Source organism: Kribbella sp. NPDC104218, assembly GCF_055584105.1.
Window position 1 is genome coordinate 2,969,364 of sequence record NZ_JBVJMQ010000001.1, and the last position, 113,947, is coordinate 3,083,310.

The window sequence follows — 113,947 nt, forward strand, 5'->3', positions numbered from 1 at the left end:
GGTCCCGGCCGGGACGTACAAGGTCCGGTCGAACGACACCGACTACGTCTTCCGCCCGCATACCGACTACGCGTGGCTGGCCGGTGACCAGACGTCGGACGCCGTCCTCGTCCTCGAGCCGAACGGCACCAGCGGCCACGACTCCGTCCTGTACTTCCGCCCGCGCTCGGACCGCAGCGAGGGCGAGGAGTTCTGGCGCGACCGGATGTACGGCGAGCTGTGGGCGGGTCGGCGTCCGTCCCTGTCCGAGACCGCGAAGGAGTTCGGGATCGAGACGCGGCACGTCGACCAGCTCGGCGACGCGCTGAAGAACGACGTACCGACGCGCGTCCGCCGTGGTGAGGACGCCTCGATCGCCGCCCTGCTCAGCGGCGTCAGCACGGACGCCGGCCGCGACGGCGAGCTCGCCGCGACGCTGTCGGAGCTGCGGCTGGTCAAGGACGCGTTCGAGATCGAGCAGCTGCGGGAGGCGGTCGCGATCACCCACCGCGGCTTCTCCGACGTGCTGGCCGACATGGCCAACGTCCGCAAGTACGGCGAGCGCTGGATCGAAGGCACCTTCTGGCGCCGCGCCCGCGCCGAGGGCAACGACGTCGGCTACACCTCGATCGCCGCCGCCGGGCCGCACGCCACCACCCTGCACTGGATCGAGAACGACGGCAGCGTCGACGACGGCACGCTGATGCTCCTCGACATGGGCGTCGAGAACCGGCAGCTCTACACCGCCGACATCACCCGCACCCTGCCCGTCAACGGCGAGTTCACCCCCCGCCAGCGCGAGCTCTACCAGCTCGTCCTCGACTCGCAGAACGCCGGCATCGCCGCCCTCAAACCCGGCGTCCCGTTCCGCGCCGGCCACGAGGCCTCGATGGAGGTCATCGTCCGCGGCCTCGACGCGATGGACCTCCTCCCCGTCTCGGTCGAAGAAGCCCTCGACCCCGACAGCCGCCTCTACCAGCGCTACACCCTCCACAACGTCAGCCACATGCTCGGCATCGACGTCCACGACTGCGCCGCCGCCCGCAACGAGAAGTACCGCCAGGGCAACCTCGAAGCCGGCTACGTCCTCACCGTCGAACCCGGCCTCTACTTCCAGTCCGACGACCTCACCGTCCCCGAAGACCTCCGCGGCATCGGCATCCGCATCGAAGACGACATCCTCATCACCCCCACCGGCCCCGAAAACCTCTCCGAAGCCATGCCCCGCACCCCCGAAGCCATCCAATCCTGGATGTCCGGCGCCTGATCTCCAGCCACTCCCGGAAGGCGTCGACGAGCTGTCGGCGCCTTCTGCTGGTTCACGCCAACTGCGGGCCGAGGCCGTTGGTGGCCAGGGCCTCGAACCGCTCGTAGGCCTCGTCCGGCGACCAGGGGAGGTTGTTGTCCAGCCACCAGGTCAGAACGCCGATCAGGGTGTTGACGACAAAGACGACAGCCAGATCACGATCCACCGGGTCCTGGCGCGTGGAGCTCAGCCGCCCGGCCAGCAGCTGTGACACGCGGGTCTGGCCGATGCGCAAGGCGAGCCCGGCGGCCCGGGTACCGATCAGGGCCCGGTAGAGGCGCCGGTGGTCCGCTGCGTGGTGGAAGATCTGGCGCACCGGAGCGAGCGCGGATCCGTCATCGGCGGTTCCCTCGAATGCGGCCTCGATCTCGTCCAGACCGGACAGCAGCAAACTGTCCTTGCCGGTGAAGTTGGCGTAGAAGGTCGAGCGGCCGACATCCGCGCGATCGGCGATGTCCTGCACGGTGATCCGGTCGTACCCGCGCTCGATGATCAGATCGATCAAAGCCTCCCGAAGTTGCCGGCGGCTCCGGCGCACGCGGCGATCCATTGAGGCCTCCTGTTCCTGGACAGTTCGCGGTCGACCGTCCGGTACCGGTCGGTGGGCTCGATCTGCCCGTTGAACGATGCGGTCGTCCCGTCCAGCGTGGCATACATGACGACCAATAGCGGACAAACTGTCCCGAAACTTCGTGGGCTCGCTCTGGTGTTGCTGTGTACGGCGCAGGCGTTGGAGGGAATCGACGCAACCGTGGTGAACGTCGCCCTGCCGACCATCGGCGCCGAGTTGGGATTCGGGCCCGGCGAGTTGGTTTGGGTGGTGAACGCCTACATGATCACGTTCGGCGGATTCCTGTTACTGGCCGGGCGGATCGGTGATCTGGTCGGCCATCGACGGCTGCTGATGGCGGGCCTGACCGCGTTCACCGTCGCGTCGGCCGCCGCCGCTTGGGCGCCCAGCGCGGTGGTCCTTGTCGCGGCACGTGGCGCCCAGGGACTGGCGGCGGCGATGGTGGCGCCGATGACGCTGGCGTTGATCGCGCGGATCTATCCGGTTGGCCGGGAACGCGATCGGGCCCTTGCGGTGTGGGGTGCGGTGCTGGCGGTGAGCGGTGCGGCGGGGCTGCTGCTGGGTGGGGCGCTGGTCGAGCAGGCGGGCTGGCGCTGGATCTTCTTCGTCAACCTGCCGCTCGGTGTCCTCCTGGTCGCGGGCGTCGGCCGACTGCTACCGCCTGACGAGAGCCGGGGCTCGACGCGGATCAGTTTGGCTGGCGCGATCACGGTGTCAGTGGGGACTGGCCTCCTCGTGTACGCAACCCAATCGGCTGCGACCGCCGGCTGGCGCGCCCCACAGACGCTGCTCATCTTCGCCGCGGCCGGGCTGCTGATCGCGCTCTTCGTGGTTCAGGAGACCCGGTCGACCACGGAGCCGTTGATCGCCCCGGCACTGATCCGCGATCGGATGGTGCTTGGCGCGCTGACAGTCAACGCGTTTCGCTCCAGCGCGCTGTACGGGACGTTCTTCCTGGTCACCCTGTACCAGCAAGGGGTGCTGGGCCGGAGCCCGTTCGACACGGGGCTCGCGTACTTGCCGATGATGGTCGTCCTGATGCTGTCGGCAGCACTCAGCACCGTCTTGGTACGCCGGTTCCGGCCGCGATGGCTGGTCGGCGCCGGGTTGCTCGTGGCCGCCCTCGGCGCGCTGATGCTGAGCCGGCTCGACCCCGTCGACGACCTGATAGCGGCCGTCATCGTGCCGTCGTCGGTACTCGGCGCCGGGATCGGTCTGATCATCGTCCCAACGACAACGGCCGCTCTGTCCAGTGTTGCCGCTACTGCCGAAGGCGCCGCCTCCGGCCTCCTCAATGTCAGCCTGCAACTAGGTGGCGCGTTGGGCCTCGCCGTTCTCGGGTCGGCTGCCGCCGCGCGGACGACAGCTCAACTCGCGATCGGCACCGCACCGCTCGATGCCCTGACCGCCGGCTTCAGCACGGCGTTCGCGCTGGCGGCCGGGCTGCTGGTGCTGGCGGCCGTCGCCGGAGTGATCCTGCTCGACTCCGGCGACGGCCGATAACAGCCGGTGATCCCAGCGACCGGGCCGACGTCACACTCCGGTCCGTAAAGTTGCTGTGGGCATCTAATGTGTCGGGACCGCGGCTACCAGATGCGGACTCGGGATTGTGGGGGGAGGTACATGGCGTCGCCTTCGGTGGTTTTGTAGGTGTCGTGGAAGGCGTCGATGTTCTTGACGACGGCGTTGCAGCGGAACTCGGGTGGGGAGTGGGGGTCGATGGTGAGGCGGCGGGCGGCTTCTTCGGGGCGGGTTTTGGTGGCCCAGGCGTAGGCCCAGGCGGCGAAGAAGCGTTCGCCGCCGGTGCTGCCGTCGATGACGGGGGGCTCGGCGTCGCCGAGGGAGAGTTGGTAGGCGACGTAGGCGATGGCGAGGCCGCCGAGGTCGCCGATGTTCTCGCCGAGGGTGAGTTTGCCGTTCACGTACTGGCCGGGGGTCTCCACGGGGGAGAGGGCGTCGTACTGGGCGACCAGCTGGTCGGTGCGGGCCTCGAAGGCGGCGCGGTCCTCGTCGGTCCACCAGTCGTTGAGGTTGCCGTCGCCGTCGTAGCGGGAGCCCTGGTCGTCGAAGCCGTGGCCGATCTCGTGGCCGATGACGGCGCCGATCGCGCCGTAGTTGACCGCGTCGTCGGCGTCCAGGTCGAAGAACGGCGGGTGCAGGATGCCGGCCGGGAAGACGATCTCGTTCTGCCGGGGGTTGTAGTAGGCGTTCACCGTCTGCGGCGGCATGTGCCACTCGTCGCGATCCACCGGGGTGCCGAGTTTCGCGAGCTCGCGCGCGGTCTCGACGGCGACCGAGCGGCGCAGGTTGCCGATCAGGTCGGCCGGGTCGACCTCGAGGGCGCTGTAGTCCTTCCACTTGTCCGGGTAGCCGATCTTCGGCACGAACGTGGCGAGCTTGTCCAGCGCGCGCTGCCGGGTCTCCGGGCCCATCCAGTCCAGGTTCTCGATGCGCTGGCGGTAGGCCTCGACCAGGTTCGCGACGAGCTCGACCATCCGCGACTTCGCGGCCGGCGGGAAGTGCTCGGCGACGTACAGCTGGCCGAGCGCCTCGCCGAGTGAGCTCTCGACGACGTCCAGCCCGCGCTTCCAGCGGTCGCGCAGCTCGGGCGCGCCGGTCAGCGTCCGGCCGTAGAAGGCGAAGTTCTCCTCGACGAAGGCCGAGCTCAGCATCGGCGCCGCCGAGTGCACGATCCGCCAGCCGAGCCACTCCTTCCAGTCGGCGAGCGGGATCTCCTGCAGGGCGGCGGCGGCCGCGGTGAAGAACGACGGCTCGCGGACGACGACCTGCTCGAACGCGCTCTCCGGCACGGTCGACGCGGCCAGCCAGCCCGACCAGTCGATACCCGGGGTGAGCGCCTCGAGCGCGGCCCGGTCGAGTTTGTTGTAGGTCTGGGTGACATCGCGCTCGCGCACCCGGTCCCAGTGGTTGGCGGCGAGCCGCGTCTCCAGCGCGAGGATGCGCTCGGCCGCGCCGGCCGGATCGGGCCGGCCGGCCAGCTCGAGCAGCTTGGCGACATGCGCGACGTACGCCGCGCGGACGTCGGCCCGATCCTCCTCGCGGTAGTACGACTCGTCGGGCAGGCTCAGCCCGCCCTGCATCAGGTAGACGATGTACTCGTCGGACTTCTTCGCGTCGCCGTCGACCCAGACCCGGAAGACGCCGGTGACACCCTCGAGCTCGAGCTGCCCGAGCGCCGCGACCAGGCCCGGGACGTCGGTGACCGCGTCGGCCAGCGCGAGCTGGTCGGCGATCGGCGTCGCGCCCAGCCGCTCGACGGTCTCGGCGTCCAGGAAGCTGGTGTAGAGATCGGCGATCTTGCGGGCGTCGCTACCCGCGGGATGACCGGCCGCGACGGCCTTCTCGACGATCGCGCGGACATCCTGCTCGGCGGTGTCGCGCAGCACGTGGAACGCGCCGTAGATGGCCTTGTCCGCGGGGATGTCGTGCTCGGCGAGCCAGGCCCCGTTCACGAACTGGTACAGATCGTCCTGCGGCCGGACCGAGCCGTTGCTGTCTGCTGTCATCCCTGCCCCAAAGTTCTCGAGTCGACGTTGCTGACAGTGAACATACCCGGTCCCCGACAGCCGTCCTGAACTTTCCACAGGGCAATCCCGTTCTCCTGGAGGAGACCCCTGATCAGGAGGACCCGCCCATGTCACACCTCGTCCGCCGGCGCTCAGTTCTCGTCGGCGTACCCGCGCTCGCCCTCGGCCTGGCCACGGCCCCGGCCGCCACCGCGACTCCGCGCCACGACCGCTTCCCGGACCGGATCGAGCTCCCGGCCGGCTTCCAGCCCGAGGGCATCGCGATCGCCCGCGGGACGGCGTACTTCGGCTCCCGGCTGACCGGCGACATTTACGCCGCCGAGCTGCGCACCGGCGCCGGCAAGGTGCTCAGCCCCGGCCCGGGCACCGGCTCGCTCGGGATGAAGGTCGACGAGCGTGGCCGGCTGTTCGTGGCCGGCGCCGCCGGCGGCAACGGCCGGGTGATCGACACCAGGTCGGGCAAGGTGCTGGCCGGCTACACCTTCACCACGACCACGCCGACGTTCGTGAACGACGTCGTCCTCGGTAAGAACGCGGCGTGGTTCACCGACTCGCGGCAGCCGGTCCTCTACAAGCTTCCGCTCGGTAAACACGGCCAGTTGCCGACGAAGGCCGAGACCATCCCGCTGAGCGGCGACTATCAGCACACCGAGGGCAACAACGGCAACGGCATCGCTCTGACGCCTGACGGCCGTGCGCTCATCATCGTCCAGTCCTCGACCGGACTGCTGCTCCGCATCGACACCCGGACCGGTGCGGCCCGGCAGCTCGATCTCGGCGGCGCGGTGATGACGAACGGCGACGGCCTGCTGCTCAGCGGCCGGACGCTGTACGTCGTCCAGAACCGCCTGAACAAGATCGCGGTGATCGGTCTGGACAAGGCCGGTACGACGGGCAGCGTGCTGCGTGAGATCACCAGCACGGACTTCGACGTACCCACGACGGCCGCTGCCTTCGGCGACCGCCTCTACCTGCCCAACGCGCGCTTCACCACCACGCCGACCCCGACCACGCCGTACTGGGTGACCGCGGTCAAGCGGTAGCTCAGGAGACCGTCCGGAGGTCGCCGCGTGCGGCGGCCTTCAGGCGGCTGCCGCAGGAGAGGCGGACGGAGTAACCGGCCGGGATCGACAGCGGCTCACCGGTCTGCGGGTTGCGGCCGGTGCGCGGCGCGCGCATCACGCGCTCGATGCTCAGCAGGCCGGTCAGTGAGACCTTGTCGCCCTTGTGGACGGCCTCGGTGACGACGTCGCCGAGCGCGTCGAGCACCCTTTCGGCCTGGTTCCGCGGAATGCCCGCCTTCTGCGCCACTCCGGCGACCAACTCGTTGCGGTTCACGGCTCTCCTCACTCACGACTCGACTGACGGTTCGACCGGAACCTTAACCGAAATGATTGTCGTTAGCGAGAAGCTGTTCGGTATGCGGTCAGTCACAGCCTGTCGCGATCGTGCCAATGGCACCGGTCGGCACCGCGCGCGTTCCGGCGGGTTGGTTCGATCGCGGGGGCGATTTCCTCCTTCTGGAGGAGGCGGTAGCGACTTTCCGACCGTTAGGTTCGTCCACGGGAGTGACGTCTCCGGAGCCGCGCACCGATACGGTCGTGGGTATGAGTCAACCGCAGCCCATCGACCCCCGCTTCGTGAGCCGCCCGCAGGGCCGCCGCCCGAAGAAGCGGAAGAACTGGTTCCTGAGGACCATCGGACTGCTTCTGCTGCTGTTCATCCTGATGCTGGTCACGGTGCCGCTGTACGCGTGGAGCCGGATCGACAAGATCGATGCGATGCCCACGACCGGCGAGCGCCCGGCGGCGTCGTCCGGGACGACGTACCTGATGGTCGGCTCGGACGGCCGCGAGAACCTGAGCCGGGCCGAGCGGGCCCGGCTGCACACCGGCAAGGCCGCCGGGTCGCGGACCGACTCGATCATGCTGATGCACGTCCCGGACTCCGGTCCGACCGTTCTGGTCAGCATCCCGCGCGACAGCGTGATGGCGATCCCGGGGCACGGCAAGAACAAGGTGAACGCTGCCTTCGCGTTCGGCAAGGGCAATCCGGCGTTGCTGATCCGCACGCTGGAGAACAAGACCGGTCTGCGCATCGACCACTTCGTCGAGGTCGGCTTCGGCGGTTTCGCGTCCATCATCGACAGTGTCGGCGGTATCGAGATGTGCCTGCCGAAGGCGATGAAGGACAAGGATGCGCATATCGACCTCAAGGCCGGCTGCCAGGAGCTGGACGGCGTGAACGCGCTCGGCTACGTGCGCTCGCGGCACGCCGACGGCAAGAACGACTTCGGCCGGGTCGAGCGGCAGCGGCAGATGGTCGGCGCGGTCGCGAAGAAGGCCAGCTCGCCGTCGACGTTCCTGAACCCGGTGCGCTTCTACAACGTCGCCACCAAGGGTGTGGACGCGCTGACGGTCGACAAGGAGATGAGCCTGCTCGACTTCGTCAAATTCGCTCAGGGGATGCGTGCGGTCTCCGGTAGCGGCGGTGTGACGCTGACTGTGCCGATCGGCGACGACAGCGTCCGAGTGTCGGGTGGCGGGGTCGGCGTCGGTTGGGACGAGCCGAAGGCCCGTGCGCTCTTCAAGGCGCTCAAAGCCGGGAACACCACGGGTCTGAAGAGCTCCTGACAGATGCGTCTCGACGACCTGCGCCAGGCGCGTTTCAACTACGACATCGTCGGTTCGACCCGGTACGACGAGACTCCGGCCGGCTACCACCGGCTGGAGCACCGGGCTCGGCTGGGCGCCGGTGATGAGGTGTTCCAGCGCGCAGGCGAGGCGCTGATGACATGGCGGATGCAGCCGCGGGCCGGGCTGCCCTTCGCTGCGGACGGCCGTGCGGACGTCGGCGTCAACGCGCTGGGTCGGCTGGCCGGGCTGGCGATCCCTTGCCGGGTGGTGTGGACGGTCGACGAGCCGGACCGGATCGGGTTCGCGTACGGCGCGCTGGAGGGTCACCCAGAGGCCGGTGAGGAGTCCTTCGTCGTCACTCGGGAGCTGGCCGGCATCTACTTCACTGTGAAGGCCTACAGCCGTGCGGCGGCCTGGTACGCCCGTTTGGGCGGACCGGCCACACGCACGCTGCAGAAGCTGGCAGCGCGCCGCTATGCGAGCGCGCTGCGCCAGCTAGCCCTCCAGTAGCGAGACCTTCGTCAGCGGCGCACGGAGCGCAGCCGGAGTCGGCACCGGCAGGGCGTGGCCAGGGACCGTGACGTCGCCGGCCGGCAGCTCACCGGTCAGCAGGTACTTCGCGCCGATCTCGTTCGCCGCGTTGTTCACCAGCAGCCGGGAGTTCGAGAAGACGCAGTGCTTACCGGAGTCCTTCTCGGTGACGAGCACCGATCCCTTCAGGACCTTGTGCAGCTTGAGCGCACCGGCGTACGGCGTCGACGGGTCGCCGACCGTGTTGAACAGCAGGATGCCGGGCAGGCCGCGGCCACTGATATGCAGCGGGTTCTGCGGACCGGTCGGCCAGTCACGGCAGGCGCTGCCGTTGGCCCAGATGCCGTCCCATGCGAACTGCGACGACTTCGCGAGCCGGGCGGCGTCCCGCTCGTAGCCCGCCTTCGTGGCCGGCCAGCGGGAGTCGGCGCAGATCACCGCGTTGAAGATCGCGTTGGACTGCTCGCCCTCGACGCTGGTGTCAGGCGACGCGAAGTCGACCAGGTCGGCGTCGCTGCCGTCCACCACGTAGCTGCTGAGCGCCCGGGTGAAGTTGATCCAGTTGCTCTCCGAGAACATCACACCGGCGGCGAGGCTGAGCAGCTCGTGGCCGCCGACGACGCCGTGCGGTGTGGTGCGGAACTCGGTCAGAGTCTTGTTCCAGTTGGCGCGGACCGCGCCGACCGTGCTGCCCAGGTGGAAGACCGAGTCGTACTTCGCGACCCAGCCCAGGTAGCTGTCGAACCGCTTCTGGATGCCGGGCGCCTGAGCCAGCCCGGCCTGGTACCAGACGTCCTTCGGAGTCGGGTCGATGTTGCCGTCCAGAATCATCCGGCCGACGCGGTGCCGGAACAGCTCGCCGTACACCGTGCCCAGGTAGGTGCCGTAGGAGAAGCCGAGGTAGTTGAGCTTCTGGTCGCCCAGTGCGGCGCGGATGCGGTCCATGTCGCGCGCGACGTTCGCGGTACCGAGGTGGGGGATCAGAGCGCCGGACTTGGTGCCGCAGCCGTCGGCGAAGCCGCTCCAGAGCTTCCACAGCGGGCCGCGGCTCGACGGCGCGTCCGGATCGGGCTGCGGGGCAGGGAAGTACGTCGGCTCGACGCAGCTGATCGGCGTACTGTGCCCGACGCCGCGGGGGTCGAAGCCGATCACGTCGTACGCGTCCAGTACGGCGGGCTGCAGGCGTGTGAAGCCGGTGGCGTCCGGTCGGGTGAGCGTGCCGGCCAAAGTCGAGCCGTAGCCGCCAGGACCGCCCGGATTGACCAGAAGCGACCCCAGCCGCTTGGCCGGGTCCTTGGCGGCGTGCTTGGTGACCAGAAGCTCCAGAGTCGGCCCGTGCGGCCGCCTGTAGTCCACAGGTACCTGCATCGTCGCGCAGGTCAACGCGGGGAACGGTGTGGCGATATCAGCCGGACATGCGCCGAATACCAGCGAGCTCGGCGCCGGTGCGGCAGCGGCCGCAGTGGGCGCGACCGGTGCGATCAGGGCGAGCGTCGCGGCAGCGACAACGGGCAAGCGATAACGCATGAAAGCAACCCCCTACGGTGAGCACGTTGTCTCGCAACGTAGCCGCGCCCCCGCAAACATGCCAGCAACTTGCCGCTTCCTGCAGTCCTCAGAGGTTGGCGGCTTGGACGGTCAGGGCGCGGAGCGACTCATAGCGGGGACGGAGGGCGGCTACGCGGTCCACATCGGCTGGGAGCGGGGTGAGGTGTTCGCCGCCGGGCTCTGGGGAGAGGCCGAGGGCGATGGCGGCGGCGCCGCGGGCGCCTACCTCGGCCTCGGCGCAGACGTCGGTGGGGCGGGCGAAGGTGGCGGTGAGGCAGCGGCGCCACCAGGCGGAGGCGTCGATACCGCCACCGCCCAGGACGACGGAGAGCTGGTGACCGAAGAGGTCGTCGAGCATGCGCAGCCCGCGGTCCACTTCGAGCGAGACGCCTTGCAGGGACGCAGCGAGCATGGACTCCGCGGTGTCGTCGAAGGAGAGCCCGAAGTACGCGCCGGAGCCGCCGGGAACGGTGGCCGGCGGTCGTGTGCCGGCCTGGAACGGAACGGCGATCAGACCGGGCGCACCGACCTCGACCGTGGTCGGCTCCTCGTGCTGGAGCCGCAGTACGTCGGTCAGCCACGCATGCATGTTTCCGGCCGCGGAGAAGGCCATGCCGGTCACTGCGTGCTTGTCGTCAACGCGGTACCGCCAGAGCTCCCAGGGCAGCTCAGGAGCGTTGTCGATCGGGTGTACGACCCGAACCGCGGCGGACGTTCCGATGGTGACCGCAGCGGTCGTCACGTCGTACGCACCGGTGCCCACGTTGGATGCGGCGCCGTCGCCAGTCGGCGGGTGCACCGGTACGCCGACCAACCCGGGCCAGCGTCGTTCGTACTCCGCTGTGATCCGCCCTGTCCACCCGGACGGGACGATCGCGGGCAGCTGGTCCGCTTTGACACCTGCGATGGCCAACGCCTCGTCGTCGTACGTACCGGCGGCAAGGTCGAGCGAACCGGTACCGGAGGCAACAGAAACCGAGGTGACGCGCTGACCGGTCAGTCGTTCGAGCACTAGGTCCGGCAGGCCGGCGAAACTGGTAGCGGAGATTTCTGACAGCAGCCACGGGATGCGCCGCGGCCAGTACAGCCGGTGCAGCCAGGCGCCGGTACGGGCGTGGAACGCCTGCTCGTCGAACGACGACCCCGGCGTGGCCGGGATCGAGCGAGTGTCCGCCCAGGTGATCACTGGGGTGAGGGCCTCGCCACGGGGGCCCAGGGCAACGATCGAATGCCACTGCGTGGACAGCACGATCGCCTCGATCCCCTCGAGGTGACCGCCCTGCTGCAGCTCGTCGAAACAGCCCAGCAGGCCCTCCACGTACTCGTGCAGGTCCAGCACGGCGGAACCGTCGGCGCCGTACGTCGGGCTGATCTTGTGCCGGGCCAGCGCTCCTGGCACCGGTGCGGCATCGGCCGCGGTCAGCACCAGCGCACGGGTCGACGAGGTGCCGAGGTCGAGCGCGAGGATGCGCCCGTCAGTCTTCGTCATGCAGCGCCTTCAGGAAGGTCGCGGCCCACAGGTTCACGTCGTGCGCGGCGAGGTGCTTGCGCATCGCCTTCATCCGGCGGCCGAGCTGGCGGTCGTCGGTGTTCATCGCGTCGACGATGGTGTCCTTCATGCCGTTGATGTCGTGCGGGTTCACGAGGAAAGCCTGCCGGAACTCGTCGGCCGCGCCGGCGAACTCGCTGAGCACCAGCGCGCCGGTGTCGTCGTACCGGGTGGCTACGTACTCCTTGGCGACCAGATTCATCCCGTCCCGGAGCGGAGTGACGACGGCGACGTCCGCGGCCCGGAACAGCGCAGCCATCTCGGTCCGCGAGTAGGACGTGTGCAGGTAGTTGATCGCCGGCGTACCGATCCGGCCGTGCTCGCCGTTGATCCGGCCGACCAGCAGCTCGATCTCGTCGCGCAGCACGCGGTACTGCTCGACCCGCTCGCGGGACGGCGTCGCCACCTGGACGAAGACGGCGTCGTCGACAGAGACCCGCTTCTCGTCCAGCAGCTCGCCGAACGCGCGCAGCCGCTGCCGGATGCCCTTGGTGTAGTCGAGCCGGTCGACGCCGAGCAGCACGTGGGCCGGGTTGCCGACCTCCTCGCGGATCTCGCGGGCGCGCTGTTCGGTCTCCGGCTGCCGGGCCAGCTGCTCCAGCTCGCCGACGTCGATCGAGATCGGGAACGCCTTCGCACGGACGATCCGGTCGTCGGGCAGGTGGATCCGGTCGCCCCGGGTCCGCAGGCCCATCCGGTTGCGGGCCAGGCGGGCGAAGTTGGACGCGGCGCCGGGCCGCTGGAAGCCGACCAGGTCCGCACCCATCAGACCGTCCAGAATCTGGCGGCGCCACGGCATCTGCGCGAACAGCTCGGTCGGCGGGAACGGAATGTGCAGGAAGAACCCGATCCGTACGTCGGGGCGCAGCCGGCGCAGCATCGCCGGAACGAGCTGGAGCTGGTAGTCGTGCACCCAGACGTCAGCGCCCTCGTCCGCGGCTTCCGCGGCCGCCTCGGCGAAGCGGCGGTTCACTGCGACGTACGACTCCCACCACTCGCGGTGGAACTCCGGTGCGACGATCACGTCGTGGTACAGCGGCCACAACGTCGCGTTGGAGAAGCCCTCGTAGTAGAGCTCGACATCCTCGGCGGTCAGCATCACCGGGACCAGATGCATCCCGTCGTTGTCGAACGGGTCCACCTTCTCGTCGGCGCTGCCGGTCCAACCGATCCAGGCGCCGTCGTGCGCCTGCATCACCGGGTGCAGCGCGGTGACCAGACCGCCCGGGCTGCGCCGCCACGCCGTACTGCCGTCAGGCATCTCGATTCGGTCGACAGGCAGCCGGTTGGCCACCACTACGAAGGAACTTCGTCCGTCGGGCATGTTTTTGTTCATCCAGTCAGGTCGTCGTCGTCACCGGGGTAACGGACCCCGATCTGGCTCCGTGTCTCGTCGAGCAGTTCGAGGATCTCGAGGGTCGCGGTGTGTGGCAGCGACGGCACCTCGATGTGTCCGTCACGCAGCGCGCGCATCACAGCGGCGGCCTCGTAGTGGTACCCAAGCCCATGCGTCGGGACGTCGACCCGCTCCGCACCGGCCGCAGTGTGACGGACGTAGTACTCCGGGTGGTGGAACCGGTGCGGCAGCTGCAGACTGCCCTGCGGCCCGCTGACCGATGCGACCCAGGGGTTCTGTGATTTCAGACCGCAGGTGAGCGCAGCGACGGCGCCGGAGTCGTAGCGCCAGGCCATGGCGACATTCAGATCGATGCCGTCGTCGTTGAGCGCGCCGACTGCCTTCAGCTCAGCCGGACGGCCCAGAGCCATGTAGGCGAACGTCATCGGGTAGATGCCGCCGTCCATCAGGGAGCCGCCGCCGAGCGCTGGGTCCAGCAGCCGGGCAGGAAGGGCCGGCTTGTGGAAGGCGAAGTCGGCGACGACCTGCTGCGGCTCTCCGATCACACCGGTCGCCAGGTCGGCGAACAGCGCCTGAATGACCGGATTGGTGCGCATCCACATGGCCTCGGCGAACAGCGTCTTGTGCTCGCCGGCAACCGCTACCAGGTCCTGCGCCTGTTTGGCAGTCAGAGTCACCGGCTTCTCGCACAGCACCGCAATGCCGGCCTGCAACGCCGCCCGGGCGATCTCGTAGTGCTGTGGGTGCGGAGTGCCGATGTAGATCACGTCGACCGTGCCGGACTCGATGAGCCGGCGGTAGTCGGCGTACGCGTGCTCGATGCCGAACTCGGCGGCGAACCGGTCGGCGCTGTCCTGCGACCGGGACGCGACCGCGGTGGCGACCGCGTCGTCGAGGAGTCGCAGGTCCTTGGTGAACGAGGTGGAGATGTTGCCCGTAGCAACGATGCCCCATCTGACGCGATCTACACCCACTGTGTGAACTCCGGGGTCGGGAACGGTCCGTTGTCCTTGATTCTCGCGGTTTCGAAGGCGTGAGCCAAGCGAATGAGCGTGGCATCACTCCCGCCGGTCCCGCTGAACGCGAGGCCGACGGGCAGCCCGCCGACCAGTCCGGAGGGCACGGACAGCAAGGGATAGCCGGCCAAGGCGGCGTGTGACGAGCAACTGCCCAGGACCTGGTCGCCGTTGACCAGGTCGATACTCCAGGCCGGTGAGTACGCCGGGTGGACCAGTGCATCCAGGTCGTTGGACCGGAGCAGGTCGTCGATACCGCCCCGCCCGGCCTGTACGGCTGTGAGCCGCGCGGCAACGTATTCAGCGGCGTCCAGACCAGTGGTGGCAGCGGAGCGTTCAAGGAGCTCCTGACCGAACCACTGCAGTTCCTGGTCCGCATGTGCGCGGTTGAACGCAATCAGGTCGTCCAGCGTGCGTGGACCGCCAGGCGCGCGAGTAGCGAGGTACGCCGCCATGTCGACCTTCATCTCATGTGCCAGCACCTGCAGCTGGTCTTCGTCGCCACCTGGCGCCGGCAATGAGAGGTGGTCGACCAGAGTCGCGCCGCAGCGGCTGAGGATCTCCAGCGCCCGCTCGGTCACCTGATCGAGGCCCGCTGAGTAGCCCCAGAGCGGCCCGCGCGGGACGCCGATGCGCACCCCACTGAGGTCATCGCCGCGGCAGTGCTCGGTGTAGTCGGTACCACCGTCGGCAAGCACGCTCAGCAGCGCTGCGGACTGCAGAACGGTTCTCGTCATCGGACCAGCGGTGTCCTGACAGTGTGAGATCGGCACGATGCCCTGCTGCGGGACCAGACCCACCGTCGGCTTCAGACCGACGACACCGTTCAGTGCGGCCGGGCAGACGATCGAACCGTTGGTTTCGGTCCCGATGGCGAAGTCGGCGAGCCCTGCGGCCACTGCGGCGCCGGAACCGCTCGATGAGCCGCCGGCGGAGCGGTTGAGCGCATACGGGTTCCGGGTGAGGCCGCCGTACCCGCTCCAGCCGGAGCTGGACGCCGAACCGCGGAAGTTCGCCCACTCGCTCAGGTTGGTCTTGCCGAGGATGACGCAGCCCGCCGCACGCAGTCGGCGGACGATCGGGGCGTCCTGGGGTGGCGGTGGCTGCTCGGCCAGCGCCAGCGAGCCCGCGGTGGTGAGCAGGTCGGCAGTGTCGATGTTGTCCTTCACCAGGACCGGTACGCCGTGTAGTGGGCCGCGCTCCCGACCTTCGTCACGCTCCGTGTCGAGACGGGCGGCGTCGGTGAGAGCGGCGGGGTTCGGTGTGCAGATGGCGTTGACCAGCGGCTCCACCGCGCGGCTCCTGGCCTGCAGCTCGTCCACCAGCGCCTGGGTGGAAACAGTTGAGCTCACGCCTTGATCCTGCCAGAGTTGCCCCGGTCCGGCCGCCCGCCCACGACACGCTCCGTGTCGCTGGACCGGTGAATGACATGGCTGTTGTTCTGCACGTACAGTGGAGCGCGGACGGACGATCACCGACCGCACAGGAGTCAGCAGCAGATGGACAGCGCCAACGCCAGCTCTCCCGGCCCCGCCGAGGCTGCGCAGCCGCTCATCGCCGGGCTGTCGGAGCGTGACGGGCAGATCCTTGCTTTCGAGCGCCACTGGTGGAAGTACGCCGGTGCCAAGGAGCAGGCGATCCGGGACCAGTTCCAGATGTCCGCGACCCGGTACTACCAGGTGCTGAACGCGCTGATCGACCGGCCGGAGGCCCTGGTGCACGACCCGCTGCTGGTCAAGCGGCTGCGCCGACTGCGCGCTGCCCGCCAGCGCGCCCGCTCGGCACGTCGTCTGGGCATCGAGGTCTGAGTATGCGCCGCCCGAAGGGCGACTCCGGCCAGGTCCTGTCGTCACTGGTCGCGGTGGTCGCCGTTGTCGCGATCGTCGGCGGCCTGCTGGTGCTGTTCGGCACCCGCGGGAGCGACAGCAGCGCCGACGAGCCCAAGAAGAGCACCAGTACGCCGAAGCCCTCGGAGGGTAAGTCGACGGTCGGGGCCAGCGTGCCCCAGAAGCCGACCGAGAAGCCCACGGAGCCGGTGAAGACGACTGCGCCGCCGAAGACCACTCCGGTGCCGACTGCGCCTCCGGCGACGACGGAACCGCCAGAAACGACGGAGCCCCCGCAGCCACCGGCCAGCGGTCCGACGACGATTCCGCCGACGCAGCGCCCGGGGATCGAGGTCTACAACAACACTCCGCGCAAGGGGCTGGCCGACTCGGTCGCAGGCCGCGCGCGGCAGGCCGGCTGGACCGTCTCCGGTGTGGACAACTGGCGCGGCAAGGTCGTCAGTAGCACGGTCTACTACCCGCCTGGAATGGCCGCAGCGGCCGCGCAGCTCGCCAAGGACCTCGGCATCAGCCGGACCAAGGATGCCCTCGACAACATGAAGAAGGATCGCCTGACCGTGATCCTGACCGGGGACTACCCCGGATGAGCACACCGGTCATCCAGACCGACCTCGGTCACGCGGGCTGGCAGGCGATCGTCGCCGATCCGGCCGCAGCGGTGATCGCCACCGATTTCGACGGCACCCTGTCACCCCTCGTCGAGGATCCGGCCCGCGCCCGGCCTGTCGACGGAGGTCTGGACGCTCTGGCCCGGCTGGCCCGCTCGGTCCGCCAGGTCGCGATCGTGACCGGTAGGCCCGCGCTGGTCGCGACCGAGCTCACCGGCGTCACTGCGCACGCCGGTCTGGCGAGCCTCGTCGTACTGGGCCACTATGGGCTGGAGCAGTGGGACGCCGCGACCGGCAAGGTCACCTCTGAGGCGGTCCCGGCCGGCGTCGCTGTGGCGCGGGAGCGCATCCCGGAGCTGCTGCGGGACGCCGGGCTGCCGGATGCGTTCATCGAAGACAAAGAAAGCTCGCTGGCCGTCCACACCCGCCGCCTGCCCGACCCGGCCGGAGCCTTCGACCGACTGCGGACGCCGCTCACCGAGCTGGCTGAAGCGACCGAGCTGCGCCTTGAGCCGGGCAATCTGGTTCTGGAGCTTCGTCCGCCCGGTGTGGACAAAGGCATCGCGCTTCGCCGCCTCCTCGAGTCCACCGGCGCGCAGTCGATCCTCTACGCCGGTGACGACCTCGGTGACCTCGCTGCGTTCCGGGCGATCGAAGAACACCGCAAGACCGGGCTGAATGCCGTACTGCTCGCCACTCGCTCTTCTGGTGCGACCGAGCTGATCGAGGCGGCCGACATCGTCGTGGACGACCCCACTGGTGTCGTTACCGTGCTCACGGCCCTTTCGGACGCGATCGCAGCGCGCTGACGGCCTGTGTGACCGTCCGAGTGATCGGCTGAACCGGCCGTTCGACGTACCCGCCGTCCTTCAGGCTCGCCAGCCGCTCGAACGGGTTCCGCGACGCTGGGTCACCCGTCAGCAGCCAGGACGCCACCACGCAGACGACGTACAGCGGCAGCATCGGCAAGCCCAGCAGGCACAGGTACTGCCACGAATGCCGCTCCTCGTGTTTCAGCAGCAGCTCGTTGTCGAAGTAGCTCCGGTCGTGCTTGCTCAGGACGACGTTACCGATCGTGAACGCACCGGCCACCGGAAAGCCCAGCCGGTACCCGTTCGCGAAGAACAGCCCGCGCGGCCCGCGGGTGACCTTCGCCCGGCCGAGCCCGGCCACCAGGAAGCCGGCCAGGGTGGACAGGTTCACGAAGTTCCCCACCAGCTTCACCCACAGCCACCCGGTCATGAGGCTCAGTATGCGGTTCTGTCGGTGGAGTGGGTAAGACTTGGCGCGTGGGTTCGACGGTGCGGGTCTGGCGGGCGGGGCGGGTGGTGGATCCGCACTCGGTCATCGGTGGGCTGCGCAAAGGGCCAGGCGACCCGGCGTACGTCTTCGATGCTGGACGGCGGACGGTGTGGCGGGCCACCCGGACGCCGGAGGGGTCGGTGCTGCTGCGGCTGACGCCGCGGGGCGCCGAGGTGGAGGCCGAGGCCTGGGGGCCGGGTGCTGCGTGGGCCCTGGAGGGTGTTCCGGAGCTGCTGGGTGATGCCGACAGCTGGGAGGGTTTCGAGCCGCTACCGGCGCACAGAGCGCTGGTGGACGCCGCTCGGCGCTTCCCGCATGTGCGTGTACCGCGGACCCGAGCTGTCTTCGAGGCGATGGCCGCGGCCGGCATCGAGCAGGTGGTCACCGGTAAGGAGGCCTTCCGCGGTTGGCGGGCGCTGCTGCATGAGTACGGCGAACCGGCGCCGGGCCCAGGCGGTCCCGAAGGGCGGCCGATGAAGGTTCCGCCGGCGCCTGAGGAGTGGCGGCTGATCCCGTCCTGGCAGTGGCTGCGGGCAGGCGTCGAAGGACGGCGGTCGCGGGTGGTCGTCACCGCTGCGACGCGGGCGCGAGCGCTGGAGCGGACGCTCGAGCTGACCGACTCGGCCGAGATCGAGCGGCGGCTGCGGTCGCTACCCGGGGTCGGCGTCTGGACGGCGGCCGAGGTGCGCCAGCGCGCCCACGGGGACGCCGATGCGTTCTCGTTCGCCGACTACCACGTCTCGCGCAACGTCTCCTACGCGCTGATCGGTGAAGAGCTGGACGACGACGGCTGTGCCGAGCTGATCGAGCCGTACCGCGGTCACCGCTTCCGCGTGCAGCGCCTGCTGGAGCTGGCGGGGATCGGGCATCCCCGCTACGGCCCACGGAAGTCCTTGCCGACGCACACCCCCGGGGCAACGCATCGCCTGCGCTGACGGTGGGCACTAGACGGCTGTGATCGACGGCGACGGGCTCTACCTCGTGGCAGGGCTCGCGCTCCTGCTCGGTGCCGTCCTGCCGCGGCTGTTGTCCCGGTACGCCGTCTCGGCACCAATCGCCTTCCTGGGCGGCGGCATCCTGCTCGGGCTGGTCGTCGACCGCACGCACCTCAGTCCGCTGGCCGAGCCGGAGCTGACGAAGCATCTGGCCGAGCTGACGGTCATCGTCGCGTTGATGGGTGTCGGGCTGGCAATCGACCGTCCGGTCAGTCTCCTGCAGTGGCGGGTGACCTGGCGGCTCCTCTTCGTTGCGATGCCAACTGGTGTCGCAGCGCTGACTGGTGTCGGTTGGCTGCTCGGAGTCGCCCCAGCGACCGCACTGCTGATCGCAGCGGTGCTGGCGCCGACGGATCCGGTGCTGGCGTCCGACGTCCAGGTGGGCGGGCCGACTACCGGTGAGGACGCCGAGCTGGACGAGGAGGACGAAGTGCGGTTCGCACTGACCTCCGAGGCCGGGCTGAACGACGGACTGGCCGCACCGCTCGTCTATCTGGCCGTTTTCCTGGTCACCAAGAGCTTCTCGCCGGTTGAGTGGGTCGCCTGGGACCTGCTGGGCAAGACCGTGATCGGTGTCGCAGTCGGCTTCGGTGCGGGCCGGCTGCTTGGGCGCATGACGTTCTCGGCGCGTGCGAAGAGTCTCCGGTTGGCTGACTCGCGTGAGCCGGTCCTCGCGCTGGCCATGACGCTTGGTGTCTACGGGCTGACCGAAGTGCTGCACGGCTACGGCTTCATCGCTGTGTTCGTTGCCGCACTCGCACTGCGGTCAGCCGAGCGCAGCCACGACTTCCATAACCAGCTGCACGATTTCATCGGTGAGCTCGAGCACATCCTGACCTGGGGCATTCTGCTGCTGCTCGGCGTCGCCGTCACCGCAGGTCTGCTCGCACCGCTGGACTGGGCTGGTGTGCTCATCGGCGTCCTGCTCGTCGTGGTCGTCCGGCCGCTGATCGGCCGGTTGAGCCTGATCGGGACGGAGCTGAGCCGGACCGAGGCGTGGGCGACGGCGGCGTTCGGCGTCCGCGGGGTGTCCTCGATCTACTACCTCGCGGCGGTCGGTGCGAGCTTCGCCGCGGACCTGCCCTGGCTGTGGGCGACCCTCGGGTTCACGGTCGTTCTGAGCGTGGTCCTGCACGGTGTCGCCGCCACGCCGGTGATGCGGTTCCTGGAACGCCGGAGCTGAGATCGCGCGTCTCGGATGGTGGGATCACAAGACACAATATGGACCCGATTGGGTAATCTCGGGGGCAGCTCATCCAGAGGGACTGAGGGAAACGGCCCGTTGAAGTCCCGGCAACCCTCCCCGTCGAGACCCCGCCCGGGGGCCACTCGCGGTGGAACGGTGCCAAATCCGTCCCGCCATCGAGATCCGGTGCCGCGGGGAAGATGAGAGGGGAACCTCACTCATGAGCCAGGCCGCCACCCACACCATCCGTGCAGGTGCCTTCGGCAACGGTACGCACCTGAGCTGTCGGGCGTGTGGAGCCAAGTCGCCGCTCGGCCCGTTCTACGCCTGTATGGAGTGCTTCGGTCCGCTGGAGGTCGGGTACGAGTTCCCGGCCATCACCCGCGAACAGATCGAGGCCGGCCCCAAGAACATCTGGCGCTATCAGCCGCTGCTCCCCGTCCCGGTCGACGTGGCGAGCTTCCCGAACACCGAGCCCGGCTACACCCGGCTCATCGACGCGCAGAACCTCGCCAAGGCCCTCGGCCTGAAGAAGCTCTGGGTGAAGGACGACTCCGGCAACCCGACCCACTCCTTCAAGGACCGGGTCGTGGCCAGTGCCCTGAGCGCCACCCGTGAGCTGGGCATGAAGGTCTTCGCCTGCCCCTCCACCGGCAACCTCGCGAACGCCGTCGCCGCGGCCGCCGCCCGGGCCGGGATCCGCTCGGTCGTCTTCGTCCCGAAGGACCTCGAGCGCCCGAAGATCATCACCACCGCCGTCTACGGCGGGACGCTGGTCGCCGTCGACGGCAACTACGACGACGTGAACAAGCTGGCCTCCGAGATCGCCGGCGAGGAGGAGGGCTGGGCGTTCGTCAACGTCAACGTCCGCCCGTACTACTCCGAGGGCTCCAAGACGCTCGCCTTCGAGATCGCCGAGCAGCTCGGCTGGCGGCTGCCGCAGCAGATCGTCGTCCCGGTCGCCTCCGGCTCGCAGCTGACCAAGATCGACAAGGGTTTCACCGAGCTCGGCAAGCTCGGGCTGGTCGACGCCACCGACTACAAGGTGTACGGCGCGCAGGCCACCGGCTGCTCGCCGGTCGCGCAGGCGTTCCGGGACGGCCACGACGTGGTCAAGCCGGTGAAGCCGGACACCATCGCCAAGTCGCTCGCGATCGGCAACCCGGCCGACGGGCCGTACGTCCTGGACGTCGCCCGCCGCACCAACGGCGTGATCGAGGACGTCTCCGACGACGAGGTCGTCGAGGGGATCCAGCTGCTCGCCCGCACCGAGGGCATCTTCACCGAGACCGCGGGCGGGGTGACCGTCGCGACGCTGAAGAAGCTGGTCGAGACCGGGCAGCTCGACCCGGAGGCCGAGACGGTGATCATCAACTCCGGCGACGGGCTCAAGACGCTCGACGCCGTGGCCGACCGGGTCGGCCCGAAGGTGACCATCCCCGCGTCCTACGACGCCTTCGTGAAGGCAGGCCTGCAGTGAGTGTGAGTGTCCGCGTCCCGACCATCCTGCGCCCCTACACGCAGGGCGTCTCCGAGGTCTCCGCCGAGGGGGCGACGCTGACCGAGGTGCTCGACTCGCTCGACGCGTCGTACCCGGGGATCAAGAGCCGCGTACTCGACGAGTCCGGCGAGCTGCGCCGCTTCGTGAACGTGTACGTCGATGATGACGACGTCCGCTTCGCCGAGGGCCTGCAGACCGCGATCAAGGACGGCGGCCAGGTCTCGATCATCCCCGCGGTCGCCGGCGGCTGCTGACTCTTGCCGGTGGTTCCGGTCGTTGATCGTCCGGAACCACCGCTACCGTCGCCGGTATGGCGACGAAATGGACCATCGGCGCGGATGCCGCCGACCCGCAGCTGCTGTCCCGATTCTGGGCGGCAGCGCTCGGCTACGTGATCGAGCCGGGGTTCGACGAGCCGGACGGCTCCGGAATCATCGACCCGGACGGCGTCGGTCCAGCGATCGGCTGGTTGCGGGTTTCGGAGGGTAAGACGGCCAAGAACCGACTGCACCTGGACATCCGGGTCGCAGGGCCGGGTGAACGCGATGCGGCGTCCGCCGAGCGGATGCGGGCCAAGGCGGCCGAGCTGGTCGCACTCGGCGCCACCAGCGTCCGGGAGGAGTTCTACGGGCCGGAGCTCGGCCACATCGTCATGCTGGACCCGGAGGGTAACGAGTTCTGCGTAGGCTGACCGCCATGCGCGCAGTGGTGGTTTCTGAGTACGGCGTCCTGCCGGTGGTCCAGGAGGTTGCGGAGCCGACGGCTGCGGCCGGGGCGGTCGTGCTGAAGGTCGAGGCGACCGGACTGTGTCGTAGCGACTGGCACGGGTGGATGGGCCACGACTCCGACATTGTGCTGCCGCATGTGCCGGGGCATGAGCTGGCGGGGACGATTGCGGCGGTCGGCGCCGGAGTGGACGGCTGGCAGGTCGGCGACCGGGTGACGACGCCCTTCATCTGCGCTTGTGGGAGCTGCGCGCAGTGCCTGGCCGGGAACCACCAGGTGTGCCCGAACCAGCTGCAGCCCGGGTTCAACTACTGGGGGTCGTTCGCGGAGTACGTCGCGATCCCGTACGCGCAGGTGAACCTGGTCCGGCTCCCTGACGTGATGGACTTCGGTACGGCGGCCGGTCTGGGCTGTCGGTTCGCCACCTCGTTCCGTGCGGTCCGGCAGGTCGGTCAGGTGCAGCCTGGTGAGACTGCGGTGGTCTACGGCTGTGGTGGGGTCGGTCTGTCCGCAGTGATGATTGCTGCCGCGGCCGGCGCTGAGGTGATCGCTGTGGACACCAATCCGGAGGCGCTGACGCTGGCCCATCAGTACGGCGCTACCGAGACTCTGACTGACGCTAGTGAGCTCCGTGGTGTCGACGTCACCTTTGATGCGTTGGGGGCAAACGACCTCGTGCAGCAGGCGCTGCGGGCGCTACGACCGCGTGGGCGGCACGTCCAGATCGGTCTGTTGCCGGACGGCGTCCAGCTCGACGTGGGCCGCCTGATCGGCCAGGAGCTGCAGTGGCTGGGCAGCCACGGGATGCCTGCCCACGCCTACCCGGAAATGCTCGATCTGGTTGCTTCCGGCAACCTGAACCCGGCAGCGCTCATCACTCGGACCATCACCCTGGATGAGACCCCCGCCGCCTTGGCTGCGCTCTCCCACGGCACTCCGGCGGGTGTCACGGTCATCACGCCCTAGAGGTTTCCGAAGGCCTCGATCGCCTTCAATGCCTCGGACTGCGGCATGCCGGGCGGCTGGATCCGCAGGATGATCCCGTCGGCGCCCATGGCGTCGTAGTGGGCGATCCGGTCGGCGCATTCGGCCGGTGAGCCGATGACGCTCCGGTCGGTAATGTCGTCCCAGCCTTGGGTGTAGCGGGCGGCGTCCGTCGACGTCCGCTTCCAGCCGGTGTAGGCGTCGTACAGGTCGCGCAGCGGCTCTTCGAGCGACTTGCGGGCGTCCTGGGTAGTGGGGGCGCAGAAGCCCTCCCGACAGAGGATGACCTCGTTGCCGAGCGTTCCAGCGCCGCGGGGGTACGACTGGTACTCGGCGATCTTTTCGGGCAGGTCGGCGTCCAGCTCATTGAAGGACGTCGTCCAGCCGTCGCAGGTCCTGGCTGTGCGTTCGAGGACGGCGGACACGCGGCCGCCATTCCAGAGCTTCGGTCGGGGGTTCTGCAGCGGACGTGGCGACAGGTAGGCGTCCTGCAGGCTGGTGAAGCGGCCCTCGTACGTGACGGTCTCCTCCGTCCACAGCCGGGTCACGATGTCGAGGCACTCCTCGAACCGGGCGACCCGCTCGCGCTGCCGGACGCCGTACAGCGCGAACTCCTCCGGGCGGTAGCCGAGGACGAAGCCGGCCGTGAGCCGCCCGCCGGACAGGATGTCGAGGTGTGCGAGCGTCTCGGCCAGGACGACCGGCTGGTACAAAGGGGCGACGATGCCCGAGGTTGCGATCCCGATCCGGGAGGTGTGCGCGGCCAGCCAGGTCAGCGAGGTGAGGATCTCGTGGTAGCCGGGGCGGTACAGATGCCGCTCACCGAGGACGATCCACTCGAAACCGGCCTGCTCGGCGAGCTGGGCCTGCTCGACCGCGTCGGCCAGCTGCGGCCGCTCGCCGGGGGCGCCGTACAGATTGAGATAGAGACCCAGCCGCATCAGGGTGCCACCTTCCGTTGACAGAGAGCACTCGGGGTATTTACGGTCTTGACCGTAAGTCCTTTTGTGTCGGAACGCGACCCCTAACCGTCACTTGGTGTCCTTAAGGAGCCGACCATGAGTGTTCTATCGCATCCGGTCGGCCTGCCGGCCGGTACCGGATCCGCGCCGATCAGCGCCGTCCGGACCCGGGTGGTCAGTGCGCCGTACCGGCGTCCGTTCCGGATCAGTAGCGGTGTCAGCAAGGATCTGATCAGCCTGGTCGTGGAGGTGCACACGGCGGACGGCGTGGTCGGCATCGGGGAGACGTCGCCGATGACGGCGTACACGGGGGAGACGCTGGCAGGTGTCACCGCCGCCATCGACGAACACCTCGGACCGGCCCTGATCGGCCGCGATCCGCTCGACCGGGCCGGCGCCCACCTGGTGATGGACGCCGTCCTGCGCGGGCAGTCCGTGGCCAAGAGTGGGCTCGACATCGCGCTGCACGACCTGGCCGGTCGTCTGAGCGGCTGGCCGGTGCATGCGCTGCTCGGCGGCAGCATCCGGGATCGTGTGCAGACCACGTGGGTAGTAGGCCTCGGCACGCTCGACGAGATGGCTGCGGAGGCGGCGGAGTACGCAGCGCGCGGTTTCCGGCACATCAAGGTCAAAGGCGGGCACAACCCGGCTCAGGATCTGGAGCTGATCCGTGCGGTCCGTTCTGCGCTGCCTGCGGACGCTGAGCTTTGTCTGGACGCCAACGAGGGGTACGACGCCACTACAGCGTTGCCCTACCTGGCGAAGATGAGTGCGGCCGGTATGACGCTGCTGGAGCAGCCGCTACCGCGCTGGGATCTGGCGGGCATGGTCCGGCTGCGTGAGCGGCTCGACGTCCGGCTGATGGCTGACGAGAGCATGCACTCGCTGCACGATGCGCTGGAGATCGTACGGCGCGGTGCGGCCGACGTACTGAACATCAAGATTCTCAAGGTCGGTGGGCTGCATCGAGCGTTGCAGATCGCCCATGTGGCCGAGGCGGCCGGTTTGGCGGTCAAGGTGGGGTCGATGCCTGAGCTGGGCGTAGCCACGCTCGCCGCGGTGCATCTGGCGGCCGCAGTACCCGGTGCGACGGTTGCGGCCGACCTGGTCGGGCCGTTGATGGTTGTGGCGGATCCGTTGGCTCCCACGGTGTTTGCCGACTGCAACGGCTGGATCGACGTACCCACCCGACCCGGCCTCGGCCACGACGTCTGAGAGGTCACATGCATCCCCTCGTCTCCCAACTCCGCGGCACGGTGCTCCCGGCCGTTTTCACCCCGATGGACGCCGCCGGCGTGGTCGCGTACGACACGCTCACGACGTACGCCGGGGCGATCGCCTCCCAGGACATCGGTGGGATCGCTGTCTGGGCGCACACCGGCCGAGGCCTCTATCTGTCGGCTGCTGACCGGTCCAAGGTGCTGGAGACGTGGCGTGAGGCGACGGATCGGCCAATTGTTGCGGGCGTCGGCGTACCGAGGTCGGCGTCCGTTGGCAGCTTGGACGAAGCGATCGATCTGACGGTGGCGATGGCGATGCAGGCTGCTGACGGCGGTGCGAATGCGGTGATGGTCTATCCGCTCGCTGCGCTGGGAGAGCTACCTGATGGGCATGCAAAGGCAGTAGAGCTCCACGAACGGGTCGCTGCGGAGAGCGGACTGCCGTTGGTCGGGTTCTACCTGCACGGCGAGGCTGGTGGCTATCCGTACTCCGCTGCGCTGATTCGGGACCTGCTGAGCCTGGATGCGATGCTCGGAGTCAAGACTGCGACGCTGGACCGGGCCATCGGGTGTCAGGACGCCATCTGGGCTGGGCGGGGCAGTGGGAAGCTGCTGATCACCGGCGAGGACCGGATGTACGGTCCGTCGTTCATGTGGGGTGCGGACACGGCTCTGGTCGGGATCGCGTCCGCACAGGTCGAGCTGTCGGTCGCCGTCCTGCGGGCCTGGTCTGCTGGGGATCTGGAGGCGTTCGTCGCCGCATCGGACCGGCTGGATCGCTTCGCCGCGGTGACGTTCTACGCGCCGATCGAGGGCTACGTGCAGCGGATGATCTGGGCCGCGGTCTGGGAGGGGCTGATCCCGGAGGCGGCGGCGTGCGACCCGTACGGGCCGTCGTTGCCGGCGGCGGAGCGCGACGCGGTCATCCGCTGCCTCGAGGAGCTCCACCAGTAGCTCCTCGAGGGCGAAAATGGAGGAAGCGCAGCCCGTGCGGTGGCTCGCTCCCTCCGTCGCTCCACCACACTTCGTCCTCGGCCGACCGCTATTATGGTCTTGACCGAAACTAAGAGAGTCGGCGGCGGTCGTCAAGGGGTTACCCCACTCTGCGTTATGGTGCGCTTTGTGGGCCTGGCCGGAAGTCACCTAGGAGTGGCCGTGCGGATACACGCTGTTCTGGACGCGGTGCGCTGATGGCCGTCGTGGTCGGTGTCGTCGGTCCCGAGGACGTCGTCCAGCGGGTGCTCGCGACCGGCCCGGCGAGCGGGGCGACCCTGCAGCCGCTGGCCTATCGGCACGAGAGCGAGACCGTCGCCGTCGTCTCGCAGTCCCGCGTCGACGCGTTGCTGTTCACCGGCGTCGTCCCGTACACGATCGCGACCGAGGCCGGTGTCGTCGACCGGCCCGCGATGTACGTCTCGTACGACGGCGCGACGTTGCTGCGGGCGCTGGTCGAGCTGCTGCGGCTCGGGCACAACGTCACGCAGTTCTCGATCGACACCCTGCGGCGCAGCGAGGTGCTGGAGACGCTGATCGAGGCGAAGCTGCCGACCGATCAGATCCAGGTGCTGCCGTACCGCCCGGGCCTGAACTCCGACGACATCGTCGCCTTCCACCGCAGCGCCCGCGACAAGCACGACACCAAGATCGCGATCAGCTGCCTGGGCTCGGCGTTCCACCTGCTCGAGACCGAGATGCCGTCCGTCCGGCTCGTCCCGTCCCGCTACTCGATCCGCTCGACCCTGCAGGCGCTGGTGCTCACCACCAGCGGTCAACACGTCGGCGACGCCCAGGTCGCCCTCGGCGTCATCGACCTCCCCGAGCCGGACGACGCCCTCGCCGCCGACCTCACCACCCTCGGCGGCAGCCTCGCCCTCCTCCCCGACGGCCGCCACCTCGTCGTCACCACCCGCGGCCTGCTCGAACAAGCCACCGAACAGTTCACCCGGATGCCCCTGCTCGACCACCTCGCCGCCCGGCACGCCACGGCGTACGTCGGTTTCGGCGTCGGCCGCACCGCCGCCGAAGCCGAAGCCCTCGCCCGCCGCGCCGTCGGCCGCGCCGGCTCCATCGGCGCCGTCGCCGGCGTCGTCTCCATGTCCGACGACATCGAGATCGTCATCGAACCCACCGGCGACCACGCCGCCGTCCCCCGAGGTGCCGAAAGCCTCCCCCTACTCGCCCGCCGCGTCGGCCTCAACCCCCAAACCCTCTCCCGCATGCGCGAACTCACCGCCACCCGCCCCGACGGCCTCACCACCCAAGACGTCGCCGACCACCTAGCCGTCCAGCTCCGCACCGCCCGCCGAGTCCTCAAACGCCTAGAACGCGCCGGCCTAGCCGTCCCCACCGCCACCCAACAACACGGCCGCACCGGCCGCCCACCCACCATCTACGCCCTCAACCTCTGACCCCCGTACGCCGCCGCGCTGCCGCGCGGGTCTGTTGCGGGCTGCCGCCCGCGTGCTCCCCGCGTGCGTGCCGTGCGCTGCGCTCCCGTCCCGCCCGCTCCCCCTCCCGCCCTGAGTTCCAGCTCCGGGCTGTCGCCCGGGGGAGTTCCGGCTGCCGCCGGGGTGGTGCGCTGGGCGCGCACGAGGGGCTGTGGTGTTGTGGGTTGAGGAGGGCTGTCGCGCGGAGCGCTTCGGAGCGAGATCCTCGCGTTGCGGGAGGTTGAGTATCGGAATCTGGCTTGGAAGTACGGCGATGAAGGAGAGGTCCGCGGAGATGGCGATTGAGTTCGAGGCGAAGGTTTTGGACGTCGAGCCTGGGGAGATCGCCGGGCGGATTGTTCGGCTCGGGGGTGTCCAGGTGGGGGACTGGGCGATGCGGCGGTACGTGTACGACATCGAGGAAGGGGATGGGACGCGGTGGATTCGGCTGCGCGATTCGGGACGTGGGATCACGCTGACGGTCAAGGAGATCGCGCATGACGGGATCGATGGGACGAGTGAGACCGAGGTCGAGGTGGGGGACTTCGAGACGACGCATGTCTTGCTGGAGAAGCTGGGGTTTGCGGCGAAGTCTTATCAGGAGAACCGTCGGGTCAGCTTTCAGCTTTCGGGTGCTGAGCTGGAGATCGACTCCTGGCCGTTGATTCCGCCGTACCTCGAGATCGAGGGTCGGTCTCGGGAGCATGTCGTGGAGGTGGGGGCCGCGCTGGGCTTCGGCGTCGAGCAGCTGACCGGAGAGAACACTACGAAGGTGTACGCCCGGTACGGGATCGACCTGAGCGGGATCCGCGAGCTGCGCTTTCCGGGCTGACTGAGGAAACCGAGCTGCACGAACGACAGGAGGTGGGCTTGGGTGGTGGCGCTGCGCGCGGGGTGAGTTGGGTGCGTGCAGGGGGTCAGGGGGACGTATTACCTGTTCTTCGGGTTGTTGGGGCGAGGGTGTGATTGGCCCATGGTTGTGGTGGTGGATTGGACCAGGTGGGCGGGCTATCGCGGGCATATGGTTGAAGTGTGAATGACTTGCTGGTTCCTGATAGTGCGGCGGCCCGGGGGGCGCTCGAGGTGGCGACGGCTTATGAGTCTGCTGCGCTGCTCAGCCACTCGTGGCGGGTGTATTGGTGGGCGGCCGGGCTCGCTGAGCGCGACGGCATCGGGTATGACGCGGAGCTGCTGTTTGTGGCGGCGATGTTTCATGACATCAGCTTGTCGCCTGAGTTCGACAGCCACACGGTCTCCTTCGAGGAGGCCGGTGGTCACATCGCCAAGGTCTTCGCGACCGGCGCCGGGTGGACGCCGGGGCGTCGGCAGCGGCTGTACGACGTCATCGTCCGGCATATGTGGTTTGACGTTGATGCTGCCGAGGATGCCGAGGGGCATCTGATCTCGCGTGCTGCCGCGCTGGATATTGTCGGCCGGGACTACGACGTGTTGACTGCGGAGTTTCGTGCTGAGGTGCTTGGGCGATACCCGCGGCTTGAGCTCACCAAGGAGTTCCTCGGCTGTTTTCAGGCGCAGGCCGACCGCAAGCCGACCAGTTCGGCCGGTCGTGCGATCGGCTCCGACCTGGCCGGCCGGATTGTGCAGAATCCCTTGGATGCTTAGCTTTTCAGGCCTGACATCGCGATGCTGTCGGTGAGGTAGCGCTGTAGCAGGCCGAAGACGAGCAGGCTTGGGACGACGGTGATGGTGGCGCCGGCCATGATCTGGTTGATCGGGACGGACTGCGTTTGCAGTGTGGCGAGGCCGACGGTCAGGGTCTGCATGTTGTTGGACTGGCCGATGACGAGTGGCCAGAGGAAGTCGTTCCAGTGCCAGAGGAAGACGAAGATGCCGAGTGTCGCCAGTGCTGGGCGGATCAGCGGTACGACGATGAGCGTGAAGATCTTCCATTCGGGGGCGCCGTCGATCTCGGCGGCCTCGAAGAGTTCGTCCGGTAGCTGGCTGATGAACTGGCGGAGCAGGAAGACGGCCTGGGAGTTGGCGAGGGTTGGCACGATCAGGCCCCAGTAGCTGTCCACCCAGTCCAGCCGCGAGACCAGGATGTACGACGGGATCAGCGTCGCCTGGAACGGGACCATCAGTGTGGCCAGGAAGGCCCAGAAGATCAGCTCGCGACCGGGGAAGCGCTTCTTGGCGAAGGCGTAGCCGGCCATCGCCGCGAACAGCAGGACGGCGACCACCGAGATCAGCGAGTAGAGCAGTGAGTTGAGCGTCCAGCGCGGGATATTCGAGCTGGACAGCACGTGGGCGAAGTTCTCGAACGTCCAGGTCTTCGGGTTGAAGGCGCCGGGGAAGGTCTGGCCGCTGTCCGGCGCGAAGGCGACCAGCACCATCGCCGCGAACGGCAGGATCGTCACGATCGCGGTCAGCAGCAGCAACGTCGGCAGCGTCAGCCGGGCCACCGGCCGGGCCGCCATCAGTCGTCCCGCCCGACGAGCCGGCGCTGGACCAGTGAGATGACCAGGACGATCAGGAAGAGCGCGATCCCGATCGCGCTGGCGTAACCGAAGTCGAAGTACTTGAAGCCGCTGTCGTAGAGGAAGTAGACGAGCGAGTAGCTGGAGCGGACCGGCCCGCCGCCGGTCATCACGTACATCGCGTCGAAGACCTGGAACGAGCCGATGGTCTCGATCACCAGCACGAAGAAGAGCACCGGACGCAGCTGCGGCAGCGTGATGTAGCGGAACCGCTGCCAGGCCGAGGCGCCGTCGATCTGCGCGGCCTCCAGATAGGACGCCGGGACGGCCTGTAGCCCGGCGAGCAGGATCAACATCGAGTAGCCGAACCCCTTCCAGGCCGACGTCACCGCGATCGACGCGAGCACCGAGCTGTCCGAGCCGAGGAAGTCGACCGGGCCGATGCTGACCAGGCCGAGGACGGCGTTCAGGAGGCCGTCCTCGACGTCGTAGATCCAGCGCCAGATCACCGCGGCCAGCACGATGCTGGTCACGTAGGGCAGGAAGAAGACGCCGCGGAAGAACCCGCGCCGCCAGACCACCTGGTGCAGCAACATGGCGGTGCCCAGGGAGATCAGCACCGTCAGCGGAACGAAGATGAGCGTGTAGGTCAGCGTCACCAGCAGGCTCTGGTGGAACACGGAGTCCGTGAGCAGTCTGCTGTAGTTGTCGAAGGCAATGAACTTCCAGCGCCCGCTGAGCCGGTAGTCGGTCAGCGAGAGCCAGAGCGCCCCGACCACCGGCAGGAACCGGAAGGCCAGGAACAGCAACAGCATCGGTGCCACGAACACCAGCCCCACCCACGCCCGCGAGCGGCGGGCGTGGGGGCGCCGGTCGACGCCGACCGCGGTCATGTCACCGGCCCAGGAGGGCGTCGGCCTGCTTGGCTGCGTCGTCGAGGCCCTGCTGGGGAGCCTTCTTACCGGTCAGGACGGCCTGGATCTCCACCGCGAGCAGAGACATCACCTGGCGGGACGCCGTGTTCGGCTCGCCCGGGAACGCGTACTGCAGGGAGTCTGCGAATTTCTGCGCGGTCGGGTCGGTGACCTCGGCCGCCGCGTCGGTGCGTGGGGTGAAGTACCCGGTCGCCTTGCTCAGCGCCTGCATCTGCGCGGGCTGGATCATGAACGACAGGAACTTCTTCGCGGCGTCGACGTTCTCGGACGCGGCGTTCACCGCGAGACCGCCGGGGATGCCGTAACCGACCTGCTTGGCGCCGGTCAGCGGCGTCCCGACCTCGAGGTTGGCCTCGCCCCAGGTCTTGGCGGCGGTGGCCGCGTTGGCCGGGGTCGCGGTGAAGGCCATCGCGACCGTGCCCTTGCCGAGCGGCTGGTTGTCGATCGCGTTGGCGTTGGTCAGCGCGCTCTTCGGGATCGCGCCCTCGTCGAACAGGGTCTTCAGGAAGGTCAGCGCCTCGACGCCGGGCGCCTGGTTGAAGGCGACCGTCTTACCGTCCTCGGCGAACACCTTGCCGCCGGCCTGCCAGAGCAGCGGGTAGAAGTTCAGGTTCAGCGTGGTCTCCGGCGAGGCGGAGTAGTCCAGCGTCGAGAAGCCGGCCGCCTTGAGCTTCGGCGCGGCGGCCTTGATCTCGTCCCAGGTCGCGGGCGGTTTGGCGATCCCGGCCTTGGTCAGCACGGTCTTGTTGTAGATGGTCGTGGTGACGGTCTGGTAGATCGGGGCGGCGTACGTCTTGCCCTCGACCGTCAAGCCCGGGATCGAGTTCGGCAGGAACTTCGCCTTGTCGGCCTCGAGGACGTCGTCGACCGGCTCCAGCGAGCCGTTCTTCACGTACTGCGGCAGCTGGTCGGGGATCTGCAGGACGACGTCCGGGCCCTTGCGGCCGGCGAACGCGGTCGCGAGCTTCTCGTCGCGTTTGTCCCAGGGCTGCATCTCCAGCTTGAGGTCGACATCGGTGTTCGCGGTCTCGAAGTCCTTCTCGACCTTTTCCCAGTACGCCGTACTCGCGGCCTGGTCGGCGATCACCGGATACATCCAGAGCGTGACGGCCTTCTTCTCGGACGCGGAGCCGCCGCCGTCGCCGCAGGACGCGAGCGCGGCGGTGAGGACAAGTGCTGTGAGTGGCGCCGCGACGCGGCGAACGGTTGATTTCATCACAACCCCCAAATGCCCGGGAGGGGCGAAAAGTTGAGTGACCCAATAACGGTCAGGACCGAAAGTAGTTGGAAGGAATTTCTGCTGTCAACGTCCGATATCGACTCGGAACAGTTCGGGCCCGTTGCTGAAGACCAGCCGCTGACCGCCCTGGACGGCGAGCCGTCGATGCGGGTGTTCCAGGTACAGCTTCGGCGTCTGCCAGCGGCCGGGCGCGATCCGGTAGATCTTGTTCAGGTCGATGCTGACGTACACCCCGTCCCGGGTCGCGACGATGTCACCGGTGGCGGTCGTCGTCCCCAGGGCGAAGGACCTCAGCACTGTCCCATGGCGCGGGTCCAACTCGAACACCGTCTTGTTCGCCACGCCCCACAGCCGGCCGTCCGGCCCGAACGTCACCGACGACACGGTCGGTGCCTTGGGCACCGGTACCGACTCCCACAGTTTCACGCCGCGGGCGACGTCCCAGGCGAAGACCGTGCCGGACTCTCGGGTCGGCTTCGTCGTCCCGAGACCGCCGGTGATCGAGGTGCCGCCGTAGACGATGCCTTGCCGAGCGGTCAGCCCGAACACGCTCTCGTCCTGGACGACGTTGCGGTACGACGCCGTCTCGCCCGTCCGCGGGTCGTGGATGGCCAGCGCCCCGCCCAGCCGGTCGCCGTCCGGCACGGTGCCGACCGCGATCTTGCCGTTCACCTCGACCAGCGCCCGGGCCCGCATCTGCAGCACGGGTTTGAGGTTCACCGCGAGTTTCGGATTGTCCGGCGACCCGGGCGGTCCGGGTGAGTACTCCGGACTGCTCCAGGCCTGAGCGGGGTCGTACGAATAGAGCCGGGCCTCGGGATAGGTCCCGATCCAGACCCGGCCGTCGGCGGCCTCCAGGATGGCTTCGGTCTGCGAGAAGCGGTTGAACTGCCCCTGACCGGTCTTCGGATCGGTCGCCGTGACCCCGCCGTTCAGGTAGCCGCCGGTGTAGATCAACTTGTCGCCACCCGATAGCGCCAAGATCTCGATCGGCTCCCGGCGGACGTCGGTCAGGAAGATCTCCGACTTACCGGTCTGGGGGTTGTACCGGAACTCCTCGCCGCGCCACAGCGTGCCGACCACGCTGGTGCCGGGGTAGTCGGGCAGGCCGAGTTCGGCGTACCCGATCGAGCGCGCGTTCTGGATCCGGCCGGTGAACTTCAGGCCGGTCCCGGTCATGGTCTTGGTGACCGGGTCGTACTTGCGCAGCTCACTCGCCTGGATGAAGTAGAGCTCACCGTTCGCGCCGACCGGTGAGATGTCCAGTCCGTGGGCGAGCGGGATCTCGTCGACCCACGTGCGCGAGGCGATGTCCCAGACGTACATCGGCATCGGGAAGGCGCCGCCGACGCGGATGTAGACGCGGCCGGCCCGGACGCTGAGGTCGTAGACCGATTTGAGCAGCGGGTCGCCGAGATTGGGCGGCGACGGCAGCTCGGTCTTCGCGCCGGTCGCGGCGTCGATCTCCATGATGTGCGCGTCGGGGAGCGAGCCGGTGTAGATCTTGCCGTTCGCGTAGCCGATGGACTTCACGTACGGCTGGCTGGCGAGCACCTTGCCGTAGTCCCGGATCGCGCCGGTGGTGTGGTCGAACCGGAACATCCGGCCGCCGGGGTAGGTGCCGCCGTAGACGTTGCCCTGCTCGTCGGTGGTCAGCGCCCAGATGAACGACTCGCTGGCCAGCGGGCGGCCGAGGTCCTCGACGGCGGTCGCGCCGGGGCGGAGCCGGTAGAGGTGACCGTTGTTGTAGGTGCCGACGTACATCGTGCCGTCGGGGGTGGCGACCACGGTGTAACTGCCTTCGGCGCCCGGCAACGGGACGGAGAGCAGGCTCGCGCCGTCCACCGGGTTGATCGCGTTCAGGTACGCCGGGGCGCCGGCCGAGATGTTCCAGATCGCGGTCTGCCCGTTCGGGCCGCGCGCGACGGTGCCGCCGATCAGTAGGACGTCGGACAGCGGGACGCCGAGCGACACGGCCTCGGCACGGGGTGGCGAGCCGCCGGCGGCGGTCGGCGCGGTCGGCGCGATGACCAGAGCGGTCGCGACTACCAGGGCCAGGAGCGGGCGGAATGATCGCATGCGATTGCCTCCGGGGGTGCCGTATTTACGGTCCTGTCCGAAAGTAAGCGCCGAAGGCGTGACGAAGTCAACGGCTCGGCGCGGATTGCCGGTTGTGGCAGGGAACGGCTCGATTACGGCCGCGCCCGTTAGACCTGCGGCACCTTGGGGATGAGATTCGTCAGCTGTTCCCGGGTGACGGCGAAGAAGCTGTCGGGCCGGTGCAGGGCGCGGTGGAAGGCGGCCAGCTCGACGGTGGACGCCGAGGCGGAGAAGGTGCTGATCTCGGTCAGATCGAGCCGGCGGTTGAACAGGTGGACGGTGTCCCGCCAGCGATGCAGCATGCCGACCAGCTCGGCGTCGCGGTGCAGGCCGATCGCGCCGGAGCCGAGCGCGGAGTCGACGGCCGAGACGACCAAGCGCGGGTACACCTGGCGGTTGGTCGGGGCCTGCGGCGAGAAGCGTTCGTCGTCCAGCAGTCGGGTGTTCTCCTGTAGCTCGCGCGCGACCGCCCGTAGGACTTCGGTACGCCGTTCCGCCTCAGCGGTGAGCCGCTCGACGAAGATGCCGGCCAGGCCGGCGACCAGGGTCAACGAGTTCACCGCCGGCTCCCAGCGGGAGTTCTCCGGCCAGAAGAACCAGATCACGCCGAGGACGAAGGCCAGCGCGAGGAGCCCGTAGCTGACGACGGTGACGATCGTCCGCCGGGACGCCGTCCAGCGCGCTCTCATCGCGCCCAGATGTCGTCGGCCAGCGTGTGGTCGGCCTCCTCGGAACCCTCCGGCGCGAGTAGCAGCAGCTCCAGACCGAACGGGTTCGGCCGGCGCTGGTAGCGGAACTGGGACTGGATCGCCTCGACCGGCGTCAGGTTGCAGGCCGTGGTCAGCCGCTTCAGCCGGGCGGCGGAGTACTTGCGGGTGGTGTAGAGGCGGATCGTGTCGCCGACCGGCAGCGGGACTTCGGTGTGGTCGGGCAGACCCATCCGGATCTCGGTGTCGGTGTCGTTCTGCCAGAGGATCTTCACCAGCAGCGCGTCGTCGTCCTCGATCTCGCCGACGAACTTGACCCGCTCGTTCTCGATCTTGAGATCGGTGTTGTAGCGCAGGGCGCTGGTCACGAACTCCGCGAACGCGCGCGTCTGGTGGTACTCGTCGGCGGCGGCGTCCGCGCTGGCCTGGTCGAGGCGCGTCGTGCTGGCGACCTCCAGGAGCAGGCGGTCCTGCGGGCGGAGCGCTTTGGTGATGAGCCGCAGCAGGTCCTCGTCGTCCTCGAAGTTGGCCAGGGTGTTCCCGGTCAGGGTGTAGAGCAGCGGCTCGTCGCCGACCAGCCGGCCGAGCATCTCGCCGAGCTCTTTCATGTTGTGGGCCAGCGAGAAGTCGAGCTGGACCGGGAGCACCTGCTCGATCGGGAACCGCGCGCTGCGGACCGGCTCCACGGTGCCGAGCCGGAGCATCTCCGAGCTCATGTCGACCGGGACGTAGAACATGTTCGGGTTGCTGCGGCGCAGGTCCTCGAGGATCGTGCGGTCCTTGACGCCGGTGCCGATACCGAGGCTGACGAAGTGGTAGCCGCCCTTGTCGAGGTGCGGCCGGACCTTGCGCCAGTGCCGCAGGAAGGACTCCGCGCCGGCCTTCATCACCAGGTAGAACGGGTCGCTGGTCGCGTTCGCCCAGGCGATCGTCGGGCCGATCCCCCAGTAGGAGAACCCGGAGGTGATCTGCTTGCCGTCGCCGGTGGTCGAGAACGGGCCGCGCAGGTCGCCGGTCAGCGTGGCGAGCTTGTCGGTCTGATCCTCACCGGTCAGTACGAGCGTCCAGTTGAAATCGTCGTCGGCCAGTGCCTTCTCGAGCCTGCGAATCACAGGTACCGGCTCAGTCACGTCTCGAAACCCCTCCCACGGTGAGGTGGTCAGGTTACCGGTTACCGCCCGCCGCCGCAGGCCGGAAACCGCGCCACTCAGACGGCGGTGACGGCCTCGGCTTCGCGGCCCTTCGGGCCGTCGATGATGTCGAACTCGACGGGCTGGCCGTCCTCGAGGGTCTTGTAGCCGTCGGTGACGATCTTGCTCCAGTGGACGAAGACGTCGTCCTGGCCGTCGACGGCGAGGAAGCCGTAGCCCTTGTCGGCGTTGAACCACTTCACGGTGCCGCGCACCATCGGAAACTCCTGTGACCACGGGACCCGCTGCACCCGGACCCCTCGGGTAACTTGCCCACCGGAGACCCGATGAGCGCGCAACAGCCTAACTTACCCGTTGGTTCAGCCGCGGTGGGCGGCGGCCAGGCCGACCGCGCCGGCGGCGAGCAGCAGCAGGGCGCCGGTCAGGCCGAGGTCCTTGGTCTGCAGGACGCCCTGCTCGTTCAGGAACCAGATCGTCGCGCCGCCGGACAGCACGGTCCCGGCGATGATGCCCGAGATGTCGGGTTTCGGCTTCTTCATCCGCGTTCCACCTTGATCGAGCCGAGTTTGAGGTCCAGGTCCAGGGTGACCTGCTGCGGGCCGGCGGCGCGGTCGGCGCCCAGGTCGTCCAGCCGGAGGGCGGCGTTGTGCCCGCTGCGGCTCTGGCCGAGCCCGTTGACGTCGCCGAGGTCGGCGTCCAGCTGGCCGACGACGTCCAGGTTCTTCGGGAGGACGATCAAGATGTCGCCCGCCCGGCCGTGGACGTCGATCTTCGCGCCCGGGCCGAAGGTCGCCTTGGTCAGGTCGAGGTGGACGGTGCCGGCCTCGAAGTTGTACGACGTCCCGGTCGCGCCGACCACCTGCCCGGCCGGAGCGACCAGGTTCACGTCGGCGAGATTCTTCGGGACGTTCGGGAACAGCGTGCTGGCGGCCACCCCCGCGGCGAGCAGCAGACCGAGCGGCAGCAGGCCCGCCGTCCGGCCGACGAAACCGCCGAACAACATGCCCAGGCCGAGGACGGCGATACCGAGTAACAACATGGTCGGAGTCGCGAGCCCGGCGATCGCTCCGATGCCGATCGTGGCGCCGGTCAGTAGCACGATGATCGACTTGAGGCCGCGGACGCCCTTCACCGGTGGCGCGGGCGGTTGGGTCGGAGCCGGGGTGCGCGGTTCGTCGACGTACAGGCCGAGGGGGTCGTCCTCGGTCCACACAGGCTGGACCGGTGCGACGGTGCGGTCCTGTGGACGCTGCGGGGCCGAGGACGACGGGCCCGCCGGGGCTGCCGACGGGCCGGTCGGAGGCGGTGTGTCCTGTACGCCGGTCGCCGGCGCGGGCTGACTCGCCTGCGGGCTCGGCCGGCGGACGGCGCCGCCGGCGCGGCTCTTGCGCTGCCGGGCGACCAGCCAGATCACGGCGAGCACGATCACCGGGCCGGGCAGGAAGCGGCCGAAGTTGAACGACGACATGACGGCGATAGCGGTGAAGACCGCGGCGCCGACCACGATCGGGCCGACCCATGGGTGGTCCGGCCGGATGCGGTCGCCGAGCAGGCCCTGGGCGGCCGAACGGTCGGTCATCTCGTCCGGCATCAGCGCCCAGGCGGCGATGTAGAAGATGACGCCGGGGCCGCTGAGGATCAGTACGGCCATCACGACGCGGATCAGCACCGGGTCGATGCCGAGGGAGCGGCCGATGCCGCCGCAGACGCCGGCGAGCATCCGGTCCGACCGGCTGCGCAGCCACTGCACGTTCTGCAGCCGGGTGCGGTCGAACCCAGCCGGGCCCGTCGAGTTCTGCTCCATGCCATTGATACTGCCGCTTCCCGGGGCCCGGCGACATCGGGGAACCCCCGGATCCGTAGTCGGGGTGGGCGGTGTTCGGGGTTCTCCCCGACCCGACCCTGAGCGTGGTCGGCGGCGGCTTGAGGAGCGGGCCGGGGACAAGCCTGCTGGTGTCGGCCCGTCCCGCATGTGACGATCGTGGTGATGAGTCAGCCAGCCTCCGCCGCGCCCGCGGGCGGGTCCTCCGACACCGGAGTCCCGCCCGAGGCGACGCCTGCGCCCGACGAGTCGCAGCAGGGCGACTCCCCCTGGCGTTACAAGGGGTGGGGGCCTGCGGGGCCAAGCCAATACCAAGGCCCCTACGCCGCGTACGCCGCCCGCAACGGCGGGTTGCCCGGTGGTCCCGGCGGGCTAGGTGGTCGCGGTGGGCCGCACGCCGGCTCCGGTGAACCTGGTGCCGGACGAGGGCCGGCCGGGTTGGGCGGTGGCTCAGGCGCGCCTGGAGGCGCCGGTTACGCCGGTGCACCGGGAACAGCCGGCGCCGGGCCGGGGGCTGCCTACGGCGGTGCAGGCGCCGGGTACGCCCCGGGTGCTGCCGGCGCTACCGGGCCGGGGGCCGCGTACGGCGTGGGTGCTGCGGCGCCGGGCGCTGGGGGAGCGCAGGGTGGGTTGCCGCCGGTTCGGCGGGCTTATCGGCGGACTGAGGGGCGGGTTGTTGCTGGGGTCGCGGGTGGGGTGGCGGATCACCTGGGGGTGTCCGACACCGTCGTGCGGCTGGTGCTGATCGCGACCACCATTTTCGGTGGGTTCGGCGTCCTCATCTATGCGGCGTTGTGGTTCTTGATGCCGTTGGGGACGCCGGGGGTTCCGGGAGCGCCTGGGTTGGCGGCGCACACGCGGAACGGGATGCGGTCGGACGAGCCGCCGCCTCCGGTGGCCGAGGCGCGGGCGCAGAAGCGGGAGAAGAGCCACGGGCAGGTGACTGCGCTGGTGGTTGTCGGCTTCGGCGTACTGCTGTTGCTGAAGGTCGCCAACGTGGGGATCGCCGGGTCGATGTTCTGGCCGCTGGTGTTCGCCGGCACCGGTCTGGCGCTGATCTGGCGGCAGGCGGACGAGGGGCAGCGCAACGAGTGGACGAAGGGCGTCAAGGTCCCGGTCCTCGGCGTACTGCTCGGCAAGGGCGGTTGGAAGTCGCTGGTCCGGATCGTCGTCGGCCTGGTGCTGATCGGCACCGCCGTGACCGTCTTCTTGGTGCAGAACGGCCGCCTGTCGCAGGTGGGCGACGTACTGATCGCACTACTACTCGCGGTCGTCGGCCTCGGTGTGATCGCCGGTCCGTGGGTGCACCGGCTGACGCGTGATCTGAACGCTGAGCGCGCGGAGCGGATCCGTTCGCAGGAGCGGGCCGACATGGCCGCGCACCTGCATGACTCCGTCCTGCAAACGCTCGCGCTGATCCAGAAGCAGGCCAACGACCCCCGAGCGGTCGCTACGCTCGCCCGCTCTCAGGAGCGCGAGCTGCGGTCCTGGCTGTACGACGAGGACGACCTGACCGACCAGACGATCGCCGGCGCCGCCAAACGCGCCGCGGCCGAGGTCGAGGACTCGCACGGCGTGCCGATCGAGGTGGTGACCGTCGGCGACTGCGAGCTGAGCGAGCCGCTGTCGGCGATGGTCCGTGCGGCGCGGGAGTCGATGGTGAACGCGGCCAAGCACTCCGGCGCGGCCAAGATCGACGTGTTCGTCGAGGTGGACGGCGACCGGGTGGAGATGTTCGTGCGGGACCGGGGTCAGGGGTTCGACGTGGACGGCGTCCCCGATGACCGCCTCGGGTTGCGGCACAGTGTGATGGGCAGAATGGAACGGCACGGCGGCCGCGCGACCGTGCGGTCCGATGCGGAGACTGGCACCGAAGTGCGACTGGAGATGGACAGATGAGCAGCAGGCGCGTTGTCGTCATCGACGATCACGACATGTTCCGGGCCGGGGTGCGCAGCGAGATTGGCGCGTCGGTCGACATCGTCGGCGAGGGAGCGGACGTCGACAGCGCGGTGAAGGCGATCGTCGCCGCCGAGCCGGACGTCGTCCTCCTCGACGTCCACCTGCCGGGCGGCGGTGGCACCGAGGTGATGAAGCAGGTGCACCAGCGGCACCCGGAGATCAAGTTCCTGGCGCTGTCGGTGTCGGACGCCGCCGAGGACGTGATCGGCGTGATCCGCGGCGGCGCGCGCGGCTACGTGACCAAGAACATCAGCGGCGCCGAGCTGGTCGACGCGATCAACCGGGTGGCCGAGGGGGACGCCGTGTTCTCGCCGCGGCTGGCCGGCTTCGTGCTGGACGCCTTCTCCGGTGCGATCGACATCTCATCCGTCGACGAGGACCTGGACCGCCTGTCCCAGCGCGAGCGTGAGGTGCTGCGGCTGATCGCCCGCGGGTACGCCTACAAAGAGGTGGCCCGCGAGCTGTTCATCTCGGTGAAGACCGTCGAGACCCACGTCTCCTCCGTCCTCCGCAAACTCCAGCTCTCCAACCGCCACGAACTCACCCGCTGGGCCACCGACCGCCGCCTCGTCTGAAGCTCCCGCGGCAGCACTAGGCTGACCGCATGGACTTCGTGCACCAGCTGCTGACGTTTCTGCACTTGATCGGGTTCGCGTCGCTGTTCGGCGGGTTCTTCACCCAGCTGAAGGCGAAGGCGCCCGTGGTGAACGCGGCGATGCTGCACGGCGCGCTGACGCAGCTGGTGACCGGTGTGCTGCTGGTCGGGCTGGCGTCCGGGATCAAGGACGACGACTTCACCGTGAACAACGCCAAGATCGGCGTGAAGCTGCTCGTCGTCCTGGTGATCACCGGGCTGGTGTTCGCTTACCGCAAGAAGCCGGCGCTGACCCGCGGCACGTTCTTCGCGATCGGCGGCCTGACCGCGGCCAACGCCGCCATCGCGGTCTTCTGGTGAGTCAGCGGTTGGTCGAGGTGTAGGGCAAAAGGGCCATCTCGCGGGCGTTCTTGATTGCCCGGGCGACCTGCTTCTGTTGCTGGACGGTTAGTCCGGTGACTCGCCGGGAGCGGATCTTGCCGCGGTCGGAGATGAACTTGCGGAGCAGCGCGGTGTCCTTGTAGTCGACGACCGTGATGCCGTCGCGCTCGAACGGGTTCTGCTTGGGCTTGCGCTTGGCGCCCGGCTCGGGACGTCGTGGCATCGGTCCGACTCCTTTGGTGTTGAAAGTCATTTTCATTTAGCATAGCTCCATGGCCGTTCCGAAGCGCAAGATGTCCAGGTCCAACACCCGTAAGCGGCGGGCCCAGTGGAAGGCGGCGCCGGTCGACCTGGTGCCGATCGTGGTGGACGGCAAGCAGCTGCGGGTGCCGCGGGCGCTGGTCCGCGCGTACCAGCGCGGTCTCATCGACTGAGACGACGGATCGGAACCGGGTGGCGGGTTGTGGACAGGGCACCGATTCGCCACCCCGGGTCCGGCGGTGCGGGGTTGGCGGCTGAGATACCGTCGATGGTTATGGAGCGGAATCTCACCCCTGAACAGCTCGCGCTCTTCGAGAAGGAGTTCGCGTCGAACCCGCAGTACCGGGTGATGCAGAACGCCGTCACGCAGACGCCGGTCGCCAACCTCGCCCTCGACCGCCAGGTCGTCACCTCCATCGACCATTCGGTCTCGGATCTGCTGGACGACTGGAAGGTCACCAGCCAGAAGAAGAGCGGGCGTTGCTGGTTGTTCGCCGGGCTGAACCTGCTGCGCGCCGGCGCCGCGGAGAAGCTGGGCGTGAAGGACTTCGAGTTCTCCCAGAACTACTTGTTCTTCTGGGACAAGTTCGAGCGCTCGAACTTCTTCCTGGAGGCGATCATCGAGACCGCCGGCCGCGATGTCGACGACCGGACGGTGGCGCACCTGCTGTCCGACCCGATCGGCGACGGCGGCCAGTGGAACATGTTCGTCGCGCTGGTCCGCAAACACGGCCTGGTGCCGAAGACCGCGATGCCGGAGACCGAGAGCTCGTCGTCCAGCGCGCAGATGAACGACACGCTGCGCAAGCTGCTCCGCCAGGGCGCCCGCGACCTGCGCGCGCTCGAGGGCGACGAAGCGCGCCGCGAGCGCAAGCGTGAGCTGCTCACCACCATCCACCGGGTGCTCAGCATCCACCTCGGCACGCCGCCGCAGAAGTTCCTGTGGCAGTGGAAGGACAGCGACAAGGGCTTCCACCGCGACGGCTGGACGACGCCGGCCGAGTTCGCGGCGGCGTACGTCCAGGTGCCGCTCGACGACTACGTCTGCCTCGTGCACGACCCGCGGGAGTCCAGCCCGGTCGGCAAGACCTTCACCGTCGACTACCTCGGTAACGTGATCGACGCCCCGCCGGTCACGTACCTGAACGTCGAGATCGACCTGATGAAGAAGCTCACCCAGGAGGCGATCGTCGGCGGCGAGCCGGTCTGGTTCGGCTGTGACGTCGGCAAGCAGATGAACGCCGACCTCGGCTACTGGGACGCCAAGCTCTACGACTACGGCTCCGTCTACGACACCGCGTTCACGCTGGACAAGGCCGAGCGGCTGCTGCACCACGAGACGCTGATGACGCACGCGATGCTCTTCACCGGCGTCGACGTCGTGGACGGCGAGCCGCGTCGCTGGCGCGTCGAGAACAGCTGGGGCGACGAGAAGGCGGACTCCGGCTTCTGGACCATGAACGACTCCTGGTACGGCGAGCACGTGTTCGAGATCGCCGTCCGCCGCTCGGCCCTCCCGGCGGAGCTGCAGGCGCGCCTCGACGAGGCCCCGATCGTGCTCCCGGCCTGGGACCCGATGGGCGCGCTCGCCGGCTAGAGGATCAGCTGCAAGGCTTCGGACGGCCTCTCCAGGGTGGGCAAATGGCCCGCCCAGGGGAGGTCGATTCGTTGTGCGGCCGGTAGCCGGTCCAGCAGGTACGTCGCGCTGTCGGCGAAGAAGCGGAAGTCGCGGGCGCCGGTGATGACGCGGGTCGGCGCGGTGATGCGCTCCGGCGTGATGGGGTGTTCGTGGTTGTCGACGTCGCCGGCGGCGAGCTGGAGGTCGAAGGCGCGTTGCTGCATGCTGCGCAGCAGCTCCCGGGCGTGGTCGTCGGCTTCGGGGCCCAGCCAGCGGTCGACGGTGAGCTGGGTGGCGGCCTCGGTGTCGCCGGCTTCGAGCAGGCGGTTCTCCTCGGCCCAGAGGGCGTTGAGGGCGTCGTCCGGCTCGACGTTGTCGGTCGGGGCGCAGATCAGGACCAGACGGCTGAAGCGGTCCGGCTGAGTGCTGGCTGCCTGCTGGACGACGTACCCGCCGAAGGAGGCGCCGACGGCGGTGACCTCGTCGACGCCGAGCTCGTCCAGGACGTCGAGCAGATCGTCCGCGTCGGAGTACTTCGGGGCGGTCGGGCTGTCGCCGTAGCCGCGGAGGTCAACCGCGATGACGCGGTGGCTGGTCTGGAGCTCGGCGACCTGCTGCTGCCACATTCGGCGGTCGGCCACGCCGGCGTGGACCAGGAGTAGCGGCGGGCCTTCGCCCCGGACGTCGTAAGTGATGGTCATAGGCCCCATCGGATCACGGTGAACGGTTCCGCGTAACTGGTTTTCGGGAGGCCGGCGAGCGCAGCGCGCTCCTGGGAGAGCTGACGCATCCGAGCGGCCAGCTGGGTGGGATTGCGGTGCTGGCTGGTGTGCGAGAGTAGCGCGTCGATCTTCTGGTCGATGGTGTCGGTGATGTCGACGTAGTGGTTCACCTCGGGGTGTTCGACGAGCCACAGCTCGTTGAGGTCCCAGGGCGCTTCGGTGAGGTCGGTGAAGGCATACGGGTTGCCGGCGGCCGGGTAGCAGGCGCGCAACGTCGCCTCACCGGCAGCCAGGTGGTCCGGGTGTGAGACCTGCAGACGCTCCCAGTTCCGCTCGGGGGAGGAGGTGATCACCCGCTGCGGGCGGACCGTGCGGATCACCCGGACGATGTCGCGGACCAGCTCCCGAGTGGGCTCGACGGCGCCATCGGCGTACCCGAGGAAGTGCAGGTCGGTGACGCCTACGTGCTCCGCGGCCGCAGTCTGCTCGGCACGGCGTACCGCGGGGATGTCGGCCCGGTCGCGGTCCGGCTCGAAGCCGCCCTCCTGACCGTCCGTGACGATGCAGTAGTGCACCTCGATCCCCGCTTTGGTCCACGACGCGACCGTCCCGGCCGCTGCGAAGTCGATGTCGTCCGGGTGGGCGACCACGGCAAGCACACGTTCGATTTCGCGGTCAGGTCGCGGATTCGCTGCAGGCACGCTCATTTCATCGACCTTAGCTTGACCTGGCGTGCACTCTGGAGGTGTGGAGCTTGGCGGCGAGTGCGAACCGCGGGAGGTCGGTCTGGACGCCGCTCGATTGGGTACGGCGATCGAGCAGGTGCAGGCCCGGCACGGCGTGGCGCAGCTGTGCGTGATCAAGGACGGGCGGGTCGTGGTCGACCGGTCCTTCGGTTGCGCGCCGGAGTCGCTGTTCTGGTTGTTCTCGGCAAGTAAGCCGTACGTGGCGATCCTGGTTCACCAGTTGGTGGAGTCCGGCGTCCTGCATCTGGACGACGAGGTGGCGGCGTACTGGCCGGAGTTCGCGGGGGAGGGGAAGGACGGGATCACGGTCCGGGACGTACTGCGGCATCGGTCCGGGCTTACGACGGTCGGGTCGTACCTGTCCGACGTCCGGGCGATGAGCGACTGGGACCGGTCGCTGCGCCGGATCGAGCAGGCGCGGCGGACGTACGCGATCGGAACGGTTGCCTACAGCCCGCTGGCGTCGGGCTTCGTTCTGGGCGAGCTGGTGCAGCGGATCACCCGGCACCCGCTGCCCGACGTACTGCGGGAGGCGGTGCTCGGTCCGCTCGGCGTCCACAACACCTACCTCGGGCAGCCGTCTGAGCTGTGGGGGCGACAGGTGCCGCTGAAGGTCGGCGGAGTGACCGGTCCGGTCGTCCAGTCGATCTTGAACCGGCGGAGTACCCGCGAAGCCGTCATCCCGGCCGGTGGTGTCTCGACGACCGCACGCGACCTCGCCGAGCTCTACCTGATGCTGCTGCGCGGCGGCATCGGTACGGCGGGCCGCGTACTGCGCCCGGGGTCGATCGCGGCCGCCGTCACACCGACCAGCGAGGGTGAGGTCGATCGGTGGGCGCAGGTGCCGATCCGATGGGGTCAGGGCTTCCAGCTGGCCCGGCCGGACTCGGCGTTCGGTCAGTTGAGCAGCCCGCGGACCTTTGGGCACAACGGCAGCAACTGTTGTATCGGCTGGGCAGACCCGGACCGGCAGCTCGCTTATGCCTATCTGACCGACCGCCTCGGCCGTGGGCCCGCAGAACGGGCCCACCATGCCGCTGTCGCTGACCGGGTGCTCGCTGCGGCCGGCTAGCTGAACACAGGCACTGGAACGCGCTTCTGGACGACGTGGTCGACGATGCCGTACTCGCGCGCCGCCTCAGCCGTCAGCACGTGGTCCCGGTCGGTGTCGTGCCGCAGCTTCTCGATGGTCTGCCCAGTGTGCTCAGACAGGATGGACTCGACCTGACTGCGCACGCGGACCACCTCGTCCGCCTGCAGGATCAGGTCCGGAATTGTGCCCTGACCGCGTGCGGCTGGTTGGTGCAGGACAACCCGCGCGTGCGGTAGTACTGCGCGCTGCCCGGGCGCACCGGCCGCCAGCAGCACCGCACCGGCCGCGATGGCCTGTCCGACGCCGAAGGTCTCCACCGGCGCCGAGATGAACCGCATCGTGTCGTAGATCGCCAGTGCGGACGTCATGTCGCCGCCCTCGCAGTTGATGTAGAGCTTGATCGGCGACTCGCCGCTCTCCGCCTCCAGATGCAGGAGCTGCGCGATCAGCGCGTTGGCGACGCCGGCGTCGATCGCCGTCCCGAGGTACATGATCCGCTCGGAGAGCAGGAACGAGTAGACGTCCATCACCCGCTCGCCGCGCGGATGCTGGGTGATGACGTTGGGGATCGTGTAGGAGCTCATGCCGCCGCCCTCTCCAGAGGCATCACCTGGTCGAACGACGAGACGATGTGGTCGATGAAGCCGTAGTCGCGGGCCTCCGCCGCGGTGTACCAGTGGTCGTGGCGCGAGTCCTCGTGGACGACGTCGAACGGCTGGCCGGTGTCGTCGGCGATCAGCGTGAGCACGGTGTCGCGGATGTGTCGCAGGTCGTTGGCCTGGATCTCGATCTCCACCGCGGAACCGCCGATCCCGGCTGAGCCCTGGTGCATCAGGATGCGGGCGTGCCGGAGGGCGTACCGCTTCCCCGGCGTACCGGCCGAGAGCAGGAACTGGCCGGCGCTGCAGGCCAGCCCGATCGCCAGCGTCGACACGTCGCAGGGGATCAGCCGCATCACGTCGCGGATCGCGAGCATCGACGGCACCGACCCGCCGAGCGAGTGGATCCAGAGCGCGATGTCGCGGTCCGGGTCCTCGGCGGCCAGCGTCAGGAGCTGCGTGGCGAGCAGGGTGCCGTTGTCGTCGTCGAGCGTCCCGTCCAGGACGACGACGCGGCGGTCGAGCAGCCGCTGCCGCGCGGTCGAGTTGAACAGCGGTGCTTTGGGGTCATCTGCCATACGTTCCACTCTGGCCGGGTGATCACCGCGGTCCCCAGTTTTTCTGCTGACGGCAAGTCTGCTCTCAGCCGACAAGATGCTGTGGCAGGCTCTCGCGCTGTGAACCTGAGCGATACCGCGATCCTGGTGGCCGACGACCTCTCCGACTCCGAGCGCACCGTGCTGGCCCGCACGGCCACGCCCGCCGCGACCTTGCTCGGCGCGGTCTCGATGATCCTGCGGACGACGCTCTTCAGCGCGGACCCGGCCGCCTGGGTCGACATGTGGCAGGCGCGCGCGGATCTGGCCCGGATCGAGTGGATGGACGGGCCCGAGCTCTCCGAGGTCGTTGCGCATCTCGCGGCCAAGGACTACGAAGGTCAGATCGAAGGCGTCCCCGGTCTCCGGGTGACCTCGTGCAACGACCACACCGCCGACATGCTCTGGCTCGGCGCGGCGACCCCGGTCGAGCTGCAGCTCACCCGGCAGCTTTCGTAGCCCGGCCGAGGATGTGCGGCGCCGCCGGATTGAAGCCGGTGGCGGGGAAGTTGAAGTGGTCGACCTCGGTCACGGTGAAGCCGGCCGCGGTGATCGCGCCGAGGGTGTCGCGGTGCAGGTGGCAGCCGCCCGAAAGCGCCGGGTAGATGGTCGCGTCGAGGACGCGCTGGAGCCGGCCGGGCGCGCCGGCCACATGCTCGTAGAACCGGAGCTCGCCGTCCGGCCGGAGGACCCGTCGCGCCTCGGCGAGCGTGGTCGCCTGGTCGGGGACCGAGCAGAGGACGAGCGACGTGACGACGGCGTCCATCGAGTTCTCCGCGAGTGGGAGGCGGTTCGCGGTGCCGTCGACGACCTGGACCGGGACGGACGCCGGCGCGGACTCGGCGCGGGCTCGCAGGTACGGCTCCGGCTCGACGGCGAGCACGCTCGTCACGGACGGCGGGTAGTGGCGGAAGTTGCCGCCGTCGCCGCAGCCGATCTCGACCACCGCGCCCGCCAGCCCCGCCAGCAGCCGAGCCCGATGCGCGGCCACCCCCTGGGCATCCATTTGCGGGCGCACGCGCGCGTAGATCCTGGCGAAGACGGGATGGCCCATGCGCTACAGCTTTGCAGCCAACCGGTCCGCCAGGTCCGCCGGAAAGGCGTGTCCCAGCCCGGGCACCCGCTCGATCTCGCACCCGAACCCGGTCAGCGCGTCCGCCGCGGCGTCCACCACCTCGAGCAGGTCGTCGTCGGTCCCGATCCAAACAGTTGCCGGTGACAACTTGTTGGCCGCGCTCGCCGGCAGCTCACGCAACGCCGGCGCCAACGCCAGGACGCCGCTCGCCGGGCTCGGGTTCGCCGTGAACGCCCAGTTCAGCGCGACCCGCCCACCCGCGGAGAACCCCGCCGCGACAACCGGCAGCCCAGTCAGCTCGGCGGGCAGACCGGCGAGCGCGCGAGCGATATCCGCCGCCGCCTGCGCGGGATCAGGCCACGTCCGGTACATCGGCGACATCCGCCGCGACGACTCCACACAAACCAGCGCATACCCAAGTTCCAGCACCCCCGCCCAATCCCGCCGAGCATGCTCCGCACCCTGCCCAGCCCCATGCAACGCCACCACCACCCCAACTGATGGGACCTCCGGGAGGGTGATGCGGGCGGGGGTGGGGTCGTCGGTGGCTCGGGACGCGGAGGTGGCGACGAGTTGCTGGAAGTCGGGGTTGGCTTGCAGGGCTTCGAGGTCGTCGTCTTCGAGGATTTCGGGGCGCCACCAGGCGCCGGTGGCGGCGGCGGACTGGAGGGTGGCGAGGGCGGCGGCCGGGTCGCCCGAAGCGCCTAGAAGACAGGCGCGGAGGTGGGCGAGCTCGGCGGCGTGCGCGGGGAGGTCGGCGGCGTCGAGGGCGGTCAGCGCCTCGGCGTAGCGGCCCTCGCCGTACTGGGCCTCGATGTGGTCGACGAGGTCGTCGTAGCGGGTGTCCATGGGAGGGATCCTGGCAGTTCGGCGGGGCCGACTCGAACCGGTTTTCGAAAGTGTCCGGGGGAGCGCCTAAGGTGTTGGGTGATGACTACGCTGTTCTCGCCTGACGAGCTCCCCGTGCCGCTGGAGGAGCCGAAGAAGCACCGGACCGATCCGGATGCGCTGCTGGCCGGGCTCAACCCGCAGCAGCGCGCCGCCGTCGTGCACGCGGGGAAACCGCTGCTCGTGGTGGCCGGCGCCGGCTCGGGCAAGACCCGGGTGCTGACGCGGCGGATCGCCTACCTGCTCGGCGCGCGGGACGCGCATCCCGGGTCGATCCTGGCGATCACGTTCACCAACAAGGCGGCCGCCGAGATGCGCGAGCGGGTCGTCGACCTGGTCGGCCCGCGGGCGAAGCTGATGTGGGTCTCGACGTTCCACAGCTCCTGTGTGCGGATCCTGCGCCGCGACATCAAGAAGTTCGGGATCAACCCGACGTTCTCGATCTACGACGCGACCGACTCGCGCCGGCTGATGACGTTGGTCTGCCGCGAGCTCGATCTCGACGTCAAGCGCTACAACCCGCGCGCCGTGCTGAACTGGATCAGCACCCAGAAGAACGAGCTGATCGATCACGAGACCGCGGCGTCCAAGACCGAGAACCATCTCGAGCAGACGTACGCCGAGTGTTACCGGATCTACCAGGAGCGGCTCGCCCAGGCGAACGCGCTGGATTTCGACGACCTGCTGATGACGACGGTCAACCTGCTGCAGGCCTTCCCCGACGTCCGGGAGTACTACCGGCGCCGCTTCCGGCATGTGATGGTCGACGAGTACCAGGACACCAACCACGCCCAGTACACGCTGATCCGCGAGCTCTGCGGGGAGGACGAGCCCGGCAGCGGCCCGACCGCGCCGCCCGCCGAGCTGATGGTGGTCGGCGACTCGGACCAGTCGATCTACGCGTTCCGCGGTGCGACGATCCGCAACATCCTCGCCTTCGAGGAGGATTTCACCGGCGCCGAGACGATCCTGCTCGAGCAGAACTACCGCTCCACCCAGACCATCCTGACCGCCGCGAACGCCGTCATCTCGCGCAACGAGGGCCGGATGGCGAAGAACCTGTGGTCCGATCAGGGCCAGGGTGAGCAGATCGCGGTCTACGTCGCCGACAACGAGCACGACGAGGCCCAGTTCGTCGCCGACGAGATCGACCGGCTGACCGACGCCGACGGCGTGAAACCGTCCGATGTCGCCGTCTTCTACCGGACGAACGCGCAGTCCCGGGTGTTCGAGGAGGTCTTCATCCGGACGGGCCATCCGTACAAGGTGGTCGGCGGCGTCCGGTTCTACGAGCGCAAGGAGGTCCGCGACGCGCTCGCCTACCTGCGGATCCTGGTGAACCCCGAGGACACCGTCTCGCTGCGCCGGATCATGAACGAGCCGAAACGCGGGATCGGCGACCGGGCCGAGGCCGCGATCGAGGCGCTCGCCCAGCGCGAGCGGATCTCGTTCGCCCAGGCGATGCGCCGCGCGCAGGACGCGCCCGCGATGGCGTCCCGTTCGGTGAACGCGGTGCAGTCCTTCGTCGACATCCTCGACGAGCTGACCGCGATGGTCGACTCCGGCGCCCCGCCGGACGACATCCTCGACACCGCGCTGCACCGCTCGACGTACTACGAGACCCTGCAGAAGTCGCCCGACCCGCAGGACGAGACCCGCCTGGAGAACCTGGACGAGTTCATCTCGGTGGCCCGCGAGTTCGTCGAGGAGCGGACGGCGGCCGGTGAGCCGGCCGATCTGCAGGCGTTCCTGGAGCGGGTCGCGCTGGTCGCCGACGCCGACCAGATCCCGGATGCCGACGACGACGGCGGCGTGGTCACGCTGATGACGCTGCACACCGCGAAGGGCCTGGAGTTCCCGGTCGTCTTCCTGACCGGTATGGAGGACGGCGTCTTCCCGCACTCGCGGTCGCTGACCGACCTCAAGGAGCTGGAGGAGGAGCGCCGGCTCGCCTACGTCGGCATCACCCGGGCCCGGCAGCGGCTGGCGATCTCCCGCGCCGCCGTCCGCTCGGCGTACGGCGCTCCACAGCACAACCCGCCGTCCCGCTTCCTGGAGGAGATCCCGGCCGAGCTGCTCGACTGGCGGCGCGACGACTCCGCGATCACCCGCTGGTCCGGCAGCGGGACGTCGACCGGCAGCGGGATCCCGAGCCGTTACGAACCGTCGCGGCGGACGGCGTCCGACAAACCCGTGATCAGCCTGAACCCGGGCGATCGGGTCGTCCACGACAGCTTCGGCATGGGCACCGTCGTGGTCGTCCGCGGCGAGGGCCAGCAGGCCCAGGCCGATATCGACTTCGGCTCCGAAGGCGTGAAACGCCTGCTCCTGCGCTACGCCCCGGTCGAGAAGATTTAGAAGGCCTACGGCCGCCCCGCGCCTACTGCGCGGCGCTCGGCACAGCACCTCGCCGCACGGGTTCGAAGGGCACGATGCTCCGCATCGAACCCTCCGCCCCCGCACACCGAGTCACCGCACCGAGCGCCTGCTCGCTACGGCGCGGAGCGCCCGCAGGCCTTCTGAGCCAAGAAAGTTTCGTATTGCGTTGCATCTGGGGCGAAGATTGAGACAATCGAGGATCTTCGCCCCTCTTCGGAAGCGCCCACTTCATGCCCAAGCCGGTAGCAGACAGTCACCGCCGGATCATTCTGGCCGGGGCGAATCCTGGGCTGCGGCTGTTCGACGAGGCCGGGCGGGTGACGGCGTACGCCTCGATCTGGATGGTGGACTGGTCGATCCGGGGCGCCGGGACGGCGGTGGTGCTGTGGTTCGACGGGATCGTCCGGGTGGTCTCGGAGGATGTTGACCTGGCGTCCTGGCTGGAGCGGTACTTCGTCCGGTCGTTCCTCGAGGTGCAAGGCCTGCCGTGGCACGAGCCCGCTGTCGAGCGTGATCTGGTCCAGGTCTCGATGAACCTGGCCGACGGGTTGAGCGCCAAGGCGGCCGATATCCAGATCGAGATGGGCGGTGTGCTGGACCGCCGGCTGTTTGCCACCGACAACTTTCCGCTTGCCGGGGGCAACCATGCGCTGAGCCTGGTGATCGCGCCGGTCCGCTCGGCGACGGTCTCGATCGGCGGTGCGTCCGTCCCCGGTTTCGTCCAGGTGGACGGCACCCCGGAGAAGCCCGGATCGTCCGCATTCCTCACCACAGCAGAGGTTTGGCGGCGCTAGGGCGTGTCTCCTAATCCCACGCCTACTGCGCTGCACTCGGCACGGCACCTCGCCGCACTGGCGCAAAGGGCACGATGCGCCGCATCGAACCCTTCACTCCAGCACGCCGAGCTACCGCACCGAGCACATGCTCGCTACGGCGCGGAATCAGGAGACACGCCCTAGATCCCCCGCAGCACGGCCCGGTAGTCGTCGAGTACGCCGGGTGCGAAGATCGCGCGCGGCCAGAGGACGGCCGTCGGGACGCCGAGCAGCTCCGAGTCCTGGACGGCGGGGCGCGCCATCGAGTGTGCGGCCGCGAACCGCCGGACGGTCAGCCGATCACCGAGCAGTCGCTGGTACGTCGCCGCCGTCTCCGCGATGTCGACGTTCCGGTCGTGCTCGCCGAGCATCAGATGCACTGGGACGTCGAGCGCCTGCAAATCGGCCGTGGCATCCGCGGTGTAGTTGCGTCGGACGAAGGCCCACCGGTCGGCGTCCATCGGCTCCGGATCGTCGGTCTTGGCCCGGTAGGTGTCGTAGTCCGCGTTCTGCTGGAGGAGCGCGCGGGTCTGATCGCTGGTGGCAATCGCCCGGGCGCGCTCGTCGGTCGAAGCCTTGTCGTGGTCGAGCTCCGCGAGCAGGTTGAAGCGGCCTTGGCGCAGCCAGTTGATCGCGGGGCTGACGGCGACGACGGCGTCCGCCTTGACCTTGGGCAGCACCCAGCCCGCCTGGCTGGCGCCCCACAACACGACCAGCCCGCTCGGCAGGTCCGACTGGCCGCGCGCCCAGTCGAGCACCTGGGTCACCTCGGTCGCTCGGTCGGCCATGCTCTGGTCGAGCCAGTTGCCGGTCGAGCCGCCGAGCCCGGGCTTGCTCCACGACAGCGTCGCGAACCCGGCGTCCGCGGCGGCTTCGAACCACGGCAGATAGAGCCCGTCGTGCGTCGCCTCGACCGGGCCGTCGCCGTGCACCATCACCACCAGCCCGCGCGCCGTGCCCTTCTCGGGCTCAGCGAGGACGGCGGCCAGCGACCCGCCCGGCACGGGGATCGCCAGCTCACGCGTCCGGAGCCGGTAGTCGTTCCCGACCAGCGTCACGATCGCGCCGGCGCCGAGCACGGCGACGACTACGGCAAGAATGATCAACTTACGCACGTTCGTAGCATAGATGATAGATTCAAGTCATGGTGTCCCCGCGTACGGTCATCGAGGCCTTTCTGCCGAGCCGCGGCGTCGTCGCCCTGGAGCGGGTCTACGACACCGCGAACGCGGCCGGGATCGCCGACCAGCCGATCCGGCTGGCCCTGCGCCGGATGGTCGCGGCCGGCGAGGTCGTCCAGGTCGGCCGGGGGCGGCAGGCGACGGCCGCGCTGACCGCGGCCGGTCGTGAGCGCCTCGACCAGGATCGGCTCGCCGTCCGGCTGGCGTTCACGCAGGACCAAGGGCTCGACCCCTGGGACGGGCGCTGGCGGCTGCTTGCGGTCAGCGCGCCCGAGTCCGCGCGGGCGATCCGCGACGGGCTTCGGCGGACGCTCGTCGAGGCCGGGGCCGCGGTGGTCTCAACCGGGCTCTACGTCAGCCCGCACGACCTGGCGATCGTGCTCGACAGCAGCGAGTACCTGGTGCACGCCGAGGCGACCGACCTCGACGTCCGGGGCGTCACCGATCCGCAAGAGATCGCTGAGCTGCTCTGGCCAGCGGCGCCGATCGTCGCGGCGTACGACGTCATCGACGATGCCATCCGGCAGACCGGCGCGCCGCTCGTCCGGCAGCTGCACCTGGCCGAGGCGCTCGAGCATGCGCTGCGCCTCGATCCGCTCCTTCCGCCGGAGCTGCGCGCCGCAGCTTGGCCGCCTGCGGTGGTTCGCCGCCGGTGGTACGACGCCTGGATGGCGCTGGCCGAGCAGCTCCCGGAGGAGTCGCTCTACCGTGGCTGGCTCAGCTGGCCCACCAGTTGTCCAGATGTGTGGCAATGGCCGCAGTCCGGCCCTGCTCGACAACGCGGCTGATCCGGAGCAGCAGGGCCGCGATCCCGGCCGTCCCCTGCATCCAGCCGACGCCGGGCGGCAGCAGCGGGTCCTCGTTCTTGTGCTCGATGAACCGCCAGTACGCCGTACCGCCGTCGTGATGGGCGTGGCCGACGAGAGTGTCGGCCAGCTGCCGAGCGAAGGCGAGATCCTCGGCCGCGCCGTCGCGTTGGTAGGCGGTCAGGAACGCGTCGGCGACCCCGGCCGTGCCGCAGCAGCGACCGTCGTTGTCCCAGAAGCCCGGATGAATCCGCTCCGGGATGCCAGAGTTGCGGACGCCGTCCAGGCAGCGCGCCCGCCAGGTCGCGGGCGACTCACCGGCCACCTGACCGACACCGGCGTACTGGAGCGCGGAGAACAGCAGACCGGTCCCGGCGCCGCCGTGGCACCAGTTGAAGGTGAACTCGTCGCCGTGTCGCTCCTCCCAGGGGATCACGCGGGCGACGCGGAAGCCCTTGCCGTCGTTGATGCCGAGGCTGATCAGGTGCTCGGCGCCCTGCCGACCGGTCTCGACCAGCTCGGGGCGGTCGAGCTCGACGCCGGCGAGGGCGAGGACAGCCGCGATCCCGGCCAGGCCGTGGGAGAAGTTGGGCATCTGGAGCGGCGGGGGCCGCCGCAGGTAGTGGCGCGGGACGAAGAGCCAGTTCGGCCCGGGCTCCTGCTCGGCCAGCAGCAGCTCGATGGCCCGGTCGGCCAGCGGCCGGGCCGGGACGCCGTGCCGGAGCGCCCACAGCGCGCCCAGGAGCGCGGCGCCCGTGCCCAGGGTCAGGTCGTTGGTGACCGCACCGGGCGCGTAGACCTCCTCGTCGCCGAGGAACTCCTCGTGCCAGCCGGCCGGGGTGATCAGCTCCCAGGCGCGCTCGATCGCGGCCGCCGCGCCGGGTTCGTCGAGGGCGGTGAGGATCCCGATCGAGCTGACCAGCCCGTCGAAGAACGTGATCGAGGACTCGCTCGGGATGGAGGCCCGGATCCGGTCCGCGATCCCGGTCGCGAGCTCCTGCTCGGACGGCGTCCAGGGTCGGCTGAGCTTGATCTCGGCCAGGGCGTAGGCCAGCCCGCCGACGCCGCTGTGCATCCCGTTCACGAACTGCTCGGGCTTCGGGCCGTCGCCGGACTCCGGGATCCAGGGGCCGGTGTCGTCCCACCGGACCTGGCCGAGCACCCACGACCAGGCAGCCTCGCCGAGCGCGCCGTACGTCATGGCTTGGCGTTGCGGAGCCGGATACCGCTCCACTCAAGGGTGCTGGCGACGACCTCGGCCCAGAAGTCGTGCAGCCGGTTCAGGACGCGGAGCTGGATACCGGCCGCGTCGTGCAGGGCGAACAGATCGCCGACGCGCTCGGCCGGGCCGAGCGGGTGGATCTCGGTGGTCGCGACGAAGGCGGCGTCCCGGAGCTCGAACTCCGCGGCGGGCAGCCGGTAGGCGTACAGCCCGACCGAGCGCATCGCCTCGAGCCATCCGTACTCGACGGCGTGCACCCGGGAGCCGCTGCCGGCGCCGATGATGCGGGCCTGGTCGGCGGCGGTGGTCGTCGGGCCTACCCACGCCATCGCGCGCGGGCACTGCCGCGGGAACCAGTAGTCCGGGGCGCGGTCGTGACCGACGGCCCAGACGTACGGCGTGATCCGGCCGGCCGCCTTGGCGACATACGGCCGGAAGGACTCGATCGTCGGATCTTCGGAGAAGTGCAGCACTTCTCCGGGGGCGGGGCGCATGCCGACGATCCTAGTACCGCGATCGCCGGCGGATCAGCGGTTCGTCAGGGGTTGAGGCCGCAGTGGTTGCGCAGCCACGGCATCGGGTTGATCGGGTCACCGTTATCGGGGCGGACCTCGAAGTGCAGGTGGTTACCGGTCGAGTTACCGGTGGAGCCGACCTCGCCGACCTTGTCACCCGCCATCAGCACATCGCCGACCGAGACGTCGAACTGGCTCATGTGGTTGTACCAGGTGACGGTGCCGTCGGCGTGCCGGACCTGGACCTGGCGGCCGTAGGAGCCGGCCCAGTCGGCGAAGATCACCACGCCGCGCATCACGGTGCCGATCCGGGTGCCGCCCGGGGCGGCGAAGTCGAGACCGGTGTGGTTGCGGGCCCAGCGATCGCCGCCCTGACCGAAGGTCGCGGTGATGTGGTAGCCGGACAGCATCATCTCGCAGCGGTTCAGCGACTCGCGGAGCTTCTTCGCCTCGGCCTTCTTGGCCGCTGCCAGCGCGACCGCACGGTTCGCGGTCTGCTTGCTGTTCGCGCTCAGCTTCGCGGCGCGGGCCTTGGCCAGCGCGGCAGCGGCTGCCTGCTTCTTGGTGGTCTCGCCCGCGGCCGTCGTCAGATCGCTGCGCGAGTGATCGCGGGTGGCGAGCTGGCGGGCCTGGATACGGGCAGTGGTGATACCGGACAGTGACCCGTTGTCCAGGCTATTCGCGGCCAGGTTCACCGCGGTGTTCGCCTGGGTCGGCGCGGACAGGGCGCTGTGGCTGAAGCCGACAGCTCCTGCTGCCGCAGCCAGGGCTGCGGTCAAACCGACGATCTGGGTACTGCTGGGGGTATTACGCCGGGCAACACGATGCTTTGCACTGTGACGTCCTGCGCCGGTCTTGCGCGCAGCGTTGCCGGGCGTGACGCGGTTACCCGCGGCACGGTGCTGGGACACAACGTGGCCTTTCGGTCACAGGGGAGGGGCTTTGACCACTCTCGCCGGGGGTTTATTCCCGGTGAGAACTCATGCACCATAACGGAACAGTCACGGGGCCACAAACCCATCCGGCACATTTCACCCGCCAGCTTCACGAAACTTTTGCATGCGCCGCTGCACGTGCATCAGCCTGCTGAGCCCGAAACGCCTTCCCCGTCAGGCAGATTGCGCCTGATCGTCCAGGTGTGCGAGCGCTCCGGTGATCTGATGGACGACGTCGCCGTCGAACGGCAGCGACAGGTGCCCGACGCCGTTCACCCGGATGTTGGTCGCGGCCAGGTCGGGATGCCGGATCCGGGCCCGCCGCTGCGGCACGATCAGCTGGTCGACATCGGAGTAGAACGCGATGAACCTGGTCCGGACGCCGGGAGCCGGCTCGTCCAGCTCGGTCATCAGGTCGCTGTTCGGGCGCAGCTGCTTGACCAGCGGCCACGGCAGCAGCCGGGCCGCGACGGTGCCCTGGTGCGGGGTGCCGAGCGAGACGCAGGTGTGGACGCGCTCGTGACCGCCCAGCCGCTGGATGTAGTACCGCGCGATCAGCCCGCCCAGGCTGTGGCCGACCACGTGGATCCGGTCCGACCCCGAGGCCTCGCAGATCGCCTCGATCTCGGCGCCCATCCGCTCCGCCGTCCGCCGGACGTCGAGGGTCAGCGGCGAGTACGAGAACGTGTGGATACTGCTGAACCCGCGCCGGGCGAGCTGGCGGCGCATCAGCGCGAAGATCGTGTGGTTGTCGATGATCCCGTGCGCGAGCAGGATCGGCGTCCCGGCCGCGACGACGTCGTTCACCAGCAGGCTGCGCTGCGCGGGGGTGAGCCCGGTCAGCGAGAGCCGCTCGGTGCGGGACCCGGAGCCGCCGAGCAGGCCGAGCGGGTACATCGCGAGATGGGTGGTCATCCAGCCGAGCTCGACCGCCGCGCCCTGCAGCACCCGGGGTGACATCGCCGAGCGGGCGCCGTACGCGAGGCCGTCCAGCGCGCCGCGGACCTCTTCCTGCCAGGAACCCATGGGCGGCGCCTCCTCAGAACCAGTCCCCCCGGTGGTCCGATCTCTTCTCACGGTAACCGGTTCCCAGTTCGCGTGGCGGGGAACACACCTTCCCGTGTCTTATCCGTGAGATTGCGACCGGTTAACCTGCGAACATGCCTTCTGCCAACCCCCTGCGGGTCGTCGTCGCCAAGCCCGGCCTGGACGGCCACGACCGCGGCGCGAAGGTGGTCGCGCGCGCCCTGCGCGACGCCGGGATGGAGGTCATCTACACCGGCCTGCACCAGACGCCCGAGCAGATCGTCGAGACGGCGATCGCCGAGGACGCCGACGCGATCGGCCTGTCCGTCCTGTCCGGCGCGCACATGACGCTGTTCAAGCGCGTCCGCGAGCTGCTGGCCGAGCGCGAGGCCGAGGACATCGTGGTCTTCGGCGGCGGCATCATCCCGGACGCCGACCTGCAGCCGCTGGCCGAGCTCGGCGTCCACAAGATCTTCACCCCCGGCGCGACCACCACCGAGATCGTCGAGTGGGTCCGCGGCAACGTAGGGGACGCGTCCGCTTCCCCTGCGTGAGGTTACTGATCGGTAATACCGAATCGTTAAGAAACACCTGGTTGTGCGGGCTTCCGAATCGCGGTCGCATACAGCCATGCGGTACGTCCGGAACGGCGATCGCCGGCGGCGGGTGAGTTGCTCAGACCAGGTCACCCCCATCGTCGGTTACTGTCCGGGCAGGTGGCGTGACAGTGCGGTGGGGGCCTGCACGCCGCCCGCGCAGGGACGATGCGATTCCCATCGGGAGAGGGCAGGTAACGATGAGGTTTGAACGATCACATACCCGCAAGGCGGTCGCACTGACCGTGGCGAGCAGCCTGGTGTTGTTCGCGGCGGCGTGTGGCGGTGGAGACGACGGGAGCGGCGGGAGCAACGGTGCGTCCGGGGGTGCGCTCGAGGGCCGGGGCCCGATCAAGTTCGCCACCGGTAAGGACACCTCCGGCAACCTGAAGAACCAGGTGGACGCGTGGAACGCCCAGCACGCGGACGAGAAGGTGGAGATCACCGAGCTGCCCGAGTCGGCCGACCAGCAGCGCAACCAGATGATCTCGAACGCCCAGATCAAGTCGACCGAGTTCAGCGTGCTGAACCTGGACGTCGTCTGGACCGCCGAGTTCGCCGCGAACCGCTGGATCACCGAGCTGCCCGAGGACCAGTTCCCGGACCTCGGCAAGCTGCTGCCGTCGACGGTCGAGACCGGTAAGTACCGCGACAAGCTGTACGCCGTCCCGGTGACGTCGGACGGCGGGCTGCTCTACTACCGCAAGGACCTGCTGGACAAGGCCGGGGTCAAGGCGCCGACCACGTGGGCCGAGATGAAGGACGCCTGCGCCAAGGTCAAGGCGTTGCCGGAGGCAAAGACCGCGAGCTGCTATGCGGGTCAGTTCGAGAAGTACGAAGGCCTCACGGTGAACTTCTCCGAGGCGATCAACGGCGCCGGCGGCGTCGTCGTCGGTGACGACGGCAAGCCGAACGTCGACACCCCGGAGGCGCTCGAGGGGCTGAACTTCCTCGTCGACGGCTTCAAGTCCGGTGAGATCCCGAAGGCTGCCATCACCTACCAGGAGGAGCCGGGCCGCCGCGCCTTCCAGGAGGGCAACCTGATCTTCCACCGCAACTGGCCGTACGTGTACGCGCTGGCCAGCAAGACCGACGGCTCGTCGAAGATCGCCGGCAAGTTCGGCGTCGCGCCGCTGCCCGGTCTGAAGGGCCCGGGCGTCTCGACGCTGGGCGGGCACAACTACGCGATCTCCGCGTTCACCCCGAACAAGGCGACCGCGGCCGACTTCATCAAGTTCATGTCCAGCGAGGAGCGCCAGAAGGCGAACGTCGAGAAGACCTCGCAGGCGCCGACCTGGGCGTCGCTGTACGACGACCCGGAGCTGAACAAGCAGTTCCCGTACCTGGCCCCGCTGAAGGCCTCGATCGGGTCCGCGAAGTCGCGGCCGCAGGTGGTCAAGTACGGCGACGTCACGACCGCCATCCAGGAAGCGGCGTACGGCGCCCTGAACGGCACCACGCCGCCGAAGGAAGCGCTGACCGGGCTGCAGACCAAGCTGAGCACGCTCATCACGCAGTGACCCGAACGCCGGGGCCGGTGCGCAGTGCAACGCTGTGCGCCGGCCCCGGCGTCGTCACCGCCCACGGGTCGTGGGCGGAGAGAGAAGGAGGCAAGAGGTGAGTCAATCCGCCTCGGCTGTTGAGCCGCCGCCCTCGAAGGTCCGGCGTACGTCGTTCAACGAGGGCACCGGCCGGCTGGCCGCGTTACTGCTGTCACCGACCTTGATCGTGCTGGTCCTGGTCGTCGTCTACCCGATCATCTCGGCGCTGCGCGAGTCGCTGTACACCAGCGGCCAGCGGATCGACGACGACGGGTTCGTCATCGAGGGCTCGCAGTTCGTCGGGCTGGACAACTTCGCCGCGATCTTCTCCGGTGAGACCGGCGAGCGATTCTGGAACGCGTTCTACAACACCACGTTCTTCACCGTCACCTGCGTCGTCCTCGAGACGCTGCTGGGTGTGCTGATGGCCCTGGTGATGCACAAGGCGTTCAAGGGCCGGTCCATCGTCCGGGCCAGCATCCTGGTCCCGTGGGCGATCCCGACCGTCGTGTCCGCGCTGCTGTGGAAGTGGATCTTCCAGGCCGACGGCATCGCGAACGCCGTCCTCGGTACCCAGGTACTGTGGTCCACCGAAGGCTGGCAATCGGTCCTGTCGGTGATCATCGCCGACACCTGGAAGACGGCGCCGTTCATCGGGCTGCTGGTGCTGGCCGGTCTGCAGACCATCCCCGACGAGGTCTACGAGGCCGCGAAGGTGGACGGCGCCAGCCCGTGGAAGACCTTCACCCGGATCACGCTGCCGCTGGTGAAGCCGGCGCTGCTGGTCGCGGTGCTGTTCCGCATCCTCGACACGCTGCGCATCTTCGACCTGCCGTACGTGCTGGTCGGGCCGAACAAGGAGTCCGTCGAGACGCTGTCGATCCTGGCGTTCCTCGAGGCCAACCAGACCAGGTACGGGCCGGCGGCGGCGTACGCGACGTTGCTGTTCGTGTACGTCGCGGTCGTCGCCTACGCGTTCGTGAAACTGCTCGGCGCCGACGTCATCGGTGAGGCTCGCCAGACGGGTAAGAAGGCCGGACGCCGCAAGAAGGGTGGTGCGTGATGGCTGGTCGGATCGATGTGAAGGCCGCTGAGGCGCCGTGGTACCGGCGGTGGTTGCCGCTGGTTGGCGTCGGGCTGATCGTCCTGTACTGCCTGGTGCCGTTCTACTGGATGATCGTGTCGGCGCTGCGCCGGCCGAGTGACCAGTTCGACAACTCGATCGTTCCGAAGGTCTGGTCGATCGACAACTTCAGCGATGTGTTCCAGAGCGGTACCGGCTTCGGCCGGGGTCTGCTGAACAGCCTGATCGTGGCCGGCGTGGTGACGATCCTGACGCTGATCGTCGGCATGGTCGCGGCGTACACGCTGGCCCGGCTGGAGTTCCGGTTCAAGAACGCCGTCCTGGCGATCATCATCACCACCTCGATGTTCCCCGGCATCTCGCTGGTGATCCCGCTGAAGAAGCTGTTCAGCGACATCGAGTGGATCAACACCTACCAGGCGATGATCGTGCCCAGCCTGTCGTTCGCGCTGCCGCTGGCGGTCTGGAACCTGACCGCCTTCTTCCGGCAGATGCCGCGGGAGCTGGAGCAGGCGGCGATGGTCGACGGGTGTACGCCGGCGCAGGCGTTCCGCAAGGTGATCCTGCCGCTGGCCGCGCCCGGTGTGTTCACCACCGCGATCATCACCTTCATCGCGGCCTGGAACGAGTTCCTGATCGCGGTCTCGATGGTGAACCGCAAGGAGATCCAGACGGCGAACGTCGTGATCGCGTCGTTCACCGGGACGTCGGGGCGCGACCAACCGTTCGGCAGTCAGATGGCGGCCGGCGTTGTCGTCACGATCCCGCTGGTGATCGCGGTGCTGATCTTCCAGCGCCGGATCGTCGCGGGGCTGACCGCGGGCGGCGTCAAGTAACAGTGGTTCGGAGTGCCCTGGCCGCGGCGGCGAACGCCGTGGCCAGGGCACAGCCGATTGCGATCACCAGGAAGCCGATGGACGGCGTCCCGGCGTCCACGATCGGGCCCATCAGCAGCAGGCCGAGCGGGCCGGCGGCGAGGGCGACCGAGGTGTAGCTGCCGATCACGCGGCCGCGCAGGTGCTCGGGGGTGCGGGCCTGCATGATGACGGCGACGACCGGGTTGATCGGGCCGCTGGCGATGCCGGTGGCGAACGAGAGCGCGATCAGGACCGGGAGCGGCGGGAGCAGCGCGAACACGCCGAGGCTGAGGGTGGTCACCGTCAGGGTGGCGATCAGGACGGGCCGCTCGCGGAGGCGGTGGCCGACCGCGCCGTACAGGATCGCGCCGATCAGGCCGCCGGCGGCGAACGCGGCGACGACGAAACCGTAGTACGTCGCTTGGTCGGTGTCCTGGAGGTGCGCGTTCAGGACGACGGACTCGAACGGCGCGATGAAGCCGACCAGGACGGCGGCCGTGATCGCGACCGTGCGCAGGCCGGGCTCGTGCAGCAGGAAGCGCAGTCCGACGACGATCGAGCGCAGGTAGGGCTCCTTGGCCGGCTTGGCGGACAGGTGCGCCGGGATCGTCAGCGCGGTGATGGTTGCCGAGAGCAAGAACATGCCGACGGTCACCCAGAGGACGTTGAAACCGCCCAGCGTGACGAGCAGGACACCCGCGATACCGGGCCCGGCCAGCGCGCCGACCGCCTCCGCCGCCTCACCCCACGCGTTCACGCGCGGCAACGGCGTACCGCTCGCCTTCGCGACGTCGGGGCGCAGCGTCTCCCGGGCCGCGGTACCCGGGCCGTCGAAGACCGCACCGAGCGCGACCAGCGCCAGGATCCCCCAGAACGGCAGCCCGAACGCCTCGTCCAGGAACGCGAGCAGCGCCACTGCAATCGCACTCAGAATGTCGGCCCCCACCGCGCAGAACCGCCGTCCCAGCCGATCGATCAGCGCACCCCCGAACAGCGCCGACAACACCACCGGCGCGATAGCCGCCGCGCCCGCAACCCCAGCCGCCGTAGCGCTCCCCGTCCGCTGCAAAATCAACCAAGGCACGGCCACCGCCACAATCGCGTTCCCCGTAACCGAAAGCGAAGTAGCTGCCAACAGACCAACCAGCGGACGCCGCAACTCTCGTCGACCAGAACTGCTCTCAGGAGACGGAGGGGTGTTGCCAGGAGCCCCCGACCCCTGGGCATCCGTCGGCTTCTCCCCCTGGGGGCGAGAAGCGCCGCCCTTCGATTGCAGGGTCATAATCCACAGCCTTTGAGGAAGGTTCGGAGGGTTAGGGGGGTGGCGTCTCGGGGGGCGAGGTTGCCGGAGGCCAGGTGGTCCCAGGCGGAGTAGGTGAGGGAGTAGAGGGTGCCGACGACCCACCAGGGTGGGAGGTCGGGGGCGATGAGGTCGGCTTGCTGGGCGTGTTCGACGTAGCGCTCCAAGGGGGCGTCGAGCTCGGGGATGCGGGCCTGGAGGGTTTCGTCGACGCTGGCGCGGGGCTGTTGGAGGAGGAAGTCGAGGCGGGGGCCGAGGGGGATGAAGGCCCGGACGAGGCGGGTGAGGATCGCGGCGAGCTCCGCACGTGGGGTGGTCTCGTCGACGCCGTGGACGCCGGCGTTCATCATGGCGTCGGCGCAGCGGTCGAGGGAGTCGTGGGCGAGGGCGAGCAGCAGCGCTTCACGGGTGGGGAAGCGGTTGTGCAGCGTCGTGCGGCCGACGCCGGCCGCGGCGGCGACATCGGCCAGCGAGGCGCCCGGCTGGGCGGTCAGCACCTCGGCAGCGACCTCCAGGATCGTCACCGGGTCACTCGACGTCACTCTCCGCGCTTGAACACTCATGTTCACGAATATACATTGATGTTCTGATCTGACGCCAGTTGATCCGGGAGGGAACCCGATGGACCTCGGCCTGACCGCACAATTCGCCGCTCAACGCGCGATCCAGCGCCTGCTCCGCCTGCTCGGCGACCCCGTCAGCGACTTCCAGCACCCGAGCCGTCGTGACGATCCGTATCCGGTGCTCCAGCGGATGCGCGCCCGCGGCCCGCTGTGGAAGTCCCTGTCCGGCGTCTGGGTCGCCACCACGTACGACGCCTGCGAGGCCCTGCTCCGGGATCGGCGGATCGGCGTCCGGCATGCCGACGGCCGCCCGCCGTACCAGCAGAACCTCGGCGTCCAGCCGCCCTGGACGAACACCTTCCTGGAGATGGACGCGCCCGATCACACCCGGCTCCGGCGCCTCGTCACGCCGGCGTTCAGTCGCGGCCGGATGCCGGCGTACGAGCAGCGGATCAGCTCGGTGATCGACGAGCTGATCGACGAGCTCGAGGTCGCGCGGGAGTTCGACCTGATCGAGCGGTTCGCCGGTCCGCTGCCGATCACGGTGATCCGCGAGCTGCTCGGCGTACCGGACGGCGACGACGCGGCGTTCGCGCACTACGGGAAGGTGGTCGGGTCCGCGGTCGACCTGGACCGGGCGGCCGACGTACCGGAGATCCGCGCGGTCAGCCACGCGCTGCGCACGCTGTTCGCCGAGCTGATCGAGGAGCGTTCGAAGAACCCGGGGGACGACGTCATCTCGACGCTCGTGACCGCTCTCGACGCGGACCGGATCACCGCGGAGGAGCTGGTGACGACGGCCGGTCTGCTCCTGCTGGCCGGGTTCGAGACCACGGTCAACCTGCTCGGCAACGGCGTCCAGCTGCTCCTCGATCATCCGGAGCAGTGGGCGATGCTGTGCGCCGATCCCGAGCTGGCTCCCCGGGTCGTCGAGGAGACGCTGCGCTTCGAGAGTCCGTTCCAGTTCGGCGTCCGCTTCACCCACGACCCGATCACCGTCGCCGGAGTCGACCTCCCCGCCGACGCGCCCGTCCTGATCATGTTCGGCCTGGCCAACCGCGACCCGGAGGTGTTCCCGAACCCGGACACCTTCGACATCCACCGAGACACCCCGAAAGAGCACCTCGCCTTCGCCACCGGCCCGCACTACTGCCTCGGCGCACCCTTGGCCCGGATGGAAGGCGACCTGGCCTTCCGAGCCCTGGCCACCCGCCTACCCACCCTCCACCAAACCGCCCCAGCCCAGCCGCGCCCCTCCTCCCTGGTCCGCGGCTTCCTGAGCCTCCCGCTCGCGGTCTAGCTCTCCAGCCACGCCGTGACGTCGGTCGGCAGCCGGCCGTCGATCAGCTCGCCACTGCTCAGCAGGACGGCGCTGTGCGGTGGCAGCTCGGCTGGGTTGGAACCGAAGTTGGTGATGCAGCGGAAGGAGCCGCGAGTGAAGGAGAGGACGTCGGAGGGGGTGTTGTCGTCCCAGGTGAGGCGGCCGTCGCCCAGGTCGGCGTGGTCGCGGCGGATCTTCAGTGCGGCTTTGTAGAGGTTCAGATGGCTGCCGGGGGTGTTCTGCTGGGACTCTGCGGTCAGAGCGGCCCAGTCGGCCGGCTGGGGGAGCCAGGGCTGGCCGTCACTGGGGCCGAAGCCGTACGGCGGTTCGGTACCCGACCATGGGATGGGGACGCGGCAGCCGTCGCGGCCGCGGTTGGTGTGGCCGGACCGCTCCCAGACCGGGTCATCGAGGACCTCCTCGGGCAGGTCCTCCACCTCCGGCAGTCCGAGCTCGTCACCCTGGTAGATGTACGCACCGCCCGGCAGTGCGAGCTCCAGCAGCGCTGCGGCCCGGGCGCGCCGCAGTCCGAGCGCCAGGTCGGTCGGTACGACGCCGGCGCCCTCCAGCGCGTCTGCGGGCGCGCGGCCGTACCGGGTGCGGTGCCGGATGGTGTCGTGGTTGCTGAGCACCCACGTCGCCGGTGCGCCGACGGCCCACAGGCTGTGCGTCGAGCGGTCGACCACCTCGCGCAGGTCCTTCGCCTCCCACGCAGCGCGCAGCGCGTCGAAGTTGAACGCCGACTGCAGCTCATTCGGCCGTACGTACTGTGCAAGCCGCTCCGGCGGTGACAGCCACGCCTCCGCCACGAACACCCGCGCCCCTTGCGGCGTATCGGCGTACTCGTCGGCGATCGCTCGCCAGCGCTGGTGGATGGTGTGGACGCCGGGCTGGTCGTAGAACGGGTTGCCGACGTACTTCTCGCTGGTCGGCTGCCCATCCTTCAGCGGTACGTCGGGCAGCGTCGCGTCCTTGGCCATCGAATCGGCGACGTCGATCCGGAACCCGTCGACCCCGCGGTCGAACCAGAACCGCAGGATCGAGTCGAACTCCTCGATCACCTTCGGGTGGTCCCAGTTCCAGTCCGGCTGGCTGATGTCGAACATGTGCAGGTACCACTGGCCGTCATCGATCTGCTGCCAGGCGCCGCCGCCGAAGGTGGCCGGCCAGTTCGTCGGTGGACGGCCCGCGACGCCGTCCCGGAACCAGAACAGCTCGCGCTCGGGGGAGCCCTTGCCGGCCGCGAGCGCCGCCTTGAACCAGGGGTGCTCCCAGGAGCAGTGGTTCGGGACCAGGTCGATCAGGATCCGCAGCCCGAGCGCGTGCGCCTCGGCGATCAGGGCGTCGGCGTCCGCCAGCGTGCCGAAGTCGGGGTTGATGTCGCGGTAGTCGGACACGTCGTACCCGCCGTCCAGCAGCGGGGACGGGTACCAGGGGCTGATCCAGACGGCGTCCACGCCGAGGCCGGCCAGGTAGGGCAGCCGGGCCCGGATGCCGTTCAGGTCGCCGGTGCCGTCCCCGTCGGAGTCGGCGAACGAGCGCGGGTACACCTGGTAGACGACGGCGCTACGCCACCAGTCGGCAGCTGGTCTGGTCGCTTGTTCTGTCATGCCGTCCAGCGTCGCACGCGGACGCGCGTCCGCTGTGACGGTCGTCTCAGCGTGTACCCCGCCTGTCGCGTCGACGCCGCAGGTGGCTAGTCTCAGGCCGACGGAACGCGCCGGCGACCGTGCCCTCTGCACCGCAGCCTGCCGCGGCCCAACTCGAACAGGCGAGAGAGGGACCACAGTCGTGGACTTGATGGAGTACCAGGCGAAGACTGTCTTCGCCAAGCACGGTGTAGGGACGACGGTGGGTGAAGTCGTCACCACGCCGGAGGACGCCCGCGCGGCGGCCGAGAAGCTCGGCGGCGGCACGGTGGTCGTGAAGGCCCAGGTGCTGACCGGCGGCCGCGGCAAGGCCGGCGGCGTCAAGCTGGCCGCGAACCCGGACGAGGCCGAGGAGCGCGCCCGCGAGATCCTCGGGCTCGACATCAAGGGTCACATCGTCAAGACGCTGAACATCGTCCCGGCCGCGGCGATCGCCGAGGAGTACTACTTCTCGTTCCTGATCGACCGCGCCAACCGCAACTACCTCTGCATCGCCTCCGCCGCCGGCGGGATGGAGATCGAGGAGGTCGCGCACACCAACCCGGACGCGGTCGCCAAGATCTCGATCGACCCGGCCACCGGTGTCGACGAGGCGAAGGCCCGCGAGATCGCGACCGCGGCCGGCTACCCGGCCGACATCATCGACGCCGTCGCGCCGGAGATCGTCAAGCTGTACGGCGTCTTCCTCAGCGAGGACGCGACGCTGGTCGAGGTCAACCCGCTGGTCAAGCTGAAGGACGGCCGCGTCGAGGCGCTCGACGGCAAGGTCTCGCTGGACGAGAACGCCGACTTCCGGCACCCCGAGCACGCGGACTTCGCCGACACCTCGGCGGCCGACCCGCTGGAGGCCGCGGCCAAGGCCAAGGGCCTGAACTACGTGAAGCTCGACGGCTCCGTCGGCATCATCGGCAACGGCGCGGGTCTCGTCATGAGCACGCTGGACGTCGTCGCGTACGCGGGTGAGGAGTTCGGCGGGCAGAAGCCGGCCAACTTCCTCGACATCGGCGGCGGCGCGTCGGCCGAGGTGATGGCCAACGGTCTGGAGATCATCATCTCCGACCCGCAGGTGAAGAGCGTGTTCGTGAACGTCTTCGGCGGCATCACCGCCTGTGACGCGGTCGCGAACGGCATCGTGCAGGCCTTCGAGCTGCTGGCCGCGCGCGGCGAGGCCGTGAGCAAGCCGCTGGTCGTCCGGCTGGACGGGAACAACGCCGAGGAGGGCCGCCGGATCCTCGACGAGGCGGGTCTCGCCGGTCTGGAGCGGGTCGACACCATGGACGGCGCCGCCAAGCGGGCCGCCGAGCTGGCTGCGAAGTAAGGGATCGCTGAACAATGTCTATCTTCCTGACCAAGGACAGCAAGGTCATCGTCCAGGGCATGACCGGCTCGGAAGGCACCAAGCACACCACCCGGATGCTTGCCTCCGGCACCAACATCGTCGGTGGCGTGAACCCGCGGAAGGCGGGCACCAGCCAGGACTTCGACGGGACGGCGGTGCCGGTGTTCGGCACGGTCGCCGACGCCGTGGCCCAGACCGGTGCGAACGTCTCCGTCATCTTCGTGCCGCCGAAGTTCACCAAGGACGCCGTCCTGGAGGCCGTCGCGGCCGAGGTGCCGCTGGTCGTGGTGATCACCGAGGGCGTGCCGGTCCACGACACCGCCGCGTTCTTCGCCGCCGCGCAGGCGTCCGGCAAGACCCGGATCATCGGCCCGAACTGCCCGGGCATCATCACGCCGGGTGCGTCGAACGCCGGCATCATCCCGGCCGATATCGCCGGCCAGGGCCGGATCGGTCTGGTGTCGAAGTCCGGCACGCTGACCTACCAGATGATGTACGAGCTGCGGGACTTCGGCTTCTCCACCGCGATCGGCATCGGCGGCGACCCGATCATCGGGACGACGCACATCGACGCGCTGCAGGCGTTCCAGGACGACCCGGACACCGACGCGATCGTCATGATCGGCGAGATCGGCGGCGACGCCGAAGAGCGGGCCGCCGCCTTCATCAAGGACAACGTCACCAAGCCGGTCGTCGGCTACGTGGCCGGCTTCACCGCTCCCGAGGGCAAGACCATGGGCCACGCCGGCGCCATCGTCTCCGGCTCCTCCGGCACCGCGGCCGCCAAGCAGGAGGCCCTCGAGGCCGTCGGCGTCAAGGTCGGCAAGACCCCGACCGAGACCGCCAACCTGATGCGCGAAATCATGCAGAGCCTGACCAAGTAACACCCTCGAACGAGGCCCGCGACCGACCGGTTGCGGGCCTTGTTCTATTTGCCTTGCTATTTGAAGGTGGCGGAGCGTTCGGCGGCGCGGGTGAGGGTGTCGAGGAAGGCGGCGTCGGAGATGTCGAGGTCGGGGAGGACGGGGTAGAGGAGGTAGACGGCGTGGGTGCCGTTGAGGGCTACGCCGATCCGGACCTTGAACTTCTTCGACTTACCGGTCTCGAAGGAGGCTTCCCAGGCTTCGCCCTTGATGTCACCGGCGGAGATGGCGCCGGTGGAGCTGACCTTGGCGGTCGAGTTCGCCTTCTGGCAGCCGTCCAGGCTCCGGCGGAACTTGGTGACGTACGCCGAGGCGCCGGCGGCCGAGAAGCGCGCGACCGTGTCGTCGAGGCCGAACTCGGTGGGGACCTCGGCGCCGGGGGCGAGGTAGGTCTGGGTGCTGACCTTGGTCGCCTTCTCCTTCTTCGGGTCGATGACGCACTGCAGGATGTTGGCGGATTTGGCCGGCGTCCCGACCCAGGGCTTGTCGACGGCGCCCAGGATGGGCAGGTCGACCGGCGCCATGAAACCGGGCGGCTCGGACGTCGGCAGCAGGCTCGGCTTGGCCGCCGGCGTCCCGCTGCCGCAGCCGCCCGATTCGGCGCAGACCTTCTGAACGGCGGCGGACGTCGTACTCAGCAGCGCGGCCGGCTTGGGCGCCGCGGACCCGATGCTGTCGTGCTGGACGACGACCGTGGCCTGCCCGGCCAGCGTGACCGAGATCGCCTTGTACTTCGTCTTCGCGCCGGCCGGCTGGGCGAAGACGCCGATCCAGCCGCGGTCGCCGAGCCCGGTGGTCTGGTAGGCGGCGGTCAGCCTGGTCCGCTTCTCGGACACGCAACCGCTGAACCAGCCGACGATCGTCGTGTAGGCCTTGCTCGCCGCGGTCGCGTCGTTCGAGACCTCGACGTACTGGACGGCGGTCTCCTTGGTGGAGCGGTTCTGGAACGTGCGCACCCAGTTTCGTGCGGCGGAGGCGTCGGCGACGCTCTGCGACTGGCAGACGAACACATGACTCGTGTCGTCACCGCCGCCCAGCGTCTTCATGTCCCAGCTGCCGGTGGCGCTCAGGGTCTTGACCCCGGCCGTGTCGAGTAACGCGGCGTCGCTGCCGAGGACCTTGGACTTGCTCGGCTTGTCGTCGCCGCCCTTGGGGCCTGCGGAATCGTCCCCGCCGAAGGCGCTCAGCGCGGCGACACTGCCGCCGCCGACCAGCACCACCACAGCGGCGCCGGCGGCGATCGTCTGGTTCCGCTTGCGCGCCTTCTGCCGGCGGACCTCACGGGCAGCGGCGCGACCGCCTCCACGGGCTGCGCGGTGGGAACCGGCCAAAGCTCGACCTCCTGACACTGACTCCGACCGACAGTACTCGGTGGATCCGGATCGCCCACAATCTGCTACCCCTGGACCTCCGGGCGGGGACCGAGCGTGAGCAAGCGGCCCGAAGTCTTTCATATCCGGCGTGTCCGGCACAGCGGTGTCCAGCAGTGGAGCGACCATGGGAGTCAGATGACCGACACGCTCAGCCGCCCGGGCGCTCCTGGCGGCGACTCTGCCCCCGCGCCCGGCCCCGCTCAGGCTCCGGACGCCGCCCCGACCAGGCCTGTCATCCTGTCGGCGGTGCTCTCGGCAGGCGCCTGTCTGCTCACGGGCCTCCTGACCTGTACGGCGGTCGCCGTCATCGGCTGGCTGGCTGCAACCTTCGGCAGTGCGTCCGGCGCCGTCCGGGCCGGTGCGTCCGTTTGGCTGATCGCACACAAGTCCGGCGTGACGCTGGGCGGTGCCGGCATTTCCGTCGCCCCCCTCGGCCTGACGCTGTTCTTCGCCTGGTGTCTGTACCGCGGCGGTAAGTCCGCCGCCCGCACAAGCGCGGCCGACCGCACTCAAGAGCTGCTCACCCTCATCGGTACGTACGCCGTTTCCTACGGTCTCGGCGCCCTGATCGTGGCGCTGCTCACCTCCGAGGGCACGCTGCACGCCTCACCGGTATCCGCCTTCTTCGGCGCCGCCTCGCTCGCGCTGGTCGCCGGGGCGCTCGGCGTCCTGGTCGAGTCCGGTGCGGGGCACGACTTGGCCGATGCGACCCCAAGCGGTCTACGGGACGCCGTACCGGCTGCTGCGGCCGCCGTACTCACTGTGCTCGCCGTGGCGTCGGTCCTGTACGGCGTACTGCTCGCCATCCACTTCTCTCGCGCCACCGGCATGCTGGAGCTGCTGGGCGCCGGAGTGATCGGCTCGGTCGTACTCTTCGCGATCTGCCTGATGCTCGTCCCGAACGTGATTCTGTACGTCGTGGCGTTCCTGGCCGGTCCGGGCTTCCAGCTCGGAGTCGGTACGACGATCGCCCCCACCGGCGTCGACGTCGGCAACCTGCCCGCGCTGCCGTTGCTGGCCGCAGTCCCCGCGGACGGCGCGACGCCGACCTATCTACTCGTGTTGACCGCGCTCGTCCCGCTGGGAGCCGGCGCTGTGGCCGGGCTGATCGTCGTACGCCGAGGCCGGGCCGAGCAGCACACAGACGCGCTGGGCTGGGATGCGTTCGCGCTGCGCGGCGGAATCGCGGCTCTGGTGGCCGGGGTGGCCTTCTTCGTGCTGTTCGCCCTGTCCGGTGGCGCAGCGGGCCCGGGGCGGATGGCTGAGGTCGGCGTACCGGGTGCTTTGCCCGCTGCCGGCGTACTGACCGCTGGGATGGCTATCGGGGCCGCCATCACCGCTGCCGTGATGGCTGCCCGCAGACCGGCTGAACCGGAGCCTGAAGCCGAGCGATAGGCTTCCCGGCGTGACAGACCCCGTTGCGCCCACCCCTCAGCCTGCACGGCTCGTCGTGCTCGTCTCGGGCTCCGGGTCGAATTTGCAGGCTCTGCTCGACGCTGCGGCGGACCCGGCGTACGGCGCTCAGGTGGTTGCCGTCGGCGCGGACCGGGACGGAACCGTCGGTCTGGAGCGTGCGGCCGCGGCCGGTGTGCCGACGTTCGTCCACAAGGTGAAGGACTACGCCGAGCGGGCCGAGTGGGACCAGGCGCTGACCGCGTCGGTCGCGCAGTACCAGCCTGATCTGGTCGTGTCGGCCGGCTTCCTGAAGCTGGTCGGGGACGACTTCCTGGCTGCCTTCGGCGACCGGTACATCAACACCCACAACGCGCTGCTGCCCGCCTTCCCCGGGATCCACGGGCCGCGGGACGCGCTCGCGTACGGCGTCAAGGTCGCCGGCGCCACCCTGTTCTTCGTCGATGGCGGGGTCGACACCGGCCCGATCATCGCGCAGGTCGTCGTACCCGTCGAGGACGACGACACCGAGGACACCCTCACCGAGCGGATCAAGGAGGTCGAACGCCGCCAGCTGGTGGAGTGGGTCGGCCGGCTCGTCCGCGACGGCTGGACCATCACCGGACGAAAGGTTCGACTGAAGTGAGCACCGACCGCAGGCCGATCCGCCGGGCGCTGATCAGCGTCTACGACAAGACCGGTCTGGAGGAGCTCGCGAAGGCGCTGTCCGACGCCGGCGTCCAGCTGGTGTCGACCGGCTCCACCGCGGCCCGGATCGCCGCGTCCGGCGTCCCGGTGACCAAGGTCGAGGAGCTGACCGGGTTCCCGGAGTGCCTGGACGGGCGGGTCAAGACGCTGCACCCGATGGTCCACGCCGGCATCCTGGCCGACCTGCGCAAGCCGGAGCACGTCGAGCAGCTGAAGGAGATGCGGGTCGAGCCGTTCGACCTGGTCGTCAGCAACCTGTACCCGTTCACCGAGACGGTCGCCTCCGGCGCGTCACCCGACGAGTGCGTCGAGCAGATCGACATCGGCGGGCCGTCGATGGTCCGGGCCGCCGCGAAGAACCACCCGAGCGTCGCGATCGTCACCTCGCCCGCGCAGTACGACCTGATCTACAGCGTGCTGGACGAGGGCGGCTTCTCGCTCGAGGACCGCAAGAAGCTGGCCGCGGCCGCCTTCGTGCACACGGCCGAGTACGACGTCGCCGTCGCGTCCTGGATGGGCAACGTGCTCACCGACAGCTCCGAGGGCTCCGGCTTCCCGGCCTGGGTCGGCGCCGCCTGGGACAAGAAGGCCGTCCTGCGCTACGGCGAGAACCCGCACCAGCCCGCCGCCCTCTACACCAACGGCCGCGAGGGCCTGGCCGCCGCGGAGCAGTTGCACGGCAAGGAGATGTCGTACAACAACTACGTCGACGCGGACGCCGCGCGGCGGACGGCGTACGACTTCACCGAGCCCGCGGTCGCGATCATCAAACACGCCAACCCGTGCGGGATCGCCGTCGGCGCCGACATCGCCGAGGCGCACCGCCGCGCCCACGAGTGCGACCCGGTCTCGGCGTACGGCGGTGTCATCGCCACCAACCGCCCGGTCACCGTCGAGCTGGCCAAGCAGGTCGCCGAGATCTTCACCGAGGTGCTGGTCGCCCCGGCCTTCGAGGACGGCGCCGCCGAGATCCTCCAGGCCAAGAAGAACATCCGGCTCCTGGTCGCACCCGCGGTCTCGGCCGCCGAGCAGGTCGAGATGCGCGCCATCAGCGGCGGCCTCCTGCTCCAGCACTCCGACCGCTTCCAGGCCGCCGGCGACGACCCCGCCAACTGGACCCTCGCCGCCGGCGAAGCCGCCACCCCCGAGGTCCTCGCCGACCTCGCCTTCGCCTGGAAGGCCTGCCGCGCCGTCAAGTCGAACGCCATCCTCCTCGCCGCCGACGGCGCCTCCGTAGGCGTCGGCATGGGCCAGGTCAACCGCGTCGACTCCTGCCGCCTGGCCGTCGCCCGCGCCGCCGACCGGGCCCCCGGCTCCGTCGCCGCCTCCGACGCCTTCTTCCCCTTCCCCGACGGCCTCGAAGTCCTCCTCGAAGCCGGCGTCAAAGCAGTAGTCCAGCCCGGCGGCTCCATCCGCGACGAAGCCGCCGTCGAAGCCGCCACCAAAGCCGGCATCACCATGTACTTCACCAACACCCGCCACTTCTTCCACTGACCCACCCCGGCAAACACCCCCAGGTCCTCAGGACCTGGGGGTGTTCTCGTTCGTGCGCCTCAGTTGGGGACGATGAGGGCGAGGGTGGTGATGGCGGCGGCGGTGGCGAGGAGGAAGAGGATGTCGAAGGTGCGGCCGCGGACGTGGAGGAGGCCGGCGGTGCGTTCGGGGAGGGTGGCTCGGAGGAGGGCGGCGAGGGCGGGGGCGGCGGCGAAGGTGAGGACGCCGTTGCGCCAGTTGTAGAAGGTGAGGATGACGAGGCCGGTGGCGGCGACCAGGAGGGTGAGGGCCAGGGGCCACTCGGTGCTGCGGCGCTGGGCCTCGCCTGCCATCAGCACGTCACGCCCGCGCGGTGGCGGCCTCGACGGCCTCGACGACGTTGGTGAGGAGCATGGCCCGGGTCATCGGGCCGATACCGCCGGGCATCGGGGCGATCCAGGCGGCGGCGTCCCGGGCCTCGGGGGCGACGTCGCCGACGATCTTGCCCTCGGGGGAGCGGCTGGTGCCGACGTCGAGCAGGACGGCGCCGGGTTTGACCATGTCGGCGGTGATCAGGCCGGCCGAGCCGGCGGCGGCGATCACGATGTCGGCGGTGCGGACGACGGCGGCCAGGTCGGTGGTGCCGGTGTGGCACTGGGTGACGGTCGCGTTCTCCGAGCGGCGGGTGAACAGCAGGCCCATCGGGCGGCCCGCGGTGACGCCGCGGCCGACGACGACCACGTGCGCGCCGGCGATCGGGACGTCGTAGCGGCGGAGCAGCTCGACGCAGCCCTTCGGGGTACAGGGCAGCGGGCCGTCCTGGCCGAGGACGAGCTTGCCGAGGCTGACCGGGTGCAGGCCGTCGGCGTCCTTGGCCGGGTCGATCAGGCCGAGGATGGTGTTGGTGTCGACGTGCTTGGGCAGCGGCAGCTGGACGATGAACCCGGTGCAGGCCGGGTCCGCGTTGAGCTTCTGGACCTCGGCCGCGATCTCTTCCTGGGTGGCGGTGTCCGGCAGCTCGATCTGGATCGAGGCGATCCCGACCGCCGCGCAGTCGCGGTGCTTCCCGGCGACGTACGCCCGGCTGCCCGGGTCGTCGCCGACCAGAATCGTGCCCAGGCCGGGCACTGCACCCTGCTCCGCCAGCTTCGCGACCCGGACCTTCAGCTCGTCCTTGATCGCCGCCGCCGTCGCCTTGCCATCCAGAATCTGCGCGGTCACAAGGCAGGAGTCTGCCATGCGGACCGCTACAGCTTCACAACTGCTCCCGGACGCCGCCGTCCCGCGTGGAAGCGGGCGGCGGCGCCGATTGTGATGGCCTGGCGGTTCGCACTAGAGCTCCAGCCGGGGCCAGTCGCTCAGGTCGCGCAGCAGTTGCCGGTCGTGGGTGGCGACTACGACTGCGGCTGCGGTCGTCTGTAGTGCTGCGGTGAGCTCGTCGACCAGGGCGATCGAGAGGTGGTTGGTCGGCTCGTCGAGGAGGACGACGTGCGGGCGGGACGCCAGCAGGATCGCGAGGTCCAGCCGCCGCTGCTGACCGATCGACAGCTCGCCGACCGGCCGGGAGGCCTCCCGGGAGCCGAGCAACCCGAGCTCGCTCAGCGAGACCGTGTCGGTCAGCTGTCCGGTACTGACCAGCCGGGCGACCGCGGCGTCGTACACCTCGTACGCACGCCGCCCGGACGGCTCGGGCGACTCCTGCCCGAGCAGCCCGATCCGCACGTTCGGTCCATGCTGAACCGTCCCGCTGGACGGCGTGATCCGGCCACCCAGGACGCCGAGCAGCGTTGACTTCCCGGCGCCGTTCGGCCCGGTGACGAGCAGCCGGTCACCCGACTGCAGCAGCACCGGCGCGACCGGCTCGAGCCGCCCCGCGACCCCGACGTCCGTCGCCTGGATCAACGTCGCCCCCGGTCGTGACCCGAGCTCCGGCACCCGGAACCGCATCGGCGGCCGGGGGACGGCGATGACATGCGCCTCGAGATCCTCCTGCCGGCGATGCACCGCGCGGACCAGCGCCGGCGCCCGCGTCGCCCGGGTGTGCTTGCCGGTGCCCTTGTCCGGACGCCAGCCGGTCGACAGCCGGTTCTGCGCCGTCGACAGGTCGTCGGCCAGCCGCTGCCGCTCCGCAACCTGCGTGCGGTACTCGTCCTCCCAGCGGTCCCGTTCGGCCGCGCGCCCTTGCTGGTACCCGGCGTAGCCACCGCCGTACGTGCGCGGTAGCCCGTCGCTGGTCGGATCCAGATCCAGGATGGACGTCGCGACGTCCGACAGCAGCGCCCGGTCGTGGCTGACCAGTACGACGCCGCCCGGATGCGCCCGCAGCTGCGCGGTCAGGTACGTGAGCCCACCGGCGTCCAGGTGGTTGGTCGGCTCGTCGAGCAACAGCAGATCGTGTCCGGCGCCGAGCAGGCAGGCCAGCCGGATCCGGTACCGCTGCCCGACCGACAGCGTCGCGAGCACCCGGCTCCGATCGTCGATCGCACCCAACGCCGCGAGCGCGATGTCGACCCGCCGGTCGGCGTCCCAGGCGTCCAGCGCCTCGGCCACGGCGAGCGCTTCGGCGTACTGGTCGTCGGCCCCGGGCCGCTCTTCGGTGAGCGCCTCGGTCGCCGCGTCGAACGCCGCCAGCGCAGCCCGGACGGCGGCCAGCTCGACGTCGATCAGGTCGCCGACGGTCCGGCTGTCGTCGATCGGCATCTCCTGGTCGGCGATCCCGATCCCGCCGGTACGCCGTACTTCGCCTTCGTCGGCGACCAGCCGACCGGCCAGGATCTGCAGCAGCGTGGTCTTGCCACGCCCGTTCTCGCCGACCAGCCCGAGCCGATCGCCGGCCGACACGGTCAGGTCGACGCCGTTCAGAACCGGATGCCCGCCCCGGGCGATCCGGAGGCCAGTGGCACTCAAATGGGCGCGCGTGGGCAGGGCAATGGTGGTGGACATACTTCCTCCGAAACGAACCCGGACAGCGCTCTGCCGTGGTTCGGGGTCATGAATGGACAGCGGACGTCAGAACCGCGGCCGGCCGAGAGTGGGCGCCGCGGGAGTCCGTGCTGTCAGACGAAGAACATGTATTGACCCATGGCACGACCGTAACAGGGCGCCGCACCCGTGTCGCGGGAATTACCCGCCCCTTGCGAGGGTTCGACCAGATAGTTTATTCTTGAACTACTTAGCCAGGAGGAGACACCATGCCCGCCGTGACCGTCAGCGACATCACTGTGTTGCCCCGCATCCACCAGCCGGACCCGGCGGTCGCCCGGGAGCGGGCGGTCAAGTCGGTCACCTCGGCGCCGACCGGCTACGAGGGCGAGGGTTTCCCGGTCCGCCGCGCGTTCGCCGGCGTCGACCTGAAGGACCTGGACCCGTTCATCCACATGGACCAGATGGGCGAGGTCGAGTACGCGCCGGGTGAGCCGAAGGGGACGCCGTGGCACCCGCACCGCGGCTTCGAGACCGTCACCTACATGCTCGACGGCATCATGGAGCACCAGGACTCCAACGGCGGCGGCGGTGTCATCTCCAACGGCGACACCCAGTGGATGACGGCGGGCTCCGGCCTGCTGCACATCGAGACCCCGCCGGAGCACCTGGTCATGAGCGGCGGCCTGTTCCACGGCGTACAGCTCTGGGTCAACCTGCCCAAGGCGCAGAAGTGGGCGGCGCCGCGCTACCAGGACATCCGCGGCGGCGACTCCGCACTGCTGTCGACGCATGACGGCGGCGCGCTCATCCGCGTCATCGCCGGCTCGGTCGACGGCCACGACGGTCCGGGTTCGACGTACAGCCCGATCACGCTCGTCCACGCGACGGTCAGCCCGGGCGCCGAGCTCGTGCTGCCCTGGCAGCCCGACTACAACGCGCTCGTCTACGTCCTGGCCGGCCAGGGCACCGTCGGCGCCGACCGCCGTCCCTTCCGCAAGGGCCAGCTGGCCGTCTTCGGCCCCGGCGACACCATCCGGACGGCGGCCGCGCAGCAACAGCCCCAGGCCGAGCCGAACCTCGACGTCCTGGTCATCGGCGGTCGCCCGATCCGCGAGCCGATCGCGATGGCCGGCCCGTTCGTGATGAACACCCGCGCCGAGGTCGTCCAGGCCTTCGAGGACTTCCAGGCCGGCAAACTCGGCACCATCCCCGCTGTCCACGGCGCTCCCACCGAGCTCCGTAGCAGCAACTAAGCGTTCCTCGGGTCGAAGGCGCCGGAGTTGTCGAGATCCATGTAGCCCTGGATCCGCGGGTCGTCGTAGTCCGCGCCGTAGGCCTCGGCGAAGGCGCGTGCGGCGGGTGGCCCGCCGTACTGTGGGTTCAGGCCGCCGCGCAGGCTTTTGGCCATCAGCGCCAGGTCGAGGTAGCGGTCGCCGGCGCCGAGGCGGCCGACGTCCAGGACGCCGCTGAAGTGCAGGGTCTCGGGGTCGATGAAGACGTTGGGGGCGCAGTAGTCGCCGTGGGTGACTGCGGTGGCGTCGCCTGGGAAGGGCGAGGCGAACGGGCAGTCGGTCAAGGCGTCCAGCGCGCGCAGGCCTTCGGTCAGGGCGGCGAGGACGTGGGGACGGGCGGCGACCGGCCAATCCTGAGCGGCGTCGCGACCGTGGAGCGCCGAGGTGAGGAGCCATCCGTTGCCGCGGTCGAGCACTTGCGGGCAGGGGAAGTCGACGCTGTTCAGCCACTGCAGGCGATCCGCTTCGTCGTCGACAGCCGCGACCAGCGGACCTTCACCGGCCTTGTAATACAGGGTTTCGCGACCGCGATCGAGCCGGACGACGGTCGCGCCGGAGTAGCCGAGCAGGACCGGTTCGGCGTTGGAGGCGCCGAACCGGTCCTGGAGTGCGGAGAGATTCACTCAGCGAAGATTACGGTGCAACGCCGAAATCAGCTCCCCATTTGCGGTGTCACCGTCGAGCGACCAGATCATCGCGCCGCCGAGGTTGCGCTGCGAGATGTACTGCGCCTTGCGCTTCATCTCGGTCGGGTCGTCCCAGGTCCAGAACGTCGTCCCGTCGAACAGCCAGGCGAAGCCGGCCTTGTTGTCGCGGTGCACGGTGAACGACGACAGCTTGGCCTTGAGGATGCGGTAGTCCTCGTAGCCGGCCTCGAACGTGGCCGGCGCCGGGCCGGTCGCGTTCTGGAACAGGCCGTTGTTGGCGTTCGTCACGCCGGTCCACCCGCGGGAGTAGAACGGCACGCCCATCACCAGCTTGCTCCGCGGCGCGCCCCGGGTCAGGTAGGCGTCGATCGTCACCTGCGAGCTGAACTCGGCCGCCGTCGGGTCACCCTCCGGCCCGTCGATCGCGGACTGCTGGTTGGTCTGCGGGTCCCAGGCGCCGTGGTAGTCGTAGCCCTGGGTGGTGGCGAACGTCAGGTCCTTGAAGATCTTCTTGACCTCGAAACCCCGGTCGACCTGAGCCGGTGCCGCCGGGAGGAACGCGGTCAGGTCGTGGCGGCCCTTGAACGGCCACGACAACCGGTCGAGCTGCTTGCGGTACTCGTGCACGAGGCCGGTGAAGTTCTGCTTGTCCTCGGGCCGGATCACGTTCCCGGGGTTGCCCTCGCTGCCGGGCCACTCCCAGTCCAGGTCGATACCGTCGAACACGCCCTTCGCGGCGCCGGCCGGCAGCCCGGGCAGGTTGCCCTTGATCCACAGGTCGAGACAGGACTTCACATGCGCGGCCCGCTTCTCCGGCAGGGCGGCGTTCGAGAAGTACTTCGAACCCGTCCAGCCGCCGAGCGAGATGTTCACCCGCAGCTTCGGGTACTTCTTCTTCAGCTGCTTGAGCTGGTTCAGGTTGCCCTTGAGGGCCTGGTCGGGCGCGTCGGCCTTCCCGCTGACACTCTGCTCGGCGGTGAACGCGCGCTGGTAGTCGGCGTTCGGGTCGCTGCTGTAGCAGCTGCCCGCCTCGTCGACGAAGCCGAACGCGTAGTTGATGTGGGTCAGCCGGGCGGCCGATCCGTTCTTGACCAGGTCACTGACCAGGAAGTTCCGGTCGTAACCGCTCCACTGCGTGTAATACCCCACCACGCGCTGACTGCTGCTGCCGTGCGCCTGAGCCGGTACGGCGGTGCCTCCCGCCAGCACCGCGGTCGCGACGACCAACAGGCTGATCTTTCGACGCTTCATCTGACTCCCCAATTGGGCGTTCAGGGACAAGTTGGGCTCACCCTAGGCGCGCTCCGACGATTAACACAATGTCCCTTTCAAAACACTGGTGAGTAAGGTCGCGACATGACGAATGTCCGCGCGGACCTGGCTCCCACCGGAGTACTCCGAGCCTCGATCAATCTGGGCAACCCGGTACTCGCCCAGGGGACGCCGGCCGATCCGCGCGGCGTCACGGTCGACATCGCCCGCGAGCTCGGCCGGCGCCTCGGCGTACCGGTCGAGCTGCTCTGTTTCGACGCCGCCCGGAAGTCGTTCGAGGCCATCGTCACCGGTGCGGCCGACCTGTGTTTCCTCGCGATCGACCCGGCCCGCGCCGACCAGGTCGCGTTCACCGAGCCGTACGTCGTCATCGAGGGCGTGTACGTCGTCCCGGTCGGCTCGGCCCTGCGTGCGGTCGCGGACGTCGACGGTCCCGGCGTCCGGATCGGGGTCAAACAGGGTTCGGCGTACGACCTGCATCTGAGCCGGACCCTGCGGCAGGCGACGATCGTGCGCGGTGACGAGGGCGTCGACGTCTTCCGCGCCGACGGGCTCGAGGCCGGCGCCGGGATCCGGCAGCCGGTGACGGCGTTCGCCGCCGCGCATCCGGAGTACCGGTTGATCGACGAGCCGTTCATGGAGATCCGGCAGGCCGTCGGCGTGCTGAAGGATCGGCAGCCGGAGACGGTCGCCTACCTGCGCGCGGCCGTCGCCGAGCTGATCGAATCCGGGTTCGTTTCGAGGTCGCTCGAAGGGTGATGCAACCCGGCGGGGTGTCCGCGACATTCATCGGTCGAGGACAACCGAAAGGGGACCCATCGTGGGATCCGCTCCACGATCGAGCTGGCTCGGCGTCGTCGCCGCGCTCTCGATCGCGACCTTTGGCCTACCGGCCGCGGCGCAGGCCGCCCCGGCGCCGACACCGACCGCGGCGAAGACCCGCCAGCTCAGCGGGCAGGTCACGCTGATCACCGGCGACCGCGTCACGCTGACCGAGGGCCGGGTCTCGATCGACCCCGGACCCGGCCGGGAGAAGATCCGCTTCACGACGCGGATCGTCAAGGACCGGGTGGAGGTGCTGCCGGCGGACGTCGGCCGGCAGATCGCCGCCGATCGCCTGGATCGTCAGCTGTTCGACGTCGCCGCGCTGATCAAGGCCGGCTACGACGACCGGTCGACCAAGTCGCTGCCGGTCCTCGTCACCTATGACGGGAAAGCGAAGTCACGCGCCGCCGTCGCCGGCGCGACGGTCACCCGGCAGCTGCCCGTCGTGAACGGCGCCGCGCTCAAGATCGACAAGGCCAAGGCGGCCGCCTTCCTGGCCGGGACGACGGCTGCCCGGTCGGCGTCCGGCGTCCAGAAGATCTGGCTCGACGCCAAGCGCAAGGTCACGCTGGACCAGTCGGTCCGGCAGATCGGCGCTCCGGCCGCCTGGCAGGCCGGCTTCACCGGCAAGGGCGTCTCCGTCGCCGTCCTCGACAGCGGCATCGACACCAACCATCCTGACCTGGCGACGCAGGTCGCCGAGGCCCAGGACTTCACCGGCACCGGTCCCGGTGACCGCAACGGCCACGGCACGCACGTCGCCTCGACCATCGCCGGCACGGCGGCCGCATCGTCCGGCAAGTACAAGGGCGTCGCCCCGGAGGCCAAGCTGTACGACGGCAAGGTGTGCGACGAGTACGGCGACTGCGCCCTCTCGTCGATCATCGCCGGGATGGAGTGGGCTGCGACCGAGGTGAAGGCGAAGGTCGTCAACCTCAGCCTCGGCGGTCGTGACACCCCGGGTATCGACCCGGTCGAGGAGGCCGTCAACCGGCTCACCGAACAGACCGGCGCGCTGTTCGTGATCGCCGCCGGCAACTGGGGCCCGGACGCCGGCTCGGTCGATACACCGGGGAGCGCGGACGCCGCCCTCACCGTCGGCTCGGTCAACCGGCAGGATCAGCTCTCGGCCTTCTCCGGCCGCGGCCCGCGGCTCGGCGACGGCGGCCTCAAACCTGATGTGACCGCGCCCGGCGCAGGCATCGTGGCCGCGAAGGCGAGCGAGTCGAAAATCGGCTTCCCGGTCGGCGATCGGTACCTGCAGCTCAGTGGCACCTCGATGGCGACCCCGCACGTCGCCGGCGCCGCCGCCATCCTCGCCCAGCAGCACCCCGACTGGGACGCCGAGGCGCTCAAGGGTGCCCTGATGGGCGCGGCCAAGACCATCGCCGGGCAGACCCGATTCGACCAGGGCGCCGGCCGCATCGACGTCGCGAAAGCCGTTCAGCAGCAGGTGACCGCCTCGCCCGGCAGCCTGTTCTTCGGCCTCGTCGAGTACCCGCATGACGACGACAAGCCGATCACCAAGCCGCTGACCTACCGCAACAGCGGCAAGCAGCCGGTCACGCTGCAGCTCGATGCCGCACTGACCGCGCCGGACGGCAAACCTGCACCGGCCGGATCACTGGAGCTCAGCGCCCGAAGCGTCACCGTGCCCGCCGGCGGAACCGCGGCCGTGCAGGTCACCATCGACACCAGCAAGGACGGCCCGACCGGTGCCTACGCCGGCCAACTGACCGCCGCCGCCAACGGCGTCGCGATCACCACGGCGCTGGCCGTCAACAAGCAGATCGAGCACTACACCGTGACGGGCATCGCCATCAATCCGGACGGGAAGCCTGCCGGCTTCGAGTCGTTGATGGCCTACAACGTCAAGACCGGTGAAGACGCACTCGCGATGTGGCCCGAGCCGGGCCCGGTCAGCTTCCGGCTGCCGAAGGGCGAGTACCTCCTGGATTCGTACCAGTTCGTCCCGAATCCAGAGGACCCGGAGGCGCTCGGCCGCGGATACACGATGGTTCAGCCGAAGCTGGACCTGACCGGGGACAGCACGGTGACCTTCGACAGCCGGAAGGCGAAGAAGGTCACGGTCACGGTGCCGCGCGCCGAGGCCAAGATCCAGCGGGTGACCGTCGGCTACGAGCGCAAGGAGGCGCCCGGCGCGGAGGGCGGTCTGACGTTCATGTCGGAGGGCAACAGCTACGACGGCACCTACACCGGCCAGGTCGGCCCAGCGGTGCAGCCCGGAGCGATGACCGGGTTCCTCACCGCGGACTGGGTGCCGCCCGGCGCGGACGGCGACTTCCGCAACCCGGCGTACGTGTACAGCCATTTCGACGCCTTCGCCGGCGGGTTCCCGACCGGTTTCGACCGGGCACTGCGGGAACAGGACTTCGCCGCGATCGAGGTCCCGATCCACCAGGCCAGCGATCGTACGGCGCGGCTCGGCGCGTTCGGGATGGCGCCCGGGATGAGATGGACCTTCGGGGCGACTCCGGAGTTCGATCAGGGCCGGACCGCGCGGCTGCTGGTCGCCGGCCAGGGCGCCGTGTGGATGCGGCACTTCGAGGAGCTCGACCCCGCCGATCCGAGTTTCGCGGCGACGATCATGTGGTCCCCGCATCGCGCGTACCAGGCGGGAAAGACGTACCGGGAGCGGATGAACGCCGCCGCCTTCACGACCTCGCCGGTGTGGGCCTTCCGCGATCGCGACGTGCTGAACATCCTGGACTTCAGTCTGATGGATGCCGATGGCAACAAAGGTGAGACCTTCCGGGACACCAGCACCGGCCGGCTGTTCCGCAACGGCGAGCTGATCGCGGAGTCGATCTACGGTGACGCCTACATCGACGGGCTGCCGCCGGAGCGGGCGACGTACACGCTGGAGAGCACGATGACCCGGCAGACGTGGTCGAAGCTCAGCACCCGGACGGATCGGACGTGGACGTTCACGTCGGCGGCGACGGACCGCAAGGCCCTGTTGCCGGCGATCGGGATCCGTTACCAGCCGAAGGTCGGGATCGACAACGTCGTCGACCGGACGCCGGTGACGGTGCTGCCGATCGCGCTGGAAGCCCAGCGGGACGGGGTGCTGCCGAAGATCCGGAGTGTCCGGACCCAGATTTCGGGCAATGCCGGAAAGACGTGGTCGAAGGCAACGGTGACGGCGGACGGAAAGGGCGGCTACCGGGCGACTTTCGTGACCCCGAAGGGCGCTGACGCCGTGTCGCTGAAGACGGAAATCGTCGATGCGGACGGGAACCGCACCGAAGAGACGACGTTCGGGGCGTATCCGCTGCGGTAATTCGTGGTGGTGACCGCCTGTTCGACCTGAATGCAGAGGGTGAACAGGCGGTCACTCTTTTTGCAGGTTCCTGCCATGTCCTCCGGTTCGTGCAACCGAATCGACTAGACCGGACATCTACCGGTAGTGGCCCATCGGCTCCGCTGCGTGAGGAGAGCGGGTGGGTCCGTCGTGAGGACAACCGAAACGGGAGGGACTCATCGTGGTATCAACACCACGATCGAGGCGGATCGGCGTTGCCGCCGTCGCCTCGATCGCCGCCCTGGGGATCGGCCTTTCAGGCCTGGCTCAGGCTTCAGCCGCTCAACCTGGGCCTGTGCGGGCCGGCCAGGCGCAGGTCGGTAAGACCGCGCAGCCGGCCACCGTCACGCTCGTCACCGGCGACCGCGTCACCGTACGCGCCGACGGCCGCGCGACCGTGCAACCCGGAAAGGGGCGGGACCGCGTCACTTTCAAGACCTACAAGGTCAAGGACCACCTGTACGTCGTACCGTCCGACGTCTTCAAGCAGCTCGCGACCGGTCGGCTCGACCGGCGGCTCTTCGACGTCACCGGCCTGATCAAGGCCAAGTACGACGACAAGTCGGCCAAGACGATCCCGGTGATCGTCACGTATGCAGGTCAGGCGAAACAGCGTTCCGCCGCGCCCGGGGCAACGGTGACCCGCCAGCTGCCGGTCGTCAACGGCGCGGCGCTCAAGGTCGACAAGGCCAAGGCGGCCGAGTTCCTGACCGGCTCCACCGCGCGCTCCGCGGCCGGTATCGACAAGATCTGGCTGGACGGCAAACGCGAGCTGTTCCTGGACAAGTCCGTCCCGCAGATCGGCGCGCCGACCGCCTGGGCAGCCGGTTTCACCGGCAAGGACGTCAAGGTCGCCGTCCTCGACACCGGTGTGGACGACGCGCATCCCGACCTGGCGACCCAGGTCGCGGAGGTCAAGACCTTCATCGACGAGCCGGTCGGCGACACCGACGGCCACGGCACGCACGTGTCGTCGACGATCCTGGGCACCGGCGCGGCGTCCGGCGGCAAGTACAAGGGCGTCGCACCGGACGCCAAGTTGTACAGCGGCAAGGTCTGCGGCGCATTCGACTGCCCGGAGTCGAGCATCCTGGCCGGCATGGAGTGGGCCGCCAACGAGGTCAAGGCCAAGGTCGTCAACCTCAGCCTGGGCGGCACCGACACCCCCGAGATCGACCCGCTCGAAGCGGCCGTCAACCAGCTGACCGAGCAGACCGGCACGCTCTTCGTGATCGCTGCGGGCAACTCCGGCCTGCGGGGCCCTGGCTCGATCGGTTCGCCGGGTAGCGCGGAGGCCGCGCTGACCGTCGGCGCGGTCGACAAGCAGGACAAGCTGGCCTACTTCTCCAGCATCGGCCCGCGCGTCGGCGACGGCGGCGTCAAGCCGGACGTGACCGCGCCCGGCGTGGACATCGTGGCCGCCCGCTCGAAGGACAGCGCCGTCCCTGGTGACAAGTACTTCAGCGCGTCCGGTACGTCGATGGCGACCCCGCACACCGTGGGTGCCGCCGCGATCCTGGCCCAGCAGCACCCGGAGTGGAAGGCCGCCGAGCTCAAGTCGGCCCTGATGGCCTCCGCCAAGCCGGCTGCCGACCTGAGCGTGTTCCAGCAGGGCACCGGTCGCATCGATGTTGCCAAGGGCATCAAGCAGACCGTCGTCACCGACCCGGGTACCGTCTCGTTCGGGACGGCCGTCTGGCCGCATGACGACGACACCCCGGTCACCAAGACGGTGACCTACCGCAACCTCGGCGCCCAGTCCGTCACGCTGAACCTGGCCGCGACCTTCACCGACCCGGCCGGCAACCCGGCTCCGGCCGGCGCGTTCGCACTCAGCGCGAACTCGGTCACCGTTCCGGCCGGCGGCACCGCTTCGGTGCAGGTCACCTCGAACACCAAGCACAACGGCCCGGACGGCGCCTACTCCGGCCGGCTGACCGCGACCGGTGGTGACACCACGGTCGTCTCCGGCCTCGGCGTCAACAAGGAGGTCGAGAGCTACAACTTCACGCTCAAGGCCCTCGACCGTCAGGGCAAGCCGGCCGCAGCGTCCGGCAGCCTGTACGGCCCGACCGGTTTCGTCTTCGTGGACGTCGACGCGGACGGCACGACCGTCCGGCTGCCGAAGGGCTCCTACGTCGCCGACACCGCGCAGTACGAGGAGGATCCGAACAACCCCGAGATCTTCAAGTCCTACGCGCTCGTCGAGCCAGGCGTGAAGCTGACCAAGGACCTCACCTCGGTCCATGACGCCCGGACGGCCAAGCCGATCAAGGTGACCGTGCCCGACGCCGGCGTCGAGCCGGCGCTCGCGACGTACGGTTTCGTCTGGACGCCGTCCGGCGTCGAGGGCGGCGGCCTGGATGCCAGCTACCTCGGTCAGGACTACGAGGGCGCCTTCACGGCCCAGGTGGGCGTCGCGTTGCCGCCGGAGCAGATGACCGGGTACGTGTCGTCGCAGTGGGCCAAGCGCGCCGCGGACGGCCGGTTCAGCAACTCGCCGGTCTTCTACGGTCAGATGGACCCGACGCCGGGTGTCTTCCCGACCGGGCTGGTCCGCGACGTCAAGGCGAAGGATCTCGCCCAGCTGAACCAGCATGTCAACGTGACCGGCGACCGCCTGCTGGAGCGGGTGGCGTTCCCGGCCGCGCCGAACCTGGGCGGCGGCTGGGCCGTCGTCCTGGACTACGACCAGCCGACCGCGCTCAAGGCATTCGTCGACGACAAGCCGGTGACCTGGAGCACGGGCTTCCAGGAGGTCATCCCGAGCTCCGACCCGGAGTGGCCGTTCCCGGAGATCGTCACCGACCTGCAGTCGCCGTTCAAGGGTTACCAGGCCCGGAAGAAGTACGACGAGCGCTTCCACGCCGCCGCGTTCTCGACCTCGCCGTACCTCGCGGTCCGGGACAAGGACTACCTGCTCGTATGGGCCAACAACCTGCTCGACGGCGACGGGAACGCGGGCTACACCCAGGTCGACTCGGCGTCCTCGAAGCTGCTCCGCAACGGCGAGGTGATCGGTGAGTTCGAGGGCTTCGGCAACGCCGAGGTGTCCGGGCTGCCGGCCGGGAAGGCGACGTACCAGCTGCAGACCACACAGTCCCGGGAGTCGATCTCCTCGCTCAGCAGCCGGACCGACCTGACCTACACCTTCACGTCGGCGGCCACCGAGAAGGAGACCCTTCTCCCGATCACCGGCCTGCAGTACACGCCGAAGGTCGACGACCACAACGTCGCCGACCGGACGCCGGTCACCGTCCTGCCGATCACGCTGGTCGCTCAGACCGGCGCCAAGGTCCCGGCCGTCAAGAAGCTGGAGATCCGTGTCTCCGGTGACAACGGCAAGACCTGGCACAAGGCGGGCGTCGTCCCGTCCGGCAAGGGCTACAAGGCGATCTTCGCCACCCCCAAGGGCGCGAAGACCGTCTCCCTGAAAGCGCACCTGGTCGATGCCCAAGGCAACATCACCGACCAGACCACCATCAACGCCTACCCGCTGCGCTAATACCCGCTGAACGGGCCTGCCCTGGCAACTTCCTGCCAGGGCAGGCCCCTGCACTCAACCTTCGGCATCGCGAGGGCCTTAAGACCATGCAGACAACCGCATGGGAGGACCCACGTGCCATCCACCGCCCGCTTGAGACAGACCGGCGCCATCGCCGTCGCCGCCATCGCGATCCTGAACGTCGGCATCGCCGCACCAGCCCAAGCCGCACCGCCCAAGCCACCACGAGCCGAACCCCCGAGCAAACATCAGATCACCCTGATCACCGGCGACCGCGTTCTGATCGAGAACGGCAGCCGCGGCCGCAGCCAGGCTGTTGTCGAGCCGGGGCCCGGCCGCAAGCAGATCGCCTTCAACACCTACCGCGTGCGGGAGCGGCTGTACGTCGTCCCGTCTGATGTACAGCCGGAGGTCGCGAGCGGCCGGCTCGACCGGCGGCTGTTCGACGTCAACGGATTGATCGCGGCGAGGTACGACGACAAGTCGAGCGCCTCGATCCCGGTCATCGTCACCTACTCCGGTCCGGCGAAACAACGCTCGGCGCTCCCGGGGGCGACGGTCGCTCGGCAGCTGCCGAGTGTGAACGGCGCGGCGCTACAGGTGCGTAAGTCCGATGGCGGCAGCTTCCTGGCCGGTCTCGGCAAGGCCCGCGGGGCCGGCGGGGTCGCGAAGGTCTGGCTGGACGGGAAGCGCAAGCCGTCACTTGATCTCTCGGTGCCGAAGATCGGCGCTCCCGAAGCCTGGAAGGCCGGCTTCACCGGCAAGGGCGTCAAGGTCGCCGTCCTCGACACCGGCATCGACAAGACCCATCCGGATCTGGCGACGCAGGTCGCCGGCACGCAGAACTTCACCGACGAGCCCGGCGACGACAAGGTCGGCCACGGGACCCACGTCGCGTCGACGATCGCCGGTACCGGCGCTGCGTCCGGTGGTAAGTACAAGGGCGTCGCACCGGACGCCAAGCTGTACGACGGCAAGGTGTGCGTCGTCGAGGGTTGCCCGGACTCGGCGATCCTGGCCGGGATGGAGTGGGCGGCCAAGGAGATCGAGGCGGACGTCGTCAATCTCAGCCTGGGCGGTCCGGACACCCCGGAGCTCGATCCGCTCGAAGCAGCCGTGAACCGGCTGTCGGCCGAGACCGGCACGCTGTTCGTGATCGCCGCCGGAAACTCCGGCCCGACGAACGGGACGGTCGAGTCACCCGGCAGTGCGGACGCCGCGCTGACCGTCGGTGCGCTGGACGAGTTCGACCAGGTGGCCGGGTTCTCCAGCCGCGGTCCGCGCATCGGCGACGCCGCCGTGAAACCGGACCTGATCGCACCCGGCGACGGAATCATCGCCGCCAAGGCCAAGGACTCGATCATCGGTTGGCCGGTCGGCGACCAGTACCTTTCGCTCAGCGGTACGTCGATGGCCACCCCGCACGCGGCCGGCGCCGCGGCGCTCCTGCGGCAACAGCATCCGGCCTGGCAGTCCGCCGAGCTGAAGAGCGCGTTGATCGGATCGGCGAAGGCCGCCGAGGCGCACACGGTGTTCCAGGAGGGCGCGGGCCTGGCCGATGTCGCCAAGGCGATCAAGCAGGACGTCGTCACCGAGCCCGGCGTGCTGTCGTTCGGGACGGCCTCCTGGCCGCACGACGACGATCAGCCGGTGACGCGACCGCTCACCTATCGCAACCTGGGCGACCAGTCCGTCACGCTGAACCTGGCCGCCGATCTCAAGGGTCCGGACGGCAACCCCGCGCCGAGCAGTGCAGTCTCCCTGAGCGTCAAGCAGGTCACCGTGCCGGCGGGCGGTACCGCGACCGTCCAGGTCACCTCCGACACCCAACACGACGGCCCGAACGGTCTCTACTCGGGCCGGGTCACCGCGACCGCCGCGGGCGTCGCCCTCGTCAGCCCGATCGGTATCGATCGCGAGGGGGAGAAGTACGTGCTGACGTTGCGCGGCGTCGGTCCGGACGGCAAGCCGGTCGCACCGCGCGGCATGCTCTACGAGATCGCCGACGACCAGCTGCACTTCTACGGCAACGGAACGCCGGAGGTGAAACTGCGGCTGCCCAAGGGCGAGCACATCCTGGACAACCGCCTGATCGTGCCAGACCCGGGCAACCCGGCGAAGAGCTCGAACTACTGGACAGCGCAGCCGAGTCTGCAGCTGACCAAGGACACGACGATCGTCATCGACGCCCGGGCCGCCAAGCCGCTCGAGGTCACCGTGCCGAACCGGGACGCGACCCTGGCGGCCGCGGTCCTGGGCTACGAGCGCTCCCTCTCGGAGTTCCTGTTCTGGGGGCCGGGGGCGATCCTTCCTGGTCTCGACAACTTCTACACGCTGCACCTCGGCCCCGAACTGCCGGCCGACAAGTTGTTCAGCGTCCTCACCACACACTGGGCCAAGCAGAACGCCGACGGCGGATTCGACAACTCGCCGTTCGTTTACACCCAGCTGTACCGCGAGACCGGCCGGTTCCCGACCGGGGTGATCCGGAACGTACGGGCGAGCGAGTTCGCCACCCTCGACCAGCAGGTCAACGGCGTCAGCGACCGGACGATCTGGCGATCGGTGAACGCGGTGATTCCGGGAGTGCTGGCCTGGTGGACCCGCGCCTTCGCCAACACCCAGCCGAGCACGACCAAGGTTTTCGTCGAGGCGAAGTCGGCGCAATGGTCGACCAGCATCATCGAGCCGATGGATCTGAGCGAGGACCCGCTCGGCCTCCCGAGCAGCTGGCACAGCTGGATCGACAGCCGGTCCCGCGTTTACCAACCAGGTAAGACCTATCGCGAACGCTTCAACGCGGCCGTCTTCGGGACCGCTCCGTCCGAGCCGATGTGGACAGGCGAGAACCTGCTGCTGTTCCTCGACCCGTTGGTGGACGGCGACGACAACCGCGGCAACATGCTGGTCGACAGCGAGTCGGGCCAGCTCTTCCGCAACGGCGAGCTCGTCTACGACGTCGACCGGTTCGGGTTCGTCGTCAAGGAGGGCCTGCCCAAGGAGCCGGCGCGCTACGTTTACCAGACCACGCAGTCCCGCTCGTCGCACTCCGCGCTCAGCACCCGCACGGATCTGCGGTTCGAGTTCACCTCGGCGCCCGGTGGCGCTGAGAAGCCGATTCCGATGGTGGGCGTCGGCTATCGCCCGAAGGTGGACAACCGTAACCACGCCGAGCGGACGCCGATCACCGCGTTACCGGTCTTCCTCACGGCGTCCCGCGACGTCTACGGGAACCAGCGGCCACTACCGGCGATCGAACAGCTCGAGATTCAGGTGTCCGGCGACCAGGGCAAGAGCTGGCGGCCGGCGAAGGTGAGTGGGGGTAAGGGTAAGTACCAGGCGGTGTTCGGGACGCCGAAGGGGGCGCAGGATATCTCGCTGAAGGTTCATCTGGTCGATGCCGAAGGCAACACGACGGATCAAACCACAATTGGTGCATATCCCTTGAAATGAAGGGAAGTTGAGATCAACCTCTGTGTACTTCGCGACGTCTGCCTGATCGACTTGTGCGTCGACTGGAAAGGTAGATGAGGTTGAACAGAAAACGAGTTGCGCTGGCGAGCGCCGCGGTCGTTGCGACCGCGGCGCTTGTCTCGTCCGCGGTCGTGGCCGGCGGTGGTGCGGAGGCGGCTCAGCCGGCTGCCGCGGCGAACCGGCCGGCTGCGAAGCCGGAGCCGGACAAGGTCGTCACGCTGATCACCGGTGACCGGGTCGTGGTCCGGCGTGGCCAGGCCACGGTGACCGCGGGTGAGGGTCGCACCGGGATGGTCTTCAGGACCAGCCGCGAGCGCGGCCGGTTGTCGGTGCTGCCGATCGACGTGCTTCAGGCCGTCAAGTCGGGGCAGCTCGACCGCCGGTTCTTCGACGTGACCGGGCTGATCGAGATGGGGTACGACGACGCCCGGACGAAGGCCACGCCGGTGCTGTTGCCGACGGCCGGCGTCCAGCTGCGCAGCACGTTGCCTGGGGCAACTGTGCCGCGGCCGATCGGGACGTCCGGGCTGGCCGCGGCGTCGGTCGACAAGGCCACCGGCGGCGCGTTCCTCGCGAGCGTTGAGCGGGGGCTGCGGAGCCGGTCGGCCGGCACGATCTGGCTGGACGCGAAACGGCGTACGCAACTCGACCAGAGCGTCCCGCAGATCGGTGCGCCGACCGCCTGGAAGGCCGGGTTCACCGGCAAGGGCGTCTCGGTGGCGGTCCTTGACAGCGGCATCGACGCCAAGCACCCGGACTTCAAGGGCCTGGTCGTCGGCGGCAAGAACTTCACCAAGGACCCGGCCGGCGACCAGCTCGGTCACGGCACCCATGTCGCCTCGACGATCGCCGGTACCGGCGCCGCGTCGAAGGGTAAGTACAAGGGCGTCGCGCCCGGCGCCCGGCTGCTCGACGGCAAGATCTGCGACGGCGAGGGCAGCTGCCCCGACTCGGCCATCCTGGCCGGGATGGAGTGGGCCGCGGTCGAGCAGAAGGCCCGGGTGATCAACATGAGCCTCGGGATCTACGACGAGCCCGGGCTGGACCCGATCGAGTCCGCGCTGAACCGGCTGTCGGCCAAGACCGGCGCGCTGTTCGTCGTCGCGGCCGGTAACGAAGGCCCTGACGGTCAGACCGTCCGCTCACCCGGTACGGCGGAGTCCGCACTGACGGTCGGCGCGGTCGACAAGCAGGACGTGCTGGCCGATCTCAGCAGCCGCGGGCCGCTGCTCGAAGGCGCCGGGATCAAACCCGACGTGATGGGCCCCGGCGTCGACATCGTCGCGGCCCGGGCCAAGGGCACGAACGAGGGCGAGCCGGTCGGCAACGACTACATGAAGGCCAGCGGGACGTCGATGGCGACGCCGCACGTGGCCGGAGCGGCCGCGATCCTGGCCCAGCAGCACCCGAAGTGGAAGGGGCCGGAGCTGAAGGCCGCGCTGATGAGCACCGGCAAGGTGATCAAGGGCGCCACGGTGTTCGAGCAGGGCGCCGGCCGGATCGACGTCGCCCGGGCGATCACCGGCTCCGTCGTCTCCGTCCCCGGCAGCCTCGACTTCGGGACGGCGCTCTGGCCGCACACCGACGACAAGCCGGTGGCCAAGCAGCTCACCTATCGCAACCTCGGCGCCAAGGCGGTCACGCTCTCGCTGCAGACCAGCTCGATCACCGGCAGCGAGGCCGGGCCGGAGAACGCGTTCAAGCTCAGCGCGGCGAAGGTGACGGTACCGGCCAACGGCACCGCTGCCGTGACGGTGACCTCCGACACCAACCATCGCGGTCCTGACGGCCTGTACTCCGGCCGCGTCGTCGCGACCGCTCCGGGGATCAGCATCGGGACGCCGCTCGCGGTCGAGAAGGAGGTCGAGAGCTACGACGTGTCCGTGCGGCATCTGATGCTGGACGGCAAGGGCACCGACAAGAACTTCACCCGGCTGTACTCGCTGACCAAGCCGCTCGCGATCGACATCACCACCGATGCCAACGGCGCCGCGAAGGTCCGGATCCCGAAGGACAAGTACTTCGTCGACGCGATCCTCGGCGACACCAGCACCCGCGTCCACCAGCTGGTCTGGCCGAACCTGAGTATCGCGCGGGCGATGAAACTGGACGTCGACGCCCGCAAGACGAAGCCGATCAAGGTGACGTTGCCGCGGAAGAACACCGCGCTGATCAAGGCGGAGTTCGAGTACCTGCGCAAGGGCGCGGACGACCTCGAGGTCGAGGGCGGGATGGAGGTTGAGGACAACCCCGACAACCTCTGGGTCGGGTCCATGGGCGCGGCCGCCCCGGTCGACAAGTTCCACGTGACGAGCAACTCGCGCTGGGTGGTGCAGCGCAAACCCGGTGACAACCGGAACGCGCCGTACGACTACAACCTGGTCCAGAACCGCCGCGGCAGCTACTACACCGGCTACCAGCGCGTGGTTCGCGAGTCCGACCTCGCGCGGGTCGACTCGAAGTACGCCGCGGACGCGGCCGGCCGGCTGCTGTCGGACGAGCGGTTCGGCTGGGTGCCCGGCCTGGATCAGAGCACGGCCGGGATCAGCACGTACTACAACGCCCCGGCCACGGCGACGCACTTCGTCGAGATCAACGCCGGCACCGGCCCGATGCACTGGTACGCCGCGGCGACGTACAGCGTGATCGAGGGCGAGGAGGTCTACCTGCCGTTGATGCTGAACTCGTCCGGGCCGAAGCTCCAGCCGGGCAGCCGGTACGCCGAGCAGTGGGGCCGGTCCGTCGTCAACGCCGCGCTCGACAACGGCGACGGCATCACCCGCCAGGGCAACGAGCTCGATGTGCTCGTGTTCCCGGTCTCGGACGCCGACGGCCACCTCGGGACGTCGCTGGCCGGATCGGACTCCGAGACGACCAAGGTGTTCCACAACGGCAAACTGCTGAACTGGTCCTCGGTCGCGGGCCAGATCAACATCCCGGTACCGGCCGCGAAGGCGGCGTACCGGATCGAGGTGTCGATCAAGCGCAGCAAGATGCAGCTGGCCACCCAGGTGGATCACGTCTGGAGTTTCGACTCGCAGAACACCGGTGACGCCAAGGAGGTCCTGCCGCTTCGCGAGCTTCACTTCACCCCCGCGGTGGACCAGCAGAACGCGGTCTCCCGGACGGCGACCACCACGTTGCCCTTCCGCGTCGTCAACCAGCAGGGTGCGAAGCCGGCCGGTATCACGGCGGTCGCGGTCGATGTCTCCGGTGACGGCGGCAAGACCTGGCAGCGCACCACCGTCACCAAGCAGGCCGACGGCAGCTACCAGGCCGTCGGGAAAACCCCGGCCGGCAAGACGATCTCGCTCCGCTCCTCGGTCAAGGACAGCGCCGGCGTCGTCTCGTCGCAGAAGGTATTGCACGCCTATCGAATCCGCTGAGCCCTGCAACCCCGGGGGCCGGTCGCTGCGTATCGAGTGAGCAGAACCGACCGAGACCTGGGGAGGGCCCCACAGTGGCTCCGAGTATGCGGAAAGGGCCCGCGATCGCCGTACTGGCGGTCGCGGGCCTTGTTGTTCCCGGCCTGCACGCGCAGGCCGAGCCGCGGACACCTGCGCTGAATTCTGCGCTGCAGGATGTCCGCGTCACGCTGATCACCGGCGACACCGTGCGGCTGCACGGCGGTGATCCGGCCAAGCAGTCCTTCGAACCCGGACCGGGCCGGCAGCGCATCGGTTTCCAGACGTACCGGACGAAGGACCACTCCTATGTGATCCCCGCCGACGTCACCAAGGCGGTCGCCGACGGCCGGCTGGATCGGCGCCTGTTCGACGTCAAAGGCCTGATCGCCGCCGGGTACGACGACGCGTCGACCACCGAGATCCCGGTCATCGCGACGTACCAGGGCAAGGCGAAACGCGCCGTCCCGGCCAATGCCAAGGTCACGCGGCAGCTCCCCGCCGTCAACGGCGCGGCGTTGCGGATCGACAAAAGTCAGGCCACCGCCGACCCCGGCTCAGCCGCCAAGATCTGGCTCGACGGCAAGCGGCAGCTCAACCTGGAGCAGTCGGTCCCGCAGATCGGCGCGCCGGCCGCCTGGCAGGCGGGCTTCACCGGCAAGGGCATCAAGGTCGCGGTTCTCGACACCGGGATCGACGCCACGCACCCGGACCTGGCCGGCCAGGTCGCGGAAGCGCGCGACTTCACCGGCACCTCCGCAGACGACCTCGTCGGCCACGGCACCCACGTCGCGTCGACGATCGCCGGCACCGGCGCGGCGTCCGGCGGCAAGTACAAGGGCGTCGCGCCGGAGGCCAAACTCTATGACGGCAAGGTCTGCGCCACCCGCGATTGCCCGGAGTCGGCGATCCTGGCCGGGATGGAATGGGCCGCGAACGACGTCCAGGCCACGGTTGTCAACATCAGCCTGGGCGGTCCGGACGGACCGGGGATCGACCCGCTGGAAGAGGCCGTCAACCGGTTGAGCGCGCAGACCGGCACGTTGTTCGTGATCTCGGCCGGCAACGAAGGGCCGAGGGCCGGGACGGTCGGCTCACCGGGGAGCGCGGACGCCGCGCTGACGGTCGGCGCCGTCGACAAACAGGACGGGCTGGCCGACTTCTCCAGCCAGGGACCGCGAGTCGGCGACCACGCGGTCAAACCCGACATCTCCGCACCCGGCGTCTCCATCGTCGCGGCCAAGGCCAAGAACGCGACGATCGGCCGGCCGGTCGGCGACCACTATCTGAACCTCTCCGGTACGTCGATGGCCGCACCGCATACCGCGGGTGCGGCCGCCCTGCTCGCCCAACAGCATCCGGCCTGGAAGGCCACCGAGCTGAAGGGCGCGCTGATGAGCTCGGCCAAGCCGGCCGCCGACCAGACCGCCTTCCAGCAGGGCGCCGGGCGTGTCGACCTGGCCGGTGCCATCAAACAGACCGTGATCGCCGAGCCGGGCAGCATCTCCTTCGGCCAGGCGACCTACCCGCACACCGACGACGAACCGGTCACCAAGCCGGTCACCTATCGCAACCTCGGCGACCAGCCGGTCACCCTCGACCTCGAGGCATCGTTCACCGGCCCCGACGGCAAGTCCGCCCCCGCCGGCGCCTTCCAGCTCAGCGCGACGTCCGTCACGATCCCCGCGGGCGGTACGGCGGCCGTCCAGGCGACCTCCGACACCAAGCACACCGGCCCGGACGGCCTCTACTCCGGCCGCATCACCGCAACCGGCGGCGGCCAGACAGTCACCGTCGCAACCGGCGTCGACAAGGCCGCCGAGTCCTACCAGCTGACGGTCCAGACGATCGCTCGCGATGGTAAGCCGTCCGACTATCCGGTGCTGCTGATGGACGTCGCCACCGGCGAGACCTCGTACGCCGAAACGAACGGCACGGTCAAGCTCACGCTGCCCAAGGGTGAGTATCTGGTCGACCAGCTCCAGGAGTTCGAGCGCGGTCCGGAGGACTGGATCTTCTTCGGACTCGTCGCGCCCCAGGTGAAACTCGACGCCGACCGGACCGTCGTCCTCGATGCGCGTAAGGCGAAACCGGTCACCACCTCCGCACCGCGAGCCGGCGCGACGCAGGCCCAGTCCGTGGTCGGGTACGACCGGAGCTCGAGCGACCCCGACGGGTGGGGGCTGGCCCGCAGCCTGAACGACTTCTGGCCCGGGACGGTGTACACGCTCAGCCTCGGCCCGAAGTTGCCGCCGGAGCAGCTGAGTGGTCATGTGACATCGCAGTGGGGTGTTGCGGGTGCTGACGGTATGTACCGGAACACACCGTACGTGTACGCGCTGGCGGAGTACCAGCCAGGGGAGTTCGTTACCGGGTACAGCCGGGTCCCCAAGCCGCAGGATTTCGCGATCATCGACTCCCCGATCCATGTGACCTCGAACCGGGAGTTGGGGCGCTCGAACGCACCGGTGTTGCCCGAGGTGTCCGGCGTCTGGGTGCAGGTGTTCCCCGTCGGCGCGCCGCACACGATCCGGCAGTACGTCGACCGCGGTGCGCCGCAATGGTTCAGTCAATTGATCGATCTCGACGAGGATCACGACATCGTCGGTTACACCACGAGCGAGCCGAAGAAGTATCAGCCCGGCCGGACGTACCACGAGCGCTGGAACGCCGCAGCCTTCGGGCCGAGCGTCTACGTGGCCGCCCGGACCGCGGACGAACTGGAGCTGGCGATCGGGAATCGCGGTGACGCAGACGGCCGGCGCGGGACGCTCCGGTCCGACCAGGCGGTCAGCACGCTCTTCCGCGATGGCGAGGAAGTAGCCCGCTCGACGAGCTTCGGCAGTGTGCAGGCAGCCGGACTGCCGGCCGCGAAGGCGACGTACAAGTTCGTGACCACGGGCACCCAGTCGCTGGCGGACTTCGCGACGAAGATCGAGTTGACGGCGACGTTCACCTCCAGTGCGCAGGACACCAAGCTGCCGATCAGCACGGTCCGTTTCCAGCCGGCGGTCGGGCTCGACAACAAGGTGGATCGGACGAAGGTGACCGAGCTGCCGGTGCTGGTCGACGGAGCGAAAGCCGTGAAGTCGTTGAAGGTCCAGGTGTCGGGTGATGGCACGACGTGGACCGAGGCGACGGTGAAGCGGACGGCGGCCGGGTATCGGGCCGTGTTCGCGACGCCGGCCGGATCGAGTGTCGCGCTCAAGGCGCAGGTGGTCGACCGGGACGGAAACTCCACCGAACAAGCGGTTTTCGACGCCTATCGAATTCGCTGACCCCTGCAACCCCTCGTCTCGGTCGAACCGTCTTCGGCGGTAACCGAGACCTGGGGAGGGCCTGACATGGCTCCGAGTAGGAGAAGCAGACCCGCGATCGCCGCCGTGGCGGTCGCGGGTCTGGCGTTGAGCACAGTGAGTGGGCCGGCCGCGGCCGAGCCGGTCGCCGGCAAGCCTGGCGGCAAGGGGGTGAGCGTCACTCTGATCACGGGTGACCGCGTCGTCCTGCATGGCAAGCAGCCGTCGATCGAGCGCGGGCCCGGCCGGGAGCGGGTCGGCTTCCAGACCTACAGCGTGCAAGGGCACACGTACGTCGTCCCGGCGGACGCCCTGAAGGCGATCGGCGCCGGGCGGGTGGACGAGCGGCTGTTCGACGTCACCGGGCTGATCGAAGCCGGGTACGACGACGCGTCGACGAACGAGATCCCGATCCTGGCGACGTACCAGGGCAAGGGCAAGCGGTCGGTGCCGGCCGGTGCGAAGGTGACCCGGCAGCTGCCGGCGATCAACGGCGCCGCGTTGAAGGTGGACAAGAAGCAGGCGAAACCGGCGTTGCTGACCGCTGCCGGGAAGATCTGGCTGGACGGCAAACGCAAGGTCAGCCTGGACGAGTCCGTGCCGCAGATCGGTGCCCCCGCCGCCTGGCAAGCGGGTTTCACCGGCAAGGGCGTCAAGGTCGCGGTGCTGGACAGCGGGATCGACAAGAGCCACCCTGATCTGGCCACCCAAGTTGCCGGTGGCAAGAACTTCACCGCGGAAGCGGACGGCGACCTGCACGGCCACGGCACCCATGTCGCATCGACGATCGCCGGCACCGGCGCGGCATCGGACGGTAAGTACAAGGGCGTCGCGCCGGAGGCGCAGCTGTACGACGGCAAGGTCTGCGAAAAGGCCGGTGGCTGTCCGGACTCCGCGATCCTCGCCGCGATGGACTGGGCGGCCAACGAGATCAAGGCGAACGTCGTCAACATCAGCCTTGGTGGTCCCGACTTCCCCGAGCTCGATCCGCTCGAGGAGGCGATCAACCGGCTGACCGCGCAGACCGGGACGCTGTTCGTGGTTGCGGCCGGTAACAGTGGGCCGCGGGCCGGGACGGTCGACTCCCCGGGCAGCGCGGACGCGGCGCTGACCGTCGGTGCGGTCGACAAGCAGGACCGCCTGGCGGACTTCTCCAGTGTCGGTCCGCGGACCGGCGACTCAGCCCTCAAGCCGGACGTGACCGCGCCGGGCGTCAACATCGTCGCCGCGAAGGCGAAGGACGGCGTCATGGGCGATCCGGTCGGTGACCACTACACCACCGCGTCTGGTACGTCGATGGCGACGCCGCACACCGTAGGCGCGGTGGCTCTGCTCGCTCAGCAGCACCCGACGTGGAAGGCGGGCGAGCTGAAGAGCGCGCTGCTGGGGTCGGCGAAGGAGATCGCCGGGCAGACCGGGTTCCAGCAGGGCGCCGGGCGGATCGATGTTGCCCAGGGCATCAAGCAGACGGTGCGGGCCGTCGAGGGCGGCCTGTCGTTCGGTCTGGTGGCTTACCCGCACACCGATGACGAGCCGGTCACCAAGACCCTCACCTATCGCAACAGCAGCGACCAGCCCGTCACTCTGAAACTGGACAGCAAGCTCACGGGGCCCGACGGCAAGGCCGCCCCGACCGGCGCGCTGCAGCTCAGCGCCGAAACGCTGACCGTGCCCGCGAACGGAACGGCGTCCGTGCAGGTCACCTCGAACACCAAGCACACTGGCCCGGACGGCGCGTATGCCGGCCGGATCACGGCGACCGGCGGCGGCCAGACCGTCGGCACGGCGCTCGGCGTCGACAAAGAGGCCGAGTCGTACACACTCGACCTGCAGACGATTGCCCCGGACGGCAAGCCGACGTCCGACTACCCCGTTCATTTGTTCGACGTCGACAAGGGCGAGGCACGCTGGATCGACATCCCGACCGGCGCGCGCAAGGTCCGGCTGCCCAAGGGCGAGTACCTGGTGGAGCAGTTCCAGGAATTCGAACGGACTGCTGAGCACTGGGACTCCGTCATGCTGCTGGCTCCGCAGGTCCAGCTGACTGCGGACCGGACCGTGGTGCTCGACGCGCGCAAGGCCAAGCCGGTCACGACGACCGTGCCCGACAGTGCCGCGCGGCAGATCGACCTTCAGGCCGGGTTCTACCGCGCGCCGAAGAAACCCGGCGGGCGCGGCTACTTCACGACGATCGGCGCCTACGAGGGACTGCTCACCTACAGCACCGGCCCGAAGCTGCCCGCCGACCAGTTCGTCGGCAACGTGACCTCGCAGTGGGCGGTACCGGACGCCGAGGGCCGGTTCGTCAACTCGCCGTACGTCTACATGCTGGCGCAGGTGCAGCCCGGCGAGTTCGTCACCGGCTACCAGCGCGTCGTCCGGCGCTCGGAACTCGCCGTCGTCGACTCGACGCTGCACTCGACGACCGGCAACCGCGCGCATCGCCTCACCTGGCCCGGGGTGCCCGGCGGCGAGGGGGCGATTCTGAGCTGGGCGCTCCCGTTCGACACTCCGCGAACGGTCCGGTACTACTACGACGCCTTGCCAGGCGGCTGGCTCGGCGCGGCCGAGGAAGACACCGAGGAGGGCAACCCCGTGTGGAACTTCCAGGCGATGGAGACGGTGCGTTACCGGGCCGGACGTACCTATACGGACCGGTGGAACGTGGCTGCGTTCGGCCCGCGGGTGTTCTGGGCCAAGCGGACCGGTGACAGCGCCCTGATCGCGCTTGGTGAGTTCGGCGATGCGGACGGCCGGTCCGGCGGTATCGCCGACGGGCAAGGACGCACGACGGTCTACCGCGACGGTGTACAGATCGGGACGGTCGACAGCTTCGGCCAGATTCATCTGCCCGGGTTGCCGGCTGAGGAAGCGACGTACAAGATCGTCGCGACCGGAACCCAGTCGACGTTGCCGTTCGCGACCAAGGTTGATCTGACGGCGACCTTCAAGTCGGCGGCGACCACGACCCGGACCGACCTGCCGATCAGTACGGTGCGGTTCCAGCCGGTTGTGGATCTGCACAACAAGGTGGCGCGGACGGCGGTGACCGAGCTGCCGGTGGTGGTCGACGGCACAACGGCGGTCAAGTCGCTGAAGGTCCAGGTGTCGGGTGACGGGACGCAGTGGACGGAGGCGAAGGTCAAGCGGACGGCGAAGGGCTACCGGGCGATCTTCGCGACACCGGCCGGGCCCAGCGTCTCGCTCAAGGCCCAGGTCGTCGACAAGGCGGGGAACACGACCGATCAGACCGTGATCGCGGCGTACCTGCTCAAGTAATGCCGAAGGCCCCCGCGGAGACGATCCGCGGGGGCCTTCGCGTGCACAGAATCAGCCGAGCAGCTTGAGGGCCGTGACGGCTTCGCGCTCTTCGCCGAGCTCGGCGGTGGAGGCGTCGATCCGGGCGCGGGAGAAGTCGTTGACCTCGAGGCCCTGGACGATCTCCCAGTTGCCGTCCTTGGTGGTGACGGGGAACGAGGAGATCAGGCCCTCGGGGACGCCGTACGAGCCGTCGGAGACGACGGCCATCGACAGCCAGTCGCCGTCGGCCGAGCCGCGCAGCCAGTCCCGGGTGTGGTCGATGGTGGCGGCCGCGGCGGAGGCGGCCGAGGAAGCGCCCCGGGCCTCGATGATCGCGGCGCCGCGCTTCTGCACGGTCGGGATGAAGTCGTTCTCCAGCCAGTCCTGGTCGTTGACGACCTCGGCGGCGTTCTTCCCGGCGACCTCGGCGTGGAAGATGTCCGGGTACTGGGTCGCGGAGTGGTTGCCCCAGATCGTCAGCTTCTTCAGGTCGGTGACGTGGACGCCGGTCTTGTTCGCCAGCTGGGCGAGCGCGCGGTTGTGGTCCAGCCGGGTCAGCGCGGAGAAACGCTCGGCCGGGATGTCCGGCGCGTTGCTCTTGGCGATCAGCGCGTTGGTGTTGGCCGGGTTACCGGTGACGGTGATCCGGATGTCGTCGGCGGCGTGGTCGTTCAGCGCCTTGCCCTGGACGGTGAAGATCGCGCCGTTGGCCTCGAGCAGGTCGCCGCGCTCCATCCCCTTGGTCCGCGGCCGGGCGCCGACCAGCAGCGCGACGTTGGCGCCGTTGAAGATGACGTTCGGGTCGTCGCCGATCTCGATCCCGGCCAGCGTCGGGAAGGCCGAGTCCTGGAGCTCCATGACCACGCCCTCGAGCGACTTCAGCGCCGGGGTGATCTCCAGCAGCCGCAGCTCCACCGGGGTGTCCGGGCCGAGCAGCGCGCCGCTCGCGATCCGGAACAACAGGCTGTAGCCGATCTGACCAGCGGCGCCGGTTACGGCCACCTTCACCGGTGTATTGCTCACGACAGCTCCTATCTGTGCATTCTTGGTGCTTCGGACGCTAGCAACATCCACCGCGCGGCCCAACCCTGGGTCGCCCCCGACTTGCTCACACCCGGTCTCATCGTTCACCGTTCGGTCATCCGCCGTACGTCGCGGGTCTGCAGAGGTCGCCGAAGGTTCTCCCAGTCCCTGACTTGTAAGGAGTAACTCCATGAAGCGTTTGGTCCCGGTGGTGGTGTCCGCGCTCGCGGTCACCGCGACGGCCCTGGTTCCCCAGGTGCTCACCCAGAACCAGCCCCAGAGCCAGGCCCAGGTGAGCGGGGCGTCGCACCAGCGCGACGACTTCGTCATCGTCGGGCACCGGGGCGCGTCCGGGTACCGGCCCGAGCACACGCTGGCGTCGTACGAGCTGGCCGCCCGGATGGGCGCCGACTACATCGAGCCCGACCTGGTGACGACCAAGGACGGCGTCCTGGTCGCCCGGCACGAGCCGGAGATCGGCGGCACGACGGATGTCGCGAGCCACCCGGAGTTCGCCAAGCGGAAGAAGACCAAGCAGCTCGACGGCGTCCCGACGACCGGCTGGTTCACCGAGGACTTCACGCTCAAGGAGCTGAAGACCCTGCGCGCGGTCGAGCGCATTCCGGCGATCCGGCAGCACAACACCGTGTTCAACGGCCGCTACCAGATCCCGACCCTGCAGGAGGTCATCGACCTCAGCAAGCGGCTCTCGAAGGAGCTCGGCCGCCCGGTCGGCATCTATCCCGAGACCAAGCACCCGACGTACTTCCAGCAGCAGGGGCTCGCGCTCGAGCCCGCGCTGGTCAAGACCCTGAACCGCAACGGCCTGAACCGGCCGGACGCCAAGGTGTTCGTGCAGTCGTTCGAGGTGGCGAACCTGAAGGCCCTGCACAAGCAGCTCCGGGTGCCGCTGGTCCAGCTGACCGACGCCGAGGGCCAGCCGTACGACTTCACCGTCGCGGGTGACAAGCGCACGTACGCCGACATCACCAGCGCCAAGGGGCTGCGTGAGGTGGCGCGCTACGCGTCCGGCCTCGGCCCGTACAAGGAGCAGGTCATCCCGTTCACCGCCGACGGCAAGCTCGGTAAGCCGACCACGCTGGTCGCCGACGCGCACCGGGCCGGCCTGGTCGTGCACCCGTACACGTTCCGGGTCGAGAACAACTTCCTCCCGGCGAACTTCGACAGCTCGGCCGTGCCGTTCGAGTCGGGCAACCTGTTCGGCGAGATCGCGGCCTACCGGGCGACCGGGATCGACGGCCTGTTCAGCGACAACCCCGATGTCGCGGTGGCGCAGGAGAAGGAAAGCAAGTAGTTCCTGCGAAGATAGGCGGGTGGAACGCAGGGTCGGCTCGGGGACGGCGACAGTCGAGGCGGAGGCCGACGGCACGTACGTGCTGCGCGTCGACGGCTCACTGCAGTCGCAGGTCGACCTCGCGGACCCCACCCACCTCTCGTTCGAGTACATGCGGCGGATCGCCGACGTGCTGGACGTGATCGTGCCGCGCAAGCAGCCGATCGCGGTCGCGCACGTCGGCGGCGCCGCGCTCAGCCTGCCGCGATACGTCGCCGGGACCCGGCCGCGTTCGCGGCAGGTCGTCCTTGAGCCCGACGAGGACCTGACCGAGTTCGTCCGGGAGGCGCTGCCGCTGCCGAAGCGCTCCGGGATCAAGGTCCGCGGGGTGACCGGCCGGGCCGGCGTCACCGAGCTCTACGAGGACTCGATGGACGTCGTGATCCTGGACGCCTTCGAGCGGGAGGCCGTCCCGGCGAGCCTGGTGACGAGCGAGTTCTTCGCCGAGTGCGCCCGGGTCCTGCGGCCGACCGGCGTCCTGGTCGCCAATCTGATCGACGGCACGGCCGGTCTGCTGTTCATCCGGCGGACGGCGGCCACCGTGCGGGCCGCGCTCGGGGAGGGCGTCGTCCTGGCCGAGCGGAAGGTGCTCCGCGGCAAGGGCTTCGGCAACGTCATCCTGGTCGCCTCCCGGCAGCCCGTCCCGGGGCTGGTCGACACCGGCCGCCGGGCCCAGCCGCCGTACGACGTCGTCGCGCTCAGCGAGCTCGCCGGCAAGGCCGCCGTACTCACCGACGGCGACGGATTCACCCCGCCGGCCGCCCCGCCAGGGACGTTTCGCGGCTGATCCTCGGCGCTTCATATAACTGAGCAGCCAACAAATGTGGTACATAGATGGCGGCTTCCGCCGCCATCTATGACTGAACGGGGACTGTTCGATGGCTGCTCGGTTGCGCCTTTTTCTTGCCCTGCTGTTGATCGCCGGCGCCGGATTGACGCCGATGGCAACGGCTCGGGCCGAGACGATCCGGACTTTTGGCAAAGTTTTCGGCAGCCAGACGAACGGCGCGATCCGGATCACCGGTAACACGCTGGAGACCTGCGACACCGGGCTCGCCGCCTGCCGCTCGGCGCTGGCCGGGGGCGCCGCGAAAGCCTCCAACAACGACTGGCCCATGCGGCTGCTCGACACGGACGCCGATACCGGCACGAAGTCCTCGTCCTCGGCGACGGTGAGCTTGCCGGCCGGCGCGACGCTGCTCTACGCCGGTCTCTTCTGGGGTGCGACCCGAGCTGCGGGCACCGGTGGCACGGCGAGCAACGGGGACGGCAAGACGATCAAGCTCAAGGCGCCGAACCAGTCGGGTTACTGGACGCTGACCGCCGGCCGGACCGACTACCTGACCGCCCCGACGTCGGACTACTCCTCCTATCTCGACGTGACGTCGATCGTGCGGGAAGCGGGGAACGGCGCGTACTGGGCCGCCGACGCCGCCGCCGGAACCGGCGCCGACCGGTACGCCGGGTGGAGTCTGGTGATCGCCTACGAGGACGCGGACGAGCCGCTGCGCGACCTGTCCGTCTTCAACGGGTACTCCTGGGTGCGGTCCGGCGACGTGGTCAAGACGAAGATCTCGGGTTTTCTGGCCCCGCCGCGCGGCCCGGTCAACGCGCGTTTCGGCAGCGTGACCTACGAGGGCGACGCGGGGATCCCCGGCGACTACTTCGCCGTCAACGGCACCCGGCTCGCGGACGCCGAGAGCCCGACGGTCAACTTCTTCGGCAGCCGCGTCACCGATGGCGGCGCGAACCTGGCCGACCGGACGCCGGCCAGTCTGAACAATCTCGGGCTGGATGCCAAGGTGGTCGACGCGTCCGGCATCCTCCCGAACAACGCGACAACGGCCGAGCTCACCTTCGCCAGCCTCGGGGATCTCTACTACCCGGCGGCGCTGACCACGCAGATCGACCTCTACGCGCCGACGATCAAGGGCACCAAGACCGTCCGGAACCTGGCCGGGAACGATCCGGCCAAGGTCGGCGACACCCTCGAGTACACGCTGAGCTACGGCAACACCGGCGAGGACGACGCGCTCGACTCGGTCGTCCGCGACGAGCTGCCGCCGAACACGACGTACGTACCGGGATCGCTGGCGATCGGGACGGCCGGCAAGACCGATCAGGTCGGTGACGACCAGGCCGAGTACGACGCGGCCGCGCGCAGTGTGCGCTTCCGGGTCGGGACCGGCGCGAACGCGAACAAGGGCGGCCGGCTGCGGACGAACGACACGACGACCGTCCGCTTCCGCGTCACGCTCGACGCGGCATCGGCCGGGACGACCGTGGTGAACACCGGCTTCCTGGACTACACGGCCGCGACGCTGAAGAAGCCGTACACGTATCGCGCCGAAGAGGTCCGGACGCCGGTCGCGGAGTCCGCCGATCTGGTGCTGACCAAGACCGGTACGCCGGATCCGGTGCCGGCCGGCGCCGACCTGACCTACACACTGGTTGCCCACAACAACGGTCCGAGCGCGGCCCAGAACGTCGCGGTGACCGACACGTTGCCCGACGGCGTCACGCTGGTCTCGGCGACGTCCACGCAAGGGACCTGTACGCCGAGTCCCGGCAAGGTCGACTGTGCGATCGGTGAGCTCGCGTCGGGGGCGGAGGCGACGATCACGGTCGTGGTCCGGGTGCCGGCCACGACCGGGCTGACGAATGTGGCGACCGTGACCAGTACGACGTCCGACCCGGACCCGGGGAACAACAGCGCGACCGTCACGACGCCGGTGACGCGATCGGCTGATCTGGCGCTGGAGAAGGTGGTCGCGCCGACCGGACCGGCGCCGGGGGAGAAGGTCAAGTACACGCTGACGATCCGGAACAACGGGCCATCGGATGCGGAGCAGGTGCGGATCGCTGATTCGCTGCCGGCCGGGTTGACGATCGTCGACGTCCAGGTGGCGGCCCCGGCCGTCTGCTCGGCGGCTGGGCAGGACGTCAGCTGCGTGGTGGATCGGCTGGCCGGTAAGGCGACGCTCGTCGTCCAGGTGACGGCTGCGCTGGATTCGGCGTACACGGGTGGGCCGCTGACGAACACGGCAGCGGTGTCGAGTGCGACGCCCGATCCGGATCCGTCCAACAACACCGGTACGGCGACGGTGACGCCGGCTGCGCCTAAGGCCGACCTGGTGGTCGGGAAGCAGACGACGACGTCGCCCGTGGTGCCTGGGCAGCCGGTGACCTACCAGATCTCGGTGCGGAACGACGGGCCGTCGGACGCGCGTGCGGTCGAGGTGGCCGATGACCTGCCCGCCGCGTTGCTCGACGCGACGGCGAACACGACGGCCGGGTCGTGCACGGTTTCGTCCGGGCAGGTCCGGTGTGAGCTGGGTGATCTCGGGGCCGGTTCGTCGGCGACGATCACGGTGCTGGCGACGGTCTCCGCGACGGCGACCGGCTCGCTGGTCAACTCGGCCACGGCGACCAGCCCGACGCCGGATCCGGAGACCGGGAACAACACCGGCCGGACGACCGACGAGCTGAGCCCGAGCGCGGATCTGGTCATCGCCAAGACCGCGCAGCCCGTTCCGGTGCAGGCCGGGCGGCCGGTCACCTACACGCTGACGATCACCAACAACGGACCGTCAGCCGCGCGCTCGGTGACGGTGACCGATCCTGTCCCGGCGCCGCTGGTCTACGTCTCGGCCGCGACGTCGAACGGGAGTTGCACGCAGGCTGACGGCACCGTGAGCTGTGCGGTGGGGACTGTGGCGCCGGGGGACGTCGTCACAGTCACGGTGGTTGCGAACGTCCCGTCCGGGACGCCGCCGAACAAGCTCGACAACACGGCCAAGGTGTCGTCGCCGACGCCCGATCCGGTGGCTGAGAACAACACGGCGACGTACACGCTGCTGACCGGTGCTCAGGCGAACATCACGCTGACCAAGGAGGCGAGGCCCGACCCGGTGGTTGCGGGCGAGCAGCTCACCTACCTGCTGACGGTGCGGAACGTTGGGCCGTCCGATGCGCAAGGCGTCTCGGTCGCGGACGACGTACCGGCGGCGCTGAACGAGGTGAACGCGGCGGCGACCGGCGGCGCGACCTGCACAGTCGATGGCAATCGCGTCCGGTGTGCGGTGGATACGCTCGCGGCCGGGGGCGAGTTCATGGTCACGATCACCGCGAGGGTCGCCCCGGCGACGGCTCCGGGCGACCTGCTCAACACCGCGACCGCGGGCTCGCGGACGCCGGAGGACCCGACCGAATCCGACAACACGTCGACCACGACGACCGAGGTTGTCGCGGGCGCGGATCTCTCGATCGCCAAGAGCGCGCCGAAGACCGTTGTCGCTGGCAACGAATTGACCTACACGCTGACGGTTCGCAACGCCGGGCCGTCCGACGCGGTCGGTGCGGTGGTGACCGACACGCTGCCGGCCGGGACGGCGTACGTCCGGGGATCGAGCACCGCCGGTGACTGCCTGCAGGACCCGTCGACGGCCGAGCCGGTCGTGATCTGCCCGGCCGGGCGGCTGAAGCCCGGCGCCGAGCTGGCGATCACGGTCGTCGTCCGCGTCGATCCCGCGGTCACCGGGAAGCTGACGAATGCGGCGACCGTGACCTCGCAGACGCCTGACCCGGACGACAGCAACAACCGCAGCACGACCGACACCACTGTCGAGGCCTCGGCCGACCTGTCGATCACGAAGGCCGTCAAGCCGTCGCCGCTGGTTGCCGGTGGCGAAGGCCTGTACACGTTGACCGTGCACAACAACGGCCCGTCGACAGCGACCGCCGTGACGGTGACGGATCAGTTGCCGAGTGGGCTTTCGGTGCTGTCGGCAACCAGTGCCGAGGGCACTTGTACGACGGCGGTCAGCTGCGACCTCGGATCGATGGGGCCGGGGAGTGACGCGGTCATCCAGATCCGGGTGCGGATCGACGCCGGGCAGACGGCGGCGCTCACCAACGCGGCGACCGTCACCAGCCCGACGCCGGATCCGAACGAGCCGGACAACACCAGCACGATCACGACCGAGGTCGAGCAGGCTGCCGACCTCGAGGTGATCAAGACCAGTGACGAGAAGGCGGCGACCGCGGGTGGCGGCGTCACCTACCGGATCACCGTCGTCAACCACGGCCCGTCCGACGCGACCGCGGTCACCTTCACCGACACGCTGCCGGCCGGGCTGACGTTGGTCGACGTCCAGCCGGACTGCCCGAACCTCAGCTGCGGTCTGGGCACGATCAAGGCCGGTGCTTCGACGCAGTTGGTGATCACGGCGGCGCTCGACCCGGCGTACGCGGGCACGTCGCTGACGAACACCGCCGGCGTGAAGTCGCCGGTGCCGGATCCGGACGGGCGGAACAACAACTCGACCGTCACGATCCCGGTCGGGACCAGCGCGGACCTGCAGGTCGTCAAACAGTCCGAGCCGGCCACGGTGACGCCTGGCAGCACCTTCGACTACACCCTCCGGCTGATCAATGCCGGTCCTTCGCTGGCGCGCTCGGTCGTCGTGACCGACACCCTGCCGGCCGGGCTGACTCTCGTCTCGGCGCAAGCGCCGTGCCAGGCTGACGGTTCGGTCGTCCGGTGTGCTGTGGGTGACGTGCCGATCGGGCAACGGATCTTGTCACTGCGGGTTCGGCTGGCAGCCGGTTACGACGGCCCGACGCTGACGAACACCGCGACGGCGACCTCGCCGACACCTGATCCGGACAAGGACAACAACACCGGCAAGATCGTCTCGCCGGTGGCCGCGCTGGCCGACCTGGCCATCACCAAAGCCATGACGCCGGCGAACCCGATCGCGGGCGGCAAGGTCACCTACACGCTGACGATCAAGAACAACGGTCCGTCCGACGCTCGCCAGGTGGTCGTCGTCGATGAGCTGCCCCGCGGCCTGACGAACGTCGTCGCGCGGGGGTGTGTCGTCCAGCCGCCGCCGACTCCAGGATCTCCGGACGCTCCGGAGGCGGGCACGGTGCTGTGCTCGGTCAAGTCGCTCGCGGACGGCGACTCGCTGGTGGTCACGATCGTCGCGACCGTCGTCCCGGGCTTCAACGGACTGCTGGCGAACGTGGCGCGAGTCGGATCGGCGACGCCGGATCCGGTGATCGGGAACAACGAGGCCAAGGTGACCGGGAAGATCGGCCGGGGCGCGAACCTGGCGATCCGGAAGACCGCGGCGACCGGCTCGGTCGTGGCCGGGTCGGGGCTGACCTACCGGATCGAGGTCTACAACGCGGGTCCGTCGGCCGCGCTCGATGTGACGGTGACCGACGTCCTCGCGGCCGGGTTGCGGCTGCGGAAGGCGGACGGCTGCACGGTCGATGGGCAGCGGGTGACCTGCTCGGTCGGGCGGCTCGACCCTGGTGAGACCGCGGTCGGGACGATCGAGGTGACGGTGGACCCGGCGTACGGCGCGAAATCGGTGACCAACCGGGCGACCGCGACGTCGAGCACACCTGATCCCGATCCGAGCGACAACAGCAGCTCGGTCACTGTCGACGTCAAACCGAAGCCGGGGAAGCCGGACGGTGAGCTGCCCGAGACGGGCGCGCCGGTCGGGCTCGCCGGGGTGATCGCGGCGTTCGCGCTGTTGGCGGCCGGTGTGCTGCTGATCGTGGTCAGCCGGCGAGGCGGTCGACGCAGTCACTGAATGCCAGGCGCTCGGTGCGAGTCGCACCGAGCGCCTGGATGAACTGATCCAGCCGATCCGGGCGCGGTACGCGGCCACCCCGCAGCCAGCTCTGCAGGGTGGCCCGCGGGACGCCGGTGAGCCGCTCCAGCGAGCGCAGGGACCTGGGCCGGGTGAGCGCGGTCAGCGCCGCACCGAGGTCCTGTGGGGTGCTGGCGGTTCGGAGTAGCGCACCGACGTCCTGCGGGTCGCGTGCGGCCGCCTCCCAGTGCCGCCGCCAGACCGGCAGCACCTCGGCCGGTACGCCGCAGCCGGTCAGGAAGCCGACGGTGACCGGCCAGCTCGGCAGCTGCTTGCCGCCGGCCGCGCGGACCAGATGCGCATGCGAGTAGTGGGCTTGATCGGCCAGCTCGCGATAGGTCAGGCCTGCTTCCTGCCGGACCCGCCGCAGGGCGACGGCGAATGCTTCCAGCTCCATGGATGACCTCCTCGCGATCAAACATAAGTCAACATGATCGAACAGCTCAAGTGAGGTGTGCGCTTAGGATGGCGTCATGTCCGTCGCACGCGTCGCCGCTGTCGTCCGTTACCCGGTGAAAGGGCTGACCGGCGTGCCCGTCGACCAGGCCCAGCTCGGCCCGGCCGGTGTCGTGGGCGACCGCGAGTTCATGCTGGTCGACCCTGAGGGCGCCTTCGTCAGCCAGCGGGGCGTGCCTGCGATGGCGGCGCTCCGGGCCGACATTGCGGACGACGTCATCCAGCTGTCCGCGCCGGGTGCCGATGAGCTTGCGATCGACATCCAGTACGACGGCAAGCGGCGCGACGTCAGCCTGTTCGGGTCGTGGTTCGGCCAGGGCGTTGCCCAGGACGCGGCGGCTGATGAGTGGCTCTCGGAGCAGCTCGGACGGCCGGTGGCGCTGGTCCGGATCACCCCGGAGCACGATCGGCCCGGCTGGGGTGTGCACCGCGGCCGCGTCGGTTTCGGCGACGCTCATGCGCTGCTGATCACCTCGCTCTCCTCGCTGGACGGGCTGAATGCCCGGATCGTCGAGCGCGGCGGCGAGGCGATCCCGATGAACCGCTTCCGGCCCAACCTGGTCATCTCCGGCTGGCCCGAGCCGCACACCGAGGACAGCGTGCTGCGGATGCGGGCCGGCGAGGTCGAGATCGGGTACGCCGCCCGCTCGATCCGCTGTGCGGTCCCCACCGTCGACCAGGCGACCGGGCGCAAGACCGGTCCGGAGCCGACGCGCACGCTGGCGTCGTACCGACGGGAGCCGGCGTACGGCGGCGGGGTCAGTTTCGGGGTCAAGGCCGCGGTGCTGACCGGCGGGCTGATCACCGTCGGTGATGAGATCTTGGTACACGAATGGATCCCGGCCGGGACTGACCCGGCGCCCGCGACGCGGTAGTTTCCGGTGCTGTGCACCGGCTCTTGTTGTTGCTCGCAGCCCCCATCTCGTTGCTGGTGGCAACACCGGCGACCCCCGGGACGCCGTCGTACGAGGTCGAGCTGACCGGATCGGCCGACGGCCGGACGTGGTCCGGCCGGGAGACCGTGAGTTTCACGAACACGGCGTCCGAGCCGCTGCCGGAGATCTATCTGCGGTTGTGGGGGAACGCGCGCGGGTGCGGTGCGGTGGTCGTGACCGGCGGGACCGAGACCCGTGACTGCACGGTGCGGAAGTTCCCGCTCAAGGAGCCGTTGCAGCCGGGGAAGCGGACGTCGATCAGCTTCGACGTGACGATGACCGCGCCGGATCGGGAGGACCGGTTCGGGCGGTCGGGGGAGTTCAGCTTCTTCGGTAACGCGCTGCCGGTGCTCGCCGTCCGCGATGCGGCCGGCTGGCATCTGGAGTCGGACGTCGGGATCGGCGAGAGCTTCTACACGGTCGCGGCCGACTTCGCCGTCCGGCTGACGCACACCGGGAACCTGGCCGTGCCGGCGACCGGCGTACTGGCCGACGGGGTCGTGAACGCCAGACAGGTCAGGGATTTCGCCTGGGCAGCCGGGCCGTTCGTCAGCACCGAGGCGACCTCGCCGGGTGGTGTGAAGGTGCGGACCTGGGCGACGCCGACGGTCACCGGTAGCGCGGTGGTAGAGGCTCGGAACGAGGCTGTCGCGGCCATTGACGACTTCGGCCGACGGTACGGCGCGTATCCGGACCATGAGCTCGATCTGGTGCTGAACGACCAATGGTCGACGTTCAGCGGGATGGAGTACCCGGGGTTCGTGCTGCTGATCTCACCGGGTGCGCCGGTGGTGCATGAGGTCGCACACCAGTGGTGGTACGGGATCGTCGGCAACAACGAGTACGCCGACCCGTGGCTGGACGAGGCGTTCGCGACGTACGCCACCGACGTCCACGAAGGTAATCGTCGGGCCGGCTGCTGGCCGGGGACGCTGCCGGTGGCCATCACCAAGGACATGGGCTACTGGGGCGCCCATGCGTCGTCGTACGGAACCTATGTCTACACCTACGGTTCCTGCATGTTGCACGAGCTGGAGCGGCTGATCGGCACGCCGGCGATGGATCGGCTGCTGGCGGCCTACGCGAAGGCCCATTGGCATGGGGTGGTCACCCCGGCTGCCTTCCGGGACGCCGCGCAGGCCGTCAGCTCAGTCGATCTGACGTCGTTCTGGCGAACGCACGGCGTCGCCTAGCACTTGACGGCGACGCGACCCGTGACCTGGTTGTAGGTGCAGAAGTCGATCACGGTGTTCTTCGAGTTCTGCAGCCGCGCGGTGTCGCCGGTGTTGTTCCAGATGTAGTTACCCGAACCCCAGTACAGGTGGTTCGCGCTGTTGCGGCCCTTGCCGGTGTGCACGAGCACCGTCGAGCGGGCCTTGAGGACGAAGGTCGGCGGGAAGAAGTAGACATGGCTGGCGGCGTCCCGGATCCGGTAGCCCTTGAGGCTGAGCGGTCGTGTGGTGTTGTTGCGGATGCTGATGTACTCCTGGTTGATGTGCGCGTTGGTCCGGGTGTCCGTACCGGCCGGGTCGTACTGGATCCCGGCCACCAGGAACTGCGGTGCCGCCGCGGCCGCCGGTAGCACCAGCGTGCTCGAGGCGAGCAGCACGGCGGCGAGTCCGGCAACGGGCAGGCTGAAGCGTCGCGTGAACAAGGAATTCCCCTTCGGCAGTGGGCCGATTTCCCCCCGGCCCGATGTGTGTACTGCTGCCGGTTCCCCCCGGCGCTGCGACCCTAGGGGTGACGCTCCGTGTTCGTCAAGGGCTCAATGAAACGCGGTGTCAGAGCAGGATCATCAGCGTGTAGAGGGCCGGCGCGGCGAACGCGACCAGCAGGATCCACGCCATCAACCGATGCCCCGGCTTCGCCCGATCCAGCGACGAAGCGAACGACAGCACCGCACCCTCCTCGGTGTGCCGGCTCAGCCCCATCCGCTTGGCCTCCTCCGGCCGCCGATCAGGCCGCTCGTCACCCAGCGCCTCCGGCGGAATCCCGAAATGCGCCGGCCCCGCCGGATCCAGGTCGTCATCCCGTCCACCGAACATGCACCCTCCCGCCGCCGCAGTCCTCCCATAGTCGCACCTACGCGGTAAGAACGCGCGGACTACGAGAAGTCGGCCACCCAGCTGACGCGGGTGGGCTTCGCGGTCAGGCACAGACCGAGCACAGGGTTCGGGCAGTACTGCCGCGCGTGCTGCCCAACGCCCAGCGTGCGCAGGTTGCAGTTCAGGACGGTGCCCCGGTTGCGCGACATCATCTGGTCGTAAGCCTGCCGCGCCGACCATCCGTCGCCGCCTGCGGCAGCCATGGACGAGTTGCCGTCGTTCAGGTCGTCGGCCGACTTGCTGCGCTGCGTCGCGTCACTCCGCGCGCCACCGGTCACCCCCGGGTCCTGTTCCAGCGGGCGGCAACCCCGGCTCTGCCGGGCGCTGTTGATCAGTTTGAAGAGCTCGAGCTCGTCCGGCAGCATCTCACCGTCCTCCTCCGGAGGAGGAGGTGGTTTGGGGGTGGTTGTGGT

The 113,947-nt window shown here is 69.2% G+C and carries 97 protein-coding genes and 1 riboswitch (2 of these 98 only partly in view); of the genes, 52 read left to right on the plus strand and 45 right to left on the minus strand.

What is annotated here, in order from left to right:
• Positions 1-1,246: the 3' portion of an aminopeptidase P family protein gene (locus ACZ6ZD_RS14020; RefSeq protein ID WP_465671794.1), read on the plus strand. The gene continues 200 nt to the left of window position 1, outside the view; only the last 1,246 of its 1,446 coding nucleotides appear in the window; the start codon falls outside the window, past its left edge; it ends in the stop codon at positions 1,244-1,246.
• Between the two features lie 52 nt (positions 1,247-1,298).
• Here ACZ6ZD_RS14020 and ACZ6ZD_RS14025 read toward each other — a convergent pair whose 3' ends face one another.
• Positions 1,299-1,835 carry a TetR/AcrR family transcriptional regulator gene (locus tag ACZ6ZD_RS14025; protein ID WP_465671796.1) on the minus strand — a complete coding sequence of 179 codons (537 nt, stop codon included), beginning with the start codon at positions 1,833-1,835 and terminating at the stop codon, positions 1,299-1,301.
• A gap of 105 nt (positions 1,836-1,940) precedes the next feature.
• Here ACZ6ZD_RS14025 and ACZ6ZD_RS14030 point away from each other — a divergent pair, with 105 nt between their 5' ends.
• Positions 1,941-3,359, plus strand: a complete 1,419-nt coding sequence (locus tag ACZ6ZD_RS14030) for an MFS transporter (protein ID WP_465671798.1) — start codon at positions 1,941-1,943, stop codon at positions 3,357-3,359.
• A gap of 83 nt (positions 3,360-3,442) precedes the next feature.
• Here ACZ6ZD_RS14030 and ACZ6ZD_RS14035 read toward each other — a convergent pair whose 3' ends face one another.
• Positions 3,443-5,383 carry a M13 family metallopeptidase gene (locus tag ACZ6ZD_RS14035; RefSeq protein WP_465671800.1) on the minus strand — a complete coding sequence of 647 codons (1,941 nt, stop codon included), beginning with the start codon at positions 5,381-5,383 and terminating at the stop codon, positions 3,443-3,445.
• Positions 5,384-5,511: 128 nt separating this feature from the next.
• Here ACZ6ZD_RS14035 and ACZ6ZD_RS14040 point away from each other — a divergent pair, with 128 nt between their 5' ends.
• Positions 5,512-6,447: an SMP-30/gluconolactonase/LRE family protein gene (locus ACZ6ZD_RS14040; RefSeq protein WP_465671802.1), complete on the plus strand. Its 936-nt coding sequence runs from the start codon at positions 5,512-5,514 to the stop codon at positions 6,445-6,447.
• 1 nt (position 6,448) lies between these two features.
• Here ACZ6ZD_RS14040 and ACZ6ZD_RS14045 read toward each other — a convergent pair whose 3' ends face one another.
• Positions 6,449-6,742, minus strand: coding sequence for an HU family DNA-binding protein (locus ACZ6ZD_RS14045; protein WP_465671804.1), 294 nt, complete (start codon positions 6,740-6,742; stop codon positions 6,449-6,451).
• Positions 6,743-7,011: 269 nt separating this feature from the next.
• On the opposite strand from ACZ6ZD_RS14045, the gene ACZ6ZD_RS14050 reads away from it, so the two are divergent.
• On the plus strand, positions 7,012-8,037 hold the full coding sequence (locus ACZ6ZD_RS14050; protein ID WP_465671806.1) for an LCP family protein: 1,026 nt from the start codon (positions 7,012-7,014) through the stop codon (positions 8,035-8,037).
• A gap of 3 nt (positions 8,038-8,040) precedes the next feature.
• Positions 8,041-8,550, plus strand: a complete 510-nt coding sequence (locus ACZ6ZD_RS14055) for a DUF1990 family protein (protein ID WP_465671808.1) — start codon at positions 8,041-8,043, stop codon at positions 8,548-8,550.
• Here the strand turns inward: ACZ6ZD_RS14055 and ACZ6ZD_RS14060 are convergent.
• The 5 genes from ACZ6ZD_RS14060 to ACZ6ZD_RS14080 all read right to left on the minus strand — a co-directional run bounded on the left by ACZ6ZD_RS14060 (position 8,536) and on the right by ACZ6ZD_RS14080 (position 15,393).
• The gene (locus ACZ6ZD_RS14060; protein WP_465671810.1) at positions 8,536-10,098 is read right to left on the minus strand and encodes an alpha/beta hydrolase; all 1,563 of its coding nucleotides are present in this window, start codon (positions 10,096-10,098) and stop codon (positions 8,536-8,538) included. The two genes, ACZ6ZD_RS14055 and ACZ6ZD_RS14060, sit on opposite strands and share 15 nt — an antisense overlap.
• A gap of 88 nt (positions 10,099-10,186) precedes the next feature.
• Positions 10,187-11,608: an FGGY family carbohydrate kinase gene (locus ACZ6ZD_RS14065; RefSeq protein WP_465671812.1), complete on the minus strand. Its 1,422-nt coding sequence runs from the start codon at positions 11,606-11,608 to the stop codon at positions 10,187-10,189.
• Entirely contained in the window at positions 11,595-13,004 is a 1,410-nt protein-coding gene (locus ACZ6ZD_RS14070) for an alpha,alpha-trehalose-phosphate synthase (UDP-forming) (protein ID WP_465671814.1), read from the minus strand. Before ACZ6ZD_RS14070 ends, ACZ6ZD_RS14065 begins: the two co-directional genes overlap by 14 nt.
• Positions 13,001-13,999, minus strand: a complete 999-nt coding sequence (locus tag ACZ6ZD_RS14075) for a Gfo/Idh/MocA family protein (RefSeq protein WP_465671816.1) — start codon at positions 13,997-13,999, stop codon at positions 13,001-13,003. Before ACZ6ZD_RS14075 ends, ACZ6ZD_RS14070 begins: the two co-directional genes overlap by 4 nt.
• Positions 13,990-15,393 (minus strand): amidase, encoded by a 1,404-nt coding sequence (locus tag ACZ6ZD_RS14080; protein WP_465671818.1) that lies wholly within the window; start codon positions 15,391-15,393, stop codon positions 13,990-13,992. The genes ACZ6ZD_RS14075 and ACZ6ZD_RS14080 overlap by 10 nt, the downstream gene beginning before the upstream one ends.
• A 147-nt stretch (positions 15,394-15,540) precedes the next feature.
• Here ACZ6ZD_RS14080 and ACZ6ZD_RS14085 point away from each other — a divergent pair, with 147 nt between their 5' ends.
• From ACZ6ZD_RS14085 to otsB, 3 genes are read left to right on the plus strand one after another with little or no spacing between them, the layout of a single operon-like run.
• Entirely contained in the window at positions 15,541-15,849 is a 309-nt protein-coding gene (locus ACZ6ZD_RS14085) for a DUF3263 domain-containing protein (protein WP_171678848.1), read from the plus strand.
• Positions 15,850-15,851: 2 nt separating this feature from the next.
• The gene (locus ACZ6ZD_RS14090; protein WP_465671820.1) at positions 15,852-16,475 is read left to right on the plus strand and encodes a LytR C-terminal domain-containing protein; all 624 of its coding nucleotides are present in this window, start codon (positions 15,852-15,854) and stop codon (positions 16,473-16,475) included.
• On the plus strand, positions 16,472-17,305 hold the full coding sequence (gene otsB / locus ACZ6ZD_RS14095) for a trehalose-phosphatase (protein ID WP_465671822.1): 834 nt from the start codon (positions 16,472-16,474) through the stop codon (positions 17,303-17,305). The genes ACZ6ZD_RS14090 and otsB overlap by 4 nt, the downstream gene beginning before the upstream one ends.
• On the opposite strand, the gene ACZ6ZD_RS14100 is transcribed toward otsB, so the two are convergent.
• A complete protein-coding gene (locus ACZ6ZD_RS14100; RefSeq protein ID WP_465671824.1) occupies positions 17,271-17,738 on the minus strand; it encodes a hypothetical protein in 468 nt (155 codons plus the stop codon). The two genes, otsB and ACZ6ZD_RS14100, sit on opposite strands and share 35 nt — an antisense overlap.
• Before the next feature lie 47 nt (positions 17,739-17,785).
• On the opposite strand from ACZ6ZD_RS14100, the gene ACZ6ZD_RS14105 reads away from it, so the two are divergent.
• The 6 genes from ACZ6ZD_RS14105 (at position 17,786) to ACZ6ZD_RS14130 (ending at position 23,172) form a co-directional block, all read left to right on the plus strand.
• The gene (locus tag ACZ6ZD_RS14105; protein ID WP_465671826.1) at positions 17,786-18,733 is read left to right on the plus strand and encodes a DNA-3-methyladenine glycosylase family protein; all 948 of its coding nucleotides are present in this window, start codon (positions 17,786-17,788) and stop codon (positions 18,731-18,733) included.
• Positions 18,734-18,752: 19 nt separating this feature from the next.
• Positions 18,753-19,976 (plus strand): cation:proton antiporter, encoded by a 1,224-nt coding sequence (locus tag ACZ6ZD_RS14110; protein WP_465671828.1) that lies wholly within the window; start codon positions 18,753-18,755, stop codon positions 19,974-19,976.
• Positions 19,977-20,042: 66 nt separating this feature from the next.
• Positions 20,043-20,186, plus strand: a riboswitch (SAM riboswitch).
• Positions 20,187-20,199: 13 nt separating this feature from the next.
• Entirely contained in the window at positions 20,200-21,459 is a 1,260-nt protein-coding gene (gene thrC, locus ACZ6ZD_RS14115) for a threonine synthase (RefSeq protein ID WP_465671830.1), read from the plus strand.
• Complete coding sequence (locus ACZ6ZD_RS14120; RefSeq protein ID WP_171678854.1) at positions 21,456-21,734, plus strand: ubiquitin-like small modifier protein 1; 279 nt, start codon at positions 21,456-21,458, stop codon at positions 21,732-21,734. The genes thrC and ACZ6ZD_RS14120 overlap by 4 nt, the downstream gene beginning before the upstream one ends.
• A gap of 56 nt (positions 21,735-21,790) precedes the next feature.
• Positions 21,791-22,171 (plus strand): VOC family protein, encoded by a 381-nt coding sequence (locus ACZ6ZD_RS14125; protein WP_465671832.1) that lies wholly within the window; start codon positions 21,791-21,793, stop codon positions 22,169-22,171.
• Between the two features lie 5 nt (positions 22,172-22,176).
• Entirely contained in the window at positions 22,177-23,172 is a 996-nt protein-coding gene (locus ACZ6ZD_RS14130) for an alcohol dehydrogenase catalytic domain-containing protein (protein WP_465671834.1), read from the plus strand.
• Here the strand turns inward: ACZ6ZD_RS14130 and ACZ6ZD_RS14135 are convergent.
• On the minus strand, positions 23,169-24,131 hold the full coding sequence (locus ACZ6ZD_RS14135) for an LLM class flavin-dependent oxidoreductase (RefSeq protein WP_465671836.1): 963 nt from the start codon (positions 24,129-24,131) through the stop codon (positions 23,169-23,171). The two genes, ACZ6ZD_RS14130 and ACZ6ZD_RS14135, sit on opposite strands and share 4 nt — an antisense overlap.
• A gap of 117 nt (positions 24,132-24,248) precedes the next feature.
• Here ACZ6ZD_RS14135 and ACZ6ZD_RS14140 point away from each other — a divergent pair, with 117 nt between their 5' ends.
• The 5 genes from ACZ6ZD_RS14140 (at position 24,249) to ACZ6ZD_RS14160 (ending at position 29,421) form a co-directional block, all read left to right on the plus strand.
• Positions 24,249-25,367, plus strand: coding sequence for a mandelate racemase/muconate lactonizing enzyme family protein (locus ACZ6ZD_RS14140; protein WP_465671838.1), 1,119 nt, complete (start codon positions 24,249-24,251; stop codon positions 25,365-25,367).
• Between the two features lie 8 nt (positions 25,368-25,375).
• Positions 25,376-26,326 (plus strand): dihydrodipicolinate synthase family protein, encoded by a 951-nt coding sequence (locus ACZ6ZD_RS14145; protein ID WP_465671840.1) that lies wholly within the window; start codon positions 25,376-25,378, stop codon positions 26,324-26,326.
• Between the two features lie 236 nt (positions 26,327-26,562).
• Positions 26,563-27,780: a hypothetical protein gene (locus ACZ6ZD_RS14150; RefSeq protein ID WP_465671842.1), complete on the plus strand. Its 1,218-nt coding sequence runs from the start codon at positions 26,563-26,565 to the stop codon at positions 27,778-27,780.
• A 313-nt stretch (positions 27,781-28,093) separates the two neighbouring features.
• Positions 28,094-28,630 (plus strand): class IV adenylate cyclase, encoded by a 537-nt coding sequence (locus ACZ6ZD_RS14155; RefSeq protein WP_465671844.1) that lies wholly within the window; start codon positions 28,094-28,096, stop codon positions 28,628-28,630.
• A gap of 200 nt (positions 28,631-28,830) precedes the next feature.
• The gene (locus ACZ6ZD_RS14160) at positions 28,831-29,421 is read left to right on the plus strand and encodes an HD domain-containing protein (RefSeq protein ID WP_465671846.1); all 591 of its coding nucleotides are present in this window, start codon (positions 28,831-28,833) and stop codon (positions 29,419-29,421) included.
• On the opposite strand, the gene ACZ6ZD_RS14165 is transcribed toward ACZ6ZD_RS14160, so the two are convergent.
• The 9 genes from ACZ6ZD_RS14165 to ACZ6ZD_RS14205 all read right to left on the minus strand — a co-directional run bounded on the left by ACZ6ZD_RS14165 (position 29,418) and on the right by ACZ6ZD_RS14205 (position 38,173).
• A complete protein-coding gene (locus ACZ6ZD_RS14165) occupies positions 29,418-30,236 on the minus strand; it encodes a carbohydrate ABC transporter permease (protein WP_465671848.1) in 819 nt (272 codons plus the stop codon). The genes ACZ6ZD_RS14160 and ACZ6ZD_RS14165 overlap by 4 nt on opposite strands.
• Complete coding sequence (locus ACZ6ZD_RS14170; protein WP_465671850.1) at positions 30,236-31,129, minus strand: carbohydrate ABC transporter permease; 894 nt, start codon at positions 31,127-31,129, stop codon at positions 30,236-30,238. The genes ACZ6ZD_RS14165 and ACZ6ZD_RS14170 overlap by 1 nt, the downstream gene beginning before the upstream one ends.
• A 1-nt stretch (position 31,130) precedes the next feature.
• A complete protein-coding gene (locus tag ACZ6ZD_RS14175; RefSeq protein WP_465671852.1) occupies positions 31,131-32,387 on the minus strand; it encodes a sugar ABC transporter substrate-binding protein in 1,257 nt (418 codons plus the stop codon).
• A gap of 87 nt (positions 32,388-32,474) precedes the next feature.
• Complete coding sequence (locus tag ACZ6ZD_RS14180; protein WP_465671854.1) at positions 32,475-34,490, minus strand: NHL repeat-containing protein; 2,016 nt, start codon at positions 34,488-34,490, stop codon at positions 32,475-32,477.
• A gap of 128 nt (positions 34,491-34,618) precedes the next feature.
• Complete coding sequence (locus tag ACZ6ZD_RS14185) at positions 34,619-35,200, minus strand: hypothetical protein (RefSeq protein ID WP_465671856.1); 582 nt, start codon at positions 35,198-35,200, stop codon at positions 34,619-34,621.
• Complete coding sequence (locus tag ACZ6ZD_RS14190; RefSeq protein WP_465671858.1) at positions 35,197-36,348, minus strand: L-histidine N(alpha)-methyltransferase; 1,152 nt, start codon at positions 36,346-36,348, stop codon at positions 35,197-35,199. Before ACZ6ZD_RS14190 ends, ACZ6ZD_RS14185 begins: the two co-directional genes overlap by 4 nt.
• 77 nt (positions 36,349-36,425) lie before the next feature.
• Positions 36,426-36,626, minus strand: coding sequence for a cold shock domain-containing protein (locus ACZ6ZD_RS14195; protein WP_171677780.1), 201 nt, complete (start codon positions 36,624-36,626; stop codon positions 36,426-36,428).
• A 102-nt stretch (positions 36,627-36,728) separates the two neighbouring features.
• Positions 36,729-36,908 (minus strand): hypothetical protein, encoded by a 180-nt coding sequence (locus ACZ6ZD_RS14200; RefSeq protein ID WP_171677781.1) that lies wholly within the window; start codon positions 36,906-36,908, stop codon positions 36,729-36,731.
• A complete protein-coding gene (locus ACZ6ZD_RS14205) occupies positions 36,905-38,173 on the minus strand; it encodes a PspC domain-containing protein (protein WP_465671861.1) in 1,269 nt (422 codons plus the stop codon). The genes ACZ6ZD_RS14200 and ACZ6ZD_RS14205 overlap by 4 nt, the downstream gene beginning before the upstream one ends.
• Before the next feature lie 606 nt (positions 38,174-38,779).
• On the opposite strand from ACZ6ZD_RS14205, the gene ACZ6ZD_RS14210 reads away from it, so the two are divergent.
• The 3 genes from ACZ6ZD_RS14210 to ACZ6ZD_RS14220 are packed head-to-tail and all read left to right on the plus strand — an operon-like array spanning position 38,780 to position 41,108.
• On the plus strand, positions 38,780-40,090 hold the full coding sequence (locus tag ACZ6ZD_RS14210; protein ID WP_465672696.1) for a PspC domain-containing protein: 1,311 nt from the start codon (positions 38,780-38,782) through the stop codon (positions 40,088-40,090).
• Positions 40,087-40,728 (plus strand): response regulator, encoded by a 642-nt coding sequence (locus ACZ6ZD_RS14215; RefSeq protein WP_171677783.1) that lies wholly within the window; start codon positions 40,087-40,089, stop codon positions 40,726-40,728. Before ACZ6ZD_RS14210 ends, ACZ6ZD_RS14215 begins: the two co-directional genes overlap by 4 nt.
• A 29-nt stretch (positions 40,729-40,757) precedes the next feature.
• On the plus strand, positions 40,758-41,108 hold the full coding sequence (locus ACZ6ZD_RS14220; RefSeq protein ID WP_465671862.1) for a hypothetical protein: 351 nt from the start codon (positions 40,758-40,760) through the stop codon (positions 41,106-41,108).
• 1 nt (position 41,109) lies between these two features.
• On the opposite strand, the gene rpsR is transcribed toward ACZ6ZD_RS14220, so the two are convergent.
• The gene (rpsR, locus tag ACZ6ZD_RS14225) at positions 41,110-41,352 is read right to left on the minus strand and encodes a 30S ribosomal protein S18 (RefSeq protein WP_465671864.1); all 243 of its coding nucleotides are present in this window, start codon (positions 41,350-41,352) and stop codon (positions 41,110-41,112) included.
• Between the two features lie 49 nt (positions 41,353-41,401).
• On the opposite strand from rpsR, the gene rpmF reads away from it, so the two are divergent.
• A complete protein-coding gene (gene rpmF, locus ACZ6ZD_RS14230) occupies positions 41,402-41,563 on the plus strand; it encodes a 50S ribosomal protein L32 (RefSeq protein ID WP_465671866.1) in 162 nt (53 codons plus the stop codon).
• Positions 41,564-41,664: 101 nt separating this feature from the next.
• Positions 41,665-42,987: a C1 family peptidase gene (locus tag ACZ6ZD_RS14235; RefSeq protein WP_465671867.1), complete on the plus strand. Its 1,323-nt coding sequence runs from the start codon at positions 41,665-41,667 to the stop codon at positions 42,985-42,987.
• Here ACZ6ZD_RS14235 and ACZ6ZD_RS14240 read toward each other — a convergent pair.
• On the minus strand, positions 42,984-43,709 hold the full coding sequence (locus ACZ6ZD_RS14240) for an alpha/beta fold hydrolase (RefSeq protein WP_465671869.1): 726 nt from the start codon (positions 43,707-43,709) through the stop codon (positions 42,984-42,986). The genes ACZ6ZD_RS14235 and ACZ6ZD_RS14240 overlap by 4 nt on opposite strands.
• Positions 43,706-44,437: a PIG-L deacetylase family protein gene (locus tag ACZ6ZD_RS14245; protein WP_465671871.1), complete on the minus strand. Its 732-nt coding sequence runs from the start codon at positions 44,435-44,437 to the stop codon at positions 43,706-43,708. The genes ACZ6ZD_RS14240 and ACZ6ZD_RS14245 overlap by 4 nt, the downstream gene beginning before the upstream one ends.
• 40 nt (positions 44,438-44,477) lie before the next feature.
• Here ACZ6ZD_RS14245 and ACZ6ZD_RS14250 point away from each other — a divergent pair, with 40 nt between their 5' ends.
• Complete coding sequence (locus ACZ6ZD_RS14250) at positions 44,478-45,548, plus strand: serine hydrolase domain-containing protein (protein ID WP_465671873.1); 1,071 nt, start codon at positions 44,478-44,480, stop codon at positions 45,546-45,548.
• Here ACZ6ZD_RS14250 and ACZ6ZD_RS14255 read toward each other — a convergent pair.
• Together ACZ6ZD_RS14255 and ACZ6ZD_RS14260 are read right to left on the minus strand one after the other, a co-directional pair.
• Complete coding sequence (locus ACZ6ZD_RS14255; RefSeq protein ID WP_465671875.1) at positions 45,545-46,153, minus strand: ClpP family protease; 609 nt, start codon at positions 46,151-46,153, stop codon at positions 45,545-45,547. The two genes, ACZ6ZD_RS14250 and ACZ6ZD_RS14255, sit on opposite strands and share 4 nt — an antisense overlap.
• Entirely contained in the window at positions 46,150-46,746 is a 597-nt protein-coding gene (locus ACZ6ZD_RS14260; protein WP_465671877.1) for a ClpP family protease, read from the minus strand. The genes ACZ6ZD_RS14255 and ACZ6ZD_RS14260 overlap by 4 nt, the downstream gene beginning before the upstream one ends.
• A 99-nt stretch (positions 46,747-46,845) precedes the next feature.
• Here ACZ6ZD_RS14260 and ACZ6ZD_RS14265 point away from each other — a divergent pair, with 99 nt between their 5' ends.
• A complete protein-coding gene (locus ACZ6ZD_RS14265; protein ID WP_465671879.1) occupies positions 46,846-47,223 on the plus strand; it encodes a hypothetical protein in 378 nt (125 codons plus the stop codon).
• Here ACZ6ZD_RS14265 and ACZ6ZD_RS14270 read toward each other — a convergent pair.
• Both ACZ6ZD_RS14270 and ACZ6ZD_RS14275 read right to left on the minus strand, forming a co-directional pair.
• On the minus strand, positions 47,204-47,818 hold the full coding sequence (locus ACZ6ZD_RS14270) for a class I SAM-dependent methyltransferase (RefSeq protein WP_465671881.1): 615 nt from the start codon (positions 47,816-47,818) through the stop codon (positions 47,204-47,206). The genes ACZ6ZD_RS14265 and ACZ6ZD_RS14270 overlap by 20 nt on opposite strands.
• Before the next feature lie 3 nt (positions 47,819-47,821).
• Positions 47,822-48,688 (minus strand): TPR end-of-group domain-containing protein, encoded by an 867-nt coding sequence (locus ACZ6ZD_RS14275; protein ID WP_465671883.1) that lies wholly within the window; start codon positions 48,686-48,688, stop codon positions 47,822-47,824.
• Positions 48,689-48,769: 81 nt separating this feature from the next.
• Here ACZ6ZD_RS14275 and pcrA point away from each other — a divergent pair, with 81 nt between their 5' ends.
• Positions 48,770-51,085: a DNA helicase PcrA gene (gene pcrA / locus ACZ6ZD_RS14280; RefSeq protein WP_465671885.1), complete on the plus strand. Its 2,316-nt coding sequence runs from the start codon at positions 48,770-48,772 to the stop codon at positions 51,083-51,085.
• A gap of 251 nt (positions 51,086-51,336) precedes the next feature.
• Entirely contained in the window at positions 51,337-51,900 is a 564-nt protein-coding gene (locus ACZ6ZD_RS14285) for a hypothetical protein (RefSeq protein WP_465671887.1), read from the plus strand.
• 161 nt (positions 51,901-52,061) lie between these two features.
• Here ACZ6ZD_RS14285 and ACZ6ZD_RS14290 read toward each other — a convergent pair whose 3' ends face one another.
• Positions 52,062-53,036 (minus strand): alpha/beta hydrolase family protein, encoded by a 975-nt coding sequence (locus ACZ6ZD_RS14290; RefSeq protein ID WP_465671889.1) that lies wholly within the window; start codon positions 53,034-53,036, stop codon positions 52,062-52,064.
• Positions 53,037-53,065: 29 nt separating this feature from the next.
• Here ACZ6ZD_RS14290 and ACZ6ZD_RS14295 point away from each other — a divergent pair, with 29 nt between their 5' ends.
• Complete coding sequence (locus tag ACZ6ZD_RS14295) at positions 53,066-53,890, plus strand: hypothetical protein (RefSeq protein ID WP_465671891.1); 825 nt, start codon at positions 53,066-53,068, stop codon at positions 53,888-53,890.
• Here ACZ6ZD_RS14295 and ACZ6ZD_RS14300 read toward each other — a convergent pair.
• The 4 genes from ACZ6ZD_RS14300 to ACZ6ZD_RS14315 form a co-directional block, all read right to left on the minus strand.
• Positions 53,820-55,142 carry a lanthionine synthetase LanC family protein gene (locus ACZ6ZD_RS14300; protein WP_465671892.1) on the minus strand — a complete coding sequence of 441 codons (1,323 nt, stop codon included), beginning with the start codon at positions 55,140-55,142 and terminating at the stop codon, positions 53,820-53,822. The genes ACZ6ZD_RS14295 and ACZ6ZD_RS14300 overlap by 71 nt on opposite strands.
• On the minus strand, positions 55,106-55,624 hold the full coding sequence (locus tag ACZ6ZD_RS14305; RefSeq protein WP_465671894.1) for a DUF6886 family protein: 519 nt from the start codon (positions 55,622-55,624) through the stop codon (positions 55,106-55,108). The genes ACZ6ZD_RS14300 and ACZ6ZD_RS14305 overlap by 37 nt, the downstream gene beginning before the upstream one ends.
• 44 nt (positions 55,625-55,668) lie before the next feature.
• On the minus strand, positions 55,669-56,424 hold the full coding sequence (locus tag ACZ6ZD_RS14310) for a M23 family metallopeptidase (protein WP_465671896.1): 756 nt from the start codon (positions 56,422-56,424) through the stop codon (positions 55,669-55,671).
• Between the two features lie 330 nt (positions 56,425-56,754).
• Positions 56,755-57,606 carry an esterase/lipase family protein gene (locus tag ACZ6ZD_RS14315; RefSeq protein ID WP_465671897.1) on the minus strand — a complete coding sequence of 284 codons (852 nt, stop codon included), beginning with the start codon at positions 57,604-57,606 and terminating at the stop codon, positions 56,755-56,757.
• Positions 57,607-57,740: 134 nt separating this feature from the next.
• Here ACZ6ZD_RS14315 and ACZ6ZD_RS14320 point away from each other — a divergent pair, with 134 nt between their 5' ends.
• The 4 genes from ACZ6ZD_RS14320 to ACZ6ZD_RS14335 all read left to right on the plus strand — a co-directional run bounded on the left by ACZ6ZD_RS14320 (position 57,741) and on the right by ACZ6ZD_RS14335 (position 61,663).
• Positions 57,741-58,160, plus strand: a complete 420-nt coding sequence (locus tag ACZ6ZD_RS14320; RefSeq protein WP_171677802.1) for a cobalamin B12-binding domain-containing protein — start codon at positions 57,741-57,743, stop codon at positions 58,158-58,160.
• A 242-nt stretch (positions 58,161-58,402) separates the two neighbouring features.
• Positions 58,403-59,722 (plus strand): ABC transporter substrate-binding protein, encoded by a 1,320-nt coding sequence (locus ACZ6ZD_RS14325; RefSeq protein ID WP_465671899.1) that lies wholly within the window; start codon positions 58,403-58,405, stop codon positions 59,720-59,722.
• Positions 59,723-59,819: 97 nt separating this feature from the next.
• Positions 59,820-60,806, plus strand: coding sequence for a carbohydrate ABC transporter permease (locus tag ACZ6ZD_RS14330; RefSeq protein WP_465671901.1), 987 nt, complete (start codon positions 59,820-59,822; stop codon positions 60,804-60,806).
• Positions 60,806-61,663 (plus strand): carbohydrate ABC transporter permease, encoded by an 858-nt coding sequence (locus ACZ6ZD_RS14335; RefSeq protein WP_465671903.1) that lies wholly within the window; start codon positions 60,806-60,808, stop codon positions 61,661-61,663. Before ACZ6ZD_RS14330 ends, ACZ6ZD_RS14335 begins: the two co-directional genes overlap by 1 nt.
• On the opposite strand, the gene ACZ6ZD_RS14340 is transcribed toward ACZ6ZD_RS14335, so the two are convergent.
• Together ACZ6ZD_RS14340 and ACZ6ZD_RS14345 are read right to left on the minus strand one after the other, a co-directional pair.
• A complete protein-coding gene (locus ACZ6ZD_RS14340; protein ID WP_465671905.1) occupies positions 61,656-62,966 on the minus strand; it encodes an MFS transporter in 1,311 nt (436 codons plus the stop codon). The genes ACZ6ZD_RS14335 and ACZ6ZD_RS14340 overlap by 8 nt on opposite strands.
• Positions 62,963-63,547, minus strand: a complete 585-nt coding sequence (locus tag ACZ6ZD_RS14345; RefSeq protein WP_465671907.1) for a TetR/AcrR family transcriptional regulator — start codon at positions 63,545-63,547, stop codon at positions 62,963-62,965. The genes ACZ6ZD_RS14340 and ACZ6ZD_RS14345 overlap by 4 nt, the downstream gene beginning before the upstream one ends.
• A 58-nt stretch (positions 63,548-63,605) precedes the next feature.
• On the opposite strand from ACZ6ZD_RS14345, the gene ACZ6ZD_RS14350 reads away from it, so the two are divergent.
• Positions 63,606-64,847: a cytochrome P450 gene (locus ACZ6ZD_RS14350; protein WP_465671909.1), complete on the plus strand. Its 1,242-nt coding sequence runs from the start codon at positions 63,606-63,608 to the stop codon at positions 64,845-64,847.
• Here ACZ6ZD_RS14350 and ACZ6ZD_RS14355 read toward each other — a convergent pair.
• Entirely contained in the window at positions 64,844-66,478 is a 1,635-nt protein-coding gene (locus ACZ6ZD_RS14355) for a glycoside hydrolase family 13 protein (protein WP_465671911.1), read from the minus strand. The two genes, ACZ6ZD_RS14350 and ACZ6ZD_RS14355, sit on opposite strands and share 4 nt — an antisense overlap.
• A 181-nt stretch (positions 66,479-66,659) precedes the next feature.
• On the opposite strand from ACZ6ZD_RS14355, the gene sucC reads away from it, so the two are divergent.
• Positions 66,660-67,835 (plus strand): ADP-forming succinate--CoA ligase subunit beta, encoded by a 1,176-nt coding sequence (sucC, locus tag ACZ6ZD_RS14360; RefSeq protein ID WP_465671912.1) that lies wholly within the window; start codon positions 66,660-66,662, stop codon positions 67,833-67,835.
• A 14-nt stretch (positions 67,836-67,849) separates the two neighbouring features.
• Positions 67,850-68,740: a succinate--CoA ligase subunit alpha gene (gene sucD / locus ACZ6ZD_RS14365; protein ID WP_465671913.1), complete on the plus strand. Its 891-nt coding sequence runs from the start codon at positions 67,850-67,852 to the stop codon at positions 68,738-68,740.
• A gap of 56 nt (positions 68,741-68,796) precedes the next feature.
• Here the strand turns inward: sucD and ACZ6ZD_RS14370 are convergent, their stop codons facing one another.
• Positions 68,797-70,110 (minus strand): hypothetical protein, encoded by a 1,314-nt coding sequence (locus tag ACZ6ZD_RS14370; protein ID WP_465671915.1) that lies wholly within the window; start codon positions 70,108-70,110, stop codon positions 68,797-68,799.
• 177 nt (positions 70,111-70,287) lie between these two features.
• On the opposite strand from ACZ6ZD_RS14370, the gene ACZ6ZD_RS14375 reads away from it, so the two are divergent.
• The 3 genes from ACZ6ZD_RS14375 to purH are packed head-to-tail and all read left to right on the plus strand — an operon-like array spanning position 70,288 to position 73,746.
• Entirely contained in the window at positions 70,288-71,547 is a 1,260-nt protein-coding gene (locus ACZ6ZD_RS14375) for a cell division protein PerM (RefSeq protein WP_465671917.1), read from the plus strand.
• A gap of 10 nt (positions 71,548-71,557) precedes the next feature.
• Positions 71,558-72,190: a phosphoribosylglycinamide formyltransferase gene (gene purN, locus ACZ6ZD_RS14380; protein WP_465671919.1), complete on the plus strand. Its 633-nt coding sequence runs from the start codon at positions 71,558-71,560 to the stop codon at positions 72,188-72,190.
• Positions 72,187-73,746, plus strand: coding sequence for a bifunctional phosphoribosylaminoimidazolecarboxamide formyltransferase/IMP cyclohydrolase (gene purH, locus ACZ6ZD_RS14385; protein ID WP_465671921.1), 1,560 nt, complete (start codon positions 72,187-72,189; stop codon positions 73,744-73,746). Before purN ends, purH begins: the two co-directional genes overlap by 4 nt.
• Positions 73,747-73,805: 59 nt before the next feature.
• On the opposite strand, the gene ACZ6ZD_RS14390 is transcribed toward purH, so the two are convergent.
• The 3 genes from ACZ6ZD_RS14390 to ACZ6ZD_RS14400 form a co-directional block, all read right to left on the minus strand.
• Entirely contained in the window at positions 73,806-74,078 is a 273-nt protein-coding gene (locus ACZ6ZD_RS14390; RefSeq protein WP_465671923.1) for a DUF3017 domain-containing protein, read from the minus strand.
• 7 nt (positions 74,079-74,085) lie between these two features.
• Entirely contained in the window at positions 74,086-74,946 is an 861-nt protein-coding gene (locus ACZ6ZD_RS14395; RefSeq protein ID WP_465671925.1) for a bifunctional methylenetetrahydrofolate dehydrogenase/methenyltetrahydrofolate cyclohydrolase, read from the minus strand.
• Between the two features lie 111 nt (positions 74,947-75,057).
• Complete coding sequence (locus ACZ6ZD_RS14400; protein WP_465671927.1) at positions 75,058-76,668, minus strand: ATP-binding cassette domain-containing protein; 1,611 nt, start codon at positions 76,666-76,668, stop codon at positions 75,058-75,060.
• A gap of 248 nt (positions 76,669-76,916) precedes the next feature.
• Between ACZ6ZD_RS14400 and ACZ6ZD_RS14405 the strand changes: the two genes are divergently transcribed.
• On the plus strand, positions 76,917-77,903 hold the full coding sequence (locus ACZ6ZD_RS14405; RefSeq protein ID WP_465671929.1) for a pirin family protein: 987 nt from the start codon (positions 76,917-76,919) through the stop codon (positions 77,901-77,903).
• Here the strand turns inward: ACZ6ZD_RS14405 and ACZ6ZD_RS14410 are convergent.
• Both ACZ6ZD_RS14410 and ACZ6ZD_RS14415 read right to left on the minus strand, forming a co-directional pair.
• Positions 77,900-78,565 carry a phosphotransferase gene (locus tag ACZ6ZD_RS14410; protein WP_465671931.1) on the minus strand — a complete coding sequence of 222 codons (666 nt, stop codon included), beginning with the start codon at positions 78,563-78,565 and terminating at the stop codon, positions 77,900-77,902. The genes ACZ6ZD_RS14405 and ACZ6ZD_RS14410 overlap by 4 nt on opposite strands.
• Positions 78,566-79,840 (minus strand): glycoside hydrolase family 18 protein, encoded by a 1,275-nt coding sequence (locus tag ACZ6ZD_RS14415; protein ID WP_465671933.1) that lies wholly within the window; start codon positions 79,838-79,840, stop codon positions 78,566-78,568.
• Positions 79,841-79,945: 105 nt separating this feature from the next.
• Between ACZ6ZD_RS14415 and ACZ6ZD_RS14420 the strand changes: the two genes are divergently transcribed.
• From ACZ6ZD_RS14420 to ACZ6ZD_RS14450, 7 genes are all read left to right on the plus strand, one after another.
• The gene (locus ACZ6ZD_RS14420; RefSeq protein ID WP_465671935.1) at positions 79,946-80,620 is read left to right on the plus strand and encodes a transporter substrate-binding domain-containing protein; all 675 of its coding nucleotides are present in this window, start codon (positions 79,946-79,948) and stop codon (positions 80,618-80,620) included.
• Positions 80,621-80,681: 61 nt separating this feature from the next.
• Entirely contained in the window at positions 80,682-83,990 is a 3,309-nt protein-coding gene (locus ACZ6ZD_RS14425; protein ID WP_465671937.1) for a S8 family peptidase, read from the plus strand.
• Positions 83,991-84,306: 316 nt separating this feature from the next.
• Entirely contained in the window at positions 84,307-87,516 is a 3,210-nt protein-coding gene (locus ACZ6ZD_RS14430; protein WP_465671939.1) for a S8 family serine peptidase, read from the plus strand.
• Positions 87,517-87,630: 114 nt separating this feature from the next.
• Positions 87,631-90,969, plus strand: coding sequence for a S8 family serine peptidase (locus ACZ6ZD_RS14435; RefSeq protein WP_465671941.1), 3,339 nt, complete (start codon positions 87,631-87,633; stop codon positions 90,967-90,969).
• Between the two features lie 74 nt (positions 90,970-91,043).
• Complete coding sequence (locus ACZ6ZD_RS14440; protein WP_465671943.1) at positions 91,044-94,376, plus strand: S8 family peptidase; 3,333 nt, start codon at positions 91,044-91,046, stop codon at positions 94,374-94,376.
• Positions 94,377-94,462: 86 nt separating this feature from the next.
• Positions 94,463-97,672, plus strand: a complete 3,210-nt coding sequence (locus tag ACZ6ZD_RS14445; protein WP_465671945.1) for a S8 family serine peptidase — start codon at positions 94,463-94,465, stop codon at positions 97,670-97,672.
• Between the two features lie 66 nt (positions 97,673-97,738).
• A complete protein-coding gene (locus tag ACZ6ZD_RS14450) occupies positions 97,739-100,969 on the plus strand; it encodes a S8 family peptidase (RefSeq protein WP_465671947.1) in 3,231 nt (1,076 codons plus the stop codon).
• Positions 100,970-101,020: 51 nt separating this feature from the next.
• On the opposite strand, the gene ACZ6ZD_RS14455 is transcribed toward ACZ6ZD_RS14450, so the two are convergent.
• Positions 101,021-102,013, minus strand: a complete 993-nt coding sequence (locus tag ACZ6ZD_RS14455; protein ID WP_465671949.1) for a malate dehydrogenase — start codon at positions 102,011-102,013, stop codon at positions 101,021-101,023.
• 190 nt (positions 102,014-102,203) lie between these two features.
• On the opposite strand from ACZ6ZD_RS14455, the gene ACZ6ZD_RS14460 reads away from it, so the two are divergent.
• From ACZ6ZD_RS14460 to ACZ6ZD_RS14470, 3 genes are all read left to right on the plus strand, one after another.
• Positions 102,204-103,328 (plus strand): glycerophosphodiester phosphodiesterase, encoded by a 1,125-nt coding sequence (locus ACZ6ZD_RS14460; protein WP_465671951.1) that lies wholly within the window; start codon positions 102,204-102,206, stop codon positions 103,326-103,328.
• A gap of 19 nt (positions 103,329-103,347) precedes the next feature.
• Positions 103,348-104,154 (plus strand): spermidine synthase, encoded by an 807-nt coding sequence (locus ACZ6ZD_RS14465; protein ID WP_465671953.1) that lies wholly within the window; start codon positions 103,348-103,350, stop codon positions 104,152-104,154.
• Positions 104,155-104,245: 91 nt separating this feature from the next.
• Positions 104,246-109,978 (plus strand): DUF7933 domain-containing protein, encoded by a 5,733-nt coding sequence (locus tag ACZ6ZD_RS14470; RefSeq protein WP_465671955.1) that lies wholly within the window; start codon positions 104,246-104,248, stop codon positions 109,976-109,978.
• Here ACZ6ZD_RS14470 and ACZ6ZD_RS14475 read toward each other — a convergent pair.
• Entirely contained in the window at positions 109,947-110,435 is a 489-nt protein-coding gene (locus ACZ6ZD_RS14475; protein ID WP_465671957.1) for a helix-turn-helix transcriptional regulator, read from the minus strand. The two genes, ACZ6ZD_RS14470 and ACZ6ZD_RS14475, sit on opposite strands and share 32 nt — an antisense overlap.
• 76 nt (positions 110,436-110,511) lie before the next feature.
• On the opposite strand from ACZ6ZD_RS14475, the gene ACZ6ZD_RS14480 reads away from it, so the two are divergent.
• Positions 110,512-111,369 carry an MOSC domain-containing protein gene (locus tag ACZ6ZD_RS14480; protein ID WP_465671959.1) on the plus strand — a complete coding sequence of 286 codons (858 nt, stop codon included), beginning with the start codon at positions 110,512-110,514 and terminating at the stop codon, positions 111,367-111,369.
• A gap of 11 nt (positions 111,370-111,380) precedes the next feature.
• Positions 111,381-112,622, plus strand: coding sequence for a M1 family metallopeptidase (locus tag ACZ6ZD_RS14485; RefSeq protein WP_465671961.1), 1,242 nt, complete (start codon positions 111,381-111,383; stop codon positions 112,620-112,622).
• Here ACZ6ZD_RS14485 and ACZ6ZD_RS14490 read toward each other — a convergent pair.
• From ACZ6ZD_RS14490 to ACZ6ZD_RS14500, 3 genes are all read right to left on the minus strand, one after another.
• Positions 112,619-113,083, minus strand: coding sequence for a lamin tail domain-containing protein (locus ACZ6ZD_RS14490; protein WP_465671963.1), 465 nt, complete (start codon positions 113,081-113,083; stop codon positions 112,619-112,621). The genes ACZ6ZD_RS14485 and ACZ6ZD_RS14490 overlap by 4 nt on opposite strands.
• A gap of 127 nt (positions 113,084-113,210) precedes the next feature.
• Positions 113,211-113,474: a hypothetical protein gene (locus tag ACZ6ZD_RS14495; protein WP_465671965.1), complete on the minus strand. Its 264-nt coding sequence runs from the start codon at positions 113,472-113,474 to the stop codon at positions 113,211-113,213.
• A gap of 59 nt (positions 113,475-113,533) precedes the next feature.
• Positions 113,534-113,947, minus strand: partial view of a CAP domain-containing protein gene (locus ACZ6ZD_RS14500; RefSeq protein WP_465671967.1) — the end only. Its footprint extends 1,161 nt past the window's final position; the window shows 414 of its 1,575 coding nt (coding positions 1,162-1,575); the start codon falls outside the window, past its right edge; the stop codon is at positions 113,534-113,536.

What these genes read in the sequence shown, in the direction of transcription:
- ACZ6ZD_RS14480 (WP_465671959.1), top strand. Translation starts at nt 110,512, where the DNA reads ATGTCCGTCGCACGCGTCGCCGCTGTCGTCCGTTACCCGGTGAAAGGG.
- ACZ6ZD_RS14125 (WP_465671832.1), top strand. Translation starts at nt 21,791, where the DNA reads ATGGCGACGAAATGGACCATCGGCGCGGATGCCGCCGACCCGCAGCTG.
- ACZ6ZD_RS14400 (WP_465671927.1), bottom strand. Translation starts at nt 76,668, where the DNA reads ATGTCCACCACCATTGCCCTGCCCACGCGCGCCCATTTGAGTGCCACT.
- ACZ6ZD_RS14420 (WP_465671935.1), top strand. Translation starts at nt 79,946, where the DNA reads ATGACGAATGTCCGCGCGGACCTGGCTCCCACCGGAGTACTCCGAGCC.
- ACZ6ZD_RS14065 (WP_465671812.1), bottom strand. Translation starts at nt 11,608, where the DNA reads ATGACGAAGACTGACGGGCGCATCCTCGCGCTCGACCTCGGCACCTCG.
- ACZ6ZD_RS14340 (WP_465671905.1), bottom strand. Translation starts at nt 62,966, where the DNA reads ATGACCCTGCAATCGAAGGGCGGCGCTTCTCGCCCCCAGGGGGAGAAG.
- ACZ6ZD_RS14170 (WP_465671850.1), bottom strand. Translation starts at nt 31,129, where the DNA reads ATGACCGCGGTCGGCGTCGACCGGCGCCCCCACGCCCGCCGCTCGCGG.
- otsB (WP_465671822.1), top strand. Translation starts at nt 16,472, where the DNA reads ATGAGCACACCGGTCATCCAGACCGACCTCGGTCACGCGGGCTGGCAG.
- ACZ6ZD_RS14470 (WP_465671955.1), top strand. Translation starts at nt 104,246, where the DNA reads ATGGCTGCTCGGTTGCGCCTTTTTCTTGCCCTGCTGTTGATCGCCGGC.
- ACZ6ZD_RS14440 (WP_465671943.1), top strand. Translation starts at nt 91,044, where the DNA reads ATGAGGTTGAACAGAAAACGAGTTGCGCTGGCGAGCGCCGCGGTCGTT.
- ACZ6ZD_RS14275 (WP_465671883.1), bottom strand. Translation starts at nt 48,688, where the DNA reads ATGGACACCCGCTACGACGACCTCGTCGACCACATCGAGGCCCAGTAC.
- ACZ6ZD_RS14475 (WP_465671957.1), bottom strand. Translation starts at nt 110,435, where the DNA reads ATGGAGCTGGAAGCATTCGCCGTCGCCCTGCGGCGGGTCCGGCAGGAA.
- ACZ6ZD_RS14460 (WP_465671951.1), top strand. Translation starts at nt 102,204, where the DNA reads ATGAAGCGTTTGGTCCCGGTGGTGGTGTCCGCGCTCGCGGTCACCGCG.
- ACZ6ZD_RS14060 (WP_465671810.1), bottom strand. Translation starts at nt 10,098, where the DNA reads ATGCGTTATCGCTTGCCCGTTGTCGCTGCCGCGACGCTCGCCCTGATC.
- ACZ6ZD_RS14035 (WP_465671800.1), bottom strand. Translation starts at nt 5,383, where the DNA reads ATGACAGCAGACAGCAACGGCTCGGTCCGGCCGCAGGACGATCTGTAC.
- ACZ6ZD_RS14375 (WP_465671917.1), top strand. Translation starts at nt 70,288, where the DNA reads ATGACCGACACGCTCAGCCGCCCGGGCGCTCCTGGCGGCGACTCTGCC.
- ACZ6ZD_RS14130 (WP_465671834.1), top strand. Translation starts at nt 22,177, where the DNA reads ATGCGCGCAGTGGTGGTTTCTGAGTACGGCGTCCTGCCGGTGGTCCAG.
- ACZ6ZD_RS14450 (WP_465671947.1), top strand. Translation starts at nt 97,739, where the DNA reads ATGGCTCCGAGTAGGAGAAGCAGACCCGCGATCGCCGCCGTGGCGGTC.
- ACZ6ZD_RS14495 (WP_465671965.1), bottom strand. Translation starts at nt 113,474, where the DNA reads ATGTTCGGTGGACGGGATGACGACCTGGATCCGGCGGGGCCGGCGCAT.
- ACZ6ZD_RS14145 (WP_465671840.1), top strand. Translation starts at nt 25,376, where the DNA reads ATGCATCCCCTCGTCTCCCAACTCCGCGGCACGGTGCTCCCGGCCGTT.
- ACZ6ZD_RS14390 (WP_465671923.1), bottom strand. Translation starts at nt 74,078, where the DNA reads ATGGCAGGCGAGGCCCAGCGCCGCAGCACCGAGTGGCCCCTGGCCCTC.
- ACZ6ZD_RS14085 (WP_171678848.1), top strand. Translation starts at nt 15,541, where the DNA reads ATGGACAGCGCCAACGCCAGCTCTCCCGGCCCCGCCGAGGCTGCGCAG.
- ACZ6ZD_RS14050 (WP_465671806.1), top strand. Translation starts at nt 7,012, where the DNA reads ATGAGTCAACCGCAGCCCATCGACCCCCGCTTCGTGAGCCGCCCGCAG.
- rpmF (WP_465671866.1), top strand. Translation starts at nt 41,402, where the DNA reads ATGGCCGTTCCGAAGCGCAAGATGTCCAGGTCCAACACCCGTAAGCGG.
- pcrA (WP_465671885.1), top strand. Translation starts at nt 48,770, where the DNA reads ATGACTACGCTGTTCTCGCCTGACGAGCTCCCCGTGCCGCTGGAGGAG.
- ACZ6ZD_RS14320 (WP_171677802.1), top strand. Translation starts at nt 57,741, where the DNA reads ATGCCTTCTGCCAACCCCCTGCGGGTCGTCGTCGCCAAGCCCGGCCTG.
- ACZ6ZD_RS14030 (WP_465671798.1), top strand. Translation starts at nt 1,941, where the DNA reads ATGACGACCAATAGCGGACAAACTGTCCCGAAACTTCGTGGGCTCGCT.
- ACZ6ZD_RS14155 (WP_465671844.1), top strand. Translation starts at nt 28,094, where the DNA reads ATGGCGATTGAGTTCGAGGCGAAGGTTTTGGACGTCGAGCCTGGGGAG.
- ACZ6ZD_RS14255 (WP_465671875.1), bottom strand. Translation starts at nt 46,153, where the DNA reads ATGAGCTCCTACACGATCCCCAACGTCATCACCCAGCATCCGCGCGGC.
- thrC (WP_465671830.1), top strand. Translation starts at nt 20,200, where the DNA reads ATGAGCCAGGCCGCCACCCACACCATCCGTGCAGGTGCCTTCGGCAAC.
- ACZ6ZD_RS14355 (WP_465671911.1), bottom strand. Translation starts at nt 66,478, where the DNA reads ATGACAGAACAAGCGACCAGACCAGCTGCCGACTGGTGGCGTAGCGCC.
- ACZ6ZD_RS14350 (WP_465671909.1), top strand. Translation starts at nt 63,606, where the DNA reads ATGGACCTCGGCCTGACCGCACAATTCGCCGCTCAACGCGCGATCCAG.
- ACZ6ZD_RS14235 (WP_465671867.1), top strand. Translation starts at nt 41,665, where the DNA reads ATGGAGCGGAATCTCACCCCTGAACAGCTCGCGCTCTTCGAGAAGGAG.
- ACZ6ZD_RS14195 (WP_171677780.1), bottom strand. Translation starts at nt 36,626, where the DNA reads ATGGTGCGCGGCACCGTGAAGTGGTTCAACGCCGACAAGGGCTACGGC.
- ACZ6ZD_RS14150 (WP_465671842.1), top strand. Translation starts at nt 26,563, where the DNA reads ATGGCCGTCGTGGTCGGTGTCGTCGGTCCCGAGGACGTCGTCCAGCGG.
- ACZ6ZD_RS14180 (WP_465671854.1), bottom strand. Translation starts at nt 34,490, where the DNA reads ATGCGATCATTCCGCCCGCTCCTGGCCCTGGTAGTCGCGACCGCTCTG.
- ACZ6ZD_RS14240 (WP_465671869.1), bottom strand. Translation starts at nt 43,709, where the DNA reads ATGACCATCACTTACGACGTCCGGGGCGAAGGCCCGCCGCTACTCCTG.
- ACZ6ZD_RS14200 (WP_171677781.1), bottom strand. Translation starts at nt 36,908, where the DNA reads ATGAAGAAGCCGAAACCCGACATCTCGGGCATCATCGCCGGGACCGTG.
- ACZ6ZD_RS14090 (WP_465671820.1), top strand. Translation starts at nt 15,852, where the DNA reads ATGCGCCGCCCGAAGGGCGACTCCGGCCAGGTCCTGTCGTCACTGGTC.
- ACZ6ZD_RS14040 (WP_465671802.1), top strand. Translation starts at nt 5,512, where the DNA reads ATGTCACACCTCGTCCGCCGGCGCTCAGTTCTCGTCGGCGTACCCGCG.
- ACZ6ZD_RS14165 (WP_465671848.1), bottom strand. Translation starts at nt 30,236, where the DNA reads ATGGCGGCCCGGCCGGTGGCCCGGCTGACGCTGCCGACGTTGCTGCTG.
- ACZ6ZD_RS14445 (WP_465671945.1), top strand. Translation starts at nt 94,463, where the DNA reads ATGCGGAAAGGGCCCGCGATCGCCGTACTGGCGGTCGCGGGCCTTGTT.
- ACZ6ZD_RS14325 (WP_465671899.1), top strand. Translation starts at nt 58,403, where the DNA reads ATGAGGTTTGAACGATCACATACCCGCAAGGCGGTCGCACTGACCGTG.
- ACZ6ZD_RS14025 (WP_465671796.1), bottom strand. Translation starts at nt 1,835, where the DNA reads ATGGATCGCCGCGTGCGCCGGAGCCGCCGGCAACTTCGGGAGGCTTTG.
- ACZ6ZD_RS14260 (WP_465671877.1), bottom strand. Translation starts at nt 46,746, where the DNA reads ATGGCAGATGACCCCAAAGCACCGCTGTTCAACTCGACCGCGCGGCAG.
- ACZ6ZD_RS14135 (WP_465671836.1), bottom strand. Translation starts at nt 24,131, where the DNA reads ATGCGGCTGGGTCTCTATCTCAATCTGTACGGCGCCCCCGGCGAGCGG.
- ACZ6ZD_RS14140 (WP_465671838.1), top strand. Translation starts at nt 24,249, where the DNA reads ATGAGTGTTCTATCGCATCCGGTCGGCCTGCCGGCCGGTACCGGATCC.
- ACZ6ZD_RS14405 (WP_465671929.1), top strand. Translation starts at nt 76,917, where the DNA reads ATGCCCGCCGTGACCGTCAGCGACATCACTGTGTTGCCCCGCATCCAC.
- ACZ6ZD_RS14295 (WP_465671891.1), top strand. Translation starts at nt 53,066, where the DNA reads ATGGTGTCCCCGCGTACGGTCATCGAGGCCTTTCTGCCGAGCCGCGGC.
- ACZ6ZD_RS14215 (WP_171677783.1), top strand. Translation starts at nt 40,087, where the DNA reads ATGAGCAGCAGGCGCGTTGTCGTCATCGACGATCACGACATGTTCCGG.
- ACZ6ZD_RS14220 (WP_465671862.1), top strand. Translation starts at nt 40,758, where the DNA reads ATGGACTTCGTGCACCAGCTGCTGACGTTTCTGCACTTGATCGGGTTC.
- ACZ6ZD_RS14415 (WP_465671933.1), bottom strand. Translation starts at nt 79,840, where the DNA reads ATGAAGCGTCGAAAGATCAGCCTGTTGGTCGTCGCGACCGCGGTGCTG.
- ACZ6ZD_RS14345 (WP_465671907.1), bottom strand. Translation starts at nt 63,547, where the DNA reads ATGAGTGTTCAAGCGCGGAGAGTGACGTCGAGTGACCCGGTGACGATC.
- ACZ6ZD_RS14285 (WP_465671887.1), top strand. Translation starts at nt 51,337, where the DNA reads ATGCCCAAGCCGGTAGCAGACAGTCACCGCCGGATCATTCTGGCCGGG.
- ACZ6ZD_RS14335 (WP_465671903.1), top strand. Translation starts at nt 60,806, where the DNA reads ATGGCTGGTCGGATCGATGTGAAGGCCGCTGAGGCGCCGTGGTACCGG.
- ACZ6ZD_RS14175 (WP_465671852.1), bottom strand. Translation starts at nt 32,387, where the DNA reads ATGAAATCAACCGTTCGCCGCGTCGCGGCGCCACTCACAGCACTTGTC.
- ACZ6ZD_RS14055 (WP_465671808.1), top strand. Translation starts at nt 8,041, where the DNA reads ATGCGTCTCGACGACCTGCGCCAGGCGCGTTTCAACTACGACATCGTC.
- rpsR (WP_465671864.1), bottom strand. Translation starts at nt 41,352, where the DNA reads ATGCCACGACGTCCCGAGCCGGGCGCCAAGCGCAAGCCCAAGCAGAAC.
- ACZ6ZD_RS14070 (WP_465671814.1), bottom strand. Translation starts at nt 13,004, where the DNA reads ATGAACAAAAACATGCCCGACGGACGAAGTTCCTTCGTAGTGGTGGCC.
- ACZ6ZD_RS14270 (WP_465671881.1), bottom strand. Translation starts at nt 47,818, where the DNA reads ATGGGCCATCCCGTCTTCGCCAGGATCTACGCGCGCGTGCGCCCGCAA.
- ACZ6ZD_RS14100 (WP_465671824.1), bottom strand. Translation starts at nt 17,738, where the DNA reads ATGACCGGGTGGCTGTGGGTGAAGCTGGTGGGGAACTTCGTGAACCTG.
- ACZ6ZD_RS14245 (WP_465671871.1), bottom strand. Translation starts at nt 44,437, where the DNA reads ATGAGCGTGCCTGCAGCGAATCCGCGACCTGACCGCGAAATCGAACGT.
- ACZ6ZD_RS14305 (WP_465671894.1), bottom strand. Translation starts at nt 55,624, where the DNA reads ATGCGCCCCGCCCCCGGAGAAGTGCTGCACTTCTCCGAAGATCCGACG.
- sucD (WP_465671913.1), top strand. Translation starts at nt 67,850, where the DNA reads ATGTCTATCTTCCTGACCAAGGACAGCAAGGTCATCGTCCAGGGCATG.
- ACZ6ZD_RS14185 (WP_465671856.1), bottom strand. Translation starts at nt 35,200, where the DNA reads ATGAGAGCGCGCTGGACGGCGTCCCGGCGGACGATCGTCACCGTCGTC.
- ACZ6ZD_RS14205 (WP_465671861.1), bottom strand. Translation starts at nt 38,173, where the DNA reads ATGGAGCAGAACTCGACGGGCCCGGCTGGGTTCGACCGCACCCGGCTG.
- ACZ6ZD_RS14315 (WP_465671897.1), bottom strand. Translation starts at nt 57,606, where the DNA reads ATGGGTTCCTGGCAGGAAGAGGTCCGCGGCGCGCTGGACGGCCTCGCG.